Origin of the sequence: Streptomyces sp. NBC_00019 (assembly GCF_045041015.1) — a bacterium.
In the GTDB taxonomy this organism is placed as follows: domain Bacteria; phylum Actinomycetota; class Actinomycetes; order Streptomycetales; family Streptomycetaceae; genus Streptomyces.
This window is the reverse complement of the sequence record NZ_CP108302.1, coordinates 7,439,161-7,554,503: the sequence shown is the minus strand read 5'-3', so window position 1 is coordinate 7,554,503 and position 115,343 is coordinate 7,439,161. Positions and strand designations below refer to the sequence as shown.

Here is a 115,343-nt window from a genome sequence, read left to right as displayed (position 1 = left end):
TCCACCACCACCGGGAGGATCATCGGCCTGCGGCGATAGGTGTCGGAGACCCACTTGCCGAGGGTCCGCCGCACCAGCTGCTGCATCTGGTGGGGTTCGACCACACCGTCCTGGGCCGAGCGCTCGAGGACCTCCGTGATCCTCGGGATCACGTCGGCGAACGCCGAGTCCTCAATACCCGAGCCACGGGCCTGGACGTGCGGTCCGCCCGTGATCTTGCCGGTCGACGAGTCGAGGACCACGAAGACCGAGATGATGCCCTCGTCGCCGAGGATCCTGCGGTCCTTGAGGGCCGGTTCGCCCACGTCACCGACCGAGAGGCCGTCGACGTACACGTAACCCGCCTGGACCTTGCCGGAGATCTTGGCCTTGCCCTCGATGAGGTCGACGACGACACCGTCCTCCGCGATGACGATCCGGTCGTGCGGGACGCCGGTGAGGGCGCCGAGCTCGGCGTTGGCGCGCAGGTGCCGCCATTCGCCGTGGACCGGCATCAGGTTCTTCGGGCGGCAGATGTTGTAGAAGTACAGCAGCTCGCCGGCCGAGGCATGGCCCGAGACATGGACCTTGGCGTTCCCCTTGTGGACGACGTTGGCGCCCCAGCGGGTCAGGCCGTTGATCACGCGGTAGACCGCGTTCTCGTTGCCGGGGATCAGGGACGACGCCAGGATCACGGTGTCGCCGTTGACGATCCGGATCTGGTGGTCGCGGTTGGCCATCCGGGAGAGGGCCGCCATCGGTTCGCCCTGGGAGCCCGTGCAGACCAGGACCACCTCGCGGTCGGGGAGGTCGTCGAGCGTCTTGACGTCGACCACCAGGCCCGGGGGGACCTTCAGATAGCCCAGGTCCCTCGCGATGCCCATGTTGCGGACCATCGAGCGGCCGACGAAGGCGACCCTGCGGCCGTACTCGTTGGCCGCGTCCAGGATCTGCTGGATGCGGTGGATGTGGCTGGCGAAGCTCGCCACGATGATCCGCTTGCGGGCGTTCCCGAAGACCTGGTGCAGGACGTTGGAGATGTCCCGCTCCGGCGGGACGAACCCCGGCACCTCGGCGTTCGTCGAGTCGGAGAGGAGGAGGTCGATCCCTTCCTCGCTCAGGCGTGCGAACGCGTGCAGGTCCGTCAGACGGTTGTCCAGCGGGAGCTGGTCCATCTTGAAGTCGCCGGTGTGGACCACCATGCCCGCAGGGGTGCGGATGGCCACGGCCAGGGCGTCCGGGATGGAGTGGTTGACCGCGACGAACTCGCAGTCGAAGGGGCCGATGCGCTCGCGGTTCCCCTCCACCACCTCAAGGGTGTACGGGCGGATGCGGTGCTCCTGGAGCTTCGCCTCGATCAGAGCGAGGGTCAGCTTGGAGCCGATCAGCGGGATGTCCGGCTTCTCGCGGAGCAGGAAGGGGACGGCACCGATGTGGTCCTCGTGGCCGTGCGTGAGCACGATGCCCTCGATGTCGTCGAGGCGGTCCCTGATGGACGTGAAGTCCGGCAGGATCAGGTCGATCCCGGGCTGCTCCTCCTCGGGGAAGAGGACGCCGCAGTCGACGATCAGAAGGCGGCCGCCGTACTCGAAGACCGTCATGTTTCGGCCGATCTCGCCGAGACCGCCGAGCGGGGTGACCCGCAGGCCGCCTTCGGGGAGCGGCGGGGGCGAACCGAGTTCAGGATGCGGATGACTCAAAAGACTCTCCTCACCACACGCGCCACGTACCGGTAGGGCACGTGGCGCGCATGACGTTCGTGCTAGTAGCAGTTGTCGTTGTGGGTGCAGGCACCACCGGTGGCCTGCTTATTCAGTTGTGGAGTCTGCTGCGCGCCCGGGGCGCGCGAAGTCTGTTGTCAGAGCTGTACCCCGCCGGCGGCAAGATCGATCTTGAGCTGCTCGATCTCTTCGGCCGTGAGCTCCACCATGGGAGCGCGCAGCGGTCCGGCGGGCAGGCCCTGGAGGGCTAGCGCGGCCTTCGTGGTCATGACGCCCTGGGTGCGGAACATGCCCGTGTAGACCGGGAGCAGCTTCTGGTGGATCTCGGTCGCCTTCTGGACGTCACCGGAGGTGTACGCCTCCACCAGCGCGCGGAGCTCGGGCGTGACCAGATGGCCGACGACCGAGACGAAGCCGACCGCGCCCACGGAGAGCAGCGGCAGGTTCAGCATGTCGTCGCCGGAGTACCAGGCGAGGCCGGAGCGGGCGATGGCCCAGCTGGCGCGACCCAGGTCGCCCTTGGCGTCCTTGTTGGCGACGATGCGCGGGTGCTCGGCCAGGCGGACGAGCGTCTCGGTGTTGATCGGGACGCCGCTGCGGCCGGGAATGTCGTAAAGCATGACCGGCAGCTCGGTGGCGTCGGCGAGGGCCTTGAAGTGCCGGTACAGGCCCTCCTGCGGGGGCTTGTTGTAGTACGGCGTGACGACCAGCAGGCCGTGGGCACCGGTCCTCTCGGCCGTACGGGCGAGTTCGAGGCTGTGGTGGGTGTCGTTGGTGCCGACGCCGGCGACGACGTGGGCGCGGTCGCCGACCGCTTCCAGCACGGCTCGTACGAGGTCCGTTTTCTCCGCGTCGCTGGTGGTGGGGGACTCACCAGTGGTGCCGTTGATGATCAGGCCGTCGTTGCCTGCGTCCACCAGGTGGGTTGCGAGCCGCTGCGCGCCGTCGAGGTCGAGCGCGCCGTCCGCCGTGAAGGGCGTGACCATGGCGGTGAGGACCCGCCCGAAGGGGGTCTGCGGAGTGGAGGTCGGAGCCATGGGTAACACGCTACTCGCTGCTCAAGGCGTGGTCTGCCCTCGGGGGGCTCGAAAAGTCATGACAAAGATGGAGCCCGGCACTGCCTGCTCGGGGGTTCAAGCAGTGCCGGGTCCGTTTGATCAGGCTAGATGAACTTCTCTAAATGCCGCAATACGGACACTTCGCACGGCTGACCCGTACATCTGTGCCCGGAGGGAGAACGCGGGTGCGTTACGGCGCCACACGGCCGTTCGCATTGAAGGCCGCGTAGGTGAGCGGCATGAGCTTGGCCCACTCCGCCTCCATCTTCTCGCCGACCATCTCGATCTCCCGCTGCGGGAACGACGGGACCTTCGCCAGTTCGTGCTGGGTGCGCAGGCCGAGGAAGTGCATCAGGGAGCGCGCGTTGCACGTGGCGTACATCGAGGAGAACAGGCCGACGGGGAGGACGGCGCGGGCGACCTCGCGGGCGACGCCGGCGGCGAGCATCTCCTGGTAGGCCTCGTACGCCTGTCGGTAGGAGTCCTCCATCGTGCGCGTGACCAGCTGCTGCTGTTCCTCGGTGCCCTCGACGAAGACGTACTTGCCGGGGCGGCCCTCCTGGACGAGCTTGCGGTCCGCGCCGGGGACGTAGAAGACCGGTTCGAGCTCCCTGTAGCGGCCGGACTCCTCGTTGTACGACCAGCCCACGCGGTGCCGCATGAACTCGCGGAAGACGAGGATCGGGGCGCTGATGAAGAAGGTCATCGAGTTGTGCTCGAAGGGGCTGCCGTGCCGGTCTCTCATCAGGTAGTTGATGAGGCCCTTGGAGCGCTCGGGGTCCTTCTGCAGCTCCTCCAGGGACTGTTCGCCGGCGGTGGAGACGCGGGCGGCCCACAGGACGTCTGAGTCGGCCGCGGTGTGCTTGACCAGCTCGACGGTGACGTCGCTGCGGAAGCTGGGCTTGAGGTCGTCGGCGGGGGTGTCGGTCACGGCTCGGAGGGTCCTTCCATCACTTCTCTCGGGCGGCGCCCACTCTACGGCCCGGCACTGACATCGGGGCGTTCGGTGCCGGGACGCGACATCTTCGGTGAAGTTCTGTGAATTCGGGGCATCAGGGCACCTTTTGTGGCACTCGTGCGTCTGTATCAACAACAGTCACTTATTCGAGCTTGAGAGGAGCGTCTCCCCGATGTTCCGTCGGCGTGAGCCCGTCCCGTTCGCCTTCGTCGCCGAGGCCGACAGGTTCCGCAGCAATGTCACTCCCCCACCCCGTCAGAAGTCCTCCGCGGGGCAGATAGCCGGGAGCTGGCTCCTCGGCGTCACCATCGTCGCCGCGCTGGTGGGGTCCCTGATTCTCGGGATGCCGGCGCTGACGCTCGATCACTCCCGCACATCGACGCAGGAGTCACAGGCGTCCCAGGGACACTGACTCATCCGGACCCCCAAGGGTGGATCCAGGAGACACCGGCGGATAGCCTCACCGGGCACAGCCCACCGCATGGATTGAGTGAGGACCAGTCGTGCCCCTGCCCTTCCTGACGGCCGACCGCGTATTCGAGACAGCCGACGACGTCGCGCTGCCCTTCGACGACCGCGAGCACTGGCGGCGTCCCTACCGGCCCGGCCCCTATCGGGTGGGTGCGGCGGCGCTGCTGTTGCTGCTCGCCTCGTACGTGCTGTTCGCGGCGGTCATCATCGCCCTCACCGGCTCCGCGTCCGAGGGCGGTGTGGTCTTCGGAATCGCGCTGGCCGTCATCGCCGTCGCGCTGCGGCTGCTGCGCATGGGGGTGTGGGTGAGCGCCCGCGGAGTGCGTCAGGTGGGGTTCTTCCTCACGCGTACGACGCGCTGGGACAAGGTCGTCGCCGTACGGACGGTGCAGCAGCCGGTGCGCTGGCTGGGGCTGCCGCGGACGGTGCAGGGACAGGCGCTGACCGTCGTACGCCATGACCGGGCGGCCGGGGACACGGTGCCGGTGCTGACCACGCACAACGCGGACTTCCTGGCACGCCCCGAGGCGTTCGACCGGGCTGCCGACTCGGTGGAGGCGTGGGGCGCGGAGTACCAGCGGGGCTGAGTCACCCGCAGAGACGTCGAAGGGGCCGGTCCGCAGCTGCTGCGGGCCGACCCCTTCCGTGTACGTCGGTCAGGCCTGGACCGGCCTTCCCTCGTGCAGGGCGATCGCGCGCTGCATTGCCTTGCGGGCGCGTGGGGTGTCGCGGGCGTCGTGGTAGGCGACGGCGAGGCGGAACCAGCTGCGCCAGTCGTTGGGCGACGCCTCCGTCTCTGCCTTGCGCTTGGCGAAGACCTCGTCGGCCGAGTCGCGGTCGATCCGGCCGCTGGGGGTGCGCTGCAACTCGTCGAGGGGCAGGCCGCCCTCGGCGTCGAGTTCGGCGGCGAGCTGGTTGGCCTTACGGACGAACTCGGTGTTCTTCCACAGGAACCACACGCCGATGACCGGCAGGATCAGCACCGCCACACCGAAGGTGACGGTGAGGAGCGTGCCGGTCTGGATGAGCATGACGCCGCGGCTGCCGACCAGGACGAAGTAGAAGACCAGGACGGCGGCCGTTATGGCGTAGGACAGCTTGGCGCGCATCAGCTCAGGTCCAGGAAGTGTTCCAGGCCGAAGGTGACGCCAGGGGTGGTGACCACGCGGCGGGCGCCCAGCAGGATGCCCGGCATGAAACTGCTGTGGTGGAGCGAGTCGTGGCGGATGGTCAACGTCTCGCCCTCGCCGCCCAGCAGGACCTCCTGGTGGGCCAGCAGACCGCGCAGACGCACGGAGTGGACGGGAACCCCGTCGACGTCCGCGCCGCGCGCGCCGTCCAGGCCCGTCTCCGTGGCGTCCGGCGCCGGCGCCGTGCCCGCCGCGGCGCGGGCCGAGGCGATGAGCTGAGCCGTGCGCGTGGCCGTACCGCTCGGGGCGTCGACCTTCTTCGGGTGGTGGAGTTCGACGACCTCCACCGACTCGAACCAGGGCGCGGCGATCTGCGCGAACTTCATGTTGAGGACGGCCCCGATGGAGAAGTTGGGCGCGATGAGGACGCCCGTCTCCGGGGAGGCGGCCAGCCAGCCGTTCAGCTGCGCGAGGCGCTCGTCGGTCCAGCCCGTCGTACCGACGACGGCGTGGATACCGTGGCCGACGCAGTACTCGAGGTTGGCCATCACCGAGTCGGGCGTGGTCAGTTCGACGGCGACCTGGGCGCCGGTCTCGGCCAGCGTCTCCAGCTTGTCGCCCCGGCTCAGGGCGGCGACCAGCTCCATGTCCTCGGCGGCCTCCACGGCCCGCACCGCCTCGGAGCCGATCCGGCCCTTGGCACCGAGGACCGCCACGCGCAGCTTGCTCATCTTCTTGCTTCCTTAACCGGGTTCCGGAGTCTCGGAGTTCGGACTGGGTTAGGCCACGGCCTCGTGCAGACGTGACGCCTGCTTGTCCTTGAGCGGGCCGATGACCGACAGCGAGGGCCGCTGTCCCAGGATGTCGCGGGCGACCGCGCGGACGTCGTCCGGGGTGACCGACGCTATCCGGGCCAGCATGTCGTCGACGGACATCTGCTCGCCCCAGCACAGCTCACTCTTGCCGATGCGGTTCATGAGCGCGCCGGTGTCCTCCAGGCCGAGGACGGTGGAGCCGCGGAGCTGGCCGATGGCGCGGGCGATCTCGTCGTCGGTCAGGCCGTGCTCGGCGACGTGGTCGAGTTCGTCGCGGCAGATCTTGAGCACGTCATGGACCTGCGAGGGCCGACAGCCCGCGTACACGCCGAACAGGCCGCAGTCGGCGAAGCCCGAGGTGTACGAGTACACGCTGTAGGCCAGGCCGCGCTTCTCGCGGACCTCCTGGAAGAGCCGGGAGGACATGCCGCCGCCCAGCGCGGTGTTCAGCACACCCAGCGACCAGCGACGCTCGTCCGTACGGGCCAGGCCCGGCATGCCGAGGACGACGTGCGCCTGCTCGGTCTTGCGGCCGAGCAGCTCGACGCGGCCCGCGGTGCGCAGGGCGCGCTTGCCCTCGCGCGGGGCGATGGGCGTGGCGTCGGTGTTCTTGAGGGCGCCCGCCTTCTCGAAGGCCGCGCGGACCTGTCGTACGACCTTGTTGTGGTCGATGTTGCCCGCGGCCGCCACGACCAGGTGTGTCGGGTCGTAGTGCTTCTTGTAGAAGCGGCGGATGCGGTCGGCGGTGAGGGCGTTGACGGTGTCGACCGTGCCGAGGACCGGGCGGCCGAGGGGGTTGTCTCCGAACATGGTGTGCGCGAACAGGTCGTGCACGCAGTCGCCCGGGTCGTCCTCGGTCATGGCGATCTCTTCGAGGATCGCGCCCCGCTCGACGTTGACGTCCTCCTCGAGGATCAGCGAGCCCGTGAGCATGTCGCAGACGACGTCGATGGCGAGCGGCAGGTCGGTGTCGAGCACGCGCGCGTAGTAGCACGTGTACTCCTTCGCCGTGAACGCGTTCATCTCGCCGCCGACCGCGTCGATCGCCGAGGAGATGTCCAGCGCCGACCTGCGCGTGGTGCCCTTGAAGAGCAGGTGCTCCAGGTAGTGCGTGGCGCCGTTCAGGGCCGGGGTCTCGTCGCGGGAGCCGACGTGGGCCCAGATGCCGAAGGTGGCGGAGCGGACCGAGGGCAGCGTCTCGGTGACGATGCGCAGGCCGCCCGGGAGGGTGGTCTTACGGACCGTGCCGATGCCGTTCGCGCCCTTGACGAGGGTTTGGGTACGGGCGACGGCCCGCGCCTCCGAAGAGGTGCGGGCCGTCGCCGGTGAGCTACTCGACGTCACTTGTCGGTGTCGTCCTTCTTCTCATCGTTCTCTTCGCCCTCGATGACCGGGATCAGGGAGAGCTTGCCGCGGGAGTCGATCTCGGCGATCTCGACCTGGACCTTGGAGCCCACGGCCACGACGTCCTCGACGTTCTCCACGCGCTTGCCGCCGGCGAGCTTGCGGATCTGCGAGATGTGCAGCAGACCGTCCTTGCCCGGGAGCAGCGACACGAACGCACCGAAGGTGGTGGTCTTGACGACCGTACCCAGGTAGCGCTCGCCGACCTCCGGCATGGTCGGGTTGGCGATCGAGTTGATCGTGGCGCGCGCGGCCTCGGCCTGCGAGCCCTGCTGGGCACCGATGTAGATGGTGCCGTCGTCCTCGATCGTGATGTCGGCGCCGGTGTCCTCCTGGATCTGGTTGATCATCTTGCCCTTCGGGCCGATGACCTCACCGATCTTGTCCACGGGGATCTTGACGGTGATGATCCGCGGGGCGTTGGGGGACATCTCGTCCGGCGTGTCGATCGCTTCCATCATCACGTCGAGGATGTGGAGGCGGGCGTCACGGGCCTGCTTGAGGGCCGCGGCCAGGACGGAGGCCGGGATGCCGTCCAGCTTGGTGTCCAGCTGGAGGGCGGTCACGAACTCCTTGGTGCCGGCGACCTTGAAGTCCATGTCGCCGAAGGCGTCCTCCGCACCGAGGATGTCGGTGAGGGTGACGTAGTGCGTCTCGCCCTCGATCTCCTGGGAGATCAGACCCATGGCGATACCGGCGACCGGGGCCTTGAGGGGCACACCGGCGTTCAGCAGCGACATGGTGGAGGCGCAGACCGAGCCCATGGACGTCGAGCCGTTGGAGCTCAGCGCCTCGGAGACCTGGCGGATCGCGTAGGGGAACTCCTCGCGCGTCGGCAGGACCGGGACCAGGGCGCGCTCGGCGAGGGCGCCGTGGCCGATCTCGCGGCGCTTCGGGGAGCCGACGCGGCCGGTCTCGCCGGTGGAGTACGGCGGGAAGTTGTAGTTGTGCATGTAGCGCTTGCGGGTCACCGGGGAGAGGGTGTCCAGCTGCTGCTCCATACGGAGCATGTTGAGGGTGGTGACGCCCAGGATCTGGGTCTCGCCACGCTCGAACACCGCGGAGCCGTGCACGCGCGGGATGGCCTCGACCTCGGCGGCGAGCGTACGGATGTCCGTCACGCCACGGCCGTCGATGCGCTTCTTCTCCTTGATCACGCGCTCGCGGACGAGCTGCTTGGTCAGGGAGCGGTACGCGGCGGAGATCTCCTTCTCGCGGCCCTCGAACTCCGGCAGGAGCTTCTCGGCGGCGAGCGCCTTGACCCGGTCCAGCTCGGACTCGCGCTCCTGCTTGCCCGCGATCGTCAGCGCGGAGGCGAGCTCCGGGCGGACGGCGGCGGACAGCGCCTCCAGGACGTCGTCCTGGTAGTCGAGGAAGACCGGGAACTCGCCGGTGGGCTTGGCGGCCTTCGCGGCGAGGTCGGCCTGGGCCTTGCAGAGCACCTTGATGAAGGGCTTCGCGGCGTCCAGACCGGCGGCGACGACCTCCTCGGTCGGCGCCTCGGCGCCGCCCTGGACCAGCTGGATGGTCTTCTCGGTGGCCTCGGCCTCGACCATCATGATCGCGACGTCGCCGTCCTCCAGGGCGCGGCCCGCCACGACCATGTCGAAGACGGCGTCCTCGAGCTCGGTGTGCGTCGGGAAGGCGACCCACTGGCCGTTGATCAGCGCGACGCGGACGCCGCCGATCGGGCCGGAGAAGGGCAGACCGGCCAGCTGCGTGGACGCGGAGGCGGCGTTGATCGCCACGACGTCGTACAGGTGGTCGGGGTTGAGCGCCATGATCGTGGCGACGACCTGGATCTCGTTGCGCAGGCCCTTCTTGAAGGACGGGCGCAGCGGGCGGTCGATCAGACGACAGGTGAGGATGGCGTCCTCGGAGGGACGGCCCTCACGGCGGAAGAAGCTGCCGGGGATCTTGCCGGCGGCGTACATCCGCTCCTCGACGTCCACCGTGAGGGGGAAGAAGTCGAGCTGGTCCTTGGGGTTCTTGGAGGCGGTGGTGGCCGACAGCACCATGGTGTCGTCGTCCAGGTACGCCACGGCGGAGCCGGCGGCCTGCTTGGCCAGGCGGCCCGTCTCGAAGCGGATGGTGCGGGTGCCGAAGGAGCCGTTGTCGATGACGGCCTCGGCGTAGTGGGTCTCGTTCTCCACTAGCGTTTCTCCATTACTTTTCGTCTTTTGTCCCGACCCGCCCGTGTGGCGGGGGGACATGGGTGGAGAAGCGCTCCGTCTGTTGCGGGCCGGTCTTCGATCGAAGCACCCGGGTTCGCATTGCCCGGGAGCCACTACCGAGGACCGGCGGCGGCGAGGTGCACTTCTCCTCGTGGTACTGCGTTGTGCTACCACACTACAAAGTAGGTGTGACACTCCGCACGTTTCCGCACGTACGGCAAAGGGAGCGGCCCCCGACTCGTTTCGGGAACCGCTCCCTCATGACGTCTTACTTGGCGCCCGCCGCACCGCGGCGGATGCCGAGGCGGTCGACCAGCGCGCGGAAGCGCTGGATGTCCTTCTTCGCCAGGTACTGGAGAAGGCGGCGGCGCTGACCGACCAGGATCAGCAGACCACGGCGGGAGTGGTGGTCGTGCTTGTGGGTCTTGAGGTGCTCGGTCAGGTCCGAGATCCGGCGCGAGAGCATGGCGACCTGGACCTCGGGGGAGCCGGTGTCGCCTTCCTTCTGACCGAACTCGGCGATGAGCTGCTTCTTCACTGCGGCATCGAGCGGCACTCGAAACTCCTCGTAGTCTGAAAATGGCCACCGAGTGCCCCCGGTCTATGTCTCGGGGGAGCTTCCGTTACTCGGAAGGCGGGGATCCGCTGGGCGCGGCCTCCAGAGCCAAGGGCTCCGGGGGTGCGTACACGAACGGCCGTCACTCAGGGTACCAGGCAAAGGTGGGGGCCTTCGCCCCGGTTCCGGAAGCACCCAGATGGGACGCAGGGGGCCACTAGGGTGAGCGCTCGGATCGTGGTCGTACGACGTCGGGAAGGGGTCGCCGGGACATGGCGGAGACGGCAGAGCAGATCAGGGCGCGCAAGGAGCGGGAGCGGGACGAGCTCTACGCCCTCGACATCTCGGGCGTCGAGTGGCACAGCGCGCCGGGCACCGAGGAGCACGAGGAGCGGGTCGAGATCGCGTACCTGCCCGAGGGTGCCGTGGCCATGCGGTCCTCGCTGGAACCGGACACCGTGCTGCGGTACACGGAGGCGGAGTGGCGGGCGTTCGTGCTGGGTGCGCGGGACGGGGAGTTCGACATCGAGCCGGCGCCGCAAGAGGCGGAGTGACGGTGAGGGGCGGCACGCACGCGTGCCGCCCCTCTTCGCTCCCTCAGTGCTTCAGTCCGGCGCCCCCGACGGCGAGGGCCATCAGCACCGGGTCGGTCGGGTACTTGTCGTCGGCGACCAGTTCCCGCTTCCCGAAGAAGACCCGGCCCTGTTCGTAGAGGATGTCCGACTGCTCCGGGTCGCTGAGCTCGCCGTCGTCGTCCTCCGGAAGCGTGAAGAGGAGGAGCGGGGTCTCCTTGTCCGTCCTCGGGTTCCAGCGCACCACGGCGGCCGGGGCCACGGAGCCCGCACCGCACCGGTAGATCAGGAGGTCGTCGCCGCTCATCCGCAGCGGATAGACCTTCTGCAGCTCGCGCCCGTCGAACTTGCCGGCCGTCTTGCCCGTCACCAGGTCGAACGCCACGATCCAGTCCGACGGCTGGTTGGTGGCGATGTTCTCCTTGCTGGTGACGAAGGCCTGGTCGCGCCCGACGACCAGGCCGTCGCAGGCCTCGTACTCGCCGAAGAACGACAGTCCGAAGTACCGCTCGCCGCACTTCGCCTCGTAGCCGTTCAGGGCGATGGTCGTACGGCGCTTGCCCGCACTGTCGAGCGAGATCAGGTCGGTCACCTCGCTGTCCCCCGCCGCGACGGCAAGCACCGGCGGATCGGACGACGGCAGGTAGACGGTCTGGACCCCGCTGGCGACGCGGTACGTCCACCGCACCTTGCCCGTGCGCGGGTCCAGCTTCTGCACCTGGAAGGTGACGTCGGGCAGTGATCCGCAGCTGAGCAGGGACAGCAGGGCGCGGCCGCCGGCGAAGGCCTTGTCCTGGCACTTGGAGCCGAGGCTGCTGTTCCACAGCTGCTTGCCGGACTTCATGTCGTACGCCACGGAACCCTGCCCCCAGGCCACGGCGACGACGCCCTTCGTGAGCGTGAGGTTGGTGTTGGTGACGTAGGCGGAGTTCGCCGCGGGCATCTTCTTCTGCCACAGCTTCTTGCCGGTGTCGAGGTCGAAGAACACCACCTGGTCGCAGACGCCCTCCTTCTCCGAGCCCTTGGGCTGCGGAGGCTGGATGACGACGGCGGTACGGCCGTCCGCGGTGACATGTCTGCTGGTGGCGCAGATATGGCCGGCCAGCTTGAGGCTCCAGGCCTTCTCGTCGGCGTCGAGGGCGATGTTGTAGCCCTCGAGACGGTCGGCGACGCCCTTGACCATGACCTTGTCGGTGGCCCAGGTGCCGGGCGCGTAGCGGGGGGCGGCGTCGTTGGTCTTGGAGAGTTTCTCCTCGTCGTGCTCGATCATCAGCCGGCCCTCGGGCGAGGCGGGGACCGTCTCGGTCGTCTCCCTGATGTCGTCCGGGCTCTGCGCGACGGCCTGCTCGGCGCCGGCGGGGGCGTCACCGTCCCCGGACGCGAGGAGCCAGCCGCCTCCGCCCAGCGCGACCGCCGCGACGATCGCCACGGCGCACAGCAGCGTCGTACGGCGGCGGCGCCTGCGGGCGGTGTCGGCCGAGAGTGCGGATTGGGTGTAGATCGAGGGAGGCGGGCCGAAGCTCACGCGAAAGAGCCCCTTCTGTTTCTGGCGGGATGGTGACCGGATCGATGACCGTTTCGATGATCGGATCGGCCCTACTATGCCCGTCGGCCGGTTTCGGACGGAGATCGGGGTGGACCGCCGCCTCCCCCAACAGCCCTACCCGGTAAGGCGCTTCGGGAAGGTGCGCGTCCGCCTCCCGTCACCTTCCGTTTGTGTTCGGGGCGTTCACGAACATCGCCCTTTTTCGTCACGAATGCGAAAGCTGTGTAGGCCACTTCTGGGCAGGTTGTGACGCGGTGGACGAGCGCTCGTGGGTGGACGGGCCTGCCGGGGCGGGGCTTGTGGTGATTAGGCTGGTACCGGGGGCGACGCCAGAACCCGTGGACCGGGCGTCGATATTCCAGGGGGAGAGCCGGTGGATCGGACGACCTCGAACGACTTCGGACGACGAGAAGACGACAAGAAACAGGTCGCCCCTAGCACGGTATGAGGGTGCTCGACCACATCAGGAGGAATTGTGAGCAGCGATCGGGACGGGATCCGCGGGGGCTGGGCCACACCCGGCGATGACCAGCCCGACGCGGAGTCCGCCAGCGAGATGACGGGCGAGTTCACCATCGACTACGCGCCGCCTGCCTGGTACACGCAGAACGCTTCGGGGGGTTCGGGCGACGGGGGGAACGCGTCGGGTACGGCTGGATCGTCAGGTGCGGGTGAGCCGGCCGGTTCATCCGGTACGACGGGTTCGGCCGGGGCCGGTACGCCGGCTTCGGGTACGCCCGGTGCCGCGCCCTCTCCCGTGGACTGGTCCGCTTCCTCGCTGCCGGGGCTGACGCCTCCCGCGCATTCGCGTCCCCAGGGTGCCGCTCCGGGGCCCGGGGCTCCGTTCACGCCTCCGGCGCCTGGTCCGGGCGCTCCCTTCACGCCGCCCGCGCCGGGTCCTGGTGCTCCTTTCACTCCGCCCGCTGCTGGTCCGGGGGCGCCTTTCACGCCTCCGGCGCCGCCGTCTTCCGGTCCCGGGGCCCCATTCACGCCGCCGGCTCCGGCCCCGGCTCCCGATGCGCCGTTCCAGCCGCCCGCGCCGTCGAACGAGGGGCCGGGTGCGGTGCCCGGGCTTCCGGCAGGGAGCGGGTTCGAGCCGCAGCCTCCGCACGCCGCGCAGCCCGAGTCGCCTGCCTCGGATGCCGGGTCGCCGACGGCCGTGCCGAACATTCCGGGGTTCCAGTCCCAGTGGGGCGCTCCGGCGTCACCGCCCGCGTCGTCCCCGTCGAGCTTCGCCCTGCCCACGCCCGTGACTCCGCCGGCCACCGCGGACTCCGGCTCCGCCCCGGCAACGCCACCCGCCGCGCCCCCGACGAGCTTCACTCTCCCCGCACCCGCAGTTCCGCCTGCCCCTGCGGCGGCGGACGAGGAGCCGGAGTCCGGGAACGGTGGCCTGGAGAGCGGCGCCACGATGCGGTTCTCCGCGGCCTCGCTGAAGCGGGAGATCGCGGAGCGCGCTGCGGTGGCCGAGGAGGCGGACGGGGCTTCCTCTGTTGCCGACGAGCCCGTTGTCGACGACTCCGCCGAGGATGCCGTCGTGGAGCCGTCGGTGGATGCCGAGGCGGACACCCCGGGTGCCGATGCAGTGGCCGAGGCCGACGACGACCTCGCGGAAGCGGTCGAACCGGCTGCCGAGGACGTCGCGGAGACGGACGGGACGGCCGAGGAGGACGACACGGACGCCGACGTCCTGGCGTTCCCGGGCGCCTCTGAGGAGGTCACCGCCGAGGACACGGAGCCCGCAGCTGACGACACCTCGCTGTCCGAGGACACCGACGCCGACGTGGAGGACCCGGAGCCCGCGGTGACCGAGCCGGAGGATGCCGGTCCCGACGAGGAGACCGAGGCGGAGGAGGCCGCGCTTCAGGACGCCGACGCCGACGCCGACGCCGACGCCGAGCCGACCGACGCCGAGCCGGAGAACGCGGAGCTCTCGGACGCGGCGCCTGCCGAGGCCGAGCCGGAGGACGCCGTACCCGCGACCGCGGAGCCCGTCGACGCCGTACCGGCGAGCCCCGAGCCCGCCGACGCCGTACCGGCTGACGCCGAGCCCGAGGACACGGCCCCGCAGGACGCATCCCCCGCCTGGACTCCCCCGCCGGCGCCGCAGGCAGGAATGCCGCCGCTGCCGCCGTCGTACCAGCCCGCCGCTCCCGCCCCGGCGGCCCAGTGGCCGGCGCAGGTTCAGCCTCAGCCCGAGCAGCCGGCCCCGGCGGCACCCGCCCCGCAGCCGACGGCCGCGCAAGCCCACCCACCCGTACCGCAGCAGCAGCCGCCCTTCCAGCCGCAGGCCCCGCAGCCCGCGCCCGCCGCCTGGAACCAGCCGCCCGCGCCCCCGGCACCCGCCCCGGTCGCACCGCAGCCCGGCACCCCGGCAGCCCAGCAGCCGCCCGCCACCCCCGCCCCGCAGGACGGTTACGGCTTCCCACAACCCGGCGGAATCCCCGCGCCCAACCCGCAGGCGGGCTACGGCTTCCCGCGGCCCGGAGCCCCGGCCCCCAACCCCAACCCCAACCCCAACGCCCAAGGCGGCTACGGCTTCCCGCAACCCGGGGAAAACCCTGCACCCAACCCGCAGGCCGGCTACGGCTTCCCCCAGCCCGGCGCTGCCCAGCCGACCCCTCCCCAGCCCCCGACCCCCAACGCCCAGGGCGGCTACGGCTTCCCCCAGCAGGGACAGCCCCCGGCCCCCACCCCCTCAACTCCGTACGCCCAACCGGCGCCCGCGCCCAACGCCCCGCAAACCACCGCACCCCCCGCAGCGGCCGGTTACGGCTTCCCGCAGCCCGGCGGAGCGCCCGCGCCCAACCCTCAGGCGGGCTACGGCTTCCCCCAGCAGGGACAGCCCCCGGCCGGCACCCCTTCAGCCCCGCACGCCCAACCGGCCCCCGCCCCCGGCGCCCCGGCCCCCGCCCCCAACGCCCAGGCCGGCTACGGCTTCCCGCACCCCGGTGCCCCGAACGCCCCGCAGGCACCCGCCCCCGGTGGCTACGGCTTCCCGCAGCCGCCCGCGCAGCAGGATGGCCAGCCTCACCCTCAGCCGGGCGTACCGCAGGGACAGGCCCAGCCCGACGGCCAGCCCCCGGCAGCCGCTCCGCAGGGATTCGCGCCGCAGGCTCCGCAGCCCCCCATCGACCCCCGCACCGGTACCGCCTGGCCGCAGCCCATGCAGCACGACCAGCGGCAGATGACCAACCCCGGTGCGGCGCCGCTCGGTTACACCGCTGCCGTGGAGCTGTCCTCGGACCGGCTGCTGAACAACAAGAAGCAGAAGGCGAAGAGCGGCCGTCCCGCCGCCCAGCCGTCCCGGTTCAAGATCGGTGGGAAGAAGGAAGAAGCCGAGCGGCAGCGGAAGTTGGAGCTGATCCGCACGCCCGTGCTGTCCTGCTACCGCATCGCGGTCATCAGCCTCAAGGGCGGCGTCGGCAAGACCACGACCACCACCGCCCTCGGCTCGACCCTCGCCACCGAGCGGCAGGACAAGATCCTCGCCATCGACGCCAACCCGGACGCCGGTACCCTCGGCCGCCGGGTGCGGCGGGAGACCGGGGCCACCATCCGTGACCTCGTCCAGGCGATCCCGTACCTCAACTCGTACATGGACATCCGCCGGTTCACCTCGCAGGCGCCGTCCGGGCTCGAGATCATCGCCAACGACGTCGACCCGGCCGTGTCCACGGCCTTCAACGACGAGGACTACCGGCGCGCCCTCGATGTGCTGGGCAAGCAGTACCCGGTGATCCTGACGGACTCCGGTACCGGTCTGCTCTACTCCGCCATGCGCGGTGTGCTCGACCTCGCCGACCAGCTCATCATCATCTCGACGCCGTCCGTGGACGGTGCGAGCAGCGCGAGTACGACGCTGGACTGGCTGTCGGCGCACGGGTACGCGGATCTCGTGTCGAGGTCCCTCACCGTCATCTCGGGTGTGCGCGAGACCGGCAAGATGATCAAGGTGGACGACATCGTCAGCCACTTCGAGACGCGCTGCCGCGGAGTCATCGTCGTGCCCTTCGACGAACACCTCGCGGCCGGTGCCGAGGTCGACCTCGACATGATGCGGCCGAAGGTGCGGGAGTCGTACTTCAACCTCGCGGCGATGGTCGCCGAGGACTTCGTACGCCACCAGCAGATGCACGGCCTGTGGACCAGCGACGGCAACCCGCCCCCGGTGGCGGCCCCGCCGATGCCGGGTCAGTCCATGCCCGGGCAGCCGTACCCTCAGCAGCCTCAGCAGCCGGGTCACCCGTACGCCCCCCAGCCGGGCCAGCCCTATCCGCAGCAGGGTCAGCCGTACCCGCAGCAGCCCCAGCAGCCCGGACAGCCCTACCCGCAGCAGGGACAGCCCGGGCAGCCGTACCCGCCCGCGCCCCCGCAGCAGTAGCCGACACAAGCGAAGGGCGGCCGGTGCTCACCAGCATCGGCCGCCCTTCGGCGTCGTAGGACCGAAAAGAGTGACTACTCGGCCGCCGAAATCAGCTCCCGGCACTTCTTGACGTCCTCGGCCATCTGCTCCAGCAGGGCCTCCAGGGAGTCGAACTTCGCCTGGCCGCGTACATACGCGAGGAAGTCGACGGCGACGTGCAGGCCGTAGAGGTCGAGGCCGACGCGGTCGATGGCGTAGGCCTCGACGGTGCGCTCGGTGCCGTCGAACTGCGGGTTGGTGCCGACGGAGATCGCGGCCGGCATCGCCTCGCCCTGGGCGTGCAGCCAGCCGGCGTAGACGCCGTCGGCGGGGATGGCGGTGTGCGGGAGGGTCTCGACGTTGGCCGTGGGGAAGCCCAGCTCGCGGCCGCGCTGCGCGCCTCGGACGACCACGCCCTCGACGCGGTGCGGGCGGCCCAGGATCTCGTGGGTGCCCTCGACGTCGCCGGCGGCGACCAGGCGGCGGGTGAGGGTGGAGGAGAACGGCTCGCCGCCGCCCGCCTCGCCGGACACGAACAGGTCGATGACCTCGACCTCGAAGTCGTATGTCTTGCCCTGCTCGGCGAGGAACTCCACGTTCCCCGCGGCCTTGTGGCCGAAGCGGAAGTTGGGGCCCTCGACGACCGCCTTGGCGTGCAGCTTGTCGACCAGGACCTTGACGACGAACTCGGCCGGCGAGAGCTTCGAGAACTCCGTCGTGAAGGGCAGGATGAGGATCGCGTCCACGCCCAGCTCCGCCATCAGCTCGGCGCGACGGTCGTGCGGGGCCAGCAGAGGCGGGTGGCTGCCGGGGCGGACGACCTCGCTGGGGTGCGGGTCGAAAGTGACGACGACGGCGGGAACGCCCAGCTCACGGGCGCGTTCCACGGCATGCCGGATGATCAGCTGGTGTCCGCGGTGGACTCCGTCGTAGGAGCCGATGGTGACGACGCTGCGTCCCCAGTCCTCGGGGATGTCCTCCAAGCCACGCCAGCGCTGCACTGTGACCGCTCCTCGTCGAACCTGTGTCCGTATGTACGGCTTATCTCTTACGCAGGTCTAAGGGTGCCATGCCGCGTCGCTCCCGCCCGCATCGGCATGGGCGCTGTGACTCGACGCACGTAGGACGGGAGGGTCAGGCGGGGACGCGTACGCCTGCCAGGTTCTCGATCATCCGGCGGGTACTGGGGCCGACCACCGCCGCCCACTGCTGCGGAGCGTCGGTCAGCCAGCCCGCCACCTGCGCGGCGAAGCCCGGCGTCCGACGACCGAGATCGACGAGGCCGCGGTCGAAACGGGCCGCGCCCTCGGGGGTGCGGACGAGGAGGAGGCCGGTGCGGTGGACGAGTTCTCGCAGACCGTCGTCGGGGTGGCGGGCGGCGGCGCGCAGGAGGGCGTCCAGGACGGCGGGCGCGTGCTCGTGACTCAGCAGGAACTCGAGCAGTTCGCGACGGAGGGGGCGGGAGGCGGGAGCACCGGGGGTGGCCAGTACGGCGGCGAGGGCGGCCCGCACCTCCTCCGAGCCGCCGTCCAGCAGGCCGGTGACCAGGGGGAGGAGTACCGCCCGTGCCCCCGGCCCCTGGTCGAGGCGCCGGTCGACGTACGCGGCCATGTCCGCCGCGGTCTCCGGGCGCTGCTCCACCGCCTCCCGCACGAGCACGGCGATCCGGCGGGCCTGCGTGGGCGTGGTGACGTCGGCGAGGGTGCGCAGGGCCGCTCCGGCGCCGGGGCGGCGCAGCCGGGCGCGGAAGGCGTCGAGGACCGGCTCCGGGTGGGTGGCCAGGGCGGCGACCAGCGCGCTCGGCGGGAACTGCGGGTCGCCGGCCATGAAGTGGCCGAGGGCCTGCGGGAGATGACGGGCACGCGTGCGTGGATCACGGACGAGGAGGGCGAGCGCGCCGCCGTGCAGGGTGCAGTCGGCGGGGCGGGCCAGCAGGGTCAGGGCCGCGTAGCGCAGCAGCTCGCGGTCGGCCTCCGTCCTCACGTGCGGGGCGGCGCGCAGGCCGTACGCCACCGCCGCGACCCGCCGGTCAGGGCGTTCGTCGTGCGCCCATCGGTCCACGGCCCGGCACACCGCCGACGGTTCGTCCTCCGCGAGCACGGCGAGCAGTTCGTCGGCCCTCCGATGCGCGCAGTCGACGAGCACCTCGGTGAGGTCGTCGAGAGCCAGCTGCCGGTGGGTGTGCAGCAGCGCCTGCGCGGCCTTCGCGACGGTCGCGTGCGGGGTGGCGGGCAGCGGGCGCTCGTCGTCGAACCAGCGCGTCAGATGCGGTGCTACGGCGGTGGGGTCGGCGGCGAGCAGCCCGGAGGCCGCGTCCAGGAAACGGGGGGCGGTGTCGTGCGCGGGGCCGTCGGCGAGGACGAGACGGCGGAGCAGGTCGAAGAGGGTGATCGGGGGGAGGGGGAGGGCCAGCCAGAAGTCGGGGGCGAACTCGGTTGCTCGGACGGGGCGTTGTTCGTGCCCCTGGTCGCGTGCTTGGCGCCGCCAGTCCACCACGCGGTCCGCGAGCAGGCGCAGTACGCCCGTGTACGGCGTCGCGTCGGGTACGCGGAGCAGGGACTCGGTGAGGAGACGGGCCGCCCACCAGGAGTCGGGGTCGGCGTCCAGGGCCTGGACCAACTCCTCCAGGCGGAGGGCGAGTCGGGGGGTGCCGTGCTGGCGGGACTGGAGGAGCAGGGCATGGACGACCGGGCCGATGCGGTGGTGCGGCACCGGGAAGGGGTGCGGGCTGTGGCGGTGGACCAGGGCGCGCAGGGCCTCGTCCAGGTCGAGGTGCATGCCCTGGATCCAGTCGGCGAGTTCCTCGTGGGCGAAGCGGTAGCCGTTGCCGGCGGGGACCAGGAGGCCCTCGGTGAGGACGGCGGACGCCCAGCCGGTGCCGCCGCCGAGCCGGGCGGAGGCCTGGCCCCAGGGGAACACCGCCTCGAACGACTCGCGGTCCAGTTCGCCCTGGCCCGGGCCGAGGCTGCGGCGGGCGGCCTCGTGCACCTGGCCGGAAACCTTTGCGGCGAGGCGGCGTACGGCGGTGCCGCGCAGGCCGTTCTCTGCGGCGAGGCGGACGGCGATGCGGAGGCACATCAGGTCGAGGTGGGCGGCGAAGACGTCGTGGCGGTCTGCGCGGGTGCCGGGGATGCCGGGCGTGTCGGTGTCGGGGAGGGCGGCTCGGACCTCGGAGAGGAGGCGGAGGGTGAGGGGGTGGCGGGCGTCGGTGTCCGTGAGGGCGTCCTCGGGGATGCCGTAGCGAGCCCGGGCTTGGCGGGCTTCGTCCTCGTGCAGGTCGGCGAGGTGCACGCAGGGCGGTTTCTCGCCCCCTCCGCCCCTACCCGTCCCGTCCCTGGGGGCTGCGCCCCCAGACCCCTCTTCGGACTGAACGGCCTCGTCCTCAAACGCCGGACGGGCTGAAAGTGGCTGAGCCTGCGGACTGTGCAGCATTCCTCCCGGAAACCCCTCCCCCGCCCGCTCCCAGTACTCCTCCCGGCACGCCACCACCAGCCGTGCCCTCGTCTCCCCCAGCCAGGTCGCCGCCCCGTCGGTCCAGTCCGTGAGGCGGTGGGCCAGGACGGGGGGCATCTCCTCGGGGCCGTCGAGGAGGAGCAGCAGGGGGCGGCCGTCGGTGTGGGCGAGCCGGGCCAGGCGCTCAGGGGTCACATCGCCCAGGTCCTCGACCTGCACCGAGCGCGACGCGGCGACGATCCGTACCGCCCGGGTCAGCGCCCTGCGTGCCGCGTCCGCGACCGAGGTGTCGTCGTCCCTCAGGTCGGCGCCGCGCAGCCACAGCGTCGGGGCGGGTCGGGCGCCCCGGTTGCGGCGGGCGGCGAGGGACGCGAGTTCTGTCGTACGGCCGCTGCCGGGTGGGCCGACGAGGGCGAGGACGGCGGCCGGGCCCTCGGTGAAGGCCTCGAACTCCGCTGCCGTGGCCCCCCGTTGGACCGGTGCCACCGATCCGGGGGTGCCGGTGCTCGCCCGGCCGACGTAGCCCGCGAGCGCACCCGGCGGGCCGTCCTGGCCCACCGATGTCGCCGTCAGTTCGAGTACGCCCGCGAGGTTGAGGTCCACGCCGTACGCGGGGACGGTCGCCGCGTTCTCGGCGAGGAGCTCGGCAAGGGGGCCGGGCGGTGCCGGGAGCAGGGGTACCGCGAACCCGGCGTCCCGGCCGCCGCCCTGCAGCGCGGTGCCGAGGACGCCGACCACCGCGCCGGTCGCGGCGTCGAGCACCGGTCCGCCGGCCGCCCCGCCGCCCAGCCGCAGCGCGTCCCGCCCGGCCGTGCCGATCGCCAACTCCAGTGCGCCGTCAAGGAGATGGAAGCGATCCGTCGCCGTGTACGTCACAGCGGCCGCGCCGAGCACCCTCGCCTCACGCCAGCACCCGGCGGCGATCCGCACATAGGCACCGGTCTCGATCCGGTCCCGCACGGTGACGGGGAGCGGCTCGACGCCGAGCCCCTCGGTCCGTACGAGGGCCAGGTTCAGCTCGGGCAGCGCGGTCACCGCGTCGGCGGTCACCACGCAGTGACGGTCCTCGGCGGCGTAGAGCAGAAGCCTGGGCAGTCCGTCGACGGCCTCGTGGCTGGTGATCACGGTGCCGTGGTGGTCGGCCACGAAGCCGGTGCCCCGGGGGCGGCCGGCAAGATCGTGAATCCGCACAAGGGATTCGTCGCGTGCGTGTCCCGGCCCGGAAGCCGCGCCGCAGGACGCGGAGTGCTCGCTCTCACCCGCGCGTCGGCGGCCGCCCGCAGTCCGCGGGCCCCGTCCCGCCATGGTCGAACCTCCCCGCCGTGCCCTGCCCTGTCTTCGACGGTAGGCACCAGGTGATCGGCGGGACAGATCGCGCGGTGAACGCGCCCCCGTCCGCTCCCCCGCTTCACTCCGAGCGCCTGCCCGCACGGGTGAATGGGAGGGGGTCGGTGGATACACCCTAGGGGTGGGGGAACCGAGGGGGGACCGTGGAGCGGCGGACAACTCCGTGACCGCCGCTCCACGGGCGGAGCGTCTCAGCCGAAGACAGCGAGGCTCTTCGCCTTGCCCTTCTGCTCCTCCACGAGGGCCAGCAGTCGGCCTTCGGGGGCGAAGACGGCGATGGTGCCGCGGCCCGTGTACTCGTCGGGCATCTCCAGGCGTACGCCGTTGGTGAGCAGCCGGGCCCGCCGCTCGTCCACGTCCCAGCGCGGGAACGCGGCCGCGGCCGCCTCGGCGATCGGCATCACCGTCAGCTCCTGCTGGTGCTGCTCCAGAGTCTTGGCCGCGTCCAGCTTGTACGGGCCGACCCGCGTGCGCCGCAGAGCGGTGAGGTGGCCGCCCACGCCCAGGTCCGCGCCCAGGTCCCGAGCCAGCGCCCGGATGTACGTACCGGACGAGCAGACCACCGAGACGACCAGGTCCTGGACGGGCGTGCCGTCCTCGGCGACGGCGTCCCGGACGTCGTACACCGCGAAGGACGAGATCTTCACGGGCCGGGCGGGGATCTCGAACTCCTCGCCCTCACGCGCCCGCTTGTAGGAGCGCACACCGTCGATCTTGATGGCGCTGACCTTGGACGGCACCTGCATGATGTCGCCGCTCAGCTTGGCGATGCCCGCGTCGATGGCGTCCCGGGTGACCTTCGAGGCGTCTGTCGACGCCGTGCTCTCGCCCTCGGCGTCATCGGTCAGGGTCGTCTGGCCCAGGCGGATCGTGCCCAGGTACTCCTTCTCGGTGAGCGCGAGATGCCCGAGGAGCTTGGTCGCCTTCTCGACGCCGAGGACGAGCACACCGGTCGCCATCGGGTCGAGGGTGCCGGCGTGTCCGACGCGGCGGGTCTTCGCGATCCCGCGCATCTTGGCGACCACGTCGTGCGAAGTGAAGCCCGACGGCTTGTCGACGATGACAAGCCCGTCGGGCGTCTGGTTCTTCTGTGTCATTCGGCGGTGTCGTCCTCGTCTTCACCCGGCTTCTTGTACGGGTCCGCCTCACCGGCGTAGGCGGCACCGGCCGAGACCTCGCGCACCTTCTCGTCGGACTGGCGCGCCTTGTCGAGGAGGTCCTCGATGGTCTTGGCGGTGTCCGGAAGCGCGTCCGCCATGAAGGTCAGCGTCGGCGTGAACTTCACACCGGCCGCCGCGCCCACCGCGGAACGCAGCACGCCCTTGGCGCTTTCCAGACCGGCGGCCGCGGCCGCGCGCTCCTCGTCGTCCCCGTACACCGTGTAGAAGACGGTCGCCTCCCGGAGGTCACCCGTGACCCGGGTGTCCGTGATGGTGACGTGCGAGCCGAGCCGCGGGTCCTTGATCCCGCGCTGCAGCTTCTGGGCCACCACCTCCCGGATGAGGTCCGCCAGCCTCTTCGCCCGCGCGTTGTCGGCCACTGGTCCGTCTCCTTAAGTGTCTTGCTTCTTGCTGAGTCTTCGTCGCTTCAGTCTTCGTCGCCGTGGAGTCTGCGTCGAACCGAGAGCAGTTCCACCTCGGGCCGCCCGGCGACCAGCCGCTCACAGCGGTCCAGTACGTCGGTGAGGTGTCCGGTGTCCCCGGAGACCATCGCCAGCCCGATCTCGGCCCTGCGATGGAGGTCCTGATTGCCCGTCTCCGCCGCGCTCACCGCGTACTTGCGCTGGAGCTCGGCCACGATCGGACGGACGAGAGAGCGTTTCTCCTTGAGCGAGTGAACGTCGCCGAGGAGCAGATCGAAGGACAGAGTCCCCACATACATGTGTGTGTCCGGATGTCCCGCCGGTTCGGGGTATGGGCGCCGCGTCGACGCCGATACAGGAACCGTACACGCAACGGCCGGGGCCGATCGACGGATATTACGTCCGCCGATCGGCCCCGATCGCGTGCTACGACAATCAGCCGCGCGGCTTCTCGCGCATCTCGTACGTCGCGATGACGTCGTCGATCTTGATGTCGTTGAAGTTGCCGAGGTTGATACCGCCCTCGAACCCTTCGCGGATCTCGGTGACGTCGTCCTTGAAGCGACGCAGACCGGAGATGTTGAGGTTCTCCGCGATGACCTTGCCGTCGCGGACGAGTCGAGCCTTCGTGTTGCGCTTGACCTCGCCCGAGCGGACTAGGACACCGGCGATGTTGCCCAGCTTGGACGACTTGAAGACCTCGCGGATCTCCGCCGTGCCGAGCTCGACCTCCTCGTACTCCGGCTTGAGCATGCCCTTGAGGGCCGCCTCGATCTCCTCGATGGCCTGGTAGATCACCGAGTAGTACCGGACGTCGACGCCCTCGCGCTCCGCCATCTGCGCCGCGCGGCCCGCAGCGCGGACGTTGAAGCCGATGACGATGGCGTCGGAGCCGGTCGCCAGGTTGATGTCGGACTCGGTGACCGCACCCACACCGCGGTGCAGGACACGGATGTCGACCTCGTCGCCGACGTCGAGCTGGAGCAGCGAGGACTCGAGAGCCTCCACCGAACCGGACGCGTCGCCCTTGATGATGAGGTTGAGTTCCTGCACCAGACCGGCCTTGAGGGCCTCGTCCAGGTTCTCCAGGGAGAACCGGACTCCACGCCGGGCGAAGTTGGCGTTGCGCTCGCGCGCCGCGCGCTTCTCGGCGATCTGACGTGCCGTGCGGTCCTCGTCGACGACCAGGAAGTTGTCGCCGGCGCCCGGGACGTTGGTGAGACCCAGGACCAGGACGGGGGTCGACGGACCCGCTTCCTCGACGTTGTTGCCGTTGTCGTCGAGCATCGCCCGGACACGGCCGTACGCGTCGCCGACCACCATCGTGTCGCCGATGCGCAGCGTGCCGCGCTGGACGAGGACCGTGGAGACGGCACCGCGGCCGCGGTCGAGGTGGGACTCGATCGCAATACCCTGCGCGTCCTGCTCCGGGTTGGCCCGCAGGTCGAGCGAGGCGTCCGCGGTGAGGACCACGGCCTCCAGCAGGCTCTCGATGTTGAGGCCCTGCTTGGCGGAGATGTCGACGAACATGGTGTCGCCGCCGTACTCCTCGGCCACCAGACCGAACTCGGTGAGCTGACCGCGCACCTTGGTCGGGTCCGCGCCCTCGACGTCGATCTTGTTGACCGCGACCACGATCGGCACGTCGGCCGCCTTGGCGTGGTTCAGCGCCTCGATCGTCTGGGGCATCACACCGTCGTTGGCCGCCACCACGAGGATCGCGATGTCGGTCGACTTGGCACCACGGGCACGCATGGCGGTGAACGCCTCGTGGCCCGGGGTGTCGATGAAGGTGATCCTGCGCTCTTCGCCGTTGACCTCGGTCGCGACCTGGTACGCACCGATGTGCTGCGTGATACCGCCGGCCTCGCCCGCAACGACGTTCGTCTTGCGGATGGTGTCGAGAAGGCGGGTCTTACCGTGGTCGACGTGACCCATGACGGTCACGACCGGCGGACGCGCGACGAGGAACTCCTCGCCACCCTCGTCCTCGCCGAACTCGATGTCGAAGGACTCGAGAAGCTCGCGGTCCTCCTCCTCCGGGCTGACGATCTCGAGGATGAAGTTCATCTCGTCCGCGAGGAGCTTCAGCGTCTCGTCGGAGACGGACTGCGTGGCAGTGACCATCTCGCCGAGGTTCATCATCACGCCGACGAGCGACGCCGGGTTGGCGCCGATCTTCTCGGCGAAGTCGGTGAGCGACGCACCGCGCGACAGGCGGACGGACTGTCCGTTGCCGCGAGGCAGCATCACGCCGCCGACCGACGGGGCCTGCATGGCCTCGTACTCCTGGCGCCTCTGCCGCTTCGACTTGCGACCACGACGCGCGGGACCGCCGGGACGACCGAAGGCGCCCTGCGTGCCACCACGGCCACCGGGACCACCCGGACGACCGCCGAAGCCGGGACGGCCGCCGCCGCCGGGACCACCGGGGCCACCCGGACGACCGGCGAAACCGCCGCCACCGCCACCGGGACCGCCGGGACGACCGGCGAAACCGCCGCCACCGCCACCGGGACCGCCGGGACGACCGGCGAAACCGCCGCCGCCACCCGGACGACCGCCGCCGCCACCACCGGGACGACCGCCACCGCCACCACCGGGACCGCGGCCGCCGGGGCCACCGCCACCGGGACGCGGGCCGGCAGCCGGACGCTGCGGCATCATGCCGGGGTTAGGACGCGGGCCGCCGCCGGGACGCGGAGCGCCGCCCTGCGGACGGGGCATACCGCCCGGGGAGGGACGAGCGCCGCCCGGAGCCTGCGGACGGGCACCGCCCGCCGCGCCCTGGGGACGGGGACCACGGTCCTGGCCCTGCGGACGCGGGGCGCCGCCGGGACGGTCACCGGGGCCACCCTGGCCACCGGGACGCGGGGCGCCGCCCGGACGGGGCGCCTGCGGGCGCGCCATGCCGGTGGAGCCACCAGAGGTGAAGGGGTTGTTGCCCGGACGGGGACCGGCCGGACGGGCACCGGGACGCGACGCCTGGCCACCCGGACGCGGGGCGCCCGGACGGTCACCGCGGTCGCCACGGTCACGACCCTGGCCGCCGCCCTGACCGGGGCCGCCGGCGGGACGGGGAGCACCCGGACGCGGCGCCTGCTGGCCGGCCGGACGCGGGGCGCCCGGACGCGCACCGGAGCCCTGGGAGGCCGGCGGCGTGGCCGGGGCCGACGGGGGTGCTGTGAACTCGGGCGTGGTCGGAGCCGGGGACGCCGGCGCGGGGCGCGGCGCGGGCTTCGGGCCCGGGGTGGGACGGGGGCCGGGAGCGGCCGGCGCGGCGGGAGCCGCGGGCGTCTCGGCAACGGCCGGCTTGGGGGCCGGCGGGCGCGGGGCGGCCGGACGGGCAGCCTGCGCCGGAGAGGGGGCGCCCGGCTTGGCCGGGGCAGCCTTGCGGGCGGGGGCGGGCTTGCCGCCTCCGTTGCCCTGCTGAAGGGCGTCCGTCAATTTACGGACGACGGGCGCTTCGATGGTCGAAGACGCCGAACGGACGAATTCACCGAGTTCTTGGAGCTTGGCCATGACGACCTTGCTCTCAACCCCGAACTCCTTGGCGAGTTCGTATACCCGGACCTTAGCCACTTCGCTCCTTTTAGGTCCGGGTTGCGTCCGGACCGTCGCTACTTCATGGGCGTACTCATCGCGTGCTCATCGAGTGCTCATCGCAATCTCGACCTACTTCCAACTCGCGGGGTACCAGGGCCGCACGGGGGTTCCGTGCGACGCTCCTTGCGGTGTTGCCTGCTCAGCAACTGTCTGTCTGCTCGACGTACTGGCGCAACGCCTTTACGTCGAGCGCTCCCGGGGCGCGAAGCGCCCGCGTGAACGCCCGGCGGCGTACCGCCTGGTCGAGACAGACCAGGGCGGGGTGCACATAAGCGCCCCGGCCGGGCAGCGTACCGCGAGGATCGGGGACGCATGCGTCCTTGATCGCCACGGTACGCAGCAGATCGGTCTTGGCCGCTCGCTGCCTGCACCCCACACAGGTGCGTTCAGGGCATGCGCGGGCGTGCGTCCGGCCAGACACTGCTAAGTCTACCTCCCCGTAGCGACCTCACCCCTTTGAGGCAGGGATCGAACGGTTGTTTGTCGTGATCTCAGCCCCCGTGGGCCGAGATCTATTCCCGATCGTGATCCGGGGCCTATTCGCTCGGCTGTTCGATGTCCGGGCGGATGTCGATCCGCCAGCCGGTCAGACGAGCCGCAAGCCGGGCATTCTGCCCTTCCTTGCCGATCGCCAGCGACAGCTGGTAGTCCGGCACCGTCACGCGCGCGGAGCGGGCCGCGAGGTCGACGACCTCCACCTTGGAGACCCGGGCCGGGGAGAGCGCGTTCGCCACCATCTCGGCCGGGTCGTCCGACCAGTCGACGATGTCGATCTTCTCGCCGTTCAGCTCACCCATGACATTGCGCACACGCCCGCCCATGGGGCCGATGCAGGCACCCTTGGCGTTCAGTCCGGAACGGGTGGACCGTACGGCGATCTTCGTCCGGTGACCGGCCTCACGCGCGATGGCGGCGATCTCCACCGAACCGTCGGCGATCTCCGGCACCTCCAGGGCGAAGAGCTTCTTCACCAGATTGGGATGTGTGCGCGACAGCGTGACGGACGGACCGCGCACACCCCTCGCCACGCGCACGACGTACGACCGGAGCCGCATACCGTGCGGATACGTCTCACCGGGGACCTGCTCCTGCACCGGCAGGATGGCCTCCAGCTTGCCGATGTCGACGAGCACGTTCTTCGGGTCACGGCCCTGCTGGACCACGCCCATGACGATGTCGCCCTCACGGCCGGCGTACTCGCCGAGCGTCGCGTCGTCCTCGGCGTCGCGCAGCCGCTGCAGGATGACCTGCTTGGCGGTGGTGGCGGCGATACGGCCGAAGCCGGACGGGGTGTCGTCGAACTCGCGGGCCTCCTGGCCCTCCTCGAGGTCCTCGGGGTCCTCCTTCGCCCACACCGTCACGTGGCCGGTTTCCCGGTTGAGCTCCACGCGCGCGTGGCGGCGGCTTCCCTCGGTGCGGTGGTAGGCGATGAGGAGGGCCGACTCGATCGCCTCGACCAGCAGGGGGAAGGAGATCTCCTTCTCCCGTACCAAGCCCCGCAGGGCACTCATGTCGATGTCCACGGCTACGCCTCCTCTTCCTTCTTGTCCTTGCGGTTGAACTCGACCTGCACGCGCGCCTTGTCGATGTCGGAGAAGGCGAGTCTGCGGCTGGTGGCCTTGCGGCCCTTGACTCCGGGCACCTCGACGTCCAGACCCTCGTCGTCGACCTCAAGGATCCGTGCGACCACTTCGCCGCCCTCGGTCAGCTGGAACTTCACCAGCCGGTCCACGGCGCGCACATAGTGGCGGTGCTCCTTGAGGGGGCGCTCCGCGCCCGGGGTGCCGACCTCGAGGGTGTACTCGCCCTCGCCCATCGCGTTCGTCTCGTCGAGCTTCGCCGAGAGCGCGCGGCTCACATCGGCGATCTGGTCCAGGTCCGCCCCGGTGTCGGAGTCGACGACGACGCTGAGCACCCGCTTCCGTCCTACGGAGTCCACTGAGATCTCTTCCAGATCCAGACCCTGGGAGCTGACGAGCGGTTCCAGGAGCTCTCGCAGCCTCTCGCTCTGGGTGGTGCTCATCCGGGTGACTCCTCGGCCGCGTGTGCTGTTGTGGGTAGGTCGCGTGTCTGGTCAAAGGGTATCCGCTCCAAAGGTGTGTTGCCGTCCACCGTGCGGCGACCGGGGGTCCGCAACGGCGCCGATGAGGGGTTGTGGACCGGGGCGCGGGTACCGTGATCACCGGCGGGCCGCCTTCCCGCCCATGTGTTCGTACGAGCCCCCGAGGACGACTGCCGTGCCGTACCCCCCGCCGCCGCGCACCCCCTCGGGGCCGCGCCGAAGAACAATCCTCGCCTCGGCCGCCGGTGCCGCCCTGCTGGTGGGCTGCTCCTCCGGCTCCGATGAGACCGAGGAGAGCACCGGAGGCAGTCCGTCGGTCGCCGAGCGGGCACGCACGCGTGCGGCGCGGGACAGCCGGGGGATCGTCGAGCGGTACGACGCGGTGATCGCCGCGTATCCGGGGCTCGCGCAGCGGCTGGGAGTGCTGCGGGCGGAGGCCGTGCGGCATGTGGAGGCGTTCGGCGGTACGCCGACGGCGACCGGTTCGGCGTCGCCCACCGTCGGCTCCCCCGCCCCCTCCGTCGTACCCGGCACCGAGAAGGACGCCCTCGCCGGGCTCGCCACCGCCGAGCGGGCGCTCGCGGACGCACGGGCGAAGTCGCTCCTCGAGATGCCGGGCGAGCTGGCCCGGCTGCTGGCCTCCGTGGCGGCGGCCGGGGCGGCGCACGTGTATCTGCTGACGGAGGCGGCGAAGTGAGCGACGAGCAGGCCAAGCGTGAGCTGGCCGCACTCCAGGCGGCACTGGCGGCCGAGCATGCCGCCGTGTACGGGTACGGGGTCGTCGGCGGGCGGATCCGTGAGGGGCGGCGTACCGAGGCGAAGTCGGCGTACGACGCCCATCGCGCCCGGCGCGACGCGCTGGCCCGTGAGGTGCGGGACCTGGGCGGCACCCCTGCGGCGGCCGCAGCCGGATACGCGCTGCCGTTCCCGGTGCCGGACTCGGACGCGGCCGTACGGCTGGCCGCCGAGCTGGAGGACCGGGTCGCCGGGGTGTACTCCGACCTGGTGCGGGCAACCGTGGACGGGCGGCGCTCCATGGCCACCGAGGCGCTGCGGGAGGCGGCGGTGCGGGCGGTGCGCTGGCGCGGGGAGAGCGTAGCCTTCCCTGGTCTCGCCGAACGGGCGGCGACCGCGTCGGCCTCGCCGACTTCGGCGACACCCACGGCGTAACGGGTACGGGAAGGGAACTGCTCGCGTATGGCTTTCGAACCGCCACAGCGTCTGGTGAGGGCGCTCGGTGAGACGGCACCCGGTGACGGCTGGTTGGAGAAGCTGCCCGAGGCGGTTCGGCAGGCCGTCGCGCTACGCGAGTCGACCGTGGAGCGGGTGCAGGTGCCGGGCGGCCGCAGCAGCCTCGTCGTACTGGTCCGGCGGGCCGACGGCACCCCCGCCGTGCTCAAGTTGGCCCCGCCGCGGTCCCGGCCGGAGGCCGAACGGGCGGCGCTGGCGCACTGGGGTGGGCTGGGTGCGGTGCAGTTGCTCGACGAGCCGGTGACCGAGGGGGTGCTGCTGCTGGAGCGGCTGCATCCCGATGTGTCGGTGCGGTCGTTGCCGGAGGCGAAGGCGCTGCTGGAGGCTGCGGGGACGTTGCGGCGGTTGTGGGTGGAGCCGCCGGGTGACCAGGTCTTCGAGACGGTGGCCGAGCGGACCGGGCGGCAGGCCGAGGCGATGCGGGCGACCGCGGACGAGGTTGTGGCCGATCTCGTGAGTGCGGCTCTCACTGCCCGTGAGGAGTTGCTGGTGGCTCCGCCGGAGTCGCGGTTGCTGCACGGGACGTTTCGGCAGAGCAAGGTGCTGGCGGCGGAGCGGGTGCCGTGGCTTGCCGTGGGGCCGGATCCGGTGGTCGGGGAGTGTGCGTTCGATCTGGCTCGGCTGGTGCGGGATCGGGTCGAGGATCTGATTGCTCAGCCGTCGGGGGCGGCTATTACCCGGCGGCGGATCAAGCGGCTTGCCGAGTCGTTGGATGTGGATCAGGAGCGGTTGCGGGGGTGGACGTTGTTCCGGGCCGTGGAGTCCGGGGTGCGGGCGCGGCGGGTGGGTCGGCTTCAGGATGCTGAGTTGTTGCTGGAGTTTGCCGGGTGGCTTTAGGGGTTGAGTTCTGGGTGCGGGTGTGTGCGGGCTGACCGCGCCCCTGAGTTCGTCACCCCATCGCCACCTTCAAGGCCAGGACCGGACAGTCGGCCGCCGCCCTGCGCGCTCGCTTCACCGTGCGGGCCGGGAGCGGGGGCAGTTCCGCGCACAGGCCGTGGGCCTGGCAAGACGTCCAGTCGATGGCTACGCGCTGATCCACGTCAGCTCTCCTTGAGTGTCGGTCGCCGTGCACAACCCATGCGCGTGCGCGTCCAGTTCGGCCGCGAACGTCGTCAGCGGGCTTTGTCGGCGCGGTGGGTGCCCTGGGGGCCCGGCGTGGCCAGAGTCCCGAACGCGGCGGCCATGCGCGGGAGGCCGTTGAGGCAGGGGCCGCACTGGCCGGCCGACTGGAGGACGAGGTAGCCCAGGACGCGGGCGGTCTCGGTGAGGCCGCAGCGGTCGGTGGGGAGGGTGGCCAGGACGCCGGCGCCCATCGTCGTGGCGTCGAGGGTGAGCTCCGCGGCCTCTGTGGTGGGGATCCAGGTGCCGTGGTAGCCGCCGAGCAGTACCGCGGACCGGGCGGCCCGCGGTGCCGTCCAGGGCCGCCAGCTCCGAGTCCGCGCGGAAGCGGCTGCAGGCAGCGTCGACCTCGGCGAGGTGCCGGGCGAGGAGCAGGTTGCAGGAGTCGAGGAGGGGCCGGGTCCGCGACGACCAGGCGGACGCTGGTGCCGAGGGCGCGCCAATCGGCGGCGGCCGTGGTGCGGCGGCTCGCGGTGGCGGTGGTCACGACGCCCCCGAGGTGGAGTCGGTGGAGCCACTGCCGGAGGTGAGGCCGGAGGATGAGTCGGAGGAGGAGCTGGACGAGGTGTCCGACACGGACGAGTCGGACGACGTGTCCGTGCCGGTGTCGGTGCTCGTGTCCGAGCTCGACGACGTTGCCGACGACGTGCTGTTGCTCGCCGTCGTGTCGGCGTCCGCCTGCACCATGCCGACCAGGGCGAACACGCCCGCCGCCGCGGCCAGCGTGACGGCGGCCGCGGCGGCCGCCGTACGCCGGGTGCCTCTTCGGACCAGCGCGGCGGCGCCGCGTTCCCTGCCTCTGTCTGGGGACTCAGAGACGTTTCTGAGGACTTTTTTTATGCGCTGAGGCGGGCGATCGCCTCGTCCACCGTCAGTTCCTCGCGCTCGCCGGTCCGGCGGTCCTTGAGCTCCAGGACGCCCTCGGCGGAGCGGCGGCCCGCGACGAGGATCTTCGGTACGCCGATCAGCTCGGCGTCCGTGAACTTCACGCCCGGGGAGACGCCGGCCCGGTCGTCGACCAGGACCCGCAGGCCGGCCGCGCGCAGCTTCTCGGAGACGTCGAGGGCCAGCTCGGTCTGGAGTGCCTTGCCGGCGGCGACGACGTGGACGTCGGCCGGGGCGACCTCGGCGGGCCAGCACAGGCCCTGCTCGTCGGCGCTCTGCTCGGCGATGGCCGCGACCGCGCGGGTGACACCGATGCCGTAGGAGCCCATGGTCACGCGGACCGGCTTGCCCTGCTGGCCGAGGACGTCGAGCTTGAGGGCGTCGGCGTACTTGCGGCCCAGCTGGAAGATGTGGCCGATCTCGATGGCTCGGTCCAGCTTGAGGCCGGTGCCGCACTTCGGGCAGGGGTCGCCGTCCTGGACGACCACGACGTCGACGTACTCGCCGACCTCGAAGTCACGGCCCACGACGACGTTCTTGGTGTGCGTGTTCGCCTTGTTGGCGCCCGTGATCCACGCGGTGCCCGGGGCCACGCGCGGGTCGGCGATGTACTTGACCTTCTCGCCCAGCCCCTGCGGGCCGACATAGCCACGGACCAGGTCCGGGCGGCCCGCGAAGTCCGCCTCGGTGACCATCTCGACGACCGCCGGGGCGAAGTGCGCCTCGACCTTGCCCATGTCGACCTCACGGTCGCCGGGGACACCGACGGCGACGATCTCGCCGTCGACCTTCACGAGGAGGTTCTTCAGGGTCGCGGAGGCCTGGACGCCGAGGGAGGCGGCGAGGGTCTCGATGGTGGGGGTGTCGGGGGTCGGGATGTCCTCGGCGGCGGGGACGTCGGTGGCGTCCACGGGCTTGAGCTCGTACGAGATCGCCTCGGTGTTCGCCGCGAAGTCGCAGTTGGGGCAGTCGGCGAAGGTGTCCTCGCCGGCGCCGGCCGGGGCGAGGAACTCCTCGGACTTGGAGCCGCCCATCGCGCCCGCGGTGGCGGCGCAGATGCGGTAGTCGAGGCCGAGGCGCGTGAAGATCTTCTGGTAGGCCTGGCGGTGCAGCGCGTAGGACTGGGCCAGGCCCTCGTCCTCGGTGTCGAAGGAGTACGAGTCCTTCATGAGGAACTCGCGGCCGCGCAGGACGCCGGCCCGGGGGCGAGCCTCGTCCCGGTACTTGTTCTGGATCTGGTAGAGGATGACGGGCAGGTCCTTGTAGGAGGACGCCTGGTCCTTCACCAGCAGGGTGAAGATCTCCTCGTGGGTCGGGCCGAGGAGGTAGTCGCCGCCCTTGCGGTCCTGGAGGCGGAACAGCTCGGGGCCGTACTCCTCCCAGCGGCCGGTCGCCTCGTAGGGCTCGCGCGGCAGGATGGCGGGGAGCAGCACCTCCTGGGCGCCGATCGCGTCCATCTCCTCACGGACGACCCGCTCCACATTGCGCAGAACCCGCATGCCGAGGGGCAGCCAGCTCCAGATGCCGGCCGCGGTGCGGCGGACGTAGCCGGCACGGACGAGGAGCTTGTGACTGAGGACCTCGGCGTCCGCCGGGTCGTCGCGCAGCGTCTTCGCCATCAACTGGGACATGCGCTGGACCGGTGCGTTGGCCATGGTTCTCGTACTCCTGCCGGGTAAGGGTGATGGCTAGGAGGTTAGCCGGGGGTCCGGTTGTGGCGGAAATCGGTTAACGGCGGCGCAGCGGCAGGGGGGCGCCCATCACGGCGTACGGCTTTGGGGCGCTGGGGAACAGGACCTGGCGGGCCAGGTCCTGGTAGCCGAGGGAGTGGTAGAGGCCGCGGGCCGGGCTGTCGGTGTCGATCGCGGAGAGGATCGAGCGGGGTTCGTGGGTGCCGTCCGTGATGGTGGTGATCAGGGAGCGGCCCACGCCGCGGTTCTGGTAGCGCGGGTGGACGTGGAGTTCCGTGATCACGAAGGAGTCGTCCAGCCACATGTCGTGGCCCTGGGCGCGGAGGTAGGGCTCCACGACCGTGGACCACCAGTGGGTGCGGTCGTTGGGCATGCCGTAGACGAAGCCCACGAGACGCTCCGCTGAGGTGGCGCCGAGGGCACGGGCGCCGGAGTAGGTCATGTGGCGGAGGACGATCTGGCGGCGGACCGCCACCTCGTCGGCGCCGAGACCGAACGCTACCGCTTGGACGGCTAGGGCTTCGTCGACGTGGGTGGAGAGGTCGAGGGGGCCGATCACGATGTCGTCGGGTTGGCGGCGGTGTCCGTGACCGGGGAAGCGCATGTGGGGATCGTATAGGGGGGCGCGCGTTGTTGGCTGAGTGCGGGTTCGTAGTGGCTGGTCGCGCAGTTCCCCGCGCCCCTACGACCGTTGCCCCTAAGGGCGTTTGCCAGAAAAGGCTTGTCAGAACAGGACGCTCATGAAGGCGCCGACCTCCTGGAAGCCCACCCTCCTGTACGTCCTTCTCGCCGACGTGTTGAAGTCATTGACGTACAGGCTCACCACCGGGGCCACGTCCGCCAGCGCGTAGCGCAGGACCGCCGCCATGCCCGGGGCCGCCAGGCCCCTCCCCCGGTACTCGGGGGCCACCCACACGCCCTGGATCTGGCAGGCCTTGGTCGTGGCCGCGCCGATCTCGGCCTTGAAGACGACCTTGCCGTCGGCGTCGAGACGGGCGAACGAGCGGCCGGAGCCGACGAGTTCGGCGACCCTCGCCTGGTAGAGGAGGCCGCCGTCGCCGGCCAGCGGGGAGACGCCGACCTCCTCGGTGAACATCGCCACGCACGCCGGCATGATCTTTTCCATCTCGTCCTTGCGGACGCGGCGGACGTAGGGATCCGGGGCGATGTCGGTGGGCATGCGGTCGGTGACCATGAGGGGCTGGCGCGGGCGGACGTCGCGGGCCGGGCCCCAGCTGGGTTCGAGGAGGCGCCAGAGTTCGGCGGTGGGTTCGGCCGGGCCGACGATCGAGGAGCAGCGGCGGCCCGCCCTGCGAGCGCGGTCGGCGAAGGCGCGGACGGCTCGGGGGGTGGCGCAGATGGGGACCAGATTGGCGCCGGCGTAGCAGAGGGACGTCAGCATGCCGTCCTCGTACCAGCCCCACATCTCGCCGCCGAGCCGCCAGGGGTCGAGGCCGGCGACCTGTACGCGGGATGTCACGAAGGCGTTCGCGACCGGATCGCGGTCGAGGACGGCGAGCGCGGCGTCCAGGTCGCTCGGTTCGAGGACCCGGGAGGTCGTCTGGGTCAACACGGGCGGGGCCTCACACTGGGGACTGCTGATCTCCGCACTGTACCTGCGGAAGCTGAGCCATGCCGCCCAGTGGAGGGTGCCGTTGTTTTCGGGTGCGGGGCGTCGGGGGCGCCGGGCGCCTACGAGCTCGGGGGCTGCGATGTGTCGGCGGCTGCGGGTCGTGTGGGGCTGGTCGCGCAGTTCCCCGCGCCCCTGGAGGGCTGGGGCCTGCGGCCCCTCAGCCCTCCGGCGAAGCGGGGGCGGGAACCCGTCAGCCCGCGACCGCCACCGACGGCTCGCCCGAGGCCACGCCGTCCGCTTCCATCTGTTCGGCCAGCTTCATGGCTTCCTCGATGAGGGTCTCCACGATCTTGGACTCGGGGACGGTCTTGATGACCTCGCCCTTGACGAAGATCTGGCCCTTGCCGTTGCCGGAGGCGACGCCGAGGTCGGCCTCTCGGGCCTCGCCGGGGCCGTTCACCACGCAGCCCATGACGGCGACGCGCAGCGGGACCTCCATGCCGGTGAGGCCTGCCGTGACCTCTTCGGCCAGCTTGTAGACGTCGACCTGGGCGCGGCCGCAGGACGGGCAGGAGACGATCTCCAGGCCGCGCTGCTTGAGGTTCAGGGACTCCAGGATCTGGTTGCCGACCTTGACCTCCTCGACGGGAGGAGCGCTCAACGACACCCGGATCGTGTCGCCGATGCCCTGGGACAGCAGCGCGCCGAACGCCACCGCCGACTTGATCGTGCCCTGGAACGCCGGGCCCGCCTCGGTGACGCCGAGGTGGAGGGGGTAGTCGCACTGGGCGGCGAGCTGCTTGTACGCCTCGATCATCACGACCGGGTCGTTGTGCTTCACCGAGATCTTGATGTCCCGGAAGTCGTGCTCCTCGAAGAGGGACGCCTCCCACAGGGCCGACTCGACCAGGGCCTCGGGGGTCGCCTTGCCGTACTTCTGGAGGAGGCGGCGGTCCAGGGAGCCCGCGTTCACGCCGATGCGGATCGGGGTCCCGTGGTCCTTCGCCGCCTTGGCGATCTCCTTGACCTTGTCGTCGAACTGCTTGATGTTGCCGGGGTTCACGCGGACCGCGGCGCAGCCGGCCTCGATGGCCGAGAAGACGTACTTCGGCTGGAAGTGGATGTCCGCGATGACCGGGAGCTGGGACTTGCGGGCGATGGTCGCGAGCGCGTCGGCGTCGTCCTGCGTGGGGCAGGCCACGCGGACGATCTGGCAGCCGGAGGCCGTCAGCTCGGCGATCTGCTGGAGGGTCGCGCCGATGTCCGACGTACGGGTCGTGGTCATCGACTGCACCGAGACCGGGGCGTCTCCGCCCACCGCCACGGTGCCGACCTGGATCTGCCGGCTCTTCCGGCGCTCGGCAACCCTGGTCGGAACGGACGGCATGCCGAGAGAAATCGCAGTCATCTGCTGTGCAACCCCAAGTCGTGGATCAAGGTCCGGCGCCAACGGAACAGTGGGCTCCAGGCTTCGAGATTACGGCACGAGCGCGGGCCCGAGCACATCCCGCCGGTCAACCCACACGAACGAGGACGGCCCGGCACACACAGTGCCGGGCCGCCGCGAACGCCGTATGGCTAGGAGATTCTCACCGGGTTAACCACGTCGGCGATGAGGACGAGGACGGTGAAGCAGATGAAGATCCCCGCCACCACATAGGCGACCGGCATCAGCTTCGCCACGTCGAACGGGCCCGGGTCCGGCCTGCGCAGGACCTTGGCCACGTTCCGCCTCAGCGACTCCCACAGGGCGCCCGCGATATGGCCGCCGTCGAGCGGCAGCAGCGGGAGCATGTTGAAGAGGAACAGGGAGAGGTTGAAGCCGGCGAGCAGCATCACGAACATCGCCAGCTGCTGCGAGGCCGGGATGTCCAGCGTCGCGATCTCGCCGCCCACCCGGGCCGCGCCGACCACGCCCATCGGGGAGTCCGGCTCGCGCTGGCCGTCGCCGAAGGCGGCGTCCCACAGGGCCGGGATCTTGGACGGCAGGGCGGCGAGGGAGTCGACGGCGTCGCCCACCCGGTCCGTCATCCAGACGACCGAGTCGCCGAAGTCCTGCTTGACGACGCCGGTGGCGGCGCTGAAGCCGAGGAAGCCCGCCTTGACGTACTCGCCCTCGACGTAGGTGCCGTTGGAGTCCTTCTTCGCGACGAGGTTGGTGGCGATCTTCGCCTGGAGGGGGACCTCCTTGCCGTCCCGGTCGACGACGATCGCCACGGTCTTGCCGGCGCTGTCGCGGATGAGGTCGGAGAGGGTGTTCCAGTCGTCGGTCTTCACGCCGGCGAAGGAGACGATCTTGTCGCCCTTCTTCATGCCCGCCGCCGCGGCCGGGGAGGCCGCGTCGGTCTTCTTGCACGTGTCGCGGTTCTCGCTCTGGGAGATCACGCACGGGGAGACCGAGGCGACGTCGGTGGTCTGCTGCTGGATGCCGAAGCCCATCAGGACCGTCAGGAAGAGAGCGATCGCGAGGATCAGGTTCATGAACGGGCCCGCGAACATCACGATGACGCGTTTCCAGGGCTTGCGGGTGTAGAACATCCGGTTCCCGTCACCCGGCTGGAGTTCCTCGTACGCGGCCGAGCGGGCGTCCTCGATCATGCCGCGCCAGGGCGAGGTGGAGCGGGCCTCCAGCTTGCCGTCGGCGCCCGGCGGGAACATGCCGATCATGCGGATGTAGCCGCCGAACGGGATGGCCTTGACGCCGTACTCGGTCTCGCCCTTGTTCCTCGACCAGATGGTCGGGCCGAAGCCGACCATGTACTGCGGCACCCGGATGCCGAAGAGCTTGGCCGTGGACAGGTGCCCCAGCTCGTGCCACGCGATCGACGCCAGCAGGCCGAAGGCGAAGACCACTATGCCGAGGATGAACATCAGGGTCGTCATGCACGGGCCTCCGCCGTCTGTGCTGCCAGTTCCCGGGCCCGGGTGCGTGCCCAGGTCTCCGCTTCGAGGACGTCCGACACGGTGAGTGAGGTTCCCGTAACCGGCGTGCCGTGTTCGTCCACCACGCGCGTCACGGTCTCCACGATCCCGTTGAACGGCAGCGCGCCGGCCCGGAAGGCCTCCACGCACTCCTCGTTGGCGGCATTGAACACTGCCGGGGCCGTGCCCGCGAGCTCCCCCACGTGCCTCGCAAGGTTGACCGAAGGAAACGCGTCGTTGTCGAGCGGGAAGAACTCCCACGTCGACGCCTTGCTCCAGTCGAACGCGGGGGCCGCGTCGGGGACACGTTCCGGCCAGCCGAGGCCGATGGCGATCGGCCCGCGCATGTCGGGGGGCGTCGCCTGGGCGATTGTCGATCCGTCCGTGAACTCAACCATCGAGTGGACATACGACTGGGGATGCACGACCACCTCAATGCGGTCGAAGGGAATGTCGTAGAGGAGGTGTGCCTCGATGACCTCCAGCCCCTTGTTGACGAGGGTCGCGGAGTTGATCGTGATCACCGGGCCCATGGCCCAGGTGGGGTGGGCGAGGGCGTCCTCGACGGTCACCTGGGCGAGGTCGGCTTTCGTACGGCCGCGGAAGGGGCCGCCGGAAGCGGTCACGACCAGCTTCCTTACGTCGGCCCTCGTCCCGGACGCCAGCGACTGGAACAGCGCGGCGTGCTCGGAGTCGACCGGGATGATCTGCCCGGGCTTGGCGAGGGCCTTGACCAGCGGGCCGCCGACGATGAGCGACTCCTTGTTGGCGAGCGCGAGGGTGCGGCCCGCCTCCAGGGCGGCGAGGGTCGGGGCGAGGCCGATGGAGCCCGTGATGCCGTTCAGCACGGTGTGGCTGTCGGAGGCGGCGACCTGGGTGGCCGCGTCCGGTCCGGCGAGGATCTCGGGGAGCGGCTCGCCCGTGCCGTAGAGGCTCGTCAGCGCTTCGCGCAGCTGCGGTACGACGTCCTCGCGGGCGACCGCGACGGTCCGCACCCCGAGCCGGTGCGCCTGCTCGGCGAGGAGGGTGACCCGGCCGCCGTTGGCGGAGAGCGCGGTGACGCGGAAGCGGTCCGGGTTGCGCAGGACGAGGTCGATGGCCTGGGTCCCGATCGACCCGGTGGAGCCGAGGATCACCACGTCCTTGGGGCCGTCGCCCGCCACGGGGTCGTAGACGAGGTGCGGGTCGGCGAGGGCGCGGGCCGGAAGCCCCGTCGTCCGCCCGGAGGGCGGGCCCTGCGGCGTCAGGTGCGTGCTCTCGGCGTGCCGGGCGCCGGTCCTCGTACTGGATGTACTTGGGTCAGCGCCCGGTGCGGCGGGAGTGCGTGCATGGCGTCGCGGGGCAGACGGGGCTTCCGGCCCGTGCCCTCGAGGGGCTGGACTGTCGCTCATCCCCCCATTGTTGCCGTAAGGACGGTGTGTGAGGACAGCGCGTCCCTCGAAGGAGGTTTCCCGGGGGACGCGCTGTCATGGGCCGGTCAGCGGATCGGCCGGTGGACGTTCTCCTTCTCCGAGGCGCCCGGTGTGGCGTCGGCGATCCACGGGCCCTCGCCCGACGGGTCGACGATGCCCTCCTCCAGCCACTCGTAGGTGCCGGACATGACGCCCTTGACGACCTTGCGGTCCAGGTCGTCGGTGTTGGTCCACAGGCGGCCGAAGAGTTCCTCGACGCGGATGCGGGACTGCCGGCAGAAGACGTCGGCGAGTTGGTAGGCCTCGCGCCCGTGGCCCTCGGTGGTGCGCAGGAGCTCGGCGCGTACGCAGACCGCGCTCATCGCGAAGAGTTCCGCGCCGATGTCGACGATCCGGCCGAGGAAGCCCTGCTTGGTCTCCATGCGGCCCTGCCAGCGGGACATGGCGTAGAAGGTGGAGCGGGCGAGCTTGCGGGCCGTGCGTTCGACGTAGCGGAGATGGACCGAGAGGTCGACCTCGCGTTTGAATTCGTTGTACGAGTACGGGAGTTGGCCCTGGCCTGCCACCAGTTTCGGCAGCCACTTGGCGTAGAAGGCACCTGCCTGCGCGCCTGCCTTCGCCTTGTCCGACAGGGACTTCTCCGGGTCGATCAGGTCGCCGGCGACGGAGAGGTGGGCGTCGACCGCCTCGCGGGCGATCAGGAGGTGCATGATCTCCGTCGAGCCCTCGAAGATGCGGTTGATACGGAGGTCGCGCAGGACCTGCTCGGCCGGGACCGCGCGTTCGCCGCGGGCCGCCAGGGAGGCCGCCGTCTCGAAGCCGCGGCCGCCGCGGATCTGGACCAGTTCGTCGGCCATGAGCCAGGCCATCTCGGAGGAGAAGAGCTTGGCCAGGGCGCCCTCGATGCGGATGTCGTTCCTGTTCTCGTCGGCCATCTGGCTGGAGAGGTCCAGTACGGCCTCCAGGGCGAAGGTCGTCGCCGCGATGAAGCTGATCTTCGCGCCGACGGCCTCGTGGTCGGCGATCGGCTTGCCCCACTGCTCGCGGGCGGCCGACCATTCGCGGGCGATCTTCAGGCACCACTTGCCGGCGGCGACACAGGAGGCGGGGAGGGAGAGGCGGCCGGTGTTGAGTGTGGTCAGCGCGATCTTGAGGCCGGCGCCCTCCGGGCCGATGCGGTTCGCCGCCGGGACCCTGACCTGGTGGAAGCGGGTGACGCCGTTCTCGATGCCGCGCAGGCCCATGAAGGCGTTGCGGTTCTCGACGGTGATGCCGGGCGAGTTGCTCTCGACGACGAAGGCGGTGATGCCGCCCTTGTGGCCCTCGCTCTTGGGGACCCGGGCCATCACGACCAGCAGGTCGGCGACCACACCGTTGGTGGTCCACAGCTTCACCCCGTCGAGGACGTACTCGTCGCCGTCCGGCACCGCGCTCGTGGCGAGCCTGGCCGGGTCGGAGCCGACGTCCGGCTCGGTGAGGAGGAAGGCGCTGATGTCGGTGCGGGCGCACCGGGGCAGGAAGGTCTCCTTCTGCTCCTGGGTGCCGAACAGCTTCAGCGGCTGGGGGACGCCGATCGACTGGTGGGCGGACAGGAGTACGCCGATCGCGGGACAGGCGGAGCCCGCGAGGGCCAGGGCCTTGTTGTAGTACACCTGGGTGAGGCCGAGACCGCCGTACTTGGTATCGATCTTCATACCGAGGGCGCCGAGCTCCTTGAGGCCGGCGATGACCTCGTCGGGGATCCGGGCCTCGCGCTCGACGAGGGCGCCGTCCACCTTGGTCTCGCAGAAGTCGCGGAGCTTGGCGAGGAACTCCTCACCGCGCTGGGCGTCCTCGTCGGGCGGCATGGGGTGGGGGTGGATGAGGTCGAGCCGGAAACGGCCGAGGAACAGTTCCTTGGCGAAGCTGGGCTTGCGCCAGTCCTGCTCCCGGGCCGCTTCGGCCACCTGGCGGGCCTCACGTTCCGTGACGACGGGCTTCTGTTGTGGTGCGGACATGAGGGCCACCTCACCGCGAATCGGGATCATGGTTACCGACCGGTGCTACTCGATCGTATGTACCCGATACCGAGCGCGCCCACCACCCCTGGGACGCGGCCGTTCAGCCGATGTTGACGGAGTACGCCTTGGTGTCAAGGCGTCCGGTGCCCTTGAAAACCTCGGTGCCGGACTCGATACCGGAGACGTACTTGTCGTTGCTGAGGAGCTTGCGCCGAACGAGGGACTGGGTGAAGTCATCCAGGTTGAGCGTGGCCTTGGTGGTGTTGGTGCGGCGGACGAAGGAGTAGACCTTCCAGCCGATGTCGCCCTGGTAGATGTCCCACATGGCGCCGCCGAGGCTGACGGATCCGTACTTGCTGCCGAGGGGTCCGGCGCCGCCCTGCCGGTTGAGCCAGATCATGATCTCGTCGGTGGGCTGGTCCTGCCAGTCCGCGGTGTTCTTGTTGTGCAGCCACAGGTCGTAGGCGACGTTCATGACGCCGGGGTCGGGGCTGACCGTGAACTCCCAGCTGGTCTTCACCGGCTTGCGGTCACCGACGCGGATCGGCAGACCGGTGGCGGACTTGTCGACCTTCCAGCCCCAGTGCCAGCCGAGGACGCTGGACGCGTAGGACTTCACGTCGTAGTCCTTGCCGCTGCCGCTGTTGGCCAGGCTGTAGTCCGTACCCCACGAAATGGTCGATCCCGACCGGGAGTTGTCCCAGACGCACTGCGTACCGGTGGCCTTCTCCCGGTTCCAGACGTTGTTGTTCACGTAGTACTTGCCGAGCGTGATCGTGTCGAAGTCCGTGCACTTCTTGCTCGACTCGTCCGCCTGCGCGACGGTCACGCCCACGGCCGCGGCAAGCGCGACCGTGCCGGAGACGAGAGTCTTCGCCTTCTTGGAGAAGCGGGGGCGGCGGTGCTGCATGGGGCGGATCCTCACGAAGGGGGTGATCGATTACGTCCCTTCAGTGGGCGCCGGGGCGTCAAAGGTTGCCGTCGCTAGCCGGTCAGCGGGTAAGCCCGCAGGCGGGTGCCGCGCAGGACGTACAGGGAGCGGCCGTCGGTCAGGAGGGTGACGTGGGCCGCCTGGGCGTCGACCGTCTTCAGGGTCCAGGCTGTCCTGTGCGTGTGCAGGTCCACCGCCACCGCGTCCTCCTGGAGGACACCGCCCGTCTGGGGGAAGACGTAGCCGGCCGCGAGCAGTGGGGGTGGGGCCGGTTTGTCGATGAGGGTGCGGTTGCTCTTCCAGGTCCAGCCCTGGTGGCGGTCGTCGCGTCGGATGACGGCCAGGTCCTTGCCCAGGGCCGTCAGGTAGATCGTCGTGCCGTCGATGGTCGTACCGCCGTGCAGCACGCGGCCCTTCGAACCGGTGCCGGTGTCCTCGGGGTCGAGGCTCCACAGGGTGCGGCCGCTGCGCAGGTCGAGGCAGAGGACGCCGCGGCCGGCGACGACCGCGGTGCCGTCGGCGGCGGCGACGGTGCGCTGGGTCAGACCGTTGTACTGGACGCCGAGCGCGGTGGTGGACAGGGTGCGGCTCCACAGGGGGGCGCCCGTGGTGGCGCGGTACGCCGTCACCTCGTCGTTCTCCAGGAAGACCAGCACCCCGTCGGCGACCGCCCCGGCGGCCCCCTCGGCGGCGCTGCGCCGCACGCGTCGGCTCCAGCGCAGCCGGCGGCCGGTGACGTCGTAGGCCAGGAGATACCGGTCCCGCTGCGCCGGTTTGTCGCCGTGGTGCGCGCCGGGGGCGTGTCCGACGGCGTAGACGGTGTGCGGGTCGGCGGCGAAGACCGGCTCCAGCAGCAGGTCGAAGCTGACGCCGAGGGGGGCGGAGTGCCAGACCCTCCCGTCGGACGCCTCGATCCCGGCCAGCCGTCCTGTCACACCGCCGGTCTTCATCACGGCCGCGCTGCCGCAGACCGTCAGATAGCCGGCGTTGACGATCTCGCCGATCCAGCGCGGTGTGCCGGTGCGCGCGTCGATGCCGAACACCTGCCGGTCGTCGTACGCGGGGATGATCAGCGTGCCGTCGACGAGGACCGCGCTCGCGCCGATGCCGGACCGTTTGAAGTCCGCGGTGTACTCCCAGCGGGCGCTCGGCGCCTCGCCCGGGTCGCGGGAGCGGGAGGTGGAGGGCGTCGGCCGGTGTGCGGTCGCGGTCCCGTCCCCGCCGTCCGTGCGGGAGACCGCCCATACGGTGCCGCCCGCACCCGCGAGGGCCACGGCCGCGACGCCTGTCAGGAGCCCGCGCCGGGTCAGCCTGGGCGCGGCCGGCGGGGCGCCGGTCACCCGGGCCGGCGGGGCCTCGCCGGTGCGGGCGGTGAAGGCGGCGAGGTCGGCGAGCACCGCGGCGGGCAGCCGGTCGCCGAACCAGCCCGCGCCGCCGATCCGTTCGGCGACGGACGCGAGGGCCGGTCGCGCGTCCGGGTCCCTGCGGAGGCAGTCGGCGAGCAGCGGCCGCAACTCGTCCGGTACAAGGGTGAGTTCGGGTTCCTCGTGGGTGATGCGGTAGAGCACCTCGCCCGGTTCGCCGTCCCCGAAGGGCGGGCGGCCGCAGGCGGTGTACGTCAGGACCGAGGCGAGCGCGTACACGTCGCAGGGCGGGCCGTCGCGGCCGTCGGCGGCGAGTTGCTCGGGGGCCATGTAGGCGGGGGTGCCGGGCGCCTCGCCGGTGCGGTGGTCGGCGTCGGCCGTCCGGGCGATGCCGAAGTCGACGAGACGGGGGCCGGACGGGGTGAGCAGGATGTTGGACGGCTTGAGGTCTCGGTGGACCACCCCGGACGCGTGCAACGCGGCGAGCCCGCCGACGAGTTGGGCGCCCAGAGCCCGTACGGACTCCTCGGGCCACGGCCCGTGGGCCGTGACGGCCTGCGCCAGCGAGGGGCCCAGGACGTACGCGGTGGCCAGCCACGGCCGCCCGCCGTCCGTGCCCGCGCCGACGAAAGACGGCACGTGCTCCAGATCGCCGAGAGCCCGCACGGTGTCGCTCTCCCGCTGGAAGCGGGCCGTGAAGTCGGGGTTCGCGGCGAGCGCCGGGTGCACGGCCTTGAGGGCGACGGTGCGGCCCGTCGGCGTACGGGCGAGATAGACGGTGCCCATGCCGCCGGAGCCGAGCCGGGCCAGCAGCCGGTGGCCGCCGATCGTGTAGGGGTCGTCGTCGGTGAGCGGGAAGGGGCGCATCGGTCTCACCCCGCCGGGAGCGCGATGACGGTGGAGCCGTTGACGACCAGCGCGGTGTCGTCCACGACGAAGGCGGTGTAGAGCGAGGAGGCCGCCTGGCTGCTCTGGAAGGACCACTTGTACGCCCCGGAGCGCGGGTCGAGGGCCACCACGCCGGCTCCTCCGCCCCACGTCAGCAGGGTGCGCGCGGACTTGGTGAGGCTGAGCCCGGGGGCCTTGCGGGTGGCGTAGGGCGGGTCGGGCAGCAGGGCGCGGCGCCAGATCTCGCGGCCGTCGGCCGGGTCGACGGCGTACACCGTGCGGTTCGCGTCGGTGACGTACACGACGGTGCCCAGGCCCGGGACGCGCAGGACGTTGGGCACGTCGACGTACACACCGGTGCCGGTGCCGTCCCCGTCGTCGTCGTTGAGGTTGATCTCCCACACCGGCTTGTCCGAGCGCAGGGGCGCGGCCGTCACCCGGCCCTGGTGGACCTGGTAGACCTGCCCGGAGACCGTGTCCACCGAGATCGTGGCGCCCTCGGTCGTCCAGGTGTGGCGGAAGGGCGGGCCCATGGTGCCGGAAGTGATGTCGACCTCGGCAAGTTCGACGGCGCCGTCCTCCTTGTACAGGACGTGCAGTTCGTCCTTGCCCGGCAGGAAGATGAACGCGCCGGACTTGGCCACCGGTACCTGGAGCCGCCAGCGCTCCTTGCGGCCGACGAGGTCGAAGGAGACGAGGTAACTGCGCGGGGTGGCACCCTTCTTGAAGTTGTCGGGGCCGTTGGCCTTGTAATAGAGGATCCCGCGCCGCTTGTCGCAGGCGAGCAGCTCGCTCAGCACGAGCTCGCCGACGTGGTACGGGCGCTTGCCCCACCGCTGCTTGCCGTCGTCGGTGGCGACCGTGACCAGCTCGCCGTAGCACTGGAGGATCAGTGTGCCGGGCTCCCCGGGCAGCATCGGCTCGTTGGAGTCGATGCCGCCGCGCTGCCAGACGGGGCGGCCGTCGGCCATGTCCAGCGCGGTGAGTGCCGGGAACTCGGCGAGGTAGACGACGTGGGTGCCGTCCGGGTGGGTGTCGTGCCAGAGGCCGGTGTTGGCGTTGTTGAGGAACTGGTACTTGGCCTCGTAGCGCCACAGCGCGGCGGGCGGGGTGCCGCGCGGCACGGTGGCCGGTTTCGCCGTCGTACGGCGGCTCGCGGCGGCCGGTGCGGTCAGCGCCTCGGTGCCGCCGCGGCCGGCCACCCAGCCGGCGACCGCGCCGCCGCCCACCAGCAGTCCGGCGCCGGCGGCGGTGAGCAGGGTGCGGCGGGAGGGCCTCGCCAGGGGTGCGGGCGGCGGGGCGTCGGCGGCGGACTCCAGGGCCAGCGCGCGGTCGGCCTGCCGGGCCAGCGCGGCGAGCAGCCGGGCGGGCGGCTGGAACGGCTCGTCGCCCAGTTCGTCCGCCAACTCCTGTGCGGTGGGCCGCTCTTCGGGGTCCTCGTGGGAGCAGCGGCGCAGCAGCGCATCGTCCGGGGCCCGGCCCGCGGCGGCATGGGTGAGGACGTCACCGAGGGCGGCGATGTCGTCCTGCGGGCTGCCGGTGAGGCGGGGCCGGATCAGGCGGGGGCCGTCGGGGGCGACGAGGACGGCGTCAGGGGAGAGGGCACCGTGCGCGTACCCCGCCGCGTGCAGCCGGGCCAGGGGCGCGGCGAGACACGCGGCGAGGGAGCGCACGGTGCCGGCGGGGAGGCCGCCGTACATGAGGGCACCGGTCTCGGCGAGGGTCAGGGAGGGGGTGAACCGCCAGGCGATCCACGGTGGTTGGGCTGCGGTGCCGTCTTCCAGGAGCTCGGGGAAGCCGGGGCCGGTGGCTGTGCGGACAGCGGTGGCGGAGCGGCGGGTGAGGGTGGCGCTCGGGGTGGAGGTGTCGTGGTCGACGTCGGTGGCCGTTGCGGCGCGGGGGCCGGTGCCGTTGCCCCGTCCGTTGCTCCTGCCGTTGCCGTTCCCGCGCCCATTGCCCCTGCCGCGACCGGTCAGACCTCCTCGGCCTCTGCTGTTGCCCACGCCGTCCCGTACGAGCGTGATCTCGGCCAGTCCCTCCTCGCCCGGCCTGCGGGCCAGCAGGCGCGGTTCGCCGCCCGCGGGTGTCAGCCGGGCCAGCAGGACGTACGGCCCGAGCAGGCGCGCGTCGTCCAGGCTCAGCTCTTCCATGCGATCCCCCATCGCTCCCCGTCGCTCCCCGGTGCGCGCCGGGCTCCCCAGCAAGCGCATTCCTCAAGCAGGGGTAACGACGTACACGGGTCGCGGCCCGTTTCACAGGGTGGGCATCGCGCGCAGGGTGTCGCGGCGGGCGACGAAGACCCGTCCGGCGGCGCCGGCGAGCCGCCATCCCGGGGGATCTGCCTGGTCGGCGAAGGTCCACATGAGACGGCCGGTGCGGATGTCGACCGTGTAGACGCCCCTGTCGGCGCCCGGCTGGACCGGGGAATCGGTCGGGTTGCCCAGCAGCCCGTACAGCGCGTGGCCGACCACGACATCGGCCCGGCGCGGTACGCCGCTGTAGTCCATGGGTACCGTCCAACGCGGCACACCGGAGCGGGCGTCCAGGCACCACAGTGCGGTGCGGGTGGCGGCGGTGTACACCCGCCCGTCGGCGACGGTGGGCGCTCCGTAGAAGCCGTACGCCGGATCCGGCGCCAGCGTCCAGCGGGCCTTGCCGGTGCGGGCGTCGAGCAGGGCGAGCGGGCGGCCGCCCACACAGAAGGCACCGTCCCACACGGTCGGGGCGACGGAACCGATACGGCCGCCGCCGATCAGCGCGGGAGTGCCGACCGTCCACCGCCAGGTCGCCGAGCCGTTCGCCGTGTCGAAGACCTGGGCGATGCCGTCGTCGGTGCACACCAGCAGCCGCTGCCGGGTCACGGCGGCACGTGCGGCGGCGACGCCGGTCACCGCGCGGGCGGAGGTCCACCGCACCCGACGGTCCGTCAACCCCACGGCCCGGACCCGGCGTTCACGGTCCAGGACGTACGCCGCCACGGCGTCCACCGCGAGCAGCTGGGCGGCACCGATGTCCCCGGTCCGCCAACGCGGCTTCCCTGTACGGGAGTCGAGGCCGGTCAGGCGCCCGTCGCCGGTCACGACGAGGATCGCCGGCCCGGCGACGAGCAGATCGCCGAGCCGGTCGGGAGCCTTGGCCCCGTTCCAGCTCCACGCCCGCCGCCCGGTGTGCTGCACCCACGCGGCCACGCCGCCGGAGGTGCCGGCGGCGACCACCTGGCCCACGGCGACCGGCCCGGGCCCGTCCGGGTGCAGCCCCTCGGCCCGCCAGAGCGCGGCGGGCACGGTGTCGGCGGTCGGGGCGGCGAGCGGCTCGGCGACGGGGACGCCGTTCTCGGTACGTTCGTCGGGCGGCGCGGACCGGTCCCGGGTCAACCACCAGACCCCGGCCCCCACGCCGGGCACGGCCAGTGCGGCGGCCGCGGTGAGCAGGCGCCGCCGGGTGGGGGACGGGACGGGGGCGGCCGTCCGGAGCAGGTGGTCGGCTTCGGCGTGGCGATGGTCGATGTCGGCGGCGAGTCGGGGGGTGAGCCATGCGGGGGCGGGAGCGGCGGACCTGGGGCCGCCGGAGGTGCGGGAGAGCGGGTGCTCACCGGGTCCGGGGCGGCGGGGGGTGCGGGTGGACGGAGGGTCGGCGCCGGACTTGCCTGGAACACCAGCACCCCACCGCGAGCCCGTCCCCGTCCCCGACTCCCCCGGCTCCGACGTAGGACCCGCGCTCCCGAACCCGCCCTCGACCCACCCCACCAGCTCCCCCGGCGTAGGCCGACTCCCCGCCTCCTTCGCCAGACAAGCCCGTGCCACCCCCACCAGCCCCTCCGGCACCCCCTCCAGTTCCGGCTCCTCGTGCACCACCCGGTATCCGACCGCGGCCGGATGGCCGGTTCCGAAGGGCGCCCGGCCCGTGCAGGCGAAGACCAGCACCGCCCCCAGCGCGAAGACGTCCGCGGGAGGACCCGCCCGGCGTCCCGTGATCTGCTCCGGCGGTGCGTAGCCCGGTGTGGCCGGCGCCGCTCCCGGCTGGGTCAGCGTCAGTCCGTACTCGGGTCGGGCGATGCCGAAGTCGATGATCCGGGCGCCCTCGCGCGTCAGGACGATGTTGGACGGCTTCAGATCCCGGTGCACCAGCCCGGCCTCGTGGATGACCGCCACCGCCCGCGCCAGCTCCCCCAGCAGCGCCCGCGCCCCGGCCTCGCCGAGCATCCCGTGCTCCGCGACCGCCTCGTGCAGCGTCGGCCCGGCCAGATACGCGGCGGCGATCCACGGCACGGGGCCGTCGAGGTCGTACCCCAGAACCGGCGCCACCCCGGTCCCGCGCACCGCCGACGCCGCGTCCGCCTCGCGCCGGAAACGCCGCACCATCACCTCGTCGCGCGCCGTTTCCGGCCGCAGCACCTTCACCGCCGCGACCTGCCCGTGCGCGTCCCGGCCCAGGTACACGGCGCCCATCCCGCCCTCGCCGAGCAGCGCGACGACCCGGTACGGGCCGATCCACCGGCCGGGCTCCCCCGATTCCGTTCCGTGGCCCCCCACGATCGGCCATGGTAAGGAGGAACCCCACACCCCGGAAGAGCCGCCGGGAGGCCCGAAGGGGAGCCCGCACCAACTCGATGTCGAAGCGCTTCGACGGCCTATGGACACCCACCCCCGGTGGAGCTACTGTCGAACCACCCTCACCCGCCCTTATTCGCACTGCGCACTGTCGAAGCGCTTCACAAAGCTTGGAGAGCTGGATGGTCACCCTCGCCGAGGTCGCCCAGCACGCCGGAGTCTCGGCGAGCACGGTGAGCTATGTCCTCAGCGGCAAGCGGTCCATCTCCGGGGCCACCCGGGAGCGGGTGGAGCAGAGCATCCGCGAGTTGGGCTACCACCCGAACGCGGGCGCCCGCGCCCTGGCCAGCAGCAGGTCCAACATCATCGCGCTGATGGTCCCGTTGCGCACCGACATGTATGTGCCGGTGATGATGGAGATCGCCATCGCGGTGGCCACCACGGCCCGTCTCCACGGCTACGACGTCCTGTTGCTCACCGGCGAGGAGGGCCCCGACGCCGTGCGCCGCGTCACCGGCAGCGGGCTCGCCGACGCGATGATCCTGATGGACGTCGAACTCGACGACGAGCGGCTGCCGTTGCTGCGCGGCACCGACCAGCCGTCCGTGCTCATCGGCCTGCCCGCCGACACCTCCGGACTGACCTGCGTCGACCTCGACTTCCGGGCCACCGGCGCACTGTGCGTCGAGCATCTCGCGATGCTCGGCCACCGCGACATCGCTGTCATCGGCGAGGCCCCCGCGGTCTATGAACGGCACACCGGCTTCGCCGAGCGCACCCTGGACGGACTCCGGACGCGGGCCCAGGAGTTGGGCGTACGCCTGCTGCACCGGCCGTGCGAGGGCGGCTACGACGCGATGGCCGTGACCTTCGCCCGCATCCTCGACGAGCGTCCGGGCACCACGGGCTTCGTCGTGCAGAACGAGTCGGCCGTCGAGCCGCTGCTCGCCCTGCTGCGCCAGCAGGGCCGCGCCGTGCCCGAGGACGTCTCGGTCGTCGCGGTCTGCCCCGACCAGGTCGCCACCCAGGCCTCGGTACGGCTCACCTCGGTCGCCATCCCCGCACAGGACATGGGCCGGCACGCCGTGGAACGCCTGGTGGCCAAGCTGGAGGGCCGCGGCAAGGACGAAGTCGTCCTCATCGCACCCGAGTTGACCGTCCGCACGAGCACGGGACCCGCGCCGTCGGCGCTCTGACGAACCTCTCTGTTCCTTCCGCACCGAGCAGCCCGAGCAGCCCCGCCGGGGCACCACCTGTCTCCACTCGCCTCCAGGAGCACCCCTCGTGACTCAGCCTGCCGAAAATCAGCCCCAGCAGGGCGCTGTCAGCCTCGCGCAGTCGTCTCCCACCATCGGCACGTTCCGTGAGCGGGACGGTGGCCTGGAGTGGAGCGGCCGCCAGGAGACACTCCGCATCGAGCCGTGGGGCCCGGACGCGGTCCGGGTCCGGGCGAGGCTCGGTGGCCCGATCCTCGAGGGACTGCCGGGTGCGTTGCTGGAGAGCGCGCCCGCCACCTCGTCCACGATCAAGATCGAGGACGGCCGGGGCCAGTTGACGGTGGGCACTCTCACCGTCGAGGTCGACGCCGAGGGCCTGATCCGCTTCCTTCGCACCGAGGACTCCGCCGAGCTCCTCGCCGAGGCCCGCGCCCACTTCTGGTGGCCCGGCTCCCGCCTCTACACCGCCGTCGGCAACGGCCACCACCGGCTGGAACAGCGCTTCGCCGCGTACGACGACGAGAAGCTGTACGGCCTCGGCCAGCATCAGCACGGCAGGCTCGACCAGAAGGGCCTGGTCCTCGACCTGGTGCAGCGCAACGCCGAGGTCGGCATCCCGGTGCTGAGCTCCAGCCGCGGCTACACCCTGCTGTGGAACAACCCGGCGATCGGCCGGGTCGAGCTCGCGCACAACGGCACCCGCTGGGTCGCCGACTCGGCCCGTCAGATCGACTACTGGATCACCGCGGGCGCCCCGGCCGACGGTCAGCGCCGCTACTCCGCGGCGACCGGCCGCACCCCGATGATGCCGGAGTGGGCGGCGGGCTTCTGGCAGTGCAAGCTGCGCTACCGCACCCAGGACGAACTCCTCGGCGTGGCACGGGAGTACAAGCGCCGTGGCCTGCCCATCTCCGCGATCGTCTGCGACTTCTTCCACTGGACGCACCTGGGCGACTGGAAGTTCGACCTGAACGAGTGGCCCGACCCGGGCGCCATGGTGCGGGAGTTGGAGGAGCTCGGCATCAAACTCGTCGTCTCCGTCTGGCCGTCGGTGTCCCCGTTGAGCGAGAACCACCAGCTCATGGAGCAGCGCGGCTACTTCATCGGCACCCAGTACGGCCCGATGGCCCACGCCGACTGGCCGGACAAGGAGGTCGCCTCCACCGTCCAGGTCGCGTTCTACGACGCCACGAACCCCGAGGCCCGCGAGTTCATGTGGTCGCGCATCCGCGACAACTACCTGACCCCGTACGGCATCACGGCCTTCTGGCTGGACGCCTGCGAGCCGGAGCTGAAGCCGGGCTTCTCGGAGAACCTGCGCTACTGGGCGGGCCCGGGCCTGGAGGTCGGCAACAGCTACCCGGCAGAGAACGCGCGTACCTTCCACGAGGGCCTGACGGCCGAGGGCGAGGAGGTCATCACCCTCAACCGCTCGGCGTGGGCGGGCAGCCAGCGCTACGGCGCCGCCCTGTGGTCCGGCGACATCGGCACGGACTTCCCGACGCTGCGCCGCCAGATCGCGGCCGGTCTCAACACCGCGCTCTCCGGCATCCCTTGGTGGAACACCGACATCGGCGGCTTCCACGGCGGCGACCCGAGCGACCCGGCGTACCAGGAGGTCATGGTCCGCTGGTTCCAGTTCGGCACACTGTCACCGCTGATGCGCCTGCACGGCTTCCGCGACCCGGGCATGCCGCTGGGCCCGGAGATGACCGGCGGTCCTAACGAGGTGTGGTCGTACGGCGAGGAGGCCGGCGCCATCCTGGAGCGGTATCTGCGGCTGCGCGAGCGCCTGAAGCCGTATGTCCTCCAGGTCATGCGGGAGGCCCATGAGGAAGGCCTGCCGCCCATGCGGCCGCTGTTCCTGGAGTTCCCCGAGGACCACGCGACCTGGTCCGTCGACGACGCCTATCTCTTCGGCGGCGACCTGCTGGTGGCCCCGGTGCTGACGGCGGGCGCCACGGCCCGCACGACCTATCTCCCGGCGGGCGCGACCTGGACGGACGCGTGGACCGGTGAGACGTACGAGGGCGGCACGACCGTGACGGTCGACGCCCCGCTGGACCGCATCCCGCTGTTCCTGCGGGACGGAGCGCGCCTGCCCGTGGCGGAGTAGACGCGCCGGTGCGGCCGGTCCCCATAGGGGAGGGACCGGCCGCACACGCGTGTCAGCGGCAGACGGAGGCCAGGGAACGTACGAGCGCGCCGGTGTGCAGAAGGTCCGGATGCCGCTCGTGGTGGACCTCGACGACGGCCAGCGCGAGTTCGGGCTCGCACGTGGGCCGGGTGCGCAGCGGCGTCGAGTCGGCGAGGGCGGTGACGAGGTCGGTGTTGATGCGGTTGATCTTCTGCCGTACGACGCCCAGGTCCGGCTTGGTCGTCGGCGCCTGGTCGGGATGCGCGGTCCAGCGCAGGTAGAGGCCGCGCTGCACCGTCTTGTTGGCCTCGATCTGGTCGCGGAAGACGCGCCGGACCTCGTCAGGGTCGGCGCCGGCCTGCTGTGCCTGTGCGGCGACGGAGTCGAGGACCTGCTGTTCGCGGGCGGGGTCGTCGATGGGGCTGTCGGTGCCCCATTTGGCGGCCGCGACGAGGTCGGCGGTGGCGAGCCGCTCGGCGGAGAGGGCGGCTACGGGCTTGAGATCGGTGGGGGCGGGTGCCGCCGCCGCGGGGCCCGGTGAGGCGAGCAGCGCGGCGGCGGCGATCAGAGTGCCGGTGAGGGGGGTGGAGATACGCATGGGGTCCATGTAACCCCACCCCTCCCCGTCAACTGCTGCTGACCGTCAGGTTGTTGGTCTGGAAGTTCAGCCCGCCGGACGAGGACGTGATCTCGTACCCGAACTGCACGTCACCGATGGTCTCGTTGCCGAACCAGCCCTTGGTGTCCTTGATCCACTTCAGGATCGGCAGGACGTTCACCGTGCCGGAGGTGGAGTCGGAGGTGCGCAGGAACGAGAAGACCTCGTTGGCACCGTTGTTGCCCTTGTAGACGGTCCAGGTGTGGCCGCCGAGGGTGACGTTGCCCTGCGAGGTACCCAGCGGGCCGACGGCTCCGTTGTAGTTGACCCAGAGCATGATCTCGTAGTCGTAGTCCGTGTCCCAGATGTCGTACGACGTGTTGTACGCGCCGGACGACGGGACCGTGACGTTGTAGCTGCTGGAGAGCGAGCCGAGGGAGGTGATCGTCTTGTTGATCACCTTCTTGGAGTCGGGGTAGGACTTGATGCCGCCGGTGTTGGGGTGGTCGGCCCAGACGCCCCAGTTGGTACCGGAGTTGGCCCAGATGCACTGGCTGCCGGCGCCGGAGCCCCAGATGTTGTTGTAGAGCGTGTAGCCGTTCAGGCTGGTGTTGCCCCACTGGTCGCAGGAGTTCCAGACGGCGGCGGAGGCGGGGGCGGAGGCGAGGCCGACGGTGGCGCCGAGGGCCATCGCCGGGGCCAGAATCGCCATGGTGATCTTGCGCAGTGTGCTCTTTGCCATGGTGTCCCTTTCCATGGGTGGGGGGAGTTGCGGGGGTGGTTACCACGCCCCAAGCGGGAGGACGTGGTCTTCTCCGGCGACGAGGTCGAGCGGCCGCGCGCCGGTGGAAGTCCTGATCTCGATGCGGTGGGTACGGGTGGGGCGTAGCACCGCGGTCGCTTCTTGCGGGGTCCAGTTGAGGTCGAGCTCCGCCCCGAACCGGGTGCGGACCCCTTTGAGTTGGCCTGACGGGTACGCCGCCGGGAGGGCCGGCAGCAGGACCAGCCGGTCGGGCGTGGACTGCACGAGCATCTCGACGAGCACGGCCGGGAGGGTGTGCGCGGCGTCCGCGTTGTAGACGTCGCGGTTCGGGTAGTGCGCGCTCATCAGGGAGGCGTGGAAGAAGTCGCCCTTGAGGACCTGGCCGAGGGCGTGCGCGACCCGTTCGCCGTCGCGCAGCCGGGCGGCGATGAGGGCATGGTGGAGATGGCCGTGGGCCGAGTCGTTCTCGGCGCCGCGGAGTTCGAGCGCGCGGTACGCGGCCGCGGCGAGGTCCGGGGTGTCGTACGGGGTGATCTCGTCGAGCGGCCAGACGCCGTAGAGGTGGCTGAGGTGGCGGTGGTCGTAGGTGTCGTCGAGGCCGGGCCAGGCCCATTCGGCGAGGGCGCCGTCGTCGTTGATCCGGTGGGGCGGGAGCCGGTCGGCGAGGGCTCGCCAGCGTTTTGCCGACTCTGGGTGGTAGTCGGCCGCCGTGTGCAGGGCGTGGCGGGCGGCCGAGAGGTCCATGGCCGCGTTGATCGCGCCCCAACTGGCGTTGGCGGGCCGGTTCTCGGGTGAGTAGGAGGGGACGACGACGAGATTCCCGTCGCTGTCGGTCCGGGTGAGGAAGTCCTCGTAGAACAGGGCGACTTCGGCGAGCGCGGCGGCGGTGCGCGGGTCGTGCTCGCCGCGGGTCTCGTCGTGGTCGACGAGCGGCTTGAGCAGCCAGTCGGCGCCGGCCGTCCACAGGTGCAGCGGGTATTCGCGGCTGAAGTGGTACGTCAGCCCGGACTCGCCGTCGCTGTGCGGTGGGGCGACCACTCCCCGGGCACCGAAGACGACGCGGGCGTTCTCCCGCCAGTCGTCGAGCTGACCATGGATCAGGGAGGCCAGACCTTCGGTGACTTCGGGCAGAGCGGCGGCCGCCGCGGACGCGGTCTGGAGGTTGACGTTGGCGTCATTGGTGAACGCTCCCGACCAGGCGGTGTCCCAGTCGCCGGTCCACAGGCCGGTCAGACGGGGCGGGAAGAGACCGCTGGCGGAGAGCAGGTGGTAGCGGCCGGCGGCGAAGAGGCGTTCCAGGAGGGCGGGGCTCTCGGGGCGGGCGAGCAACTCCGAGCCGGACAGGACGCGTTCGGCGGGGTCGGCGTGGAGGTCGAGGGTGACCCGCTCGTAGGCGGTGCGGTGCAGGGCGGTGTGGCGGTCGAGAAGGAAGGTGAACGGGTCTTCTTGCTCGGGTGCGAGTTCGCGCAGGGCGCGGGCGTGCTCCAGCGCGTCCAGCTCGCCGGTGTGCCGCAGTACGCGGGTCAGCAGCAGTACCGACTCGGCGCCGGCGATCCGCAGTCCGGGCGGTGTGAGGGTGGTGGTGCCGCCGGTGACGAGGACGAGGGTGACGCCGGTGTAGGCGCGGTCGCTGCCCGGGTAACGGGCGCGCAGGGTGAGCAGGGCGCCGTCGGGGGTGAGGACGGCGCCGTGGCCGACGCCGAGGTTCTTCGGGGCGCCCGGGAGGCGGTGGTCCAGGGAGATGTCGAGGTCGGCGGCGATGACTTTCTGGACGATGACGTCGTCGGCGCGGGAGACGAAGACGCGGCTGCCCCAGCCCTCGTACCGATTGTGGACGACGCCCGTGGTGAAGGTGACGGAACGTCTGTATCTCCGGGTGGTGCTGCTGGCAACTCTGCGCAGCCGCACCTGGAAGGCCGGATGGAAGGGCTGCACCCACTGGAGGGCCCGCCCGTCCGTGAAGCTCTCCGCGGCGGCCGACTCTCCGGCGAGCAACCGGTCCTGGAGGGCGGGCAGTTCGGCGGCGAGCCCGGGTGGGCGGGCCTGTTCGGCGCCGTTGGGGCGGACGAGGGTGTGATGGGTGACGACGACCCGCTCGTCGTCCGGCTCACCGAACACAAGGGCGCCGTGATGGCCGTTGCCGCTCAGGAAGCCGTCCTCCCAGCGGGTGGCGGGGCGGGGTTCCCAGGTGCGGTGCACGACGTCGGTGTCCGGGTTCACGTACACGTTCATGGGCGCAACACCACCACGCCGTACCGGTCCAAGGTCAACTCGTCCGTGACGGTCGTCCCCGTGAGCAGGTCGTGGTGGGTGCCGGGGATCTCGACGGTCACGGATTCGCGGGAGTGGTTGAGCACGAAGAGCAGGTCACCACGGCGTACGGCCTCGACGCTCGCGGGGAGCCGGTCGAGCACCGGACGGACGCCCGCCTCGGACGCGAACTGCCCGAGGAGACCGCGCAGTTGGTCCGCCTCGGGAAGCGTAGCGAGATACCGCGCCCGCCCCTTGCGGAGCACCGCCGGCAGTCCGTCGAGTTCGCCGCCCTTGAACACGGCCTCGGCGTCGGCGTCCTCGTCCTTCTCGATCTCCTCCGACCACAGGGTCCCGCGGAACCCGTCGCACTCGACGTTCTCCCCCGCGTCCAGCGGCCACCACTCGTGCAGGATGCGGATGCCGAACAGCTCACGCAGCCGTCCGTCCATCCCGCCGGGCCGCACCCGGTCGTCCTCGTCGGCGATGCCGGTGAGGAAGCCGGAGACGAGGGTGCCGCCCTGCCGTGTGTACGCGATGAGGTTGTCGATCGCCGCGTCGCTCAGGGAGTACAGCTGAGGGACGACGACGAGCTTGTACGCGCTCAGGTCGTGCTCGGGGTGGGCGAAGTCGGTGGCGAGGTGGGCCTCCCAGAGGGCTCGGTGCCAGGCGGTGAGGACCTGGGTGTAGTCGACCTGGGTGGAGAGACGGCCCTCGTGGGCGCCGGCCCACCAGGAGTGCCAGTCGTGCAGGACGGCGATGTCGTTGGCGGTGTGACTGCCCGTCACCTCGCCGGAGATCCGCGCGAGTTCCGCGCCGAGCTCTTTGACCTCCTGGTACGTCCGCCCCCGCTCCCCCGCGTGACTGACCATCCCGGAGTGGAACTTCTCCGCGCCCTGCCGGGACTGCCGCCACTGGAAGTAGCAGACGGCGTCGGCGCCACGGGCGACGGCCTGCAGGGACCAGAGGCGGTTGAGGCCGCGCGGCTTGGGGTGGTTGACGCCACGCCAGTTGACCGGCCCGGCGGCCTGCTCCATCAGCATCCAGGGCCCGCGGGCCTGCGAACGGGTCATGTCCTGTACGAGAGCACCGGCCTGGGCGCCAAGGGGGTCGCGCGGATCGGGGTAGAGGTCGACGGAGACGACGTCCTCCTCCTCGGCCCACCGCCAGGCGTCCTGCCCGGACCAGAGCGGCATGAAGTTGGAGGTGACCGGGATGTGCGGGGTGTGCCGGCGCACGATGTCCCGCTCGGCGACGTAGCACTCCAGGAGCATGTCGGAGGTGAACCGCTTGAAGTCCAGCACCTGGGCGGGGTTCTTGAGGTAGTGGGCGTGCCGGGGCGTGTGCACCTCGGCCCAGTCGCCGTAGCCCTGGCTCCAGAAGGCGGTGCCCCAGGCGTCGTTGAGTTCCGCGAGCGTGCCGTATCTGTCCTGGAGCCAGCGGCGGAAGCGGACGGCGGCCTCGGGGCCCCAGTCGTAGGTGCAGTACTCGTTGTTGATGTGCCACATGGTGAGGGCCGGGTGGCTGCCGTAGCGGGCGGCGAGGTCCTCGGTGATGGCGGCGGCGCACCGGCGGTAGACCGCGCTGGAGTGCGAGAAGTGCTGTCGGCCGCCCCACCACTCGGTGCGGCCGTCCTGGTCGACGGGCAGGGTGTCGGGGTGCAGATGCCCCAGCCAGGGCGGGGGCGAGGAGGTCGGGGTGGCGAGGACGACACCGATGCCGTGGTCGTGCATCAGGTCCATCAGCCGGTCGAGCCAGCCGAAGTCCCGCTCCCCCGGGCCGGGTTCGAGCCTGGCCCAGGAGAAGACGCCGAGGGTGACGGAGTTGACGCCGGCGTCCTTCATGAGCCGGACGTCTTCGTGCCAGGTCTCCTCGGGCCACTGCTCGGGGTTGTAGTCGCCGCCGAAGAGGATGCGACCGCGCGTCACATCACCGAGGTCGGGCATCAGACCGGCTCCCCGTACTGGATGCCGCGCCCGTTGGTGGCGAGGTAGACGCGTCCGTACACCCGCGGGTCTCCGGTGATGACCTCGCCGGTCCATCCCCACTGGTGCTGGTCGTCGTTGATCCGCACCCAGGTCTTGGCCTCGTCGTCGGACCGGTAGACGGCGGTGATGCTCTCGGTGGAGCCGACCATGTAGATCGCCGGGTAGTCGGCCCCGTCGGCGGCCTTGCCGAAGCCGAGGGTGTACGAGGCCCAGCAGCTGGCGACCTTGGAGAAGGTGGCGCCGCCGTCAGTGGACCGGTACAGCCCGTTCCACTTCACGCTGAGCCAGAGGTCACCGGAGCGCCCGGGCGCGGCGACCAGCTCGAACTGGCTGTCCCCGGAGGGAAGACCGGTCGCACCCTGGGTGAAGGAGAGGCCACTGTCAGTGCTGACATACAGCGTTCCTGTGTCGGTGTCGAACGCGTGGAAGCGCGTCGGGTCGGCCGGGTCGGCGACCGGTGTGGCGCCCTTCGGGAAGGAGGAGATCTCGGTCCAGGTGGTCCCGTTGTCCGTGGAGCGGTAGGCCGGGTACTTCGTGCCGTCCCAGTGCACGAAGACCCACAGCAGCACGCTGCCGTCGGCGTTGGTGGCGATCGGCCCCGGTGCGTCCTTGGCGAGGGAGGGCTGGGCCGCGAAGGGCGCCCAGGTCTGTCCGCCGTCGTTCGAGTAGGCACCGTTGCCGTGGTCGCCCCACCCGCTGCGGACGACGTACGCAGGCTTCCGCGCGGCCTGTGCGAGTCCCGTCGCCGACCCGAACACGGGGTTCGTGGCCATGCCGCGCGAGGGCGAGGCGGTGAGCCGCTCGTGGTACATCACGCCGATGTCCCCGGACCCGCTGATCAGATGCGCCTCCCCGGCCGGGGGCGAGATCAGCTGCCGCACGGACGTCTCCTCCATGCCCCGGATCTGCGGCGCCCAGTGCTTCAGGTCCCGGGTGCCGTAGAGGGTGGCGCCGGTGCCGTAGACGACGTGCCGGGAGTCGTACGGGTCGAGGGCGAGCGCCTGGATCCACCAGCCGAACTTGGGGGCGTCCGCACCCCACTTGAGATAGGGGGTCTCCGATACGTCGAGGACGGCGGAGTCCTTGAGGGACGTCCAGTGGCGACCGCCGTCGGTGGACCGGAACACGGTGTCGACGGCGGCCCACCGGTTGTTGGTGGAGACGACGAGGGTGCCGGGCCGTCGGGCGTCCACGGCGACCCCGCCGTAGCCGAAGGTGTCGGCGGATCCGTCGCTCGTGGTCCCACCGGGCTTCACCGGGGACACGTCGGTCCACTTCCCGTTGGCGGTGCACAGCTTGTGCACGCTGCCGTCGGACTGTCCGTTGGGCCCGGGAGCGTTGGCGTACGTCAGGTACAGCTCGCGGGTGAAGCGGTCGTACGCGGCCCGGATCGGCACCTTGGCGGCCGCACCGGAAGGCTGTCCGGCCACGGCCTCCCACTTCGTCCCGTCGGAGGTACGGAACAGGTTGGCGGCACTCCCGTCGGAGTCCCCCCAGCCGGCGTAGAGGGTGCGCCCGGCTGCGACGAGCAGGGTGACACCCTGCCCGGAAGAGCTCGGGGTGCCGGGAAAACCGGTGGCGGCGGCCCAAGTGGCGCCCCGGTCGGTGGACTTGAGCAGCCCGTCGTGCCGGGTACCGAGCCACAGGGTGTCACTGTCGCGCGGATCGACGAGCAGCCGCTCACCGGTCCCCCGCCCGTCCTCGTTGGCCCCGACCTTCACGGTGAGGTCGGTACGGGCCCAGGTGGCGCCACGGTCGTCGGACCTCAGGACGGCACCATTGGACGCCCAGGACTGCGCATAGGTGCCGAGGGCCAGATAGACCCGGTTGGGATGGGCCGGGTCGACGGCGATGGCCTCGACGCCGAGAAGGTTCCAGTCGTCCCAGCCCAGGTGGTCGGTGAGCGGGATCCAGGCGGCGGCGCCGCTGTCCCATCTGTAGGCCCCACCGATGTCGGTACGGGCGTAGGCGAGCCCACGGACGGAGGGATGGAAGAGCACACCGGTGACAAACCCGGTGCCCCCGATGAACACATTGCGCCACCGGTAGGAGGAGCCGGCGGCCTCAGCAGCGTGTGCTTGCGCCTGCCCGACGGGAAGAACGGTGAGCGCGGCAGCGGCAGCGGTCCCGGCAAGAACGGCACGACGACTCAGGTTGAACGTACGCATGACAAGCCTCGCTCTTGAGGAAGAGGGGAGTTAGACCTACCTAGGGGCGCGGGGCTGCATCGATATGCGGCTCCGCCGCGTGGGCGCGACCAGCCACAACGAACCCGCAGCCGCCGACGCGCAGAACCGCCCCTCCGAGAGGGCGACCGGTCAACCCTTCACCGCACCGGTCAGCATGCCCTTCTTGAAGTGCCGCTGGACGAACGGAGACAGCACAGCCACCGGCAGCAACGCCATCACCATGACCGCCATCTGCACGGCCAGCCCCGACAGCTGCCCCGTCTTGATCGCCTGTCCCAGCCCGACCGGAGCCTCCTGCTTCTGCACGAGCTGGATCATGACGTTCTGCAGCGGCATCATGTCCTGGTCGTTCAGATACAGGGACGCGTTGAACCACGCGCTCCAGTACCCGACGGCGTAGAACAGCGTGATCACCGCGATGACGGCCCGCGACAGCGGCATGATGATCTGCCACAGAATCCGGAAGTCCCCGGCCCCGTCGATCCGCGCGCTGTCGGTCAGCTCCGGCGAGATCCCCATGAAGAACCCACGCAGGACCAGGATGTTGAAGACGCTGATCGCGCTCGGCAGGATCAGCGCGAGGTAGCTGTCGGTCAGCCCGAGGGTCTGCACCAGGAGATACGTGGGAATGAGCCCGGCGCTGAAGAACATCGTCGCCAGCAGCGTCATGAGGATCCACCGGTGCCCGACCGACTCCGTCCGCGACAGCCCGTACGCGCACAACACAGACACGGTCATGGAGAACACCGTGCCGACGAGAGTGACCAGGACGCTGATGATCGCCGCCCGGGTCACCTGGCCGCCGCTGAGCAGCTCCTGGTAGGCGATGAAGGTGATGCCCTTCGGCACCATCACCAGACCGCCGGCCTCGTCGATGGTCTTGCGCGAGGAGATGCTGGTGACGACGACGATCCACAGCGGGAAGAGAATCGCGAGGCAGGCGATCCCCAGCACCAGGCCCTTGCCCGCCAGCCCCACCTGCGAGGGCTGCTCCTCCCACACCGGCCGGGGTGGCGCGGCCCACCGGCCGGGCTTCTGTACAGGCTTGTCGATCACGGCGGTCACTTCTTGTACACCCCCTGCTCGCCCATCAGATGGGCCACTTTGTTCGCGGCCAGGACGAGACCGATGCTGATGACACCCTTGACGAGTCCGGCGGCGGCCGCGTAGCCGAAGTCCTGATTGCGGACGCCGTTCCACCACACGAAGGTGTCGAGCACTTCCGAGGCGCCCGGTCCCACGGCATCTCGTTGCAGCAGGATCTGCTCGAAGCCGACGGTCAGGGCGTCGCCGACGCGCAGTACCAGCAGCAGCGCGATCACCGGCCGGAGTGCCGGCAGGGTGACGTGCCACATCCGGCGCCAGCGGTTGGCGCCGTCCATCGCGGCGGCCTCGTACAGGTCGGGGCTGACCGCGGCCAGGGCGGCTAGGAAGACGATGATCCCCCAGCCGGCGTCCTTCCAGACCGCCTGCGCGGTGACCAGGAACTTGAAGGTGTTCGGGTCGGTCATGATGTCGAGGCCGTCGTACCCGTGGTCGCGCAGCAGTGTCGAGAGCAGTCCGGCGCCGCCGAGCAACTGCTGGAAGACCGCGATGACCAGCACCCACGAGAAGAAGTGCGGCAGATACAGCACGGCCTGCGCGATCGCCCGCACCCGGGGCCTGACCACGCTGTTGATGAGCAGCGCGAGCAGGACCGGGATCGGGAAGAACAGCACGAGCTGGAGGAAGAACAGCACCAGCGTGTTCTGGACCGCCTGCCAGAACGAGGAGTCCTCGAAGATCCGCTGGAAGTTCTCCAGCCCCACCCAGGGGCTGTGCAGCATGGACACGACGCCGTTGTCGCTGATGTAGGGGTCGTAGTCCTGGAAGGCGACCACGTTGCCGAGGATCGGCACGTAGTTGAAGAGCAGGACCAGGGCGACGGCCGGCAGCGTCATCAGAAGCAGGACGCGGTCGCGTCTGAGCCTGAGCCGCAGACTCAGCTTCCCGGGGGATCGTTTCCTCCCCGAGCGGGGCCCTGTGGCGCCGCCGGACGCCACCGGGGTCTTGTCCGTCGTGTCGGCCTCGGCCCTGCTCCGAGGCACCGTGCTGTGGGACACGGCCGTTCTCCTTGCCTCGGTACCGGGTCAGCTGGCCGCGGAGCCGTTCTCGTCCAGGATCTGCTTGTACCAGTCGCGCAGCTTGTCGCCGCCCTTGCTCTTCCAGTCGGAGACGGCCTGCTGCATGTCGCTGATCTTCTTGCGGCCGCGGACGATGTCGTCCTCCAGCTGCTCGAAGTCGTTGGAGAGGTTGGTGTAGCGGTTGGGCTCGGTGATCTGCATGCCCCAGAAGGTGGACTTCTTGGTGAAGGCGCCCATCCGCTGCTCCCACTCGACCTGGCCCTTGGCGACCTCGGGGAAGTCGGGGTGCGCGAGGGTCGCGGCGGGGCTGGCGACCATGACGTAGGCGTTCATCACCTCGAGGTTGCCCTGGTCGGTCTTGGCGGGGACGCCGTCCTTGACGGTGTAGTGGGTGCCCTCCACGCCGTAGTTGGTCATCATGTACTCCTTGGTGCCGTACGGCGCCGCGGTGACGTTCGCGACGGCCAGCACGTCACGGATGACCGACTCGGAGGCCTTCTTGTTGACGAAGGCGAAGATGCCGGCGGGCTGTTCGGCCCACATGGTGGGGTTGCCGCCGTCGTGGCCCCAGACGTCCATGCCCCAGATCTTGAAGTCCGGGTTCTGGGTGGCCTGTTCGGCGGTGCGGCCCCACCACTGGGAGATGTTGTTGGGGTAGATCAGGAACTCGCCTGCTGCGAACTTCGGGCCCGGGTCCGGGGCGTTCTTGCCCATCTTGGAGTCGGGGTGGACGACCCCCGCCTCGAACAGCTTGCGGGACCACTCCAGCGCCTCGAGGTACTGCTCGGTCTCGACGCGGTAGACCAGCTTGCCGTCGACCATGTTCCAGCCGAGCGGCTTCTCGCTGCCGGAGAAGACACCGAAGGCCTGGAAAGCGGTCCACTTCATGTCCAGACACGCCCAGCGCTTGGCCTTGGCGTTGGTGATCTCCTTGGCCAGTGCCATGAACTCGTCGCAGGACTTGGGTATTTCGTACCCTTCCTTGTCGAAGATGTCCTGGCGGTACAGGGGCACGATGCTGGGCGCCCACGGCGCGGGCATCGGCAGGCCGCGCAGCTTGCCGCCGAAGATGGAGCGCTGCCAGGAGGCCGTGGGGATGGCCGCGAGGTTCGGGTAGTCCTTGACCGCGTCGCCGGACAGGTAGGGGCCGAGGTCGGCGAACTTGCTGATGATGGCGGTGGGTATCTTGCCGCTCATGTTCCAGCCGGGGACGACCACGACGTCCGGGATGTCGCTGGAGGCGAGGATGGCGCCGAGCTTCTGGTCGTAGGTGTTGCCGTCCTGGTTCTGCCAGGCGACGTCGACGCCGATCAGCGCGTTCATCGCCTTGTAGTAGGCGTTGCCGCTCTTCGGCGGGGAGCCCCAGAACGGCGACATGATGGTGACCTTGCCGCCCTTGCCGAGCTTCTTGGTCACCGACGTCTTCAGGGTGGCGAGGTCCAGCTTGCTGGTGAACCCGATCGCCGAGCCGTTCTTGGCGGGGATGTCCGGCGTCACCACGTTGCTGGCCACGTACGCGGGCAGGATCTTCTTCGCGTCCTTGCCCGACGTGGTGCCGTCACGCGAGCCACTGTCCGAGCCGCCGCAGGCGGAGAGCAGCGGCACCCCGCCCGCCACCGCTGCGGTGGCCACCGCGGTGGAGGCGAGGAAGCTTCTCCGGCTGGGACCGGAAGGACCAGAGGAGGGGGCAGCGGCGTTCGGCGTCATTGCGTCAACCCTTCATGGCGCACCAGGACACCCGGCGGAGGAGCCGTCGGCTGCGGTGTCTTGAGTGGAACTGGCTGAGCTGAAGCGCTCTTTCGACTTCGACGGTCACCGTGTAGTCGAAGCGCTTCGATGTTGCTGTGAGGTTAAGTGAAGCCCTGTGGGTGCACAAGAGTCGCTCCCAATATTCCTCCGTGGTACAGGAGGCGACCTTTTCTTATGCACCGCTTGAAGTGATGGCGCTGCTCCCTTGACACCCACCCCGGTGTCGAATGAGCATCGAAGCGCTTCGAAAGGGCTCGACCGCTCCACTCCAAGGGGAACCCCACGTGACCGCACAGCCGCCGCCCACGCCGCCTTTCCGCGATCCGCATCTGCCGTTCGCGAAGCGCATCGACGATCTGCTGTCGCGGCTCGCCCTCGACGAGAAGATCGGGTTCCTGCACCAGTTCGCCCCGGCCGTCGAGCGGCTCGGCGTCGACGCCTTCCGCACCGGCCAGGAGGCCCTGCACGGGGTCGCCTGGATGGGCCCGGCGACGGTGTTCCCGCAGGCGGTGGGCCTGGGCGCGACCTGGAACACGGATCTCGTACGACGGGTCGGCGAGGCAGTCTCCAAGGAGGTCCGCGCGATGCGGGCCCGCGACGACCGCATCGGCCTCAACGTCTGGTCCCCGACGGTGAACCTCCTGCGCCACCCCCTGTGGGGCCGCAACGAGGAGGGCTACTCGGAGGACCCGAAACTCACCTCGGCGATCGCCGTCGCGTACACCCGCGGGCTGCGCGGTGACCATCCGACGTACTGGCGCACCGCCCCCGTCCTCAAGCACTGGCTCGCCCACAACAACGAGACGGACCGGGCCACTTCGTCCAGCTCGGTCCGCCCGCGCGTGCTGCACGAGTACGACCTGCGCGCCTTCCGCGAGACCGTCGAGGCGGGCGCGGTGGCCGGTGTGATGCCCGCGTACAACCTGGTCAACGGCCGCCCGAACCACGTGAGTCCGTATCTGCGCGAGCACCTGCGCACCTGGACGGACGAGGACCTGCTGGTCTGCTCGGACGCGGGCGCACCCTCCAACCTGGTCGACCACGAGCACTACTACGACACCCACGAGGAGGCCACCGCGGCCTCCCTGCTGGCCGGCGTCGACAGCTTCACCGACCACGGCACGGACAGCTCGCAGATCACCGGACGGGTCAAGAAGGCGTACGAACAAGGCCTGTTGACCGAGGCCGACATCGACACGGCGGTCCGCCGCCAGCTCTCGGTCCGCTTCCGCCTCGGCGAGTTCGACCCGCAGTACGACCCGCACGCCCTGACCAGGGACTTCGACACCCCGGCCCACCGCGACCTCGCGCGGGAGGCGGCCGAGCAGTCGGTCGTCCTGCTGCGCAACGACGGTGTGCTGCCGCTCGCCCCGGACACCCGGCTCGCCGTGGTCGGCCTGCTCGCCGACGAGTGCAAGCTCGACTGGTACAGCGGCACGCTGATCCATCGCTCCACCCCGCTGGAGGGCCTGTACGAGCGGTTCGGCGCCGACCGGATCGAGTTCGCCGAGGGCGTGGACCGGGTCCTGCTGAAGGCGTCCGACGGAACCTTCCTCCGGGTGCCCGAGGCGAACGCCGACGACGCGGTGCGCGGCGCCGAGGGTGCCCTCGACCCGGCACTGCTCGCGGGCCGCACGGACCTCCCGCCGCTCACCACCCACGCGGTCGGCACCGAGCTCGCCCTGGTCGACTGGGGCGAGGGCGTCCTGACCCTGCGCGCTCCCGACGGCCGCTATCTCTCGGTCGCCGAGGACGGCTATGTGCGCGCCTCCGCCGACCAGCCCGGAGGCTGGGTCGTCCAGGAGACATTCCGGCTGGAACCTCACGAGAACGGACACCTCCTCAGGCACGTCGGCACGGGTCGCCACGTCTCTGTCGGCGCCGACGGAGTAAAGGTTGCCGATGAAAACGCGGAACTCGACGATCAGCCCGAAATCTTCACGCTGATCATCGCCGAGCACGGAAAGGACGCGGTCGCCAGAGCCGCCGCCGAGGCCGATGTCGTGCTGGTGGTCGCGGGCAACGACCCGCACATCGACGGCCGCGAGACCGAGGACCGCAGGACCCTCGCCCTCCCCGCCCACCAGGACCGCCTGCTGCGGGCGGCCCGCGCCGCCAACCCGAACACGGTGCTGGCCCTGGTCTCCGCCTACCCGTACACGTTTCAGCCGGGTCCGCTGCGGGCCGCGCTCTGGATGTCCCACGGCGGCCAGGCCGCGGGCACCGCACTGGCCCGGGTCCTGGCCGGTGACGTCTCCCCCGCGGGCCGCCTCCCGCAGACCTGGTACACCGACGACGCCGACCTGCCCGACCTGTTGGACTACGACGTGCTCGGCGGCCGCCAGACGTACCTCTACTACGAGGGCACCCCGCTGTTCCCCTTCGGGCACGGCCTGTCGTACGCGTCGTTCTCCTACGGGGATCTCAAGTCCCGTACGGAGGAAGGGGCGTTGCACGTCTCCTTCACGGTCTTGAACACGGGGGACGTGACGGCCGACGAGGTCGCCCAGCTCTACGCCCGCGCCGTGGACCCCTCGGTCCCGCGCCCGCGCCGCGAGCTGGTGGCGCACCGCAGGGTCACGCTCGCCCCCGGCGAGAAGGCGGAGCTGTCCTTCGAAGTCCCGCTGTCCGCCCTCGAGTTCTGGGACGTGGCGCACGGCCGGTGGCGCCTGGAGCCGGGGCCGTACGACCTGATGGCGGCCGCCTCCAGCGAGGACGTGCGGCTGCGTACGACGGTTCTCCTGGACGGGGAGCCGGGCGGACCGCGCCCCGTCGTCGAACGGGGCCTGGACGGGGCCGACTTCGACGAGCAGAGCGGTGTCGCGATCGTCGACCGGACGAAGGCGGCCGGCGACGCGGTGACGCCGGCGAACGGCAGGGTGGCCGAACTGGTCTACCGCGCCTGCGACTTCCGGGCGGGTGTCACGGAGGTGACGGTGGCCGTGGCGGGCGAGGGCGCGGTGGAGATCTCGCTCGACGGCGGCCCGGCGCTCGCGACGCTGTCACCGAAGACGCCCACGTCAGGGCCGTACGACTACGTCACGCTCCGCACCGCGCTCACGGCCTCCGGTGTGCACGACGTCCACCTCAGGCTGCGCGGCCCGCTGCGGCTCGCGCGTGTCGGCTTCTCCGGCTGAGGGTCCGGAGGAGATCGGCACAAAGAAGGGGCCCGGCACCGGAAGGCATCGGTGCCGGGCCCCTTCGGGACGGTGAGCCACCGTCGCTGCGAGGACTCTAGCTGAAAATGGTTCCCATTAGCTAGAGGCGCCGCGCACGGATGTGCCGACGGCCGGAGCCCCCGCACAGCGGGCTCCGGCCATCGGTCGTTCCCCGCAGGTCAGAGAGCGAGACCGGTGAGGACGAGCACCCGCTCGTAGGTGTAGTCGTCCATCGCGAACTTCACACCCTCGCGGCCCACACCGGACTGCTTGGCGCCGCCGTACGGCATCTGGTCGGCGCGGTAGGAGGGCACGTCACCGATGACGACGCCGCCGACCTCGAGCGCGCGGTGGGCGCGGAAGGCGACCTGGAGGTCATGGGTGAACACGCCCGCCTGGAGGCCGTACTTGGAGTCGTTGGCGGCCGCGAAGGCCTCGGCCTCGCCGTCCACCTTCTGCACGGTCAGGACGGGTCCGAAGACCTCCTCACAGGAGATCGTCGTGTCGGCCGGTACGTCAGTGAGGACGGTCGGCGCGTAGGAGGCGCCGTCGCGCTTGCCACCGGTGAGGAGGTGGGCGCCGGCGGCGACGGCCTCGTCCACCCACGTCTCGACACGCTTGGCGGCGTCCTCGCTGACCAGCGGGCCGACGTCGGTCTTGTCGTCGGACGGGTCGCCGGTGACCTGGCCCTCGACGGCGGCGACGATCCGGGGAAGCAGCCGGTCGTACACCGACGCGTCGGCGATGACCCGCTGCACGGAGATGCAGGACTGGCCGCCCTGGTAGTTGGAGAAGGTGGCGATACGGGTCGCGGCCCAGTCGAGGTCGGCGTCGGAGGCGTAGTCGCCGAGCACGACCGCCGCGCCGTTGCCGCCCAGCTCCAGGGTGCAGTGCTTGCGCGGCACCGAGTCCATGATCGCGTAGCCGACCTTCTCGGAACCGGTGAAGGAGATGACGGGCAGCCGCTCGTCCTGCACCAGGGCGGGCATCCGGTCGTTCGGGACGGGAAGGATGCTCCAGGAACCGGCCGGCAGCTCGGTCTCGGCGAGGAGTTCGCCGATGACGAGCCCGGAGAGCGGGGTGGCCGGGGCGGGCTTCAGGATGATCGGCACGCCGGCCGCGATCGCCGGGGCGATCTTGTGGGCGCACAGGTTGAGCGGGAAGTTGAAGGGCGCGATGCCGAGGACGACGCCCTTCGGGAAGCGACGGGTGAGCGCGAGCCGGCCCTGGCCGCCGAGGTCGGTGTCGAGACGCTGGGCCTCGCCGCCGTTGAAGCGGCGGGCCTCTTCGGCGGCGAACCGGAACACGGAGACGGCACGGCCGACCTCGCCCCGGGCCCACTTGACCGGCTTGCCGTTCTCGGCGGAGATCAGCTGGGCGATCTCCTCGGTGCGCTCGACGAGGCGGCGGCTCACGTGGTCGAGGGCGGCGGCGCGGGTGTGGGCGGGCGTGGCGGCGAACTCGTCCCGTACGGCGTACGCGGCGGCGACGGCCTCCTCGGTCTGGGCGTCGCTCGGCACGCTGACCTTGCCGACGATCCGCCCGTCCCACGGCGAGCTGACATCGAAGCTGACCTCGCCGGCGACCTGGCGCCCGGCGAGCCAGAAGGCGTGGGTGGCAGTCATGTCCCGGCCCTTCCGCGTTGGGGGTGTGCGTTGGCTTTCGCGTCCACGGTAGGGGCGGGGGCCCGGAGCGGCGTTTGTCCGGGGCGGAGTGATGGGGGGTGGGGGTGCGCCGGTTTGGCGGAGTGGGGGTGGGCACCGAGCTGTTTTCGCCCCCGCAGCCCTTACGCCGGAGGGGCTGAATGCACTGACGCCGGTCACTGCATTTTCAGCCCGTCCGGCGTTTGAGGACGAGGCCCCTTCAGGGCCGAAGCGGGGGTCTGGGGGCGGCAGCCCCCAGGGATGGGACGGGTAGGGGCGGCGGGGGCGAGAAAAAAACCCGCGGTCACTGCTCCGTCGACGTCGCCTTCAGCGCCAGCCAGAGCTCCATCCGTACATCCGGGTCATCCAGCGACCGCCCGAGGATCTCCTCCACGCGCCGCATCCGATACCGCAACGTGTGCCGGTGCACACCAAGGTCCGCGGCCGCCGCGTCCCACTGCCCGTGCCGCGACAACCACGCCCGCAGCGAGGCCACCAGATCCCCCCGCCCGGTCGCGTCATGCTCGTACAGCGCCCGCAACAACCCGTCCGCGAAAGCCCTCACCGCATCGTCGGCCAGCAACGGCACCACCGACCCCGCCGCCAGCTGCTCATGCTCCACACACACCCGCCCCCGCCGCCGCGCGACGGACAACGCCTGCTCGGCTTGCTTGTAGGCGGCCGCCGCCGCGACCGGCCCGGCCGGCGCCGACACCCCCACGACCAGCTGGTCCCCGTCCCCGGCGCCGCCCTGCTCCCCCACCGCCCGCCCGGCCTCCAGCCCGGCGGTGTACTCCCCGCACGCCCCGACCGCCGCGCCCCCGTCCACGGCCAGCACCACCAGCCGCTCCCCCTCCGGAACGACCAGCACGGCCTCCCCGGCCCGCGCGGCGGCGGACTCCACGACCTCGGCGAGGGCACCCAGAAGGTCGCCCTCCGCCGGAGCACGCCCCTCCTCGGCGACGACCATCCGGAACGGCGCGTCCAGCAGCGACCCGTACAGATCCCCGGCGACCGCCCGCGCATGGTCCGGCTCCCCCGCCAGCAGCATCCGCAGCACCGCCGCCCCGAGCCGCTGCTCGGCGGCGCGCAGGGACCGGGAGCGCTCGGTGGTCAGGGTCAGCAGGGCGATCGCCGAGTGGACGGCGTACCGCTCCGCCGTCCCCGGCGCCGCCGCCGTCCCCACCGCGAGCGCGGCCCGCGGCCGCCGCCCGGTGCCCAGGGAGTGCAGCTCGACGCGGTCCTCGTTGTCGGGGCCGCCGACCACGGAGGAGGCCGGCGCGGGCCGCTCCCGCAGTCGCTCCACGTCCGCCGTGAGCCGTGCGGCCCGCCGCCCCGCCCACTCCGGCGCGGTGGCGACGACGGCACCGGACGCGTCGTACAGCGCGGCCCACCCGTCCACCTGCGAGGCGAGCGCGGACAACAGCCCTTCGGGACCGTCGGTCAGCGCCTGCTTGGTCAGCTCCCGCTGCGCGGCGAACCCGGCCGTCACCGCCCGGTACTGATCGGCGGCGATGGCCGCGGAGACGGCCTTGCTGATGGCGAGGAAGGGCGTGCGCCGAGGCACTTCGAGCAGCGGGAGCCTCTCGCCCGCGGCCGCGTCGACGAGCGCCTCGGGAATGTCCTCGTAGTTGACCCCGACCGCGAACCCGAGCCCCACGACCCCCGCCCCGACCAGCCGCTTCACATACCGCCGCATCGCCTGCGGGTCCTCCGCGTCCAGCTTCAGCGCGGTGATCAGCAACAGCTCCCCGCCCTCCATGTACGGCACGGGATCGGCGAGCTCGCTGACATGCGCCCAGCGCACGGGGACGTCGAGCCGGTCCTCGCCCGCCCGCACGGTCAGCTTGAGCGTGGAGTGATGGACGAGAGAGGCGAGCGTGGGTGGCATGAGGCCTTCAGGTCTACGGGGATCGGGCGTGCCCTGTGATCACTTGGCCGTCCTGTATGAACGGCCTGTGCCGATTCTGCCTCACCGTACGGTCACCCGGTCACCGGAAGCCCCGGCGCCGGAAGCCCCGGCCTAGCCCCGTAGATCCACCAGCAACGGCGGCGCGTGCTCCCCCTCCGCACCGGTCAGCGACAGCACCGCGTGCCCCGGCGGCACGGCATGCGCCAGCTCGGAGGCGGACCACCGCTCCCGCTCGACCTGGCGGACGGTGACGGCCTCGGTCGTCACCGCCTTCCCGGTCACCAGCTTGCGCAGGGCGTGCATGGCCCGGGTCATCGGCTGATCGGCGAAGACCGTGTGCTGGGCGACGTCCTTGGTCTCCACCCACTCGGTGCCCCAGGCGTCGGCGAAGCGGTTGCCGTCCCAGGTCGTCACCCCGGACAGCGCCATCCGGCAGCCGACCGCCCCGAACAGGGGCCCGTGCAGCGCCTCCGGAACATCGGAGACCGTGCGCAGCGCGAGCACGACACCCGCGTTCTGCGAGCGCAGCCGCTGGATCCGCCGTACGGACTCGGGGGTCACGGTGCCGGTGGCGTCGTCGACGACCAGACCGGCGAAGTGATCGCGGCCCCCTTCCCGTGCGACGGCGGTGAACTGGGCCAGCGCCAGCCGGGCGATCAGCCGGGACGCCTCTGCGTGGCCGCGCTCGGGCAGGTCGATCCGGACGCGCAAGGGGTGGTGGACGAGGGCGCGCAGCGAGAACGGACGGATCGCGTCCCCGCCCGAGCCGTGCGACCCGGGCGAGCCGAAGAAGCCGGCGAACGCGGGCCGGTCCAGCAGGGCCAGCCGGTCGGCGAGGACGGGACCGGGGTCGCCGGCGTTGGCGCTCTGCCGCGCTCGGGCATCGAGCTCGCGACGCATCACCGCGAACCGCTCGTCCGCCAGCCGCTCACGCAGCCCGGCGAGGACCGCGGGGTCCCCTTCGAGCAGTTCACGCAGGACGGGCAGGGGCGGGAAGTGCCCGTACGCGGTCCGGTAGGGACCGAGGAGCTGGGCGAGGGCCCGCGCCGCACGCTCGGGGCTCACCGTGTCGAGATCCCCGGTCAGCGCCTCGGCGAGGAGCGCGGCCGCCTCGTCCGGGTCATCGGTCTCGGCGTACGGGTCGAGGTCGTGCACGGAACCGGGGTCGCCGACGCGCACCACGACGTCGTACGACGAGTCCTCCCCGATCGGCGTGCCCGCACCGCACACCGCGACGACGGCACAACCGCCGGTGAGTGCCTGCAAGGTGAGGGACTCGACCACCGGAGCGATCACATGCCGGGTCTTGCCCGCGCCCGAGGGCCCGACGACCAGCAGCGAGGTGGCGAGGGTCTCCGGCCCCAGGGCCGCGCCCACGCCACCGTACGCCCGCGGGGTGCGCTCGGAGGTGGCCCACTGTCCGATGCGGACCTGTCCGGTGAGCAGGTCGTGCCGGGCGGTGCGGCCCGCCAGGTCGCGGGCGCCGGAGGGGTGGGTGAGCGCGGCGGCGCCCTGGCGCAGCACGGTGTCCGTGAAGGCGGTGAGCCGGCCCTGGCTCCGGGCCCGCTTCCAGCCGCGCTCGATCCGGGCGCAGTCCACGTCGTTCATCCGCCCGGCCAGCACTTCGGCGGTGAGCACATCGGCCGCCTGGTGCTGCCCGGCCTCCCGCAGCTCGGGCCAGCGGGCGCGGGGCTGCGCGGCGACGGGTGCGGGGTGCTGTCCCTGCCGGGCCCGGCGCCGGGCGGCGAGCCAGGTACGGGCGAGGGACCACCAGCCGCCGATCCGGGCGAAGGGCCACAGGACGAGGGCAGTGACAAGGGCGTAGAGCGCGTCCGTGGCCCAGGGCGAGGTGTAGACGCCGTATCCGCCGCTGATGAGGGCGATGAGGGAGAACAGCGGGTTCACGACGGGCAGGGCGTCCCAGCCGACGACGGGGAAGGCGTCCGGGAAGACGAAGCTGAGGGTGATCAGGGCGCCCAGGGCGGCCAGCAGAGCGCGGGCGGGCTGGGGCTTGCGGGTCACGAGGTGCCGCACGACGGCCGGCCAGCTGCCCAGCCGACCCACCGTGTAGACGAGCACGGCGAAGAAGAGACCGCTGTAGACCTCCAGGGCCTCCACGCCCGGGTACTCCAGCGACTGCCCCTCCAGCCGCTTCGGTGACGCCATCGTGCCGCCCCACCACCAGTCGTCCGGGGTGAAGAGCCGCAACAGCGTGAACTGGTACGGGAGCCCGCCGCGCCGCCAGAAGGACCACACCACCAGCGCCACGACGAACGGGATCAGCATGCCGGCGACGGTCAGCGGATTGAGCCGCTCCGCCTTCGACGCTGCCTTCGGCATCCGGTATCCGAAGCGCCAGATGCCGGGCTCGGTCTCGGGCCGGGCCTCGTCGAGCCAGTCGACCACGGACGTGCCCGGCGTGTGCGCCGGCCGCGGCGGCGCGTGCGGCACGTCCGGCGGCCCCGCCGGACGCGGCACAGGATTCGCATGCGTACCCCGCGCGTCCTGCGTCCCGTCCCTGTCCATCGCCCTCGTTCCCTGACCAGCCGTTCCGTCCACCATCAGCCGTCAATCTAACGCCCCCGCAAGGGGAGTTCACCGCTTACGCGGCCGACGTCCATGGAGCGGACGGTTGCCGTCCGGATCGTTCGCGTCCCCGCAGGGACCGAGCCGATCTCCGTCGCTATGTCCACGACGGACAAACCCTCCCCCCTGACAACGCCCACATGGAGCATGCCCACCCCCCGTCCTCCGTCCTAGCCTGCGAGAAAAGAAGAGAAGCGTCCGCAAAGACCCCGTTGGCAACACCCCCAGGAGCCCCTCATGAGCGCACTTCCGCAGGAGCGCCGGATCGTCACCGCCATCCCCGGCCCGAAGTCGCAGGAGCTGCAGGCCCGCCGCGTCGCCGCGGTCGCGCAGGGCGTGGGCTCGGTGCTGCCCGTGTTCACCGCGCGGGCGGGCGGCGGCATCATCGAGGACGTCGACGGCAACCGCCTGATCGACTTCGGTTCCGGCATCGCCGTGACGAGCGTCGGCGCCTCCGCCGAGGCCGTCGTACGCCGGGCCTCCGCCCAGCTCGCCGACTTCACCCACACCTGTTTCATGGTCACGCCGTACGAGGGCTACGTCGAGGTCGCCGAGGCCCTCGCCGAGCTCACGCCGGGTGACCACGCCAAGAAGTCCGCGCTGTTCAACAGCGGTGCCGAGGCCGTCGAGAACGCCGTCAAGATCGCCCGTGCGTACACCAAGCGCCAGGCCGTCGTCGTCTTCGACCACGGCTACCACGGCCGTACGAACCTCACCATGGCGCTGACCGCGAAGAACATGCCGTACAAGCACGGCTTCGGCCCCTTCGCGCCCGAGGTCTACCGCGTCCCGGTCGCCTACGGCTACCGCTGGCCGACCGGTCCGGAGAACGCCGGTCCCGAGGCCGCCGCGCAGGCCATCGACCAGATCACCAAGCAGGTCGGCCCGGACAACGTCGCCGCGATCATCATCGAGCCCGTGCTCGGCGAGGGCGGCTTCATCGAGCCGGCCAAGGGCTTCCTGCCGGCGCTCAGCAAGTTCGCGAAGGACAACGGCATCGTCTTCGTCGCGGACGAGATCCAGTCCGGCTTCTGCCGTACCGGCCAGTGGTTCGCGTGCGAGGACGAGGGCATCGTCCCGGACCTGATCACCACCGCCAAGGGCATCGCGGGCGGTCTGCCGCTCGCCGCCGTCACCGGCCGCGCCGAGATCATGGACGCCGCACACTCCGGTGGCCTGGGCGGTACCTACGGCGGCAACCCGGTGGCGTGTGCCGGTGCGCTCGGCTCGATCGAGACGATGAAGGAACTCGATCTCAACGCCAGGGCGAAGAACATCGAGGCCACGATGAAGGCCCGCCTCACCGCGATGGCCGAGAAGTTCGACATCATCGGCGACGTCCGCGGCCGCGGCGCGATGATCGCCATCGAGCTCGTCAAGGACCGCGCCACCAAGGAGCCCAACCCGGAGGCGACCGCCGCCCTCGCCAAGGCCTGCCACCAGGAGGGCCTGCTGGTCCTGACCTGTGGCACCTACGGCAATGTGCTGCGTTTCCTGCCGCCGCTGGTCATCGGCGAGGACCTCCTCAACGAGGGCCTCGACATCATCGAGCAGGCCTTCGCGCGCGTCTGACGCCCCAGGGAGAACACGGGGCGTACCCCGCCCCAGGTCACACCCGTCACACCCGCCCCAGCCCCGAATCCACAGCGAATTCCGGGTCTGGGGCGGCCGCCGTCAGAGCGTGTGAAGAACGTGTGCGGGGTATCTGTCAGGACGCGATTCCGGCTGTCGTAGCCCCATCGGCTGCCGTAGGTTCTACCCAGATGAGAGATACACCCCGCCCACAGGGGACTGTGGGCGACATCAGGCCGGGGCCTCCCCAGCTTCGACCTGGTCGTGCCCTCGCGCACACAACCGGAGCCTCCGGCTCCGGATCTCCTCACCGATCGGACGGTCGCCCGCCCCAAACCCCCCGGGGCGCGCGACGATCCGGTCCGGACGGCCACCCCGGAACCACCCCCCCTGTTCCGGGGTGGCCGACCTCCTTCTTTCCGTTCCTTCTTCTCGGCCTTCCGGCCGTCCTCTTCGCGCTGATCACCTGGCAGATCGTCGAGGACGGCCCTTTGGTGCGCCTGGACGAACGTGTCAGCCGCGCCCTGGTCCACCCCGACCGCGCCTCGGAACTCCTCGCCGACCTAGGCAATGTCCAGGTCGCGGTCCCGGTCCTGGCCGTGGCGCTCGGATACGCGGCCTGGCGGGCCCGCCGCATCGGTACAGACCGCTGGTGGCAGCCGTCCGCCGGCGCCGCCCTGCTGATGGCCCTGGTCCCCGCCCTCATCATCCCGATCAAGGAACTGACCGACCGCCCCGGCACCCCGGTCGTACCACCGGCCACCGGCTACTACCCGTCCGGCCACACGGCCACGGCAGCCGTCGCCTACGGCGCCGCGACCCTGCTCCTCCTCCCCCGGCTGCGCGCCGGATGGCTTCGCCGCACGATCGTGTTCTCGTACGGCATCCTCGTCCTCGGCGTCTCCTACGGCCTGGTCCGCCGCGGCTACCACTGGCCACTGGACGTCGTGGCCAGTTGGTGCCTCTCCACGGTCCTGCTCACCGGTTACGTCCTGGCGGTCAGCCGAAGTATCCGTCGAACGTCCGCTGGAACTCCCAGCTCCCGTACCGGTCCCAGTTAATGACTTCGGTCAGGGGAAGCAGCATGTCGGTCATGGCGATTTGACATCCTCCCCCTCCATAAAGAGGGGGATTCCAACCCAAGCGGGTTGAGGTTCACGGGCGCTCGAGCGGCTGGTGGCGCCGTCACCCCTCCGGCACCGGCTGCTCGCCGGGGGCGGGGGATCCCACCCTGTCCTGCCGCGACGTTGATACTTGCATTCTCGTCCGCGTTGCACCTGAAGCCGCAGGACACACAGACGAAGTCGGCTTGGCTCTTGCGCGACTTCTTCTCGATCCAGCCGCAGGCACTGCACCGCAGACTAGTGAAGGGTGCGGGGACGTCCTCGACCCGACCGGGAGCCTTCTGCTCCGTGCGCTGGCGGAGCAGGCCCCAGCCTTGGGCGAGGATGGCACGGTTGAGCCCCGCCTTTTGCGCCACGTTCTTGCCCGGCTGCTCGACGGTCCCGTTCGCAGAGCGGGTCATGTTCTTGATGTTGAGTTTCTCGAACCGCACCAGACCGTAGGTGCGGGCGAGCATCGTGGACGTCTTCTCACACCAGTTCTTGCGCCGGTTCGCCTCGCGGGCCTTCAGCTTCGCAGTCTTCGCGTATTCGGTGACCTTGACCTTGCTGTTCTTCGGGGCGCGGGCGCCCCGCCGCTGGTGCTTGCGGACCCGTGCGCGCTCCCTGACCGTAAGCTGCGGACAGTTCAGCTTCCGGCCGTCGGACAGAGCGGCTGTGATGGTTACGCCCCTGTCGATCCCGATGACCTTGCCCGTCGCGGGCGCGGCGATCGGCTCGGGGATGGCGGAGAACGCGATGTGCCACTGGTTGTTCTTGAACGTGACACGGAACGTCTTCGCCTTCGGCAGTTCGGTACGAGTGAGGCGGAACCGTACCCAACCGCAGCCAGGCACCTTGACCTGCGCCCACCGCCGGTTCAGCCGCTGCATCACGACGGAGCGGCCCATGACCTGCTTACCCTTGGCGTTCAGCTTCGGGGTGCCGTCCGGCTCGAACTCCGCGACACGGTCGGTGCCGATGACGCGGAATCCTTCGTGTACGTGCTTCCTGCGCCAGGTCGGCTCGCCGAACCCAGCAGTGAACCGGGCGCTCTTGGCCGCGGCGAAGTCCTTCAGGGCCTGCTGCTGCAGGTCTGCGTTTCCAGCGGCGAGCCACTCGTTCTCCCGCCGGGCCTCGGTCAGCTGGCGGCACTGCTCCGCAAAGCCCGGCGCGGACCTGCGGCCAGGCGTCCAGCACGAGTGCTGCTCGACCGCCAGGTTCCACACGTACCGGGCATGCGCGCAGTGCAGCAGCATCTGCCGCTCCTGCGCGAGTGTCGGGTACGTCCGGAAACGTGCCATGCCGCGAACCTAGCCACCCCGTTCCCCGTCCGCGCACCCCTTCGATCAACATCACCCGCGCGAGTGAACGGTCCACCCCGCGTACTCGGTGTTCGCAGTTCCGCTGGCGGTCGACGGATCATCTGGACGGCGGCTAGTACACCTCTACCCCGCTCCGCCGTCGCGCACCAGGCTGTTGACCGGCACACCGGCCATGCAGGTTCAGTTGTCGCGCCCCGCCCCGAAGCCTCCGCTCTTCGCGACCGCGTCGGCCGCACGGGCGGCCGACGAGAGGTCTGGAGCGATCCACAAGTGCCTCCGGAACTGGGGGAATTGGAGGGGTGGAGCGCGCCCAATTTGGTCCAGACCAATTCAGTTGTCAAGACCTCCCGCGGCCGGTTACCCGTCCCCCTCCGTGGCCAGCCCCGCCGCCGCCTCGTGCATCGCCAGCTCGAGGAGTGCCGGGTCGGTGAGGGTGCCGGAACCGTCCGGGGGGGGACCAGCCAGCGGACGCCGCCGGTGGAGCGCCCCGGGTACGGCACCACGATCCAGGTGCCGGCGCCGGCCGTGCGGATGCCCGTGCCGACCCAGCGTGCGGCGGTACCGGGCGGCACGAGGAAGCCCATCCGGGCGTCGCCGAAGTCGACCAGCACCGGGCCGGGCTGGTCGATGATGCGGGTGAGGACGTCGAGCGTGGGATAACCGAGCTCACCCGGCAGGATGAGTACGTCCCAGGCCTTGCCGGCGGGCAGCAGCGCGACCCCGAGGGGGTTGCGCTCCCACTCCCAGCGGCAGGCGTCGGGATCCGGTGCCACCGATGCCAGCCACTCGACCGCCGTCTTCGCCCCAGTCATGAGAAGACCTCCCTGTTCCTTCGTGGACGCGAATCGCGTCCACGAGGGAGAGGGGGGTCCCGGGCAGGCATTACGCGGGTTTCGCAACCCCGTTGGAGTGAACCGGATCACATGGGGGCGGGAAGGGCGGGCCGGTCGACGCTCAGGCCACCGGCGTCCTTGATACGCGCGGTGAGCTCCGTCATCTGGTTGTAGACGGAACGGCGCTGGGCCATCAGGTTGCGGATCTTGCGATCCGCGTGCTCGACCGTCCCCGGGTCACGCCCGCCGAAGACGGTGGCGATCCTCGGTGTCGACACGTCGGTGAGCTCACGACACAGGTACATGGCGATCTGGCGGGCCGTCACGATGGCACGGCCGCGGTTCCTTCCGCGCAGGTCGTCGGAGGTGACACCGAAGTAGTGGGCGGTCTCGTCGATGATCAGGTGCACGACGTCCTCCTCCCGCGTCGGCACGCGGTCCGGGACCAGGTCCTTGAGGACCTTCTCCGCCAACGGCACGTCCATCGGCTGCCGGTTCAGGGACGCGAAGGCACTCACGCGGATCAACGCGCCCTCGAGTTCACGGACGTTGCGCTGGATCTGCGAGGCGATGTACTCCAGGACCTCCGGCGCGGCGACGAGCCCGTCCCGGTCCGCCTTGTGTCGCAGCAGCGCGATCCGGGCCTCCTGGTCGGGGGGCTGGACATGGGTGATCAGCCCGGATTCCAGCCGGTTGCGCAACCGGTCCCCGAGCTCGGTGAGCTGCTTGGGCGGACGGTCCGAGGACAGCACGATCTGCTTGTTCGCGGCGTGCAGCGCGTCGAAGGTGTGGAGGAACTCCTCGCGCAACGGCTGCCGGTCCGCGAGGAACTGGATGTCGTCGAGCAGAAGGACGTCCACTCCCCGGTAGCGACGGCGGAATCGGTCGAGGCCGCGGTCGCGGCCGGCCCGGGCGAACTCGTCGCCGAACTGCTCCGCGGTCACGTAACACACGCGCTTGTCCGGGTGCAGACGACGCGTGCGCTGCCCGATCGCGTGCAGCAGATGCGTCTTGCCGATGGCCGAAGTGCCGTAGACGAACAGCGGGTTGTACAGCTTGGCGGGGGCCTCTGCCACGGCGGTGGCGGCCGAGTGCGCGAAGCGGTTGGCCTCGCCCGCGACGAAGGCCTCGAGACGGTACCGGGAGTCGAGCCCACTGCCGGTGGCAGGGTCGTCGTCCTGCGCCGGTGTGCCGGAACCGGAGGTGAGCGAGCCGTCGTCGGCCTCGCCGCTCTCCTCCTCCCACAGCTCCTCGGCCACGACCAGCTGCCGTTCCAGTTCCTCGCAGCGGCGCTCAGCCCGCGCCCGCCGGGTGTGCGCGTCCTGGAGTTGCTCGCCGAGCGCCTCCACCTCCCGCAGCAGGTTCTGCCGCTCCCTGAGCAGAGCGGTCACCTGGTCCTCGTACAGCTGGAGGGACTTGTCCTTCTCGGCGATCCGGTCGTCCTGGCGGCCGTGCAGCTGACGGAGCTGCAACTCCAGGTCGGCGGCGCGGTGTTGCGCGTTCGCCAACGCCCTCTCCAGGGCTCGCACCAGGTTGGTGGACTCCATGGACTGGCGGTCGGCGTCGGCGAGTTGGTCCTCGAGGAGCTGGACCCTGCCGTACGCGGAGCCGGTCTCGGCGAGGGCCTCGCGATGCAGGCGGCGCAGCAGCTCCATGGCTTCGGGGGTGGGCGGCTGCCCCTGCTGCTCGGTCACGTCGCTGATCAGGTCGTTGACGAACTCCCAGGGCGGTACCCGGCTGCCGTTGAGGAACCGGGACACCGAACCGGCGTCCCGGTGCCGCCGGGTGGCGTATCTGCGGACGCCGATGCCCAGTCCGCCGAACAGGCCGCGTAACGCCTCCGCGAGCGCTCGCCCCTCGTCCGGCAGATCGCCTCCCAGGGGCACGAGACTGCCCATGCCGATCCCCCTGATCTCCCTCGTACCGAGCGTTGCGACAACTGGCAACTGTGACGCGTGGCGCAACACTTCGCGTCCGGCGCAGCCTGTTGTCCCTCCCCCACGGGAGCAGCTTCGCACGAGATCAGATGAGAGAGGGCGGCAATGCACACCCCACGACGACGAACCGACCTGGTGGTCTTCCTCGCGGTCCTGGTGACCGGAGTCGTCCTTGTCCTGTCCGGGATCGAGCCGGAGGCGGTGTCCACCGTGGCGATCGGGCTGTCCACGCTGTACGCCGCGTGGCAGCGTCAGGACGCGTCGCCGGGACGGCGGGAGCCGGAGCCGCCGGCCCCGCCGGAGAGCGAGCGGGGCCGGACCTCCGAGTGATCAGCTGTCGAAGCCGAGTCCCAGCCTGTCCATCGTCTTCAGCCACAGATTGCGCCGCCCGCCGTGCGAGTCCGCCCGTGCCAGCGACCACTTGGTCAGCGCGATGCCGGTCCAGGCGAACGGCTCGGGCGGGAACGGCAGCGGCTTCTTGCGGACCATCTCCAGCGAGGTCCGCTCCGTGGTCTCGCCGTCCAGCAGGTCCAGCATCACGTCCGCGCCGAACCGGGTCGCGCCGACGCCGAGCCCCGTGTAGCCGGCCGCGTAGGCCACGTTCCCGTGGTGCGCGGTGCCGAAGAACGCCGAGAAACGCGAGCAGGTGTCGATCGCGCCGCCCCACGCGTGCGTGAAGCGGACGCCTTCGAGCTGCGGGAAGCAGGTGAAGAAGTGCTCGGCGAGCTTGGCGTACGTCTCCGGGCGGTCGTCGTACTCGGCGCGCACCCGGCCGCCGTAGTGGTGGACCGCGTCGTAGCCGCCCCACAGGATGCGGTTGTCGGCGCTGAGGCGGAAGTAGTGGAACTGGTTTGCGCTGTCCCCCAGGCCCTGGCGGTTCTTCCAGCCGATCGCCGCGAGCTGCTCGCCGCTCAGCGGCTCGGTCATCAGCGCGTAGTCGTAGACCGGGACGGTGTACGACCGGACCCGCTTGACCAGGTTCGGGAAGATGTTGGTGCCGAGCGCGACCTTGCGGGCACGGACCGAGCCGTAGGGGGTGCGTACGGCCATCCCGGCGCCGTACGGCTTCAGCGTCAGGGCCGGGGTGTGCTCGTGGACTCGGACGCCGAGTTGTACACAGGCCCGCTTCAGGCCCCAGGCGAGCTTCGCCGGGTTGAGCATGGCGACGCCCCGGCGGTCGTACAGGCCCGCCTGGAATGTCGGTGAGTCGACTTGTTCCCGTACGGCCTCGGCGTCCAGGAACTCCACGCCCTCGGCCAGGCCCGCGCGCTCCATCTCCTCGTACCAGTCGCGCAGTTCCCGCGCCTGGTACGTCTCGGTCGCGACGTCGATCTCGCCGGTGCGCTCGAAGTCGCAGTCGAGGGAGTAGCGGGCGACCGCCTTCTCGATCTCGTCGAGATTGCGGGCGCCCAGCTCCTCCAGCCGGTGGATCTCGTTCGGCCAGCGGGTCAGCCCATTGCCCAGACCGTGCGTGAGGGAGGCGGCGCAGAAGCCGCCGTTGCGGCCCGAGGCGGCCCAGCCCACCTCACGGCCCTCCAGCAGGACCACGTCCCGCTGCGGGTCGCGCTCCTTGGCGAGGAGCGCGGTCCACAGTCCGCTGTAGCCACCGCCGACGACCAGCAGATCGCAGGTCTCGGCGCCGGTGAGGGCGGGTACGGGGTGGGGCTTGCCGGGGTCGTCCAGCCAGTACGGGACCGGCTGGGCGTCGGAAAGGGATTTCGTCCGATCACTGCCACGGCTCATGGCGCTTGGGGCCATGATTTCAACTCCCTACAAGGGTTTTTCGGTTATGCCTTTTGCTTGTTACGGCGATTACTGATGACCATAGAGGTCAGGACGAGCAGTACGGCGACCAGGAACATGGCCGTACCGATCACATTGATCTGAACGGGTGTGCCGCGCTGTGCCGAACCCCAGACGAACATGGGGAAGGTGACGGTCGAGCCCGCGTTGAAATTGGTGATGATGAAATCGTCGAAGGAGAGCGCGAAGGCGAGCAGCGCGCCCGCCGCGATTCCGGGGGCGGCGATCGGCAGGGTGACCCTGATGAACGTCTGAAACGGGCCGGCGTAGAGGTCCTGGGCGGCCTGCTCCAACCGCGGGTCCATCGACATCACCCGCGCCTTGACGGCCGTGACGACGAAGCTGAGGCAGAACATGATGTGGGCGATGAGGATCGTCCAGAAGCCCAGCTGTGCGCCCATGTTGAGGAACAGGGTGAGCAGCGAGGCGGCCATGACGACCTCGGGCATCGCCATCGGCAGGAAGATCAGCGAGTTCACGGCGCCGCGGGCGCGGAAGCGGTAGCGGACCAGCGCGAAGGCGATCATCGTGCCGAGGACGGTGGCGCCGATCGTCGCCCAGAACGCGATCTGGAGACTGATCGACAGCGAGCCGCACATGTCGGCGACACCGCACGGGTCCTTCCAGGCATCCAGGGAGAACTGCTGCCATTCGTAGTTGAAGCGCCCCTTCGGATTGTTGAAGGAGAACACCGTCACGACGACGTTCGGCAGCAGGAGATATCCGAGCGTCAGCAGTCCCGCGATGACGACGAATTTGCGCTTGAGCCAGTTGACGAAGGCCATTTAAACCAGATCCTCCGTTCCGGACCTGCGGATGTAGACCGTGACCATGACGAGGATGGCGGCCATCAGGATGAAGGAGAGTGCCGCGGCCGTCGGGTAGTCCAGAATTCGCAGGAACTGGGACTGGATGACGTTTCCGACCATGCGGGTGTCCGTCGAGCCGAGCAGGTCCGCGTTGACGTAGTCACCGGCGGCCGGGATGAAGGTCAGCAGCGTGCCGGAGACGACACCCGGCATCGACAGCGGGAAGGTGACCTTCCGGAAGGTCGTGACCGGCTTGGCGTACAGGTCGCCCGCGGCCTCGTGGAGGCGGGTGTCGATGCGCTCCAGTGAGGTGTAGAGCGGCAGGATCATGAACGGCAGGAAGTTGTACGTCAGACCGCACACCACCGCCAGCGGCGTGGCCAGCACACGGTCGCCGGAGGTCCAGCCGAGCCAGCTGGTGACGTCCAGGACGTGCAGGGTGTTGAGGGCGCCGACGACCGGGCCGCCGTCCGCGAGGATCGTCTTCCAGGCGAGGGTGCGGATCAGGAAACTGGTGAAGAACGGCGCGATCACCAGGATCATGATCAGGTTCCGCCAGCGGCCCGCGCGGAACGCGATCAGGTAGGCCAGCGGGTAGCCGAGGATCAGGCACAGGATCGTCGCCGAGCCCGCGTACAGGATCGAGCGCAGGTACTGCGGCCAGTACTCGGCCAGCGCGTCCCAGTAGGTGGCGAAGTGCCAGGTGACCTTGTAGCCCTCCTCCAGGGAGCCCGTCTGCACGGACGTGGAGGCCTGGTAGACCATCGGCAGCGCGAAGAAGACCAGTAGCCACAGGATGCCGGGGAGCAGCAGCCAGTACGGCACGAGCCGGCCGCGCTTGCGCGGGGGCTTCTTCTCGGGCGCGGTCGGGGAGAGAGGCGGGGGCGCCTCGGTGAGGGTCGCCATCAGACCGCCGCCACTTCGTCGAGGCCGGCGTCGATGTCCTGGGCGGCGTCGAAACCGAAGGTGTGGGCCGGGCTCCAGTGCAGGACGACGTCGGCGCCGGGCACGAGCCGGGAGTCCCGCTCGATGTTCTGGACGTAGACCTCGAACTCGGGGCAGACCGCGCTGTCGATGACGTACTGCGTGGAGACACCGATGAAACTGCCGTTGGCGATCTTGCCGGTGATGCGGTTGCGGCCCTCGGGGATCTCGCCCGCGTCGTCGGCGTGGGTGAGGGAGATCTTCTCCGGGCGGACGCCGACCAGCACCTTGCCGCCGGTCTGGGTGGGCGCCGAACATCGCGACTCGGGCAGGACGAGCTTGCCGCCGCCGGCCTTCAGGACGATGTCGTCGCCGCTCTTGGAGTCGACCTCGGCCTCGATCAGGTTCGACGTGCCGAGGAAGTTGGCGACGAAGGTGGTGTTGGGGTTCTCGTACAGGTCGGTCGGTGAGCCGAGCTGCTCGACGCGGCCCGCGTTCATCACGGCGACCGTGTCGGCCATGGTCATGGCCTCCTCCTGGTCGTGCGTGACGTGGATGAAGGTGATGCCGACCTCGGTCTGGATGCGCTTGAGCTCCAGCTGCATCTGGCGGCGCAGCTTGAGGTCGAGGGCGCCGAGGGGCTCGTCGAGGAGGAGCACCTTGGGGGTGTTGATCAGCGCACGGGCCACGGCGACGCGCTGCTGCTGGCCACCGGAGAGCTGGTGCGGCTTCTTGCGGGCCTGCTCGCCGAGCTGGACGAGCTCCAGCATGTCCTCGACCTGCTTCTTCACCGACTTGATGCCACGCCGGCGCAGGCCGAAGGCGACGTTCTCGAAGATGTCGAGGTGCGGGAAGAGGGCGTAGGACTGGAAGACGGTGTTCACCGGCCGCTTGTACGGCGGCAGGTTGGTGACGTCCTGCTCGCCGAGCGAGACGGTGCCCGTGGTGGGCTCCTCCAGCCCCGCGATCATCCGCAGGGTGGTGGTCTTTCCGCAGCCGGAGGCGCCGAGCAGGGCGAAGAAGGAGCCCTGCGGCACGGTCAGGTCCAGCGGCTTTACGGCGGTGAAGCCGTTGTCGTACGTCTTGCTGATGCCCGAAAGGCGGACGTCGCCGGTGTTGTCTGTCTTGTTCGTCACGGTGGTCACGCCCCAGTCAGCTTCGCGAACTTCTCTTCGAACTCGGTTTCTTCCTTCGAGCTCAGCGAGCGGAAGGCGTGGGACTTCGCGGCCATGGCCTTGTCCGGGATGATCAGCGGGTTGTTCGCCGCATCCGGGTCGAGCTTCTCCAGCTCGGCCTTCACCCCGTCGACGGGCGTCACGTAGTTGATGTACGCGGCGAGCTCGGCGGCCGGCTTCGGCTCGTAGTAGTAGTCGATGAGCCGTTCGGCGTTCGTCTTGTGACGGGCCTTGTTGGGGATCAGGAAGTTGTCGGTCGACGTGATGTACCCGCTGTCCGGGATCAGGAAGTCGATGTCCGGGCTGTCCGTCTTCAGCTGGACGACGTCACCGGCCCAGGCGATACAGGCGGCGAAGTCGCCGCTGCTCAGGTCGGAGGTGTAGTCGTTGCCGGTGAAGCGGCGGATCTGGCCGTTGTCGACGGCCTTCTGGATGCGGGCCACGGCCGCGTCGTAGTCGTCGGCGGTGAAGTTCGCCGGGTCCTTGCCCATGTCGAGCAGGGTCATGCCGATGCTGTCGCGCATCTCCGACAGGAAGCCGACCTTGCCCTTGAGCTTGGGGTTGTCGAGCAGGTCGGAGAGGGACTTCACCTCGACGCCGTCGAGGGCCTTCTTGTTGTACGCGATGACGGTCGAGATGCCCTGCCACACGTACGAGTAGGCACGGCCGGGGTCCCAGTCGGGGTTGCGGAACTGCGCCGACAGGTTGGTGTACGCATGGGGCAGGTTCGACGGGTCCAGTTTCTGGACCCACCCGAGGCGGATCAGCCGGGCGGCGAGCCAGTCGGTGAGGACGATGATGTCGCGGCCGGTGTCCTGGCCGGCGGCGAGCTGCGGCTTGATCTTGCCGAAGAACTCGACGTTGTCGTTGATGTCCTCCGTGTACTTGACCGTGATGCCGGTCCGCTCCTTGAACTGGTCGAGCGTGGGGTGGTGCTTCTCGCTCTCGTCCACGTCGATGTACTCGGTCCAGTTGGAGAAGTTGACGACCTTCTCCTTCGCCGAGTGGTCCTCCGCGGACACTCCGCCCTTGGTGTTGCCTGCCGCGGGGATACCGCAGCCGGTCAGGGCCCCGAGGCCGCCGACCGCGAGCGCGCCGCCCGCGGAGGCGCGCAACAGGGACCGCCGGGTCATGGCGGCCCGGCCATTGCGGAAGCTGCGCCGCATGGCGGCCACTTGGGCCGGGCTCAGGCGGTCGGGCTCGTACTGCTCCATGCGCGTGGTGCCCTTTCGGGAGGATCGGCCGCGGGTCGGGCGGCCTGGATACGGCTATCGGTCCCCGAAGATCGTGCGGTGCCAGTCCTTCCTGACGACCGCCGTGTTGTCGAACATGACGTGCTTGATCTGGGTGTACTCCTCGAACGAGTACGAGGACATGTCCTTGCCGAAGCCGGACGCCTTGTACCCGCCATGGGGCATCTCGCTGATGATCGGGATGTGGTCGTTGACCCACACACAGCCCGCCTTGATCTCACGGGTGGCGCGGTTCGCCCGGTAGACGTCGCGGCTCCAGGCGGAGGCGGCGAGCCCGTACGGGGTGTCGTTGGCGAGCCGGATCCCCTCGTCGTCGCAGTCGAAGGGCAGGACCACGAGGACGGGTCCGAAGAGCTCGGACTGGACGATCTCGCTGTCCTGGGCGGCGTCCGCGACCAGGGTGGGGCGATAGTACGCGCCGTTCTTGAGATCTCCCTGAGGAGCCTCCCCGCCGGTCACCACGCGCGCGTAGCCACGCGCACGGTCGACGAAGGCGGCGACCCGGTCCCGCTGGACGTGCGAGATGAGCGGGCCGAGATCGGTACCGGGGGCGAAGGGGTCGCCGAGCCGGACCTGAGCCATGAGCTCGGCCGTCCGCTCCACGAACGCCTCGTAGAGCGGACGTTGCACGTACGCGCGCGTGGCGGCCGTGCAGTCCTGGCCGGTGTTGATGAGCGAGCCCGCGACGGCGCCGTTGACGGCGGCGTCCAGGTCGGCGTCGTCGAAGACCACGAAGGGCGCCTTGCCGCCGAGCTCCAGGTGGATGCGCTTGACGGTGGCGGTGGCGATCTCGGCGACCCGCTTGCCGACGGCGGTGGACCCGGTGAAGGAGGTCATGGCGACATCGGGATGCCCGACGAGATGCTCGCCCGCTTCCTTCCCGGTCCCGCTGACGATGTTGATGACACCGTCGGGGATCCCGGCGTCGGTGGCGGCCTGCGCGAAGAGCAGCGAGGTCAGGGGGGTGAGCTCGGCGGGCTTGAGCACGATCGTGTTGCCCGCGGCGATCGCCGGGAGGACCTTCCAGGCGGCCATCTGGAGCGGGTAGTTCCAGGGCGCGATGGAGCCGACGACACCGATGGGCTCACGGCGGACGTACGAGGTGTGGTCGCCGGAGTACTCACCGGCCGACTGCCCCTGCAGATGCCGGGCCGCGCCCGCGAAGAACGCGGTGTTGTCGATGGTCCCCGGCACGTCGAACTCACGCGTCAGCTTCAGCGGCTTGCCGCACTGGAGGGACTCGGCGCGGGCGAAGTCCTCGGCGCGGTCGGCGAGCACGGCGGCGAAGCGGTGCAGCGCGTCCGAGCGCTCGCCGGGCGTCGTGGCGGCCCAGGCCGGGAAGGCCTCGCGCGCGGCGGCGACGGCCGCGTCCACGTCGGCGGTGCTCGCCAGCTCGTAGGTGTAGACCTCCTCGCCGGTCGCGGGGTCGACGACCGCGTGCGTCCGTCCTGAGGTGCCCTTCGTGAGGCGGCCCGCGATGTACTGCGCACCGTCCGCGAAGCGCTCCTGCGCGGGGAATCGGTCCGGGGTGGCGTTGCCCGGGTTGTGCATGTCGCTCTCCTCCGCCGCCGGCCCACGTTCCCGCAGGCGGGGCGTAGCTCCAGCTCGATTTGAGTGCCGATCCTGACAGAGCAAGTGGCGTCCGACAAGGGATTCCGTTGTTGCCTTTTAGTTACGCGACGAAATCTGTCGACCAGGTGTCGAGCCGGCATGGGAAAGCCAGGACGGAGTGTCAGTGGTGCCTGCCAGACTCGCATGCATGATGAAGATCGATTCTCGGGACACCCTGGTCAGGGCGGTCCGGACGGGGGCGAGGGTCAAGTACCTCCACTTCTGGGGACACCGCCCGCTGCCGGGCGGCCGGATCGGGGCGAGCTGTCTGAGCCAGTGGTGGCCGTCACCGTTCGTGGTGGATGGAGTCACTTATGCGACCGCCGAGCACTGGATGATGGCGGCCAAGGCGCGGCTGTTCGACGACACGGAGGCGGAACGGCGGGTGCTGGCCGCGGGACATCCTTCGGTGGCGAAGAAGGAAGGGCGCCTGGTCCGGGGCTTCGACGAGACGACCTGGGAGCGCGAGCGCTTCGGGATCGTCGTCGAGGGCAGCGTGCACAAGTTCGGCGCGGACGCCGAGATGCGCTCGTTCCTCCTGGGCACCGGAGAGCGGGTGCTGGTGGAGGCGAGTCCGGTGGACCGGGTGTGGGGGATCGGGCTCGCGGCCACGGACGAGGGGGCGCTGGATCCGGAGCGGTGGCGGGGGCCGAATCTGCTGGGGTTCGCGTTGATGGAGGCGCGGGACCGGCTGCGGGAGGCCGACGGCGCTTAGGCGGACCGGGTTGGGCATCTGCGGCCGGTGATATCGGCGGGGGGATCGGGCTCGCGGCGGTGGCGGGGGGGGCGCTGGACCCGGCACGGTGGCGGGGACCGAATCTGCTGGGCTTCGCGTTGATTGAGGCCGCGGGCAATCTACGGGCCGGTCGCGCCCACGCTGCGGAGCCGTATGCCGGCACGACCCCCGTGGCCCTTCAGGTCGCGCTTCTGGCTACGTCACGACCAGCAGTACGACCATGCCGATGCCCAGTGCGATGCCCGCAGCTCCGCAGATGATCCCGGCCAGGGCCTGACCGGGGTTGGTGGCCACACCCCTGCGGGCCTTGCCTCGGCCGATCGCGCCGAAGATCACGCCGAGGATGCCGAGGACGATCGCCAGCGGCCAGAGGCAGAACACGAGGGCCGAGAGAATGCCGAGCACGAGTCCGGCGGTGCCCATGCCGTTGCTGGGCAGGGGCTGCATGCCGGGCCAGCCGTAGTAGCCCTGCGTTGCGGCGCCCGGGTAGCCGTATCCGCCGCCCGGATAGCCGTAGGGCACCTGGCCGGGGCCGTCGGGGGCGATGGGTGGCGGGGGGATATGACTGTCCTGCGCGTAGTGGGTGGGACCGGCCGGGGCTGCGAAGGGGTTGACCGGAGGCCCGGGGTGCGGCGGGACGAAGGGGTTCGCCGAGCCGACCCCCGGCCCGCCCGGCGAAACGAAGGGCTCGGCGGAACCGCTCACCAACGTCTCCGACGGGCCGAACGGGTCGGTCGCGCTGCTTGCCGGACCGGACGGCGGGGCGAACGGGTTGGCCGGGCCACCGGCGGGTGCTCCCGGCGAAGCCGAAGCGTCGGCGGAACCACTCGCCGGACCCGGCGGCGGGCCGAACGGGGTGGCCGGGCCACCCGCCGGCCCTCCCGGTGGCGCGGACGCGTTGGTCCCACCGCTCGCCGGACCTGACGGCGGGGCGAAGGGAGTGGCAGGGCTACCTGCCGGTGCACCCGGCGAAGCCGCGGGGCCGGCCGAATCGGATGTCGGAGCGAACGGGTTGGCCGGGGCGCTCACCGGTGGTCCCGGCAGTGCGAAGGGGTTCGCCGGACCGCCGGCCGGTGTTGCCGGGCCAGGTGGCGCGAACGGGCTCGCCCACGGCTGCGACGGCGGCGCACCCTGCTGCCCCGGAGCCGAAGCCTCAGCGCCCGGCGTCGACGTGGTCGGCCGCCGGTCGTGGACGGACGGGGGTGGCCAGGACAGCGGGTCGTTCGAGGCGAGGGTGGTGCCCGGGCCGACGGAATCCCCGGGTGCGCTCGGCGGCCCGGCAGACGCATCACTGGTGCCGCCCTGGCCGACCGGCGAGGAGGACGCCTCGTGGGACGGCGTAGCAGAGGAGTCGCCGGCCGACGCGGAGGACGGAGTCTCGACGACAGGCGCCGCGTCCTCGTACGCGCCCGGCCCGGACCATGAGTCACCGACCGCCGCGCGGGACCCAGCAGCCCTGTCCCCTTGCGACGTCGTCGGCGCGAACAGCACGTCCTCCGCCGAAACCGTCTGCCCAGTCACCCCGTCACCCGCGGGCGGCGCCCAAGCCCCCCGCTCACCACGGCCCTCCGCGCCCCGCTCCCCCGACACGTGCGCGCTGCCCGTCCCCACCCCGGAAGACATCGCCTTGTCCAACCCCACCCGGGGAGCCGCCAGCCCATCCCGCTCCCCCTCGGAAGCGACCGCCTCACCCCGCTGCCCCCCGGAAGCCGACGGAGTCGACCCGTGCGCCTCGCCTGCCGGCTGCCGCGCCTCGTCGGACATGCTCGGGACCCCCTCTGTCGTATGCCCGTCATGCTACGACCAGCGTCCCTCCCCCCGCCCGGTCGGCCTACGATGATCCCCGAGTCATCGATCAGCCGATCACCCGCGCCCGCCGCACGCCGGCCGAGGGCGCCGTTCCGGGGAGGAACCTTGACCGAGCACCTCATCGACCCCAGCGTCCCGCGCGACCTGCACGCCTTCATCGGCTCGCTGCCCAAGGCCGAACTGCACGTCCACCACGTAGGATCCGCCTCCCCCCGGATCGTCTCCGAACTGGCCGCCCGCCACGCCGACTCCAAGGTCCCCACCGACCCCGAGGCCCTGGCCGACTACTTCACCTTCACGGACTTCGCCCACTTCGTCGACGTGTACCTGTCCGTCGTCGACCTGATCCGCACACCGGAGGACGTACGTCTGCTGACGTACGAGGTGGCCCGCGACCTGGCCCGGCAGCAGGTGCGCTACGCCGAGCTGACCATCACCCCGTTCTCCTCGACCCGCCGCGGTATCGACGAGCGCGCCTTCATGGACGCGATAGAGGACGCCCGCAAGGCGGCGGAGGCCGAGTTCGGGACCGTGCTGCGCTGGTGCTTCGACATCCCCGGCGAGGCGGGCCTGGAGGCCGCCGAGGAGACCGTGCGGCTCGCCACCGACGACCGCCTGCGCCCCGAGGGCCTCGTCTCCTTCGGGCTCGGCGGGCCCGAGATCGGCGTACCGCGGCCGCAGTTCAAGCCGTACTTCGACCGCGCGATCGCGGCCGGCCTGCACTCGGTGCCGCACGCCGGTGAGACGACCGGCCCGGAGACGGTCTGGGACGCGCTGACCCACCTGCGCGCCGAGCGCATCGGACACGGCACCAGCTCCGCGCAGGACGAGAAGCTGCTCGCGCATCTCGCCGAGGAGCGGATCGCCCTGGAGGTGTGCCCGACCTCCAACATCGCCACGCGCGCGGTGCGCCACCTCGACGAGCACCCGATCAAGGAGTTCGTGAAGGCCGGCGTCCTCGTCACCATCAACTCCGACGACCCGCCCATGTTCGGCACCGACCTGAACAACGAGTACGCCGTCGCCGCCCGCCTCCTCGACCTCGACGAGCGCGGCCTGGCCGACCTCGCCAAGAACGCGGTCGAGGCGTCCTTCCTGGACGAGCCCGGCAAGGCCCGTGTCAAGGACGAGATCGACGCGTACACCACGGCGTGGCTCGCGCCCTGACCCCACCGCGAACCGGGACCGGCCACCAGCACAATGGGCGCATGCAGAAGCTGACCGCAGTGGCCCATCGCGGCGACCCCTACCGCGTCCGTGAGAACACGCTCGACTCCCTGCGTGCCGCGCTCGAACTGGGCGCGGACGCCGTCGAGATCGACGTACGCCTCACCCGGGACGGCGTCCCCGTGCTGCTGCACGACCACACGCTGAAGCGGCTGTGGGAGCACGACCGGCCGCTCAGGTCCCTGTCGTCGGACGAGGTCCGCGGCCTCACGGACGGCAGGGTGCCGACGCTGGCCGAGGCGCTGGCGGTGGCCGAAGGGGCCCGGCTGATGCTCGACCTGCCGGGCACACCGGACGTGAAGGCGGTCCGCCGGGTCGTCGACGTCGTACGGGAGGGCGGGGCCGAGGACCGCGTGTACTACTGCGCGGGCGCCCCCGCCATGCTCGCCGTGCGCGCCGCCGACCCGGCCGCCGAGATCGCCCTGACCTGGACGTCGCTGGCCCCGCCGCGCCCCGCGCTGCTGGCGGCGGTCCGCCCGCGCTGGCTGAACTACCGCTTCGGGCTGGTCGACAAGGCCCTCGCCGAACGCGTCCACCGCGACGGCTACCTCGTCTCCGTCTGGACCCCCGACACGGTCCGCTCGATGCGCCGTCTCATCGCGGCGGGCGTCGACTCGATCACCACGAACCGCGTCGACGCCCTCTGCGCCCTGCGCGACGAGGACTAGGCCCACTGGAGTGGGGGCGCGATGGCCTGCGCGTCCGCCCCCTCCCCCACCCACAGCCCGATCAGCAGCGCCGCCGTCGCCTCCACCAGCCCGGCCCGTTCCAGCCCCCCGGCGTTCAGCGGCTCACAACCGAGGTCGCGCACGAGTCGTCGTACGACATCCAGGGCCTCCTCGTCGTCCCCGCACAGCGGCACGGCCAGTGGGCGGCCGTCGAAGACCGGCGGGGTCAGGCGCCAGACGTCCTCGTGGCAGAGGTTGAAGGCCTTGACCACCCGTGAGGCCGGGGCGGCTGCCGCGATCCGTTCGGCGGCCGCCGGGCCGCCCGCCGTGAGCAGCCGGAAGCCGGGATGGCCCACCGGGTTGGTGCAGTCGATCAACACCCGTCCGCGCAGCACCTCTTCGAGCCCCGCGACCACCTCCACCGCCGCCTCGTAGGGCACCGCGAGCAGCACCGCGTCCGTCCCGAACGCGGCCGCTTCCCGCACCCCTCCCTGTGACCGGCTCCCGGCCACCACCTCGTGTCCCGCGCGTCGCCACTGCGTGCCCAGCGCGTCCGCCATTGCGCCCGTACCGAGAATCCCTATTCGCATGGGCAGGACTGTAGGGAGCCGCTCGGGCACCATTCGGTACGTGACGTACCTCGCCGACTGCCGCGCCCGCCTCGCCTTCGACCTCCTCTCCAACACCTGGAACGCCGTGGTGCTCTGGGCGCTGCGGGACGGTCCCGTGCGTCACGGGGAGCTGAAGGACCGCATCGGCGGCATCAGCCAGAAGGTGCTCACCGAGACGCTGCGGCGGCTGGAGTTCAACGGGCTGGTCCACCGCCGCGTGTCCGAGGGAACCCGTGTCGCGTACGAACTCACCGGCCTGGGAAGGACTTTGCTCGCCCCGATCGACGCCTTCGGCGCCTGGGCCTTCGAGCACGGTGACGAGGTGATGGAGGCGCAGGACCGCTACACGCGGGAGCGCTGAGACACCGTCGCCGGATCGGCGGGGCTCTCGCGGGTGACGTACTGCGGTACCGGCGCCGTGTCCTTGCCGTTGTCGCGGACCAGGCCGTAGCGGACCGCGCCCTGTGGGGGGCCGTAGTTGACGTCCCTGTCCGCCGCCTCCCAGCTGGAGGGGAAGACGGTCAGGCCGTAGGAGGCGCCGCGTTCGTTCACGGTCAGGTCGACGCTGCCGTCGAGGTAGAAGTACTCGTTCTGCCACATCTGCTGGGTGCCGTTCGGCAGCACCGTGTATCCGGTGTCCGGGCCGCCCATGCCGGTGGTGTCGGGGCCGGTGGCGTCGTCCATGCGGCGGCCGCCACCCGAAGCGACATGGAAGAGCCTGCCCTTGAGACCGGTCCAGGTGGGCATGGTCAGGCCGCCCGGCCGGTCCTGCGGGGCGATCTGCCAGCGCACCAGCACGTATCCCTGCCCGCTCAGCGTCACTGTCTCGCCGCGGTGCTGCATGACGGCCTTGGCGCCCGAGGTGCTGGTGATGCCGGACTCGGGGCGGTGCGGCAGGGCGGCGGGCCGGGCGTCGGGGTCGGGGGCCCGGTCGACGGCGTCGACGACCGTGCCGTAGAGGTCGACCTTCTTCGGTGTGGGGGACGGTGACGGTGACAGTGACGGCGTCGCCGACGGGGAGATCGTCACCGGTGGGCGGGCCGTGCTCGCCGCCGTGGGGCCGGTGACGACGCGCGGCGGCGGGCTGTCCGAGGGCTGTGTGACGACGTACGCGCCGCCCGCCACGATCGTCGCTCCCGCCGTCACCGCGACGAAGGGCTGGGTGAGCGCGGCCATCGCCTTGGCGGACCAGCCGACGGAGGTGGCCGCGGCGGTGGCGGCGGCCGCCGTCTTGCCGCCGAAGGCGAGGGAGAGGGTGAAGCCGACGGGGAGCGGGACGAGGGCGATACCGACGAGAAGGCGTTCCGCCGGTACGACGGCCTCGCGGGTGTCCCCGCAGTAGCCGCAGCCCCGGATGTGCCGGGCCAGCCGCTTGCGCCAGACGGAGTCGGGCCGCCCGTTCCAGCGGCCGGTCAGTTCGCGCAGGTCCGGGCAGGCGCCGTCGAGGGCCCGCACGATGCCGCGCGCGGTCTCCACGCGCTCCTTGAGCCGCTGGACGCGCACCGCGGCGTGCTGTCTGTTGATACCGGCGGCCGCCGCCAGCTCGCGCCGGGTCAGCTCGCCCGCGACCTCCAGCCACCACAGCGACAGCAGCTGCCGGTCCTCGTCGTCGAGCCAGCGCACCGCCTCCGCGACCTCGCGCCGCTGACCCTCCAGCTGGAGCCTGAGGACGGTGAGTTCGGCGAAGTCGGCGGCGTCGCTCGCGGTGGCCTCCTCCAGCGGGGCGGGGGCCGTGCGGCGCCGGGCCCGGTCCCGTATCTGGCGCATGGCGATGGCCACCAGCCAGGACCGGAAGCTGTCCGGGTCGCGCAGCGAACCGAGGTTGTCGACGGCCCGCAGCATGGTCTCCTGGACGACGTCGTCGACGTCGGCGTGGCCGTTCAGGGCGCGGCCGACGATGTTGTAGACGAGCGGCAGCCAGCCCGCGACCAGGTCGTCCAGCGCCTGCCGGTCACCGGCCTGCGCGGCCGCGATGGTGTCGCGCCATTGCCGCGTGTCCACGTCGTTCCGTCCCTCGGTTCGGTTCTGCACGCACCCTCTCAGGCAGCCCCGGGGTCCTGGCTATGCCGGAGATCACAGCGTGGAGACGGAGTGAAGGCTTCCGGGATAACAGTTTTTCGCGCGCCGGGGGCCGCCCTTAGGGGCGAGCCCGCACAACCCCCTTACGGAGCAAGGAAGGCTCAGGGTTCCGCCAGGGTGCGGTGCCCTCCTCGCCGACGGTCCCGGCGGGCGCGTACCGGCCGACGATGATCACCACACCGATCGCTTGGAGTACCGGATGCGCACCCGTACGTCTGTCGTCACCCTCTCCCTGGCTCTCGCCCTCGCCGCCGGGCCCCTCGCGGCCCCCGCCTTCGCCGCGGCGCCCGCCGCCGCCGAGTGCACCTCGGACGCGCCGGACGCCAAGGCCCTGAGCGCCGCGCTCGCCGGGCTCCCGAACGCGGACGCGACCGCCGCACTGGTCCGGGTCGGCGGGTGCGGCGGCAGCTGGCGGGGCAGCGCGGGCGTGCACGACATGGCCAGTGGCCGGGCGGCGGACCCGGACGGCCGGTTCCGGGCCGGGTCGACGACGAAGGTGGTGACGGCGGCGGCCGTGCTGCGCCTGGCGGCCGAGGGACGGATCGACCTGGACAAGCCGGTCCAGCACTACCTGCCCGGCCTGCCCGGCAAGCAGTTCCGGCCGGTCACCGTACGGCAGCTGCTCGACCACACCAGTGGCATCCCGGCCGGCGACGGCCTCGGCATGGCCGCGGTCAAGTAGCGGGCACGGCCCAGGCGTTGCCCGGGGTGAGCGCCTCCAGCCGCTTGATCTTCCTGCGGACGGCGTACAGGGGGATCACCCCGAACACCCCGAACGACATGTCGATCACGCTCCACCAGAACGGGATCCCCCGGATCGGCCCGCAGATCAGCGCGAGCGGGATGATCCCGGCGCAGGCGATCATCCCGAACTCGACGACCCAGATGTTGCGGACGGGGTCGCGGTACGCGCCGTAGAAGGCGACCGCGATGACGAGGTGCGCGAAGGCCAGCCAGTCGGTGCCGTAGAGGAGGAAGGGGTAGTCGGTGTCGGCGGTGTCGAGGCCCTGGCGGACCCGCACGATCCAGTCCATCAGGGGGTCGGGGGTGGGCAGGTGCCGCAACAGGTCCTCGGTCCAGCGCAGTTCGTGGACGAGGGGGAAGGCCGTGGCGCCGCTGAGCACGAGGCACACGACGAACAGGACCAACCAGGCGCGAATGCCCTTGAGCAGGGCGGCTCTGTCGCTCATGGCAGGAGCGTACGCCTGGAATTGAACATGTTCAAAATATCTTTCGACGGCCGCTTCTACGGCTGCTCCGTGGGCGTCGGCTCCGCAGTGGCGGTGGGCGCCGTGGACGGCAAGGCCGAGGGGATGCCGGGGCTGACGGGTACCGACGTCGCCGGCGAAGACGGCACGGCCGACGGCTGTCCGTCCGAAGGGGGCGGGGTCGAGGGCGGCGCGGTCGGGGAACTGCTCGCGGGTGGCGGTGCGAGCGGGACCGCCGGGGACGCGGGGGCCTCGGACGTCGACAGCCTGAGCGGCAGCAGGACGGCGGCGGCGAGACCGCAGACCACGGCGGTTCCGGCCGCCGCGCGGAGCAGCTTGCGCCGGGTCGCGCCGCGGCGGATCGCCTCGTAGCGGCCGGGGGGCGGGCCGAGGTGGTCGGCGGGGGGCCGCAGGAGGATGGTGAGCGGGTCGTCCGGGTCGAGGTCCGGGTCGTCGTCAGGGCGCGTGATCAAGGCTTCTCCTCAGGTGGGCGCGGAGCAGTTCGCGGGCCGCGTGGAGGTCGGCCTTGACGGTTCCTTCCTTGCGTCCGGTCAGCACGGACACCTCTCGGATCGGCATGTCAGCGTAGTAGTGGAGCAGGATCGGGACGCGCAGTCGCTCGGGGAGGGACTGGACGAGCAGTCGTACGGCGGGGTCGGCCTGCTCGTTGTACGGGCTGACCGCGGCCTCGTTGCCGGCCCGGCGCACGGCCCTGCGCTCGCGCTCCAGCTTGCGCCAGTGATCACGGACGAGGTTCGCCGCGGTGACGTAGAGGAACCCGCGCGGTTCCTCCACGGCCGTCCAGCGTGCCCACAGCCGGGTGAAGGCCTCCGAGGCGATCTCGTGGGCCGTCTCGTCGTCGTCGACGAGCCGGCGGCACCAGCCGGCGAGGCGTGGGTAGAGGGCGGCGAACAGCTCGGACGCCGCCCTCTCTCGGGACCGTTTCAACGTTCTCCTGCAGAGATGGACGCGGCGAAGACGATCACGTTGTCGCGGTACCCGGCACCGGTCCGGGGTCCGCCGCATGTGATGAGACGCAGCTCGGGCCGGTCGACGTTCCCGTACACGGCCCCGGCCGGGAAGTCGGCCTTGTCGACCGTACGGACCTCGGTGACGGCGAAGGCCGCCGTGCCGCCGTTCTCCAGGCGCGCCTCGATGCGGTCACCCCGGCGCAGTTCCCCCAGCCGCCGGAAGACCCCGTCCCCGTACGAGCCGACCGTGACATGGCCGAGGAGCACCGACGGACCGGTCTGCCCCGGCGTCGGCGAGTGCTCGTACCAGCCCGCCTGGTCGTGCGCGGTGACGGGAGGCACCTCCATCGTGCCGTCCGGGGCCAGCCCCAGCCGCATGACGGGGGTCTCGACCCCGATCTCCGGTATCCGCAGCCGCACCGGGACCGAACGGCCCTGCGGAGTGGCCGACTTGGCGGACGACGGCGTACTGGAGGCGCGACCCTCTGTCGTGGTCCTCCCGCTCGTGGCCCCCTGACCGCCGCACCCCGCGAGCAGCGTGGTCAGCGCCGCCGCGGTGAAGGCGCGCCTGGAGAGCGGGCTCACGCGCCGGTCGCCCGCCGACGTCGTACGAGGAGGACGGCCCCGCCGCCCAGGACGACGGCCGAGGCGGCGCCCCCGCCGACGAGCGCACCCGTGCCGCCGGACCCGGACGAGGCCACGCCGGTGTCGGGCGCCCCGCTGGGCACGACGGAGACCTGGTCCGAGGCCGGGGCCTCGGTCGGAGCGGCAGTCGGTTCGGCGCTGGGAGCGGTGGACTCGCTCGGCGCCGCGCTCGGAGCGGTCGTGGCGCTGGGGACGGGGCTCGGGGTCGCGGTCTCGTCGGCGAACGCGGGCACCGCGCCCGCCAGTACGGCGGCGCACGCGAGGGCCAGGGCACTGAGGCCGGTTCGGCGCATCAATCGCTCTCTTTCGTCGGTCCGCCCGCGGGGTGCGGGACGGATCGAGCGGAGAGACGAGGCAGCGACCGAGGAGGTTGTAAAGAGATGGCAAAGCCGTGGAGGGGCGGCCTACAACCCCACGATGGCGTTCCACCGCTTCGCGAACCCCACCCGCTCCTGCGCCGTGATGTCCCTTGCGATCACGAGCCGTTCACGCATCTCGTCGTCGGGGAAGATCAGCGGGTTCCCGGCGAGTTCCGCGGTGTCCTTGTCGTCGGACGCGGCGAGGATCTCCCGGGCCGCCGGGACCGGGCAGACGTAGTTGACCCACGCGGCGAGCTCGGCGGCGACCTCGGGCTCGTAGTAGTAGTCGATGAGCCGCTCGGCATTCGCCTTGTGCAGGGCGCGGTCGGGGATCATCAGGGAGTCCGACCACAGCTCGGCGCCCTCCTCGGGGACCACGAAGCGGATATCGGGGTTGTCGGCCTGCAGCTGGATGACGTCGCCGGAGTACGCCTGGCAGGCCAGGACGTCGCCGGTGACGAGGTCCTTGGTGTAGTCGTTGCCGGTGAAGCGGCGGATTTGGCCGCCGCGGACGTGCTGCTCGACCTGGTCGCAGACCTTGTCGAAGTCGGCCGCCTTCCACTTCCTGATGTCGACGCCGTTGCCCTGCATGAGCAGCGCGAACGCCTCGTCGAGCCCGGAGAGCAGGGTCACCCGGCCCTTGAGGTCGCTCGCCCAGAGATCCTTGACGCTCCGTATCTCGCGGCCCAGCCTGCGGTGGTCGTACGCGATGCCGGTGATGCCCGACTGCCACGGCACCGTGAACGTGCGGCCCGGGTCGAAGGCGGGCGACCTCAGCAGCGGGTCCAGGTACTTCGTGACGTTGGGCTGGTTCGCCCGGTCCATCTCCTGGACCCAGCCGAGCCGGACGAACCGGGCGCACATCCAGTCGCTGATGACGATCAGATCGCGGTCGGTCTGCTGGTGGTTCATCAGCGCGGGGCTGATCTTGCCGAAGAACTCGTCGTTGTCGTTGATCTCCTCGACGTAGTCGACGGTGATCCCCGTCTTCTTCCCGAAGGCGTCCAGCGTCGGCCGCTTCGTCGAGTCGTCGTCGTCCGTGTCGATGTAGAGCGGCCAGTTCGCCCACGTCAGCCGCCTGTCGGTGGCGGACCGGTCGGGGACGGCACGGTCATCGGCGGACACGTACGCGGCGGGCACCCCGCACCCGGCGAGGGCGCCCAGCGCCGCGCCACCGCCGAGCGCGCGCAGCAGGGAGCGGCGGGTGAGCCGGGGCTTCTGCGGTGGGAGGGCCATTCCGGCAGCATGCCGCGCGCACCTGTGGCCGGACAATCGACGCTGCGTCGAGCCGTGGAACAGGTGGCGGACACTGTGTCGATCAGCCGCCGGGGAGCGCGGGAGCCGACGGCGGCAGACCGACCTCCACCGTCAGTCCCCCCTGCGGGCGGGTGGTGGCCCGCACCCAGCCGCCGTGCGCGGCGACGACGGCCGCGACGATGGACATGCCGAGTCCGAGCCCGTCCCGCTTGCGTACCCGCTCCGGCCCGAGGCACCGGAACGGCTGGAACAGCCCGGCCGCCTGGTCCGCCGGGATGACCGGCCCGCTGTTCTCGATCCGCAGACCGGGTCGGCCCATGACGTCCACGCCGGTCCACACACGCACCCAACTCCCCTCGCCTTCCGCCAGGTTGTGCCGCACGGCGTTGTCGGTGAGGTTGACGACCAGTCGCTCGATGAGCTGCGGATCCCCGAGCACGGCCGCGGGCTCCAGCCGGGCCTCCACCCGCACCCCCGCCTCTGCCCCCGCCCCCGGCAACCGCTCCCGCACCATCGCCGCGAGGTCGACGAACTCCTGCCGCTCCAAGCCCCGTTGACTACGGGCGAGGGTCAACAGGGCGTCGATCATCCGCTCCTGCTCCTCCCCCGCCGCCCGCACCCGAAGCAGCGCCGCCCGCAGCGTCTCGACGGAGGCGTCGGGGTCCGCGAGGGTCACGTCGACGACGGCCTGCTGGAGCGTGAGCGGGGTACGCAGCTCGTGCGAGGCGTTGGCGACAAACGCCTTCTGCGCCTCGAACGCCCCCTCCAGTCGCGCGAGTACGGCGTCGATGGTGTCCGCCATCGCCTTCAGCTCGTCGTCGGGTCCGGCCACGGCGAGCCGCTCGTGCAGATTGTCGGCGGAGATACGGCGGGTGGCCGCGGTCATGGTCCGCAGGGGGTCCAGGACCCGCCCGGCCATCAGCCGGCCCAGGGCCAGCGAGAAGACCGTCATCACCGCCAGCGCCAGGGCCGACTCGATCAGCAGCTCGTGCAGCTGCTCGGAGCGCTGCACCGACAGCCGCTTCTCGACGTACGACGCGACCGTGGGCGGGTCCGGCGTGCTTGGGCCCTCGGCCCGCTCGGTCAGCCGCGGTGGCGAGCCCGCGGTGAGGGACGGCTCGGAGTTGGCCACGAGCACATAGGTGAAGGCCAGCAGCACCGCCCCGGCGACGACGAACAGCGCGCTGTAGAGCAGGGTGAGCCGCCACCGGATGCTGTGCGGGCCGCGTACCCGCCAGGTCGGGAGCCTCATCAGAGCCGGTACCCGGCCCGCTCGACCGTCTCGATCAGCGGCGGATCGCCCAGCTTCCGCCGCAGCCGGCTCACCGTGACCTTCACGGTCTGGCTGAAGGGGTCCGCGGCCTCGTCCCAGGCGCGTTCGAGCAGCTCCTCCGCGGAGACGACCCCGCCCTGCGCGGCCATGAGGAGTTCGAGCACCGCGAACTCCTTGGGGCTGAGCGGCAGTTGGCCCCCGGCCCGGGTGACGGTACGCCGGGCGGGGTCGAGCCGCAGTTCCCCGCGGACCAGGACCGGCGGCAGCGCGGGCTGCGCACGCCGCGCCAAGGCCCGTATGCGGGCCACGAGTTCGGTGAACGCGAAGGGCTTGGGCAGATAGTCGTCGGCCCCCAGGCCCAGCCCCGACACCCGGTCGGCCACCGTCCCGGACGCCGTCAGCATCAGCACCCGCGCCCGGCTGCCGCCCTCGGCGAGCGTCCGGCAGACCTGGTCCCCGTGCACGCCGGGCAGGTCACGGTCGAGCACGACGACGTCATAGCCGTTGACCTGGGCGCGCTCCAGCGCGGTCGGTCCGTCGAAGGCGAGGTCGACCGCCATCCCCTCCCGGCGCAGCCCCGAGGCGACGGTCTCGGCGAGCTCTTCGTGGTCCTCGACCACCAGCACACGCATGCGCTCAGTGTCGCGGGCAGGGGGTTACACGGCGGTAAGGGCGGCCGTTCCCGTGCCGTAACCACGCCGGCGGTTGGCTGAGGGCCGTGAGCAACTCCCTGCACCGACCGGAGGAACACATGCCCGCTCTGTCGCCCCGACCACGGCGGCTCGCCCTCGCCCTGGCCGCGATCACGGCCCTCACCCTCGGCACGGTCAGCGCGTCGACGGCGACCGCCTCCGAATCCACCGACGACCCGCCCCGCGCACGACCGGGCCTCGCGATCGGCTACGAGCCCACCGAGAACGCCCCGGACGACCTCAACGAGGCCAACGACGAGTTCGCCGCGTGCATGCGCGGCGAGGGCCAGACGGTCTTCCCCGACTTCCACGCGGAGAAGGGCGAGGACGGGGGCATCCGTCTGCAGGTACGGATGAAGCTCGAGAAGGGCGACGAACCGACCCTGCTCGGCAAGGCCTACCGCAAGGCGACCAAGAAGTGCGCCCCGATCCTGAAGGAGGCGGGCCTCACCCTCCCGAAGACCCCGGACACGATCCGCCCACCGGACCTGCCGGGCCACCCGGGCGGAGACGAACTCCCAGGGCTCCGCAAGCACATAGCGAAAGCCTGACCACTGAGGAGGGGGTAACACGGCGGCCCTAGGAGGGGAGTTCCTTCCCTCCTAGGGCCGCCGCAAGACACCTAGGGGCGCGGGGCTGCATCAATTTGCGGCTCCGCCGCGTGGGCGCGACCAGCCCCCACTCGCCCGAAGACGAAGTACTACGCGTCCAGGGACGTCATCACGTGCTTGATCCGCGTGTAGTCATCGAACCCGTACGCCGACAGATCCTTGCCGTACCCGGACTTCTTGAAGCCCCCGTGCGGCATCTCCGCCACCAACGGAATGTGCGTGTTGATCCACACACACCCGAAGTCCAGCTTCTTGGACATCCGCATCGCACGCCCGTGGTCCTTGGTCCACACCGAGGAAGCCAGCGCGTACTCGACCCCGTTGGCCCACTCGACCGCCTGGTCCTCGTCCGTGAAGGACTGGACGGTGATGACGGGCCCGAAGACCTCGTTCTGCACGATCTCGTCGTCCTGCTTGAGCCCGGACACGACGGTCGCCGCGTAGAAGTACCCCTTCTCCCCGACCCGGTGCCCACCGGCCTCGACCTTCGCATGGGCCGGCAGCCGCTCGATGAACCCGGAGACCTGCTTCAGCTGGTTCGGGTTGTTGAGCGGACCGAACAGCACGTCCTCGTCATCCGGCTGCCCCGTCTTCGTGTCGGCGGCGGCCTTCGCGAGCGCCTGCACGAACTCGTCGTGGATGCCCTCCTGTACGAGCACGCGCGTCGCGGCCGTACAGTCCTGCCCGGCGTTGAAGAAGCCCGCGACGGAGATGTCCTCGACGGCCTTGGCGATGTCGGTGTCGTCGAAGACCACGACCGGCGCCTTGCCGCCCAGCTCCAGGTGAACCCGCTTGAGGTCCTTGGACGCGGACTCGGCGACGGACATGCCCGCACGCACGGACCCGGTGATGGAGGCCATGGCCGGGGTCGGGTGCTCGACCATGAGCCGCCCGGTGTCACGGTCACCCGTGACGACGTTGAAGACACCCTTGGGCAGGATCGACCCCATGATCTCGGCGATGAGAACCGTCGAGGCCGGAGTGGTGTCCGACGGCTTCAGCACGACCGTGTTGCCCGCCGCGATCGCCGGCGCGAACTTCCACACGGCCATCATCATCGGGTAGTTCCACGGCGCGACCTGTGCGCAGACACCGACCGGCTCACGGCGGATGATCGAGGTCATCCCCTCCATGTACTCACCGGCCGAACGGCCCTCGAGCATGCGGGCCGCACCGGCGAAGAACCGGATCTGGTCCACCATCGGCGGAATCTCCTCGGACCGTGTGAGCCCGGTCGGCTTGCCGGTGTTCTCCACCTCGGCCGCGATCAGTTCCTCGGCGCGCTCCTCGAACGCGTCCGCGATCTTCAGAAGGGCCTTCTGGCGCTCGGCGGGGGTGGTGTCGCGCCAGCCGGGGAAGGCGGCGGCGGCCGCGCCCATCGCGGCGTCGACGTCCGCCGTCCCGGACAGCGGCGCGGTCGCGTACGCCTCGCCCGTCGCGGGGTTGACCACCTCGGTGGTCCGTCCGTCAGCGGCGTCCCGGAACTCACCATCGATGTAGTTGCGCAGACGACGCAGCTCGGTGCTCACTGCCGGCCTCCTGTGTCGGGTCGAACTGTCCATTGGTTGAGACACCCACCCTAATCGCCTCACCCACGTTTTCAACACCCCTGATCGCACCGTGGCTGCGAAATCCGCAGTACTCACTCCCTCAAACAACGAATTTCATTGCTGTGGCCTTGCGAAACCATCGAGACGTCGTGCACAGTGAGGTCGTGGCCAGTCGAAGCGCAGAGCACAGGGACTCCCGCGAGTCCAGGAACGGCACTCCTCATCTGGATGCCGTCTCCCTCGCCATCATCGAACAGCTCCAGGAGGACGGCCGCCGGCCGTACGCCGCCATCGGCAAGGCCGTCGGCCTCTCCGAGGCCGCCGTGCGCCAGCGCGTCCAGAAGCTGCTCGACCAGGGCGTGATGCAGATCGTCGCCGTCACGGACCCTCTCACCGTGGGTTTCCGGCGCCAGGCGATGGTCGGGATCCATGTCGAGGGCGATGTCGAGTCCGTGGCCGACGCGCTGACCTCCATGGCCGAGTGCGAGTACGTGGTGATGACCGCGGGCTCCTTCGACCTGATGGTGGAGATCGTCTGCGAGGACGACGACCACCTCCTGGAGGTCATCAACCGACGCATCCGCGCCATCCCCGGCGTGCGCTCCACCGAGAGCTTCGTCTATCTGAAGCTCAAGAAGCAGACCTACATGTGGGGAACCCGATAACCGTGAGGACCCGATAACCGTGAGCTCCAAGGACCTCAGCCAGACCGCGTACGACCACCTGTGGATGCACTTCACCCGCATGTCCTCGTACGAGAACTCCCCGGTCCCCACCATCGTCCGGGGCGAGGGCACCTACATCTACGACGACAAGGGCAAGCGCTACCTCGACGGTCTCGCGGGCCTGTTCGTGGTCCAGGCCGGCCACGGGCGCGTGGAGCTCGCCGAGGCCGCCTTCAAGCAGGCGCAGGAGCTGGCGTTCTTCCCGGTGTGGTCCTACGCCCACCCGAAGGCCGTGGAGCTCGCGGAGCGCCTCGCGCACCACGCGCCCGGCGACCTCAACAAGGTCTTCTTCACCACCGGTGGCGGCGAGGCGGTCGAGACCGCCTGGAAGCTCGCCAAGCAGTACTTCAAGCTCACCGGCAAGCCCACCAAGTACAAGGTCATCTCCCGCGCGGTCGCCTACCACGGCACCCCGCAGGGCGCCCTGTCCATCACCGGCCTGCCGGCCCTCAAGGCCCCCTTCGAGCCGCTCGTCCCTGGCGCGCACAAGGTCCCGAACACGAACATCTACCGCGCCCCGCTGTTCGGCGACGACCCGGAGGCCTTCGGCCGCTGGGCCGCCGACCAGATCGAGCAGCAGATCCTCATGGAGGGCCCGGAGACGGTCGCGGCGGTCTTCCTGGAGCCGGTGCAGAACGCGGGCGGCTGCTTCCCGCCCCCGCCCGGCTACTTCCAGCGGGTCCGCGAGATCTGCGACCAGTACGACGTACTCCTTGTCTCCGACGAGGTCATCTGCGCCTTCGGCCGCCTCGGCACGATGTTCGCCTGCGACAAGTTCGACTACGTCCCGGACATGATCACCTGCGCCAAGGGCATGACCTCGGGCTACTCCCCGATCGGCGCCTGCATCATCAGCGACAGGCTGGCCGAGCCGTTCTACAAGGGCGACAACACCTTCCTGCACGGCTACACCTTCGGCGGCCACCCGGTCTCCGCGGCGGTCGGCCTCGCCAACCTCGACCTGTTCGAGCGCGAGGGCCTCAACCAGCACGTCCTCGACAACGAGGGCGCGTTCCGCGCCACCCTGGAGAAGCTGCACGACCTGCCGATCGTCGGCGACGTCCGCGGCAACGGCTTCTTCTACGGCATCGAGCTCGTGAAGGACAAGGTCACCAAGGAGTCCTTCACCGACGAGGAGACCGAGCGCGTCCTGTACGGCTTCCTTTCCAAGGCGCTGTACGACAACGGCCTGTACTGCCGTGCCGACGACCGCGGCGACCCGGTCGTCCAGCTCGCCCCGCCGCTGATCTCCAACCAGGAGACGTTCGACGAGATCGAGCAGATCCTGCGCGCGACGCTGACGGAGGCGTGGACCAAGCTCTGACCTTCGCGCACTGATCTTCCGTCTGGATGATCAACAACGGCCCCGGTGCCGCCCGTTCGAGTGAGAAACGGGCGCCCGGGGCCGCGTGCTGTCCGACCTCGCATGGCGGACTCCCTAGCGTGCCCAGTGACCGATCGGCCCTGTCTTCGTTCCCCCGCACGGGGGATCACTTGCAGGGAAAACGGATCAGAACGAGGTGTACGCGTATGCAGGCCCCGCCCGACAACGACGTTCTCTGGGCGCGCGCCCTGCACTTCACCTACAAGGACGGCTCCCCCGGCCTCGGCGGCGTCTCGCTCGGCATCCAGGAGGGCGAGATCCTCGCCGTCAGCGGCCCGCGCGGCAGCGGCAAGTCGACGCTGCTGCACTGTCTGTCCGGACTGATCCCGGCGCAGCGCGGCGAGGTCTGGTTCAACAGCGTGCCGGTCCACACGATGGGCCCGATGACCCGTGAACGCCTGCGCCGCGACCGCTTCGGCTGGATCGACCCGGCCCCGGTCCTCGTCCCCGAGCTGAACGTCTGGGAGAACGCCGCGCTCCCGCTGATGCTCCGCGGCACCAGCCGCCGTCGCGCCAAGACCGCCGCCCTGGAGTGGCTGGAGCGCCTCGACATCGGCGACAAGATCCGCAAGCGCCCGCACGAACTGCACCAGGCGGAACGCCAACGGGTCTGCATCGCGAGGGCGTTGGCCCCAGCACCGACGGTGCTGTTCGCGGACGAACCGACGGCCCCGCTGCACCGCGCGGACCGGGCCCACGTACTGCGCACCCTGACCACGGCAGCCCGCTCGCACGGCATCACCGTGGTCCTGGCGACCCACGACGCGGAGACGGCGGCCCTGGCCGACCGCACGGTCTCGCTCCTGGACGGCCGCCGGGTGAACACGGTCCATCTCCCCCCGGTCGCCGAGTCGGAAGGCCGGGCCGCGTGCTCGCTCTCCGTCTGACCCGCGGTGCCAAGCCGGCCGTACAGCTGCGTCGCCTGCTGGTGGCCGTGGCGGCGGCGGGCACCGGATTCCTGCTGCTGTGCACCCTCGGCTACGCGATCAGCCACCCGGACGACCCGACGGGTTCGCTGCTCCGCCTGGCGTGGTGCCTGACGCCACTGGCGGCGACGGTCTACTTCGCGGGGGCGGTGGCCCGCACGGACCCCGGCACCCGCCCCCGTCCCGGCCTCGCGGCGATCGGCCTGGGCCCCGCCCGTCTGATGGCGGTCTCGGCCGCGACCACGGCCCTGTCCTGCACGCTGGGCTCGATGCTGGCCCTGCTCTTCTTCCTCCACCTACGGGGCGACCTGACAGGGATGCCCTTCGACGGCGCGGGAGCGGAGTTCCTGGCCGCGGACGCCTCCCTGCCCCTGCCCGCGGCCCTGACCCTGCTGGGCCTGGTCCCGGTGCTCGCGTCGGTCGCGGTGGCCCTGGTGCACCGCCCGAAGGACACCCGCACGGCCACGACCCGGCGGGCCTCACGGTCGTACGGCCGCTTCGGGGCGTACGGCCGGACGGGGACGAGGGAAACGTTCGGCGCGTACGGCAGGTTCGGCTCACAGCTTCGGCGCAAGGGCGCCGCCGGCCCCCAGCCGGCACCGACGGACGACCCCGCCCCCGCAGAGACCCCCGCCCCGGAGAACCAGCCCCACGATCCGGACCACCACAACGTCCCCCGACCACCCCGAGAGGCCCCGAAGGACCTCCCCTGGGGCATCGCGGTCCTGGCCGCGGGCCTGGCAGTGGGGGCGTACGCGGCGGAAGGCTCGGCAACCCCCTTCACCGTCCCCGGCGGCCCCACCCCCGTCCTCCTCGGCTGGCTCCTCACCGCGGCCGGCCTCGCCCTCGCCGGCCCGGGCCTCACCCACCTGTGCGGCCGTCTCCTGCAGGCGGTCCGCCCAGGCGCCCTGCGTCTCCTCGCCGGCCGGGTCCTCATGGAGGAAGCGACCCGTATCGGCCGCCCCCTCGGCGTGGTCTGCGCGGTCGTCTCCGCCACGTACGCCATGGTCGAGCTCCGTCACCCCGGCACCGACACCTTCGGCCCCCTCACCACCCTCGGAGCCCTCCTGGTGACCGGCTGCACGGTGGCGACGCTGCTCACCGCGGCCGTGGAGGCGAAACACGCCCGCGCGGACACCACCGCCGCCCTCCTGCGCCTGGGCGCCCCCGCGACCATGCTCCGCAGCGCGGCCGCCCTGCGCGCCGGCGCGATCCTGGCCCTCTTCGGCCCGCTCACCCTCCTCGTCGCCGAGCTCGCGGCGATGCCGCTGGCCCGCTGACCCCCTCATCGACCGCGCCGAAAAACTCGTACGCAGAAAATGACCACCGCCGATGAGTTCCGCTCGGCGCCCCGGTCTACCCACCGAACATCACGACCCCGATGGGAGAGACGAGACATGACCTCCACCGCGTACCAGCAGATGATCTTCATCAACCTGCCGGTCAACGACCTCGACGCCTCGAAGAAGTTCTTCACGGAGCTCGGCTACTCGATCAACCCCCAGTTCAGCGACGAGAACGCGGCCTCCGTGGTGATCAGCGACACCATCGTCGCGATGCTCCTCACCAAGTCGTTCTACTCGACCTTCACCAAGAAGGAGATCGCGGACGCCGCGACCACCAGCGAGGTGCTGATCTGTCTGAGCGCCGAGAGCCGCGAGAAGGTCGACGAACTGGTCGAGAAAGCGGGCGCCGCGGGCGGCACCGTGTCGGACAAGGTCCAGGACCCCGGCTTCATGTACGGCCGCGCCTTCGACGACCTCGACGGCCACACCTGGGAGGTCGTGTGGATGGACCCGGCCGCGATCGAGGGCTGAACGCCCGCCGCGGGAGCTGTGCCTAGCATGGGCGGGTGCAGACGATGCCCGCCCATGCGGCCCACCACAACGACCGCGAGATCGAGAGCCTCGACGAGTTCGACGCCACGGTCTCGGCCCGCGGCACCCTCGCCGGCTTCCGCGTCCAGGCCGTCGATCTGACGGACCGCACCCGGGAGTTGCTCGCCACGGACACGAAGGGCGCCATCTTCCTCGGCTGCCCGATGCGCCAGGACGCGGCCGCCAAGATCCGCGCGGAGGGCGCGATGGTCTTCCCGCCCGTCCCGGACCTGCCGTTCGACCCGTACCGCGGCCTCCTCTACTCGCCGGACGAGCTCTTCGCCGGGCTCGGCAAGGGCTACGAGGAGACGGTCGACGCCCGTGCGTACGCCTGGTTCCAGCAGACCAAGGCCGACGGCGACATACTCGCCTCGATGCTGCGGTCGATCCACGACGACGCGGTCTCGGACGCTCTCGACGAACTCCTCAGGGACACCCGGGTCGTGGGCGTGATGGGCGGCCACGCGATGGGCCGCGGCACGGAGGCCTACGCCGGTGCCGCACGGCTCGGCCGCGAGCTGACCCGCGCCGGCCTCACGGTCGCCACCGGAGGCGGCCCGGGCGCGATGGAGGCGGCGAACCTGGGCGCGTATGCCGCCCCCTTCGACGACGAGATGCTCACCGAGGCCCTGCAACTCCTCGCCAAGTCACCGAAGTTCACGCCCTCGATAACCGACTGGGCGGCGGCCGCCTTCGAGGTGCGCACCCGCTGGCACCGGGGCGGCACCTCCGTCGGCATCCCGACCTGGTTCTACGGCCACGAGCCGCCGAACCCCTTCGCCTCGCACATCGCCAAGTACTTCGCCAACGCCACCCGCGAGGACGGCCTGTTGGCCCGCTCCACCGCCGGTGTGGTGTTCCTGCCGGGCGCCGCCGGGACCGTACAGGAGATCTTCGACAGCGCGACGCCCAACTACTACGAGTCACGCGGCGAGCCGACGCCGATGGTGCTCGTCGACCGGGCGCACTGGACCGAAAAGCTGCCCACGTGGCCGTTGTTGCGGTCACTTGCCCGGGAGCGGTCGATGGAGTCGCGAATCGCCCTGGTTGACCGAATCGAGGAGGCTCCCGACGCGTTGAAACGTCTTGGTGGTTAATAAGACGGCAAAGGCAATGCCCAGGACGCGTCTACACGTTGACACTACTTACGTCACGCTTATAAACCTGTGAGTCTCGTGGGGATCGTGATGTCACATCACTTCTCCCTCAACCCCCCGCATTTGCGCATCCCGTAAAGGACAAACGTGGCAGTTCTGTCCATATCCCGTCGCACCGTCGCACGTTCCGTGCGCATCCTCGGTGTCGCCTCCGCCTCCGCCGCGCTTGCGCTCGGCGCCGCCGGCAATGCGCTGGCATGCAACATCAACGAGTTCTCCGCCGAAGCCAAGTGCGACGGCAAGAACGGCGTCATCACCGTCACCGACGTCGACAAGGCCGGCGTCGAGGCCACCGTCTCCGTGTACCTGGTGGAGAAGAACGCCGACGTCCGCATGGTCGGCGAACAGACCGTGAAGGGCTCCAAGGACGGCACGACCATCACCTTCAAGGAGGACTGGGCGCCCAACGCGGAGTACCGCGTCCACGTCGTAGCCCTGCCTTACATCAAGGGCGCGGACATCAAGCCGAACCTGACGACCCCCTCCACGGCCTGCAAGCCGGAGGAGGAGTCCCCGACCCCGACGGCCACGCCGTCCCCGTCGGACTCCGCCACCCCGCCGGCCGAGGAGGAGAGCCCCAGCCCGACCCCGTCGGTCTCGGAGAGCGAGAGCACCGCTCCGGCGTCCTCGCCGAGCAACGCGCCGACCCCCGCGGCCGGTGACTCCAACCTCGCCGAGACCGGTGCGAACTCCAACACCGGTGTCATCGCCGGCATCGCCGCGGCCCTGGTCGCCATCGGTGGCGGCGCTGTCTTCTTCGGCATGCGTCGTCGTGGGGCGAGCAGCACCCGCTGACGTCTCGTGAGCAGTACCGCTGCGGCCCGTCCTCCGTCAGGGGACGGGCCGCAGTCGTGTCCGGGGAACGTCACCCGAAGGTGGCGCGCTCCAGCCAGAACTCCAGCAGCTCCCGCTCACCGAGCACCTCCAACTCCGGACTGTCCAGCGGCAGTCGACGGTAGAAGGCGAGCAGCACGGAAGTCAGCGGACCCCTGAGCACGACCGTCGCCTTCTCGTGCCCGCGGCGCCAGACGATGACGTCCTCGGTGAACTCGACGACCCTCCCCCACCCTTCGGGCGGGGGGACCCCCATCTCGCTTCGCTCGGCATCGAGCGCGGGCGTGCCGTCGGTGGCGTGCAGATGAATGCTGCGCCCGGCGCCCCTCAGCTCCCTGGCCTCGTCGTGCGGCACGGTCCGCTGCACGAACTCCACGATCTGCAGCCATTCGTCGATCGCGTCGGCGGCGATGTCGGGCGCGACCTCGTAGGGCAGCCCCGCGGCGAGGGTGGCGTCGGCGCGGTGGATCGTGAGCTCGTGGGCCATCCGGCGGGCCCAGAAGCCGGAGGTGGGGATCCCGGCCCAGGCCCACACCTCCGTGTCCGCCCCGGCCTCCCGGAGCGTGCCGACGAGCATCTCGCCGGTCTCGGCGAGCCACGCGTCCAGCGCGGCCGCGTCTCCCGTCACCCTGGGCCCGTCCCCCAAGGGCACCTGGTCCTCCGGGACTTCGGCCTCCGCCCTGGTGCGCACCATCAGCTCCACCCAGCGCAGGGCCCCACCGGTGTGCCGTACCAACTGCTCCAGCGACCAGTCGGGGCAGCTCGGCACAGTGACGGACAGATCGGCACCCGAGGTCACCACGGACCTCAGCAGGCCGACCTGGTGGGCGATCTCGTCGCAGTACCGGTCATGGGCGAGCAGCGTCATGCCCCGCACCCTATGGACCCTGCATCAGCCGAGCACGACAATTTCGGCCGCGTCGAACTCCACGCCGACCCGGTCCCCGACCTCCGGCGCCTCCCGCAGGGCGCACGCCGCCTCGAGGCGCGGCGCGTCCCCCTCCGGCCGCAGTCGTACGGCGACATGCGTGCCCTTGAACGTGCGGGCGGCGACCGTGCAGGGCAGCCCCTCGTCGGCACCCACGAGCCGCACACCCGCGGGCCGCACCAGCAGACTCCGCGGGCCCTGCGCGGCGTCCACGGGGACCGGCAGCTTGCCCCAGGGCGTGTCCGCGGCCTCCCCGCCGACCACGCCCTCCACGACGTTCTCGAAGCCGAGGAAGCGGGCCACGAACTCGTCCGCGGGCCGCTGCCACACCTCAAGGGGCGTACCGGACTGGGCGATCCGCCCGTCCCGCATCACGACGACCCGGTCGGCCAGCGCGAACGCCTCGCCCTGGTCGTGGGTGACCGCGAGCACGGTCGTCCCCAACCGCCCGAACAGCTCACGCAGTTCGACGACGAGGCGCTCCCGCAGCGAGCGGTCCAGCTGCCCGAGCGGCTCGTCCAGCATCAGCAGCCGCGGCCGGGGCGCGAGGGCACGGGCCAGCGCGACCCGCTGCTGCTCACCACCGGAGAGCGAGGCGACGGCACGCCGACCGGCGCCCGGAAGCCCGACGAGGTCGAGCAACTCCCGTACCTGCGAGCCCTGTTCGGCTTTGGAGGCCCCGTGCATCCGCAGCCCGAACGCCACGTTCCCGCCCACGTCCCGCTGCGGGAACAGCTGATGATCCTGGAACATCAGTCCGACCCCGCGCTTGTGCGCGGCCACCCCCACCTGATCGCGGCCGTCCAGCGCCACCCGTCCCTCGTCCAGGTGCTGCAGCCCGGCCACCGCCCGCAGCAGCGTCGACTTCCCGCTCCCGCTGGGCCCGAGCACACACACGATCTCGTGCTCGGCGACCGACAGGTCGACCCCGTCCAGCACCGCCCGCCCGCCGAAGCGGACCGTCGCGCCCTGAAGGCTCAGCAGCATCAGAACTCACCCGTCCGATCGGTCCGCAGCCGCTCCAGCACCAGCAGCGCCACCGCGCACACCACCATCAGAATCGTCGAAAGGGCCATCGCCTGGCCGTAGTTGAGCTCACCGGCCCGCCCCAGCAGCCGCGCCACCGCGACCGGCAGCGTCGGATTGTCGGGCCGCGCGATGAACACGGTCGCCCCGAACTCCCCCAGCGACACGGCGAACGCGAACCCGGCCGCGATCAGCAACGCCCGTCGTACCAGGGGCAGATCGACCTCCCGCCACACCCGCCAGGGCGATGCCCCGAGCACGGCCGCGGCCTCCCGCAGCCGATGGTCCACGGCCCGCAGCACGGGCAGCATGGTCCGTACGACGAACGGCACACCGACCAGCGCCTGCGCGAGCGGCACCAGGATCCACGAGGCCCGCAGATCCAGCGGCGGCTCATCGAGGGCGATCAGGAACCCGAACCCGACCGTCACCGCGGACACCCCCAGCGGCAGCATCAGCAGCGCGTCGAAGCCCCGTACGAACCGCCCCGCGTCCCGCCGGGTCAGCGCGGCCGCCGCGAGGCCGCCGACCACCACCGCGATGGCGGTGGCGGCGACGGCGTACGAGAGGGAGTTGCCGATCGCCTCGATCGGGGGCACCAGGAACACTCCCCCGTCGGCCTTCGTCAGCGCCCGGTAGTACCCGAAGTCGGGGGCGTCGAACGAGCGCTGCACGAGCACGGCGAGCGGCAGCAGCAGGAGTACGACGACGGTGAGCAGCACCCCGCCCAGCAGCGCCCACTGCCCCGCCCCGCGCGGCCGCCGGGCCGTCACGGACGCGTCCACCAGCCGCAGCGCGGTCTCCCGTCGCCGTACGGTCCAGGCGTGCAGAGCGAGGATCGAGCCGACGGCCACGAACTGGATGATCGTGAGGACCGCTGCCGTGGCGAGGTCGAAGATCTCCGAGGTCTGGCGGTAGATCTCCACTTCGAGGGTGGAGAAAGTCGGTCCGCCGAGGATCTGCACCACACCGAAGGAGGTGAAGGTGAACAGGAAGACCATGAGGGCGGCGGCCGCCACGGCGGGCCCGAGCGCGGGCAGGGTCACCTTCCGCCAGGCTGCGAGGCGCGAGGCGCCCAGCATCCGCGCGGCCTCCTCCTGCCGCGGGTCGAGCTGCGCCCAGAGCCCGCCGACCGTCCGTACGACGACCGCGTAGTTGAAGAAGACATGCGCGAGCAGGATCGCCCACACCGTCGTGTCCAGCCGTACGCCCCACAGCTCGTCGAGCAGTCCCCCGCGCCCGACCAGTGCCAGGAACGCCGTCCCCACCACGACCGTCGGCAGCACGAACGGCACCGTCACGACCGCCCGCAGGATCTGCATGCCCGGGAAGTCGAAGCGGGCGAAGACATAGGCACCCGGCAGCGCGATCAGCAGGGTGAGCACGGTGGAGGCGAGGGCCTGCCAGGTGGTGAACCACAGGACGTGCCGGATGTCGGACTGTGCGAGCACGTCCGTGATCCGGCCGAACTGCCACGCGCCGTCGGCCTTGAGCCCGCGCGCCACGATCGCGGCGACGGGCCAGGCGAAGAAGACCCCGAAGAACGCGACGGGCAGGGCCATGAGCCCGAGCCGCGTCACGTTCCCCTTGAGGCTCCCGCGTGGGGCTACTTCAGTACGAGCGAGGTCCACGACTTGACCCACTGGTCACGGTTGTCGGCGATCTTGGCGGGGTCGAGGGTCTCGGGGTCCTTGGCCTGCGGGCCGTACTTCCTGAACTCCTGGGGCACCTCGGCGGCCTCCCGCACGGGGTAGACGAACATGTTCAGCGGCATGTCGTCCTGGAACTGCTTGGTGAGCATGAAGTCGAGGAGCGCCTTGCCGCCCTTGCTGTTCCCGGCGTTGCTCAGCAGGCCCGCGTACTCGACCTGCCGGAAACAGGCCCCCTCGGCGACCCCGGTCGGCGCGGTCGTCGGCTTCGGATCGGCGTAGATGACCTCGGCGGGCGGCGAGGAGGCGTACGAGACGACGAGCGGTCGGTCGGCCTTGGCCTTCTTGCCGCCGGCGGACCCCGAGAACTCCTCGTTGTAGGCCTGCTCCCAGCCGTCGACGACCTTCACGCCGTTGGCCTTGAGCTTCGTCCAGTAGCCCTCCCAGCCGCTGTCGCCGTACTTGGCGGCGGTCCCGAGGAGGAATCCCAGCCCGGGCGAGGAGGTGGAGGCGTTCTCGGTGACGAGGAGGTTCTTGTAGGCGGGCTTGATCAGGTCGTCGAACGAGCTCGGCGGGTCCAGCTTGTGCTCGGTGAAGTACGCCTTGTCGTAGTTGACGCAGATGTCGCCGGTGTCGATCGGCGTGACCCTGTGCTTGTCCTCGTCGACCCGGTACTCGGGCAGGATCAGGTCGGATCCCTTCGCCTCGTACGACTGGAACAGCCCGTTGTCCAGCGCCCGCGACAGCAGGGTGTTGTCGACGCCGAAGAAGACGTCGCCCTGCGGGTTGTCCTTGGTCAGGATCGCCTTGTTGACGGCCTGCCCGGCGTCACCGTCCTCGAGGACCTTGACCTTGTACCCGGACTCCTTCTCGAACGCGGCGAGCACGTTCTTGGAGACGGCCCACGAGTTGTGGCTGACGAGGGTGACGGTCTTGGAGTCGCCGCCGCCGCTGTCGCTGTCGGACGACCCGCACGCGGAGAGCGCGACGAGACCGAACCCGACGGCGAGGACCGTGGCCTTCTTGGTGATGCTCACTGGATTCCTCCTGGGTTGACCAGG

At 70.8% G+C, this 115,343-nt stretch carries 92 protein-coding genes and 3 pseudogenes (1 of these 95 running past the window's edge); 28 read left to right on the top strand and 67 right to left on the bottom strand.

All coding sequences use genetic code 11. From position 1 onward, the window contains the following. The 3 genes from OHU89_RS35690 to thyX form a co-directional block, all read right to left on the bottom strand. Positions 1 to 1,679, bottom strand: partial view of a ribonuclease J gene (locus OHU89_RS35690; RefSeq protein WP_365413991.1) — the 5' portion only. The gene continues 7 nt to the left of window position 1, outside the view; the window shows 1,679 of its 1,686 coding nt (coding positions 1–1,679); it begins with the start codon at positions 1,677 to 1,679; its stop codon lies off the left edge, out of view. 158 nt (positions 1,680 to 1,837) lie between these two features. Continuing rightward, on the bottom strand, positions 1,838 to 2,737 hold the full coding sequence (gene dapA, locus OHU89_RS35685) for a 4-hydroxy-tetrahydrodipicolinate synthase (RefSeq protein WP_405649097.1): 900 nt from the start codon (positions 2,735 to 2,737) through the stop codon (positions 1,838 to 1,840). A gap of 211 nt (positions 2,738 to 2,948) precedes the next feature. Next, positions 2,949 to 3,689, bottom strand: a complete 741-nt coding sequence (gene thyX / locus OHU89_RS35680; RefSeq protein WP_266887295.1) for an FAD-dependent thymidylate synthase — start codon at positions 3,687 to 3,689, stop codon at positions 2,949 to 2,951. Positions 3,690 to 3,888: 199 nt separating this feature from the next. On the opposite strand from thyX, the gene OHU89_RS35675 reads away from it, so the two are divergent. Beyond that, entirely contained in the window at positions 3,889 to 4,128 is a 240-nt protein-coding gene (locus OHU89_RS35675) for a hypothetical protein (RefSeq protein ID WP_266887297.1), read from the top strand. Positions 4,129 to 4,219: 91 nt separating this feature from the next. Continuing rightward, positions 4,220 to 4,774 carry a hypothetical protein gene (locus tag OHU89_RS35670; protein WP_405649096.1) on the top strand — a complete coding sequence of 185 codons (555 nt, stop codon included), beginning with the start codon at positions 4,220 to 4,222 and terminating at the stop codon, positions 4,772 to 4,774. 69 nt (positions 4,775 to 4,843) lie between these two features. Here OHU89_RS35670 and OHU89_RS35665 read toward each other — a convergent pair whose 3' ends face one another. The 5 genes from OHU89_RS35665 to rpsO all read right to left on the bottom strand — a co-directional run bounded on the left by OHU89_RS35665 (position 4,844) and on the right by rpsO (position 10,266). After that, positions 4,844 to 5,296: a hypothetical protein gene (locus tag OHU89_RS35665; RefSeq protein ID WP_405649095.1), complete on the bottom strand. Its 453-nt coding sequence runs from the start codon at positions 5,294 to 5,296 to the stop codon at positions 4,844 to 4,846. Beyond that, entirely contained in the window at positions 5,296 to 6,048 is a 753-nt protein-coding gene (gene dapB, locus OHU89_RS35660; RefSeq protein ID WP_405649094.1) for a 4-hydroxy-tetrahydrodipicolinate reductase, read from the bottom strand. Before dapB ends, OHU89_RS35665 begins: the two co-directional genes overlap by 1 nt. A 48-nt stretch (positions 6,049 to 6,096) precedes the next feature. Then, positions 6,097 to 7,476: a M16 family metallopeptidase gene (locus OHU89_RS35655; protein WP_405649092.1), complete on the bottom strand. Its 1,380-nt coding sequence runs from the start codon at positions 7,474 to 7,476 to the stop codon at positions 6,097 to 6,099. Then, entirely contained in the window at positions 7,473 to 9,689 is a 2,217-nt protein-coding gene (locus OHU89_RS35650; RefSeq protein ID WP_405649090.1) for a polyribonucleotide nucleotidyltransferase, read from the bottom strand. The genes OHU89_RS35655 and OHU89_RS35650 overlap by 4 nt, the downstream gene beginning before the upstream one ends. Before the next feature lie 289 nt (positions 9,690 to 9,978). Continuing rightward, positions 9,979 to 10,266, bottom strand: coding sequence for a 30S ribosomal protein S15 (gene rpsO / locus OHU89_RS35645; RefSeq protein ID WP_046263478.1), 288 nt, complete (start codon positions 10,264 to 10,266; stop codon positions 9,979 to 9,981). A gap of 272 nt (positions 10,267 to 10,538) precedes the next feature. On the opposite strand from rpsO, the gene OHU89_RS35640 reads away from it, so the two are divergent. Continuing rightward, on the top strand, positions 10,539 to 10,820 hold the full coding sequence (locus OHU89_RS35640; protein ID WP_405649089.1) for a DUF397 domain-containing protein: 282 nt from the start codon (positions 10,539 to 10,541) through the stop codon (positions 10,818 to 10,820). Between the two features lie 43 nt (positions 10,821 to 10,863). Here the strand turns inward: OHU89_RS35640 and OHU89_RS35635 are convergent, their stop codons facing one another. Then, entirely contained in the window at positions 10,864 to 12,363 is a 1,500-nt protein-coding gene (locus tag OHU89_RS35635) for a PQQ-binding-like beta-propeller repeat protein (protein ID WP_405649087.1), read from the bottom strand. 496 nt (positions 12,364 to 12,859) lie between these two features. Here OHU89_RS35635 and OHU89_RS35630 point away from each other — a divergent pair. Next, a pseudogene (locus OHU89_RS35630) lies at positions 12,860 to 12,940 on the top strand (SCO5717 family growth-regulating ATPase); the annotation flags it as partial. A gap of 603 nt (positions 12,941 to 13,543) precedes the next feature. After that, positions 13,544 to 16,768 carry an AAA family ATPase gene (locus OHU89_RS35625; RefSeq protein WP_405654793.1) on the top strand — a complete coding sequence of 1,075 codons (3,225 nt, stop codon included), beginning with the start codon at positions 13,544 to 13,546 and terminating at the stop codon, positions 16,766 to 16,768. Between the two features lie 74 nt (positions 16,769 to 16,842). On the opposite strand, the gene OHU89_RS35620 is transcribed toward OHU89_RS35625, so the two are convergent. The 9 genes from OHU89_RS35620 to rimP all read right to left on the bottom strand — a co-directional run bounded on the left by OHU89_RS35620 (position 16,843) and on the right by rimP (position 28,800). Next, positions 16,843 to 17,790: a bifunctional riboflavin kinase/FAD synthetase gene (locus OHU89_RS35620; RefSeq protein ID WP_405649086.1), complete on the bottom strand. Its 948-nt coding sequence runs from the start codon at positions 17,788 to 17,790 to the stop codon at positions 16,843 to 16,845. A 133-nt stretch (positions 17,791 to 17,923) separates the two neighbouring features. After that, complete coding sequence (locus tag OHU89_RS35615; protein ID WP_405649085.1) at positions 17,924 to 21,547, bottom strand: trypsin-like peptidase domain-containing protein; 3,624 nt, start codon at positions 21,545 to 21,547, stop codon at positions 17,924 to 17,926. Between the two features lie 233 nt (positions 21,548 to 21,780). Then, entirely contained in the window at positions 21,781 to 22,686 is a 906-nt protein-coding gene (gene truB, locus OHU89_RS35610) for a tRNA pseudouridine(55) synthase TruB (protein WP_405649084.1), read from the bottom strand. Beyond that, positions 22,683 to 23,129 (bottom strand): 30S ribosome-binding factor RbfA, encoded by a 447-nt coding sequence (rbfA, locus tag OHU89_RS35605; RefSeq protein WP_046261084.1) that lies wholly within the window; start codon positions 23,127 to 23,129, stop codon positions 22,683 to 22,685. The genes truB and rbfA overlap by 4 nt, the downstream gene beginning before the upstream one ends. A gap of 47 nt (positions 23,130 to 23,176) precedes the next feature. After that, the gene (locus OHU89_RS35600; protein ID WP_046261083.1) at positions 23,177 to 23,470 is read right to left on the bottom strand and encodes a DUF503 domain-containing protein; all 294 of its coding nucleotides are present in this window, start codon (positions 23,468 to 23,470) and stop codon (positions 23,177 to 23,179) included. Positions 23,471 to 23,606: 136 nt separating this feature from the next. Beyond that, complete coding sequence (gene infB, locus OHU89_RS35595; protein ID WP_405649082.1) at positions 23,607 to 26,753, bottom strand: translation initiation factor IF-2; 3,147 nt, start codon at positions 26,751 to 26,753, stop codon at positions 23,607 to 23,609. 163 nt (positions 26,754 to 26,916) lie between these two features. Beyond that, positions 26,917 to 27,198: a YlxR family protein gene (locus OHU89_RS35590; RefSeq protein ID WP_095046730.1), complete on the bottom strand. Its 282-nt coding sequence runs from the start codon at positions 27,196 to 27,198 to the stop codon at positions 26,917 to 26,919. A 115-nt stretch (positions 27,199 to 27,313) separates the two neighbouring features. Then, complete coding sequence (gene nusA / locus OHU89_RS35585; RefSeq protein WP_266821405.1) at positions 27,314 to 28,300, bottom strand: transcription termination factor NusA; 987 nt, start codon at positions 28,298 to 28,300, stop codon at positions 27,314 to 27,316. Positions 28,301 to 28,302: 2 nt separating this feature from the next. After that, on the bottom strand, positions 28,303 to 28,800 hold the full coding sequence (gene rimP, locus OHU89_RS35580) for a ribosome maturation factor RimP (protein ID WP_266887332.1): 498 nt from the start codon (positions 28,798 to 28,800) through the stop codon (positions 28,303 to 28,305). A gap of 214 nt (positions 28,801 to 29,014) precedes the next feature. Between rimP and OHU89_RS35575 the strand changes: the two genes are divergently transcribed. From OHU89_RS35575 to OHU89_RS35565, 3 genes are read left to right on the top strand one after another with little or no spacing between them, the layout of a single operon-like run. Beyond that, positions 29,015 to 29,536: a hypothetical protein gene (locus OHU89_RS35575; RefSeq protein WP_405649081.1), complete on the top strand. Its 522-nt coding sequence runs from the start codon at positions 29,015 to 29,017 to the stop codon at positions 29,534 to 29,536. Continuing rightward, complete coding sequence (locus OHU89_RS35570) at positions 29,533 to 30,009, top strand: ferritin-like domain-containing protein (RefSeq protein ID WP_405649080.1); 477 nt, start codon at positions 29,533 to 29,535, stop codon at positions 30,007 to 30,009. Before OHU89_RS35575 ends, OHU89_RS35570 begins: the two co-directional genes overlap by 4 nt. Before the next feature lie 27 nt (positions 30,010 to 30,036). Beyond that, the gene (locus tag OHU89_RS35565) at positions 30,037 to 30,927 is read left to right on the top strand and encodes an aminoglycoside phosphotransferase family protein (RefSeq protein WP_405649079.1); all 891 of its coding nucleotides are present in this window, start codon (positions 30,037 to 30,039) and stop codon (positions 30,925 to 30,927) included. A 52-nt stretch (positions 30,928 to 30,979) separates the two neighbouring features. Here the strand turns inward: OHU89_RS35565 and OHU89_RS35560 are convergent, their stop codons facing one another. Together OHU89_RS35560 and OHU89_RS35555 are read right to left on the bottom strand one after the other, a co-directional pair. Next, positions 30,980 to 31,129, bottom strand: a complete 150-nt coding sequence (locus OHU89_RS35560; RefSeq protein WP_405649078.1) for a ferredoxin — start codon at positions 31,127 to 31,129, stop codon at positions 30,980 to 30,982. A gap of 73 nt (positions 31,130 to 31,202) precedes the next feature. Continuing rightward, positions 31,203 to 31,403 (bottom strand): hypothetical protein, encoded by a 201-nt coding sequence (locus OHU89_RS35555; RefSeq protein WP_405649077.1) that lies wholly within the window; start codon positions 31,401 to 31,403, stop codon positions 31,203 to 31,205. Between the two features lie 182 nt (positions 31,404 to 31,585). Between OHU89_RS35555 and OHU89_RS35550 the strand changes: the two genes are divergently transcribed. Next, the gene (locus tag OHU89_RS35550) at positions 31,586 to 32,056 is read left to right on the top strand and encodes a hypothetical protein (protein WP_405649076.1); all 471 of its coding nucleotides are present in this window, start codon (positions 31,586 to 31,588) and stop codon (positions 32,054 to 32,056) included. Here the strand turns inward: OHU89_RS35550 and OHU89_RS35545 are convergent. The 11 genes from OHU89_RS35545 to OHU89_RS35495 form a co-directional block, all read right to left on the bottom strand. Continuing rightward, complete coding sequence (locus OHU89_RS35545; RefSeq protein WP_266887350.1) at positions 32,046 to 33,749, bottom strand: proline--tRNA ligase; 1,704 nt, start codon at positions 33,747 to 33,749, stop codon at positions 32,046 to 32,048. The genes OHU89_RS35550 and OHU89_RS35545 overlap by 11 nt on opposite strands. Positions 33,750 to 33,822: 73 nt before the next feature. Then, the gene (locus OHU89_RS35540) at positions 33,823 to 34,389 is read right to left on the bottom strand and encodes a GNAT family N-acetyltransferase (RefSeq protein WP_405649075.1); all 567 of its coding nucleotides are present in this window, start codon (positions 34,387 to 34,389) and stop codon (positions 33,823 to 33,825) included. A 120-nt stretch (positions 34,390 to 34,509) separates the two neighbouring features. Continuing rightward, the gene (locus tag OHU89_RS35535) at positions 34,510 to 35,358 is read right to left on the bottom strand and encodes a GNAT family N-acetyltransferase (RefSeq protein WP_266887355.1); all 849 of its coding nucleotides are present in this window, start codon (positions 35,356 to 35,358) and stop codon (positions 34,510 to 34,512) included. A 250-nt stretch (positions 35,359 to 35,608) separates the two neighbouring features. Further along, complete coding sequence (gene ispG, locus OHU89_RS35530; RefSeq protein ID WP_266887357.1) at positions 35,609 to 36,766, bottom strand: flavodoxin-dependent (E)-4-hydroxy-3-methylbut-2-enyl-diphosphate synthase; 1,158 nt, start codon at positions 36,764 to 36,766, stop codon at positions 35,609 to 35,611. A 170-nt stretch (positions 36,767 to 36,936) separates the two neighbouring features. Beyond that, positions 36,937 to 38,229 (bottom strand): M50 family metallopeptidase, encoded by a 1,293-nt coding sequence (locus tag OHU89_RS35525; protein WP_405654791.1) that lies wholly within the window; start codon positions 38,227 to 38,229, stop codon positions 36,937 to 36,939. 8 nt (positions 38,230 to 38,237) lie between these two features. After that, entirely contained in the window at positions 38,238 to 39,443 is a 1,206-nt protein-coding gene (gene dxr / locus OHU89_RS35520) for a 1-deoxy-D-xylulose-5-phosphate reductoisomerase (RefSeq protein ID WP_405654789.1), read from the bottom strand. A gap of 314 nt (positions 39,444 to 39,757) precedes the next feature. Next, positions 39,758 to 41,689 carry an acyl-CoA dehydrogenase family protein gene (locus tag OHU89_RS35515; protein WP_405649074.1) on the bottom strand — a complete coding sequence of 644 codons (1,932 nt, stop codon included), beginning with the start codon at positions 41,687 to 41,689 and terminating at the stop codon, positions 39,758 to 39,760. Between the two features lie 103 nt (positions 41,690 to 41,792). Beyond that, positions 41,793 to 42,602 (bottom strand): GH12 family glycosyl hydrolase domain-containing protein, encoded by an 810-nt coding sequence (locus tag OHU89_RS35510; protein WP_405649072.1) that lies wholly within the window; start codon positions 42,600 to 42,602, stop codon positions 41,793 to 41,795. Between the two features lie 74 nt (positions 42,603 to 42,676). After that, the gene (locus OHU89_RS35505; RefSeq protein WP_405649071.1) at positions 42,677 to 44,854 is read right to left on the bottom strand and encodes a protein kinase domain-containing protein; all 2,178 of its coding nucleotides are present in this window, start codon (positions 44,852 to 44,854) and stop codon (positions 42,677 to 42,679) included. A gap of 5 nt (positions 44,855 to 44,859) precedes the next feature. Further along, positions 44,860 to 47,025, bottom strand: coding sequence for a PQQ-binding-like beta-propeller repeat protein (locus OHU89_RS35500; protein WP_405649070.1), 2,166 nt, complete (start codon positions 47,023 to 47,025; stop codon positions 44,860 to 44,862). A 102-nt stretch (positions 47,026 to 47,127) separates the two neighbouring features. Then, on the bottom strand, positions 47,128 to 49,407 hold the full coding sequence (locus tag OHU89_RS35495; protein ID WP_405649069.1) for a protein kinase domain-containing protein: 2,280 nt from the start codon (positions 49,405 to 49,407) through the stop codon (positions 47,128 to 47,130). 200 nt (positions 49,408 to 49,607) lie between these two features. Between OHU89_RS35495 and OHU89_RS35490 the strand changes: the two genes are divergently transcribed. Both OHU89_RS35490 and OHU89_RS35485 read left to right on the top strand, forming a co-directional pair. Continuing rightward, positions 49,608 to 50,621: a LacI family DNA-binding transcriptional regulator gene (locus tag OHU89_RS35490; protein WP_266887370.1), complete on the top strand. Its 1,014-nt coding sequence runs from the start codon at positions 49,608 to 49,610 to the stop codon at positions 50,619 to 50,621. An 88-nt stretch (positions 50,622 to 50,709) separates the two neighbouring features. Further along, positions 50,710 to 52,758, top strand: coding sequence for a TIM-barrel domain-containing protein (locus tag OHU89_RS35485; RefSeq protein ID WP_405649068.1), 2,049 nt, complete (start codon positions 50,710 to 50,712; stop codon positions 52,756 to 52,758). 52 nt (positions 52,759 to 52,810) lie between these two features. Here the strand turns inward: OHU89_RS35485 and OHU89_RS35480 are convergent, their stop codons facing one another. The 8 genes from OHU89_RS35480 to OHU89_RS35445 form a co-directional block, all read right to left on the bottom strand. Continuing rightward, positions 52,811 to 53,377, bottom strand: coding sequence for a chorismate mutase (locus OHU89_RS35480; RefSeq protein WP_405649067.1), 567 nt, complete (start codon positions 53,375 to 53,377; stop codon positions 52,811 to 52,813). Between the two features lie 28 nt (positions 53,378 to 53,405). Then, positions 53,406 to 54,119: a GH12 family glycosyl hydrolase domain-containing protein gene (locus OHU89_RS35475; protein ID WP_267014750.1), complete on the bottom strand. Its 714-nt coding sequence runs from the start codon at positions 54,117 to 54,119 to the stop codon at positions 53,406 to 53,408. 39 nt (positions 54,120 to 54,158) lie between these two features. Next, positions 54,159 to 56,372, bottom strand: a complete 2,214-nt coding sequence (locus OHU89_RS35470; RefSeq protein ID WP_405649066.1) for a glycosyl hydrolase family 95 catalytic domain-containing protein — start codon at positions 56,370 to 56,372, stop codon at positions 54,159 to 54,161. Continuing rightward, positions 56,369 to 58,336, bottom strand: a complete 1,968-nt coding sequence (locus OHU89_RS35465) for a beta-galactosidase (protein ID WP_405649065.1) — start codon at positions 58,334 to 58,336, stop codon at positions 56,369 to 56,371. Before OHU89_RS35465 ends, OHU89_RS35470 begins: the two co-directional genes overlap by 4 nt. Beyond that, positions 58,336 to 60,546, bottom strand: a complete 2,211-nt coding sequence (locus OHU89_RS35460) for a 1,4-beta-glucanase (RefSeq protein ID WP_405649064.1) — start codon at positions 60,544 to 60,546, stop codon at positions 58,336 to 58,338. Before OHU89_RS35460 ends, OHU89_RS35465 begins: the two co-directional genes overlap by 1 nt. Before the next feature lie 150 nt (positions 60,547 to 60,696). Then, positions 60,697 to 61,632, bottom strand: coding sequence for a carbohydrate ABC transporter permease (locus tag OHU89_RS35455; RefSeq protein WP_405649063.1), 936 nt, complete (start codon positions 61,630 to 61,632; stop codon positions 60,697 to 60,699). After that, positions 61,629 to 62,669: an ABC transporter permease gene (locus tag OHU89_RS35450; protein ID WP_405649062.1), complete on the bottom strand. Its 1,041-nt coding sequence runs from the start codon at positions 62,667 to 62,669 to the stop codon at positions 61,629 to 61,631. The genes OHU89_RS35455 and OHU89_RS35450 overlap by 4 nt, the downstream gene beginning before the upstream one ends. 27 nt (positions 62,670 to 62,696) lie before the next feature. Beyond that, positions 62,697 to 64,397 (bottom strand): extracellular solute-binding protein, encoded by a 1,701-nt coding sequence (locus tag OHU89_RS35445; RefSeq protein ID WP_405649061.1) that lies wholly within the window; start codon positions 64,395 to 64,397, stop codon positions 62,697 to 62,699. A 326-nt stretch (positions 64,398 to 64,723) separates the two neighbouring features. Between OHU89_RS35445 and OHU89_RS35440 the strand changes: the two genes are divergently transcribed. Further along, the gene (locus tag OHU89_RS35440) at positions 64,724 to 67,576 is read left to right on the top strand and encodes a glycoside hydrolase family 3 C-terminal domain-containing protein (protein ID WP_405649060.1); all 2,853 of its coding nucleotides are present in this window, start codon (positions 64,724 to 64,726) and stop codon (positions 67,574 to 67,576) included. Between the two features lie 200 nt (positions 67,577 to 67,776). Here the strand turns inward: OHU89_RS35440 and OHU89_RS35435 are convergent, their stop codons facing one another. The 3 genes from OHU89_RS35435 to OHU89_RS35425 all read right to left on the bottom strand — a co-directional run bounded on the left by OHU89_RS35435 (position 67,777) and on the right by OHU89_RS35425 (position 73,678). After that, complete coding sequence (locus OHU89_RS35435; RefSeq protein WP_405649059.1) at positions 67,777 to 69,222, bottom strand: aldehyde dehydrogenase family protein; 1,446 nt, start codon at positions 69,220 to 69,222, stop codon at positions 67,777 to 67,779. 322 nt (positions 69,223 to 69,544) lie between these two features. Then, positions 69,545 to 71,131 carry a PucR family transcriptional regulator gene (locus OHU89_RS35430; RefSeq protein ID WP_405649057.1) on the bottom strand — a complete coding sequence of 529 codons (1,587 nt, stop codon included), beginning with the start codon at positions 71,129 to 71,131 and terminating at the stop codon, positions 69,545 to 69,547. 132 nt (positions 71,132 to 71,263) lie between these two features. Further along, positions 71,264 to 73,678: an ATP/GTP-binding protein gene (locus tag OHU89_RS35425; RefSeq protein ID WP_405649055.1), complete on the bottom strand. Its 2,415-nt coding sequence runs from the start codon at positions 73,676 to 73,678 to the stop codon at positions 71,264 to 71,266. A gap of 297 nt (positions 73,679 to 73,975) precedes the next feature. Here OHU89_RS35425 and gabT point away from each other — a divergent pair, with 297 nt between their 5' ends. Further along, a complete protein-coding gene (gene gabT / locus OHU89_RS35420) occupies positions 73,976 to 75,310 on the top strand; it encodes a 4-aminobutyrate--2-oxoglutarate transaminase (RefSeq protein WP_405649053.1) in 1,335 nt (444 codons plus the stop codon). A 191-nt stretch (positions 75,311 to 75,501) separates the two neighbouring features. Further along, on the top strand, positions 75,502 to 76,371 hold the full coding sequence (locus OHU89_RS35415) for a phosphatase PAP2 family protein (RefSeq protein ID WP_405649051.1): 870 nt from the start codon (positions 75,502 to 75,504) through the stop codon (positions 76,369 to 76,371). Here OHU89_RS35415 and OHU89_RS35410 read toward each other — a convergent pair. The 3 genes and pseudogenes from OHU89_RS35410 to dnaA form a co-directional block, all read right to left on the bottom strand. Continuing rightward, on the bottom strand, positions 76,368 to 77,714 hold the full coding sequence (locus tag OHU89_RS35410) for an RNA-guided endonuclease InsQ/TnpB family protein (RefSeq protein WP_405649049.1): 1,347 nt from the start codon (positions 77,712 to 77,714) through the stop codon (positions 76,368 to 76,370). The two genes, OHU89_RS35415 and OHU89_RS35410, sit on opposite strands and share 4 nt — an antisense overlap. A gap of 378 nt (positions 77,715 to 78,092) precedes the next feature. Next, positions 78,093 to 78,547 (bottom strand): annotated as a pseudogene (locus OHU89_RS35405) (hypothetical protein). 107 nt (positions 78,548 to 78,654) lie between these two features. Then, positions 78,655 to 80,466 (bottom strand): chromosomal replication initiator protein DnaA, encoded by a 1,812-nt coding sequence (dnaA, locus tag OHU89_RS35400; protein WP_405649047.1) that lies wholly within the window; start codon positions 80,464 to 80,466, stop codon positions 78,655 to 78,657. A gap of 144 nt (positions 80,467 to 80,610) precedes the next feature. On the opposite strand from dnaA, the gene OHU89_RS35395 reads away from it, so the two are divergent. Beyond that, positions 80,611 to 80,835, top strand: a complete 225-nt coding sequence (locus OHU89_RS35395; RefSeq protein WP_365397980.1) for a hypothetical protein — start codon at positions 80,611 to 80,613, stop codon at positions 80,833 to 80,835. On the opposite strand, the gene OHU89_RS35390 is transcribed toward OHU89_RS35395, so the two are convergent. Genes OHU89_RS35390 through OHU89_RS35365 form a run of 6 tightly spaced genes read right to left on the bottom strand, consistent with a single transcriptional unit; the run spans position 80,836 to position 88,020 of the window. Then, positions 80,836 to 82,263 (bottom strand): NAD(P)/FAD-dependent oxidoreductase, encoded by a 1,428-nt coding sequence (locus OHU89_RS35390; RefSeq protein WP_405649045.1) that lies wholly within the window; start codon positions 82,261 to 82,263, stop codon positions 80,836 to 80,838. It abuts the gene before it with no gap. 29 nt (positions 82,264 to 82,292) lie between these two features. Continuing rightward, positions 82,293 to 83,093, bottom strand: coding sequence for an ABC transporter permease (locus tag OHU89_RS35385; protein ID WP_266887412.1), 801 nt, complete (start codon positions 83,091 to 83,093; stop codon positions 82,293 to 82,295). Further along, complete coding sequence (locus tag OHU89_RS35380) at positions 83,094 to 84,023, bottom strand: ABC transporter permease (RefSeq protein WP_361490297.1); 930 nt, start codon at positions 84,021 to 84,023, stop codon at positions 83,094 to 83,096. It abuts the gene before it with no gap. Continuing rightward, on the bottom strand, positions 84,023 to 85,186 hold the full coding sequence (locus OHU89_RS35375) for an ABC transporter ATP-binding protein (protein WP_266887416.1): 1,164 nt from the start codon (positions 85,184 to 85,186) through the stop codon (positions 84,023 to 84,025). The genes OHU89_RS35380 and OHU89_RS35375 overlap by 1 nt, the downstream gene beginning before the upstream one ends. Beyond that, positions 85,183 to 86,430 carry a spermidine/putrescine ABC transporter substrate-binding protein gene (locus OHU89_RS35370; RefSeq protein ID WP_405649042.1) on the bottom strand — a complete coding sequence of 416 codons (1,248 nt, stop codon included), beginning with the start codon at positions 86,428 to 86,430 and terminating at the stop codon, positions 85,183 to 85,185. The genes OHU89_RS35375 and OHU89_RS35370 overlap by 4 nt, the downstream gene beginning before the upstream one ends. 54 nt (positions 86,431 to 86,484) lie before the next feature. Beyond that, entirely contained in the window at positions 86,485 to 88,020 is a 1,536-nt protein-coding gene (locus OHU89_RS35365) for a gamma-aminobutyraldehyde dehydrogenase (RefSeq protein ID WP_405649040.1), read from the bottom strand. 208 nt (positions 88,021 to 88,228) lie between these two features. Between OHU89_RS35365 and OHU89_RS35360 the strand changes: the two genes are divergently transcribed. Further along, positions 88,229 to 88,795 carry an NADAR family protein gene (locus tag OHU89_RS35360; protein WP_405649038.1) on the top strand — a complete coding sequence of 189 codons (567 nt, stop codon included), beginning with the start codon at positions 88,229 to 88,231 and terminating at the stop codon, positions 88,793 to 88,795. A gap of 216 nt (positions 88,796 to 89,011) precedes the next feature. On the opposite strand, the gene OHU89_RS35355 is transcribed toward OHU89_RS35360, so the two are convergent. After that, positions 89,012 to 89,521 (bottom strand): DUF4190 domain-containing protein, encoded by a 510-nt coding sequence (locus tag OHU89_RS35355; protein WP_405649036.1) that lies wholly within the window; start codon positions 89,519 to 89,521, stop codon positions 89,012 to 89,014. Positions 89,522 to 90,730: 1,209 nt separating this feature from the next. On the opposite strand from OHU89_RS35355, the gene OHU89_RS35350 reads away from it, so the two are divergent. Together OHU89_RS35350 and OHU89_RS35345 are read left to right on the top strand one after the other, a co-directional pair. Then, entirely contained in the window at positions 90,731 to 91,792 is a 1,062-nt protein-coding gene (locus OHU89_RS35350; protein ID WP_405649034.1) for an adenosine deaminase, read from the top strand. Positions 91,793 to 91,833: 41 nt separating this feature from the next. Next, entirely contained in the window at positions 91,834 to 92,520 is a 687-nt protein-coding gene (locus tag OHU89_RS35345; RefSeq protein ID WP_405649032.1) for a glycerophosphodiester phosphodiesterase, read from the top strand. Here the strand turns inward: OHU89_RS35345 and OHU89_RS35340 are convergent. Then, complete coding sequence (locus OHU89_RS35340; RefSeq protein WP_405649030.1) at positions 92,517 to 93,110, bottom strand: NADPH-dependent F420 reductase; 594 nt, start codon at positions 93,108 to 93,110, stop codon at positions 92,517 to 92,519. The genes OHU89_RS35345 and OHU89_RS35340 overlap by 4 nt on opposite strands. Here OHU89_RS35340 and OHU89_RS35335 point away from each other — a divergent pair. After that, complete coding sequence (locus OHU89_RS35335; protein WP_266887434.1) at positions 93,109 to 93,492, top strand: helix-turn-helix domain-containing protein; 384 nt, start codon at positions 93,109 to 93,111, stop codon at positions 93,490 to 93,492. The two genes, OHU89_RS35340 and OHU89_RS35335, sit on opposite strands and share 2 nt — an antisense overlap. On the opposite strand, the gene OHU89_RS35330 is transcribed toward OHU89_RS35335, so the two are convergent. Then, on the bottom strand, positions 93,474 to 95,132 hold the full coding sequence (locus tag OHU89_RS35330) for an RNA polymerase sigma factor (RefSeq protein WP_405649027.1): 1,659 nt from the start codon (positions 95,130 to 95,132) through the stop codon (positions 93,474 to 93,476). The two genes, OHU89_RS35335 and OHU89_RS35330, sit on opposite strands and share 19 nt — an antisense overlap. A 277-nt stretch (positions 95,133 to 95,409) precedes the next feature. Here OHU89_RS35330 and OHU89_RS35325 point away from each other — a divergent pair. Next, positions 95,410 to 95,874, top strand: a pseudogene (locus tag OHU89_RS35325) (serine hydrolase domain-containing protein); the annotation flags it as partial. 10 nt (positions 95,875 to 95,884) lie between these two features. On the opposite strand, the gene OHU89_RS35320 reads toward OHU89_RS35325, so the two are convergent. The 8 genes from OHU89_RS35320 to OHU89_RS35285 all read right to left on the bottom strand — a co-directional run bounded on the left by OHU89_RS35320 (position 95,885) and on the right by OHU89_RS35285 (position 101,555). Then, entirely contained in the window at positions 95,885 to 96,400 is a 516-nt protein-coding gene (locus OHU89_RS35320) for a hypothetical protein (protein WP_405649024.1), read from the bottom strand. A 56-nt stretch (positions 96,401 to 96,456) separates the two neighbouring features. Continuing rightward, positions 96,457 to 96,891, bottom strand: coding sequence for a hypothetical protein (locus OHU89_RS35315; RefSeq protein WP_405649022.1), 435 nt, complete (start codon positions 96,889 to 96,891; stop codon positions 96,457 to 96,459). After that, positions 96,875 to 97,366: an RNA polymerase sigma factor gene (locus OHU89_RS35310; protein ID WP_046261921.1), complete on the bottom strand. Its 492-nt coding sequence runs from the start codon at positions 97,364 to 97,366 to the stop codon at positions 96,875 to 96,877. Before OHU89_RS35310 ends, OHU89_RS35315 begins: the two co-directional genes overlap by 17 nt. Further along, positions 97,363 to 97,974 carry a class F sortase gene (locus OHU89_RS35305; RefSeq protein ID WP_405649019.1) on the bottom strand — a complete coding sequence of 204 codons (612 nt, stop codon included), beginning with the start codon at positions 97,972 to 97,974 and terminating at the stop codon, positions 97,363 to 97,365. The genes OHU89_RS35310 and OHU89_RS35305 overlap by 4 nt, the downstream gene beginning before the upstream one ends. Then, the gene (locus OHU89_RS35300; protein WP_405649016.1) at positions 97,971 to 98,327 is read right to left on the bottom strand and encodes a sortase-dependent protein; all 357 of its coding nucleotides are present in this window, start codon (positions 98,325 to 98,327) and stop codon (positions 97,971 to 97,973) included. Before OHU89_RS35300 ends, OHU89_RS35305 begins: the two co-directional genes overlap by 4 nt. Before the next feature lie 111 nt (positions 98,328 to 98,438). Further along, positions 98,439 to 99,629, bottom strand: a complete 1,191-nt coding sequence (locus OHU89_RS35295; protein WP_405649014.1) for a spermidine/putrescine ABC transporter substrate-binding protein — start codon at positions 99,627 to 99,629, stop codon at positions 98,439 to 98,441. Between the two features lie 82 nt (positions 99,630 to 99,711). Beyond that, positions 99,712 to 100,902: a sensor histidine kinase gene (locus OHU89_RS35290; RefSeq protein WP_405649012.1), complete on the bottom strand. Its 1,191-nt coding sequence runs from the start codon at positions 100,900 to 100,902 to the stop codon at positions 99,712 to 99,714. Then, entirely contained in the window at positions 100,902 to 101,555 is a 654-nt protein-coding gene (locus OHU89_RS35285) for a response regulator transcription factor (RefSeq protein WP_405649009.1), read from the bottom strand. The genes OHU89_RS35290 and OHU89_RS35285 overlap by 1 nt, the downstream gene beginning before the upstream one ends. 119 nt (positions 101,556 to 101,674) lie before the next feature. Here OHU89_RS35285 and OHU89_RS35280 point away from each other — a divergent pair, with 119 nt between their 5' ends. Beyond that, positions 101,675 to 102,166 (top strand): hypothetical protein, encoded by a 492-nt coding sequence (locus OHU89_RS35280; protein ID WP_405649006.1) that lies wholly within the window; start codon positions 101,675 to 101,677, stop codon positions 102,164 to 102,166. Positions 102,167 to 102,315: 149 nt separating this feature from the next. On the opposite strand, the gene OHU89_RS35275 is transcribed toward OHU89_RS35280, so the two are convergent. Continuing rightward, positions 102,316 to 103,755, bottom strand: a complete 1,440-nt coding sequence (locus tag OHU89_RS35275) for a gamma-aminobutyraldehyde dehydrogenase (RefSeq protein WP_365405526.1) — start codon at positions 103,753 to 103,755, stop codon at positions 102,316 to 102,318. Positions 103,756 to 103,925: 170 nt separating this feature from the next. On the opposite strand from OHU89_RS35275, the gene OHU89_RS35270 reads away from it, so the two are divergent. From OHU89_RS35270 to OHU89_RS35240, 7 genes are all read left to right on the top strand, one after another. After that, the gene (locus OHU89_RS35270) at positions 103,926 to 104,441 is read left to right on the top strand and encodes an Lrp/AsnC family transcriptional regulator (RefSeq protein WP_046261928.1); all 516 of its coding nucleotides are present in this window, start codon (positions 103,926 to 103,928) and stop codon (positions 104,439 to 104,441) included. A 19-nt stretch (positions 104,442 to 104,460) separates the two neighbouring features. Then, complete coding sequence (locus OHU89_RS35265; RefSeq protein WP_266887459.1) at positions 104,461 to 105,825, top strand: aspartate aminotransferase family protein; 1,365 nt, start codon at positions 104,461 to 104,463, stop codon at positions 105,823 to 105,825. 206 nt (positions 105,826 to 106,031) lie between these two features. Next, the gene (locus OHU89_RS35260) at positions 106,032 to 106,772 is read left to right on the top strand and encodes an ABC transporter ATP-binding protein (protein ID WP_266887461.1); all 741 of its coding nucleotides are present in this window, start codon (positions 106,032 to 106,034) and stop codon (positions 106,770 to 106,772) included. After that, positions 106,754 to 108,091 (top strand): hypothetical protein, encoded by a 1,338-nt coding sequence (locus OHU89_RS35255; RefSeq protein ID WP_405649000.1) that lies wholly within the window; start codon positions 106,754 to 106,756, stop codon positions 108,089 to 108,091. Before OHU89_RS35260 ends, OHU89_RS35255 begins: the two co-directional genes overlap by 19 nt. A 117-nt stretch (positions 108,092 to 108,208) precedes the next feature. Beyond that, on the top strand, positions 108,209 to 108,628 hold the full coding sequence (locus OHU89_RS35250; RefSeq protein WP_405648998.1) for a VOC family protein: 420 nt from the start codon (positions 108,209 to 108,211) through the stop codon (positions 108,626 to 108,628). 35 nt (positions 108,629 to 108,663) lie between these two features. After that, the gene (locus OHU89_RS35245) at positions 108,664 to 109,785 is read left to right on the top strand and encodes an LOG family protein (protein WP_405648996.1); all 1,122 of its coding nucleotides are present in this window, start codon (positions 108,664 to 108,666) and stop codon (positions 109,783 to 109,785) included. Positions 109,786 to 109,932: 147 nt separating this feature from the next. Beyond that, positions 109,933 to 110,640 (top strand): LAETG motif-containing sortase-dependent surface protein, encoded by a 708-nt coding sequence (locus OHU89_RS35240; protein WP_405648993.1) that lies wholly within the window; start codon positions 109,933 to 109,935, stop codon positions 110,638 to 110,640. Positions 110,641 to 110,710: 70 nt separating this feature from the next. On the opposite strand, the gene OHU89_RS35235 is transcribed toward OHU89_RS35240, so the two are convergent. From OHU89_RS35235 to OHU89_RS35220, 4 genes are read right to left on the bottom strand one after another with little or no spacing between them, the layout of a single operon-like run. Further along, the gene (locus OHU89_RS35235; protein ID WP_405648992.1) at positions 110,711 to 111,547 is read right to left on the bottom strand and encodes a maleylpyruvate isomerase family mycothiol-dependent enzyme; all 837 of its coding nucleotides are present in this window, start codon (positions 111,545 to 111,547) and stop codon (positions 110,711 to 110,713) included. A 24-nt stretch (positions 111,548 to 111,571) separates the two neighbouring features. Further along, positions 111,572 to 112,594 carry an ABC transporter ATP-binding protein gene (locus OHU89_RS35230; RefSeq protein WP_405648991.1) on the bottom strand — a complete coding sequence of 341 codons (1,023 nt, stop codon included), beginning with the start codon at positions 112,592 to 112,594 and terminating at the stop codon, positions 111,572 to 111,574. After that, positions 112,594 to 114,195: an ABC transporter permease gene (locus tag OHU89_RS35225; protein ID WP_405654787.1), complete on the bottom strand. Its 1,602-nt coding sequence runs from the start codon at positions 114,193 to 114,195 to the stop codon at positions 112,594 to 112,596. The genes OHU89_RS35230 and OHU89_RS35225 overlap by 1 nt, the downstream gene beginning before the upstream one ends. A gap of 44 nt (positions 114,196 to 114,239) precedes the next feature. Continuing rightward, complete coding sequence (locus OHU89_RS35220) at positions 114,240 to 115,319, bottom strand: thiamine ABC transporter substrate binding subunit (RefSeq protein ID WP_405648990.1); 1,080 nt, start codon at positions 115,317 to 115,319, stop codon at positions 114,240 to 114,242. Positions 115,320 to 115,343 lie beyond the last annotated feature (24 nt).

What these genes read in the sequence shown, in the direction of transcription:
- OHU89_RS35395 (WP_365397980.1), top strand. Translation starts at nt 80,611, where the DNA reads ATGCACACCCCACGACGACGAACCGACCTGGTGGTCTTCCTCGCGGTC.
- OHU89_RS35510 (WP_405649072.1), bottom strand. Translation starts at nt 42,602, where the DNA reads ATGCAGCACCGCCGCCCCCGCTTCTCCAAGAAGGCGAAGACTCTCGTC.
- OHU89_RS35505 (WP_405649071.1), bottom strand. Translation starts at nt 44,854, where the DNA reads ATGCGCCCCTTCCCGCTCACCGACGACGACCCCTACACGATCGGCGGC.
- OHU89_RS35340 (WP_405649030.1), bottom strand. Translation starts at nt 93,110, where the DNA reads ATGCGAATAGGGATTCTCGGTACGGGCGCAATGGCGGACGCGCTGGGC.
- ispG (WP_266887357.1), bottom strand. Translation starts at nt 36,766, where the DNA reads ATGACTGCGATTTCTCTCGGCATGCCGTCCGTTCCGACCAGGGTTGCC.
- OHU89_RS35235 (WP_405648992.1), bottom strand. Translation starts at nt 111,547, where the DNA reads ATGACGCTGCTCGCCCATGACCGGTACTGCGACGAGATCGCCCACCAG.
- OHU89_RS35470 (WP_405649066.1), bottom strand. Translation starts at nt 56,372, where the DNA reads ATGAACGTGTACGTGAACCCGGACACCGACGTCGTGCACCGCACCTGG.
- OHU89_RS35460 (WP_405649064.1), bottom strand. Translation starts at nt 60,546, where the DNA reads ATGCGTACGTTCAACCTGAGTCGTCGTGCCGTTCTTGCCGGGACCGCT.
- OHU89_RS35565 (WP_405649079.1), top strand. Translation starts at nt 30,037, where the DNA reads ATGGCTTTCGAACCGCCACAGCGTCTGGTGAGGGCGCTCGGTGAGACG.
- OHU89_RS35225 (WP_405654787.1), bottom strand. Translation starts at nt 114,195, where the DNA reads ATGGCCCTGCCCGTCGCGTTCTTCGGGGTCTTCTTCGCCTGGCCCGTC.
- OHU89_RS35365 (WP_405649040.1), bottom strand. Translation starts at nt 88,020, where the DNA reads ATGCACAACCCGGGCAACGCCACCCCGGACCGATTCCCCGCGCAGGAG.
- OHU89_RS35285 (WP_405649009.1), bottom strand. Translation starts at nt 101,555, where the DNA reads ATGCGTGTGCTGGTGGTCGAGGACCACGAAGAGCTCGCCGAGACCGTC.
- OHU89_RS35515 (WP_405649074.1), bottom strand. Translation starts at nt 41,689, where the DNA reads ATGTCCGCACCACAACAGAAGCCCGTCGTCACGGAACGTGAGGCCCGC.
- OHU89_RS35230 (WP_405648991.1), bottom strand. Translation starts at nt 112,594, where the DNA reads ATGCTGCTGAGCCTTCAGGGCGCGACGGTCCGCTTCGGCGGGCGGGCG.
- OHU89_RS35490 (WP_266887370.1), top strand. Translation starts at nt 49,608, where the DNA reads ATGGTCACCCTCGCCGAGGTCGCCCAGCACGCCGGAGTCTCGGCGAGC.
- OHU89_RS35435 (WP_405649059.1), bottom strand. Translation starts at nt 69,222, where the DNA reads ATGACTGCCACCCACGCCTTCTGGCTCGCCGGGCGCCAGGTCGCCGGC.
- OHU89_RS35555 (WP_405649077.1), bottom strand. Translation starts at nt 31,403, where the DNA reads ATGGGCGCCGGCGTCCTGGCCACCCTCCCCACCGACCGCTGCGGCCTC.
- OHU89_RS35410 (WP_405649049.1), bottom strand. Translation starts at nt 77,714, where the DNA reads ATGGCACGTTTCCGGACGTACCCGACACTCGCGCAGGAGCGGCAGATG.
- OHU89_RS35360 (WP_405649038.1), top strand. Translation starts at nt 88,229, where the DNA reads ATGATGAAGATCGATTCTCGGGACACCCTGGTCAGGGCGGTCCGGACG.
- OHU89_RS35385 (WP_266887412.1), bottom strand. Translation starts at nt 83,093, where the DNA reads ATGGCCTTCGTCAACTGGCTCAAGCGCAAATTCGTCGTCATCGCGGGA.
- dnaA (WP_405649047.1), bottom strand. Translation starts at nt 80,466, where the DNA reads ATGGGCAGTCTCGTGCCCCTGGGAGGCGATCTGCCGGACGAGGGGCGA.
- OHU89_RS35675 (WP_266887297.1), top strand. Translation starts at nt 3,889, where the DNA reads ATGTTCCGTCGGCGTGAGCCCGTCCCGTTCGCCTTCGTCGCCGAGGCC.
- OHU89_RS35335 (WP_266887434.1), top strand. Translation starts at nt 93,109, where the DNA reads ATGGGCAGGACTGTAGGGAGCCGCTCGGGCACCATTCGGTACGTGACG.
- OHU89_RS35525 (WP_405654791.1), bottom strand. Translation starts at nt 38,229, where the DNA reads ATGTTCATCCTCGGCATAGTGGTCTTCGCCTTCGGCCTGCTGGCGTCG.
- OHU89_RS35445 (WP_405649061.1), bottom strand. Translation starts at nt 64,397, where the DNA reads ATGACGCCGAACGCCGCTGCCCCCTCCTCTGGTCCTTCCGGTCCCAGC.
- OHU89_RS35415 (WP_405649051.1), top strand. Translation starts at nt 75,502, where the DNA reads ATGAGAGATACACCCCGCCCACAGGGGACTGTGGGCGACATCAGGCCG.
- OHU89_RS35280 (WP_405649006.1), top strand. Translation starts at nt 101,675, where the DNA reads ATGCCCGCTCTGTCGCCCCGACCACGGCGGCTCGCCCTCGCCCTGGCC.
- OHU89_RS35640 (WP_405649089.1), top strand. Translation starts at nt 10,539, where the DNA reads ATGGCGGAGACGGCAGAGCAGATCAGGGCGCGCAAGGAGCGGGAGCGG.
- OHU89_RS35665 (WP_405649095.1), bottom strand. Translation starts at nt 5,296, where the DNA reads ATGCGCGCCAAGCTGTCCTACGCCATAACGGCCGCCGTCCTGGTCTTC.
- OHU89_RS35250 (WP_405648998.1), top strand. Translation starts at nt 108,209, where the DNA reads ATGACCTCCACCGCGTACCAGCAGATGATCTTCATCAACCTGCCGGTC.
- OHU89_RS35475 (WP_267014750.1), bottom strand. Translation starts at nt 54,119, where the DNA reads ATGGCAAAGAGCACACTGCGCAAGATCACCATGGCGATTCTGGCCCCG.
- dapA (WP_405649097.1), bottom strand. Translation starts at nt 2,737, where the DNA reads ATGGCTCCGACCTCCACTCCGCAGACCCCCTTCGGGCGGGTCCTCACC.
- OHU89_RS35545 (WP_266887350.1), bottom strand. Translation starts at nt 33,749, where the DNA reads ATGGCCAACGCACCGGTCCAGCGCATGTCCCAGTTGATGGCGAAGACG.
- OHU89_RS35295 (WP_405649014.1), bottom strand. Translation starts at nt 99,629, where the DNA reads ATGGCCCTCCCACCGCAGAAGCCCCGGCTCACCCGCCGCTCCCTGCTG.
- OHU89_RS35290 (WP_405649012.1), bottom strand. Translation starts at nt 100,902, where the DNA reads ATGAGGCTCCCGACCTGGCGGGTACGCGGCCCGCACAGCATCCGGTGG.
- OHU89_RS35345 (WP_405649032.1), top strand. Translation starts at nt 91,834, where the DNA reads ATGCAGAAGCTGACCGCAGTGGCCCATCGCGGCGACCCCTACCGCGTC.
- OHU89_RS35465 (WP_405649065.1), bottom strand. Translation starts at nt 58,336, where the DNA reads ATGCCCGACCTCGGTGATGTGACGCGCGGTCGCATCCTCTTCGGCGGC.
- OHU89_RS35320 (WP_405649024.1), bottom strand. Translation starts at nt 96,400, where the DNA reads ATGAGCGACAGAGCCGCCCTGCTCAAGGGCATTCGCGCCTGGTTGGTC.
- OHU89_RS35480 (WP_405649067.1), bottom strand. Translation starts at nt 53,377, where the DNA reads ATGCGTATCTCCACCCCCCTCACCGGCACTCTGATCGCCGCCGCCGCG.
- gabT (WP_405649053.1), top strand. Translation starts at nt 73,976, where the DNA reads ATGAGCGCACTTCCGCAGGAGCGCCGGATCGTCACCGCCATCCCCGGC.
- OHU89_RS35425 (WP_405649055.1), bottom strand. Translation starts at nt 73,678, where the DNA reads ATGGACAGGGACGGGACGCAGGACGCGCGGGGTACGCATGCGAATCCT.
- OHU89_RS35615 (WP_405649085.1), bottom strand. Translation starts at nt 21,547, where the DNA reads ATGGCGGGACGGGGCCCGCGGACTGCGGGCGGCCGCCGACGCGCGGGT.
- rimP (WP_266887332.1), bottom strand. Translation starts at nt 28,800, where the DNA reads ATGAGCACCACCCAGAGCGAGAGGCTGCGAGAGCTCCTGGAACCGCTC.
- OHU89_RS35500 (WP_405649070.1), bottom strand. Translation starts at nt 47,025, where the DNA reads ATGGAAGAGCTGAGCCTGGACGACGCGCGCCTGCTCGGGCCGTACGTC.
- OHU89_RS35600 (WP_046261083.1), bottom strand. Translation starts at nt 23,470, where the DNA reads ATGTATGTGGGGACTCTGTCCTTCGATCTGCTCCTCGGCGACGTTCAC.
- OHU89_RS35370 (WP_405649042.1), bottom strand. Translation starts at nt 86,430, where the DNA reads ATGGAGCAGTACGAGCCCGACCGCCTGAGCCCGGCCCAAGTGGCCGCC.
- OHU89_RS35390 (WP_405649045.1), bottom strand. Translation starts at nt 82,263, where the DNA reads ATGGCCCCAAGCGCCATGAGCCGTGGCAGTGATCGGACGAAATCCCTT.
- OHU89_RS35380 (WP_361490297.1), bottom strand. Translation starts at nt 84,023, where the DNA reads ATGGCGACCCTCACCGAGGCGCCCCCGCCTCTCTCCCCGACCGCGCCC.
- truB (WP_405649084.1), bottom strand. Translation starts at nt 22,686, where the DNA reads ATGACACAGAAGAACCAGACGCCCGACGGGCTTGTCATCGTCGACAAG.
- OHU89_RS35430 (WP_405649057.1), bottom strand. Translation starts at nt 71,131, where the DNA reads ATGCCACCCACGCTCGCCTCTCTCGTCCATCACTCCACGCTCAAGCTG.
- dapB (WP_405649094.1), bottom strand. Translation starts at nt 6,048, where the DNA reads ATGAGCAAGCTGCGCGTGGCGGTCCTCGGTGCCAAGGGCCGGATCGGC.
- OHU89_RS35260 (WP_266887461.1), top strand. Translation starts at nt 106,032, where the DNA reads ATGCAGGCCCCGCCCGACAACGACGTTCTCTGGGCGCGCGCCCTGCAC.
- OHU89_RS35300 (WP_405649016.1), bottom strand. Translation starts at nt 98,327, where the DNA reads ATGCGCCGAACCGGCCTCAGTGCCCTGGCCCTCGCGTGCGCCGCCGTA.
- OHU89_RS35540 (WP_405649075.1), bottom strand. Translation starts at nt 34,389, where the DNA reads ATGCGCTTCCCCGGTCACGGACACCGCCGCCAACCCGACGACATCGTG.